Annotated in this window: 106 protein-coding genes, 1 tRNA gene, 1 other RNA gene and 2 riboswitches (2 of these 110 only partly in view); of the genes, 54 read left to right on the forward strand and 54 right to left on the reverse strand. The window is 71.8% G+C overall.

Annotation, left to right across the window (positions count from 1 at the left end):
• Positions 1 to 7, reverse strand: partial view of a glutathione S-transferase family protein gene (locus ACT01A_RS06660; protein ID WP_445151458.1) — the 5' end (the start) only. Its footprint begins 731 nt before the window's first position; 7 of the gene's 738 nt are visible here — the first part of the coding sequence; the start codon lies at positions 5 to 7; its stop codon lies off the left edge, out of view.
• A 50-nt stretch (positions 8 to 57) separates the two neighbouring features.
• Between ACT01A_RS06660 and ACT01A_RS06665 the strand changes: the two genes are divergently transcribed.
• Entirely contained in the window at positions 58 to 840 is a 783-nt protein-coding gene (locus ACT01A_RS06665; RefSeq protein WP_445151459.1) for an Fpg/Nei family DNA glycosylase, read from the forward strand.
• On the opposite strand, the gene ACT01A_RS06670 is transcribed toward ACT01A_RS06665, so the two are convergent.
• The 6 genes from ACT01A_RS06670 to ACT01A_RS06695 form a co-directional block, all read right to left on the reverse strand.
• Complete coding sequence (locus tag ACT01A_RS06670) at positions 837 to 1,640, reverse strand: SDR family NAD(P)-dependent oxidoreductase (protein WP_445151460.1); 804 nt, start codon at positions 1,638 to 1,640, stop codon at positions 837 to 839. The two genes, ACT01A_RS06665 and ACT01A_RS06670, sit on opposite strands and share 4 nt — an antisense overlap.
• 21 nt (positions 1,641 to 1,661) lie before the next feature.
• Positions 1,662 to 2,234 (reverse strand): N-acetylmuramoyl-L-alanine amidase, encoded by a 573-nt coding sequence (locus ACT01A_RS06675; RefSeq protein ID WP_445151461.1) that lies wholly within the window; start codon positions 2,232 to 2,234, stop codon positions 1,662 to 1,664.
• A 19-nt stretch (positions 2,235 to 2,253) separates the two neighbouring features.
• The gene (locus tag ACT01A_RS06680; protein WP_445151462.1) at positions 2,254 to 2,736 is read right to left on the reverse strand and encodes a hypothetical protein; all 483 of its coding nucleotides are present in this window, start codon (positions 2,734 to 2,736) and stop codon (positions 2,254 to 2,256) included.
• Positions 2,737 to 2,787: 51 nt separating this feature from the next.
• Positions 2,788 to 4,446 (reverse strand): urease subunit alpha, encoded by a 1,659-nt coding sequence (locus ACT01A_RS06685; RefSeq protein WP_445151463.1) that lies wholly within the window; start codon positions 4,444 to 4,446, stop codon positions 2,788 to 2,790.
• Complete coding sequence (gene ureA, locus ACT01A_RS06690) at positions 4,439 to 5,107, reverse strand: urease subunit gamma (RefSeq protein ID WP_445151464.1); 669 nt, start codon at positions 5,105 to 5,107, stop codon at positions 4,439 to 4,441. The genes ACT01A_RS06685 and ureA overlap by 8 nt, the downstream gene beginning before the upstream one ends.
• 76 nt (positions 5,108 to 5,183) lie before the next feature.
• Positions 5,184 to 5,993, reverse strand: a complete 810-nt coding sequence (locus ACT01A_RS06695) for a cobalamin B12-binding domain-containing protein (RefSeq protein ID WP_445151465.1) — start codon at positions 5,991 to 5,993, stop codon at positions 5,184 to 5,186.
• 46 nt (positions 5,994 to 6,039) lie between these two features.
• Here ACT01A_RS06695 and ACT01A_RS06700 point away from each other — a divergent pair, with 46 nt between their 5' ends.
• Entirely contained in the window at positions 6,040 to 7,065 is a 1,026-nt protein-coding gene (locus ACT01A_RS06700) for an agmatine deiminase family protein (RefSeq protein WP_445151466.1), read from the forward strand.
• Between the two features lie 9 nt (positions 7,066 to 7,074).
• On the opposite strand, the gene ACT01A_RS06705 is transcribed toward ACT01A_RS06700, so the two are convergent.
• Positions 7,075 to 7,446 (reverse strand): hypothetical protein, encoded by a 372-nt coding sequence (locus ACT01A_RS06705; protein ID WP_445151467.1) that lies wholly within the window; start codon positions 7,444 to 7,446, stop codon positions 7,075 to 7,077.
• Positions 7,447 to 7,543: 97 nt separating this feature from the next.
• On the opposite strand from ACT01A_RS06705, the gene ACT01A_RS06710 reads away from it, so the two are divergent.
• A complete protein-coding gene (locus ACT01A_RS06710; protein ID WP_445151468.1) occupies positions 7,544 to 10,936 on the forward strand; it encodes a hypothetical protein in 3,393 nt (1,130 codons plus the stop codon).
• 85 nt (positions 10,937 to 11,021) lie between these two features.
• Positions 11,022 to 14,606, forward strand: coding sequence for a hypothetical protein (locus ACT01A_RS06715; RefSeq protein ID WP_445151469.1), 3,585 nt, complete (start codon positions 11,022 to 11,024; stop codon positions 14,604 to 14,606).
• On the opposite strand, the gene ACT01A_RS06720 is transcribed toward ACT01A_RS06715, so the two are convergent.
• Entirely contained in the window at positions 14,573 to 15,202 is a 630-nt protein-coding gene (locus ACT01A_RS06720; RefSeq protein ID WP_445151470.1) for a dihydrofolate reductase family protein, read from the reverse strand. The two genes, ACT01A_RS06715 and ACT01A_RS06720, sit on opposite strands and share 34 nt — an antisense overlap.
• 577 nt (positions 15,203 to 15,779) lie before the next feature.
• Complete coding sequence (locus ACT01A_RS06725; RefSeq protein WP_445151471.1) at positions 15,780 to 16,997, reverse strand: acyl-CoA dehydrogenase family protein; 1,218 nt, start codon at positions 16,995 to 16,997, stop codon at positions 15,780 to 15,782.
• Positions 16,998 to 17,112: 115 nt separating this feature from the next.
• Between ACT01A_RS06725 and ACT01A_RS06730 the strand changes: the two genes are divergently transcribed.
• The 3 genes from ACT01A_RS06730 (at position 17,113) to ACT01A_RS06740 (ending at position 23,273) form a co-directional block, all read left to right on the forward strand.
• Entirely contained in the window at positions 17,113 to 21,009 is a 3,897-nt protein-coding gene (locus ACT01A_RS06730) for a PAS domain-containing protein (protein ID WP_445151472.1), read from the forward strand.
• A gap of 65 nt (positions 21,010 to 21,074) precedes the next feature.
• Entirely contained in the window at positions 21,075 to 22,529 is a 1,455-nt protein-coding gene (locus tag ACT01A_RS06735) for an acyl-CoA synthetase (RefSeq protein WP_445151473.1), read from the forward strand.
• Between the two features lie 96 nt (positions 22,530 to 22,625).
• Entirely contained in the window at positions 22,626 to 23,273 is a 648-nt protein-coding gene (locus ACT01A_RS06740) for a hypothetical protein (protein ID WP_445151474.1), read from the forward strand.
• Here the strand turns inward: ACT01A_RS06740 and ACT01A_RS06745 are convergent.
• Positions 23,270 to 24,238 (reverse strand): helix-turn-helix transcriptional regulator, encoded by a 969-nt coding sequence (locus ACT01A_RS06745; protein WP_445151475.1) that lies wholly within the window; start codon positions 24,236 to 24,238, stop codon positions 23,270 to 23,272. The two genes, ACT01A_RS06740 and ACT01A_RS06745, sit on opposite strands and share 4 nt — an antisense overlap.
• Before the next feature lie 58 nt (positions 24,239 to 24,296).
• Here ACT01A_RS06745 and ACT01A_RS06750 point away from each other — a divergent pair, with 58 nt between their 5' ends.
• Complete coding sequence (locus tag ACT01A_RS06750; protein ID WP_445151476.1) at positions 24,297 to 24,800, forward strand: DUF1579 domain-containing protein; 504 nt, start codon at positions 24,297 to 24,299, stop codon at positions 24,798 to 24,800.
• Here the strand turns inward: ACT01A_RS06750 and ACT01A_RS06755 are convergent.
• The 4 genes from ACT01A_RS06755 to ACT01A_RS06770 form a co-directional block, all read right to left on the reverse strand.
• Positions 24,797 to 26,578: a glycoside hydrolase family 2 protein gene (locus ACT01A_RS06755; protein ID WP_445151477.1), complete on the reverse strand. Its 1,782-nt coding sequence runs from the start codon at positions 26,576 to 26,578 to the stop codon at positions 24,797 to 24,799. The genes ACT01A_RS06750 and ACT01A_RS06755 overlap by 4 nt on opposite strands.
• 114 nt (positions 26,579 to 26,692) lie before the next feature.
• Positions 26,693 to 28,081, reverse strand: a complete 1,389-nt coding sequence (locus ACT01A_RS06760; protein WP_445151478.1) for an aspartate aminotransferase family protein — start codon at positions 28,079 to 28,081, stop codon at positions 26,693 to 26,695.
• Between the two features lie 3 nt (positions 28,082 to 28,084).
• The gene (locus tag ACT01A_RS06765; RefSeq protein WP_445151479.1) at positions 28,085 to 30,562 is read right to left on the reverse strand and encodes a GcvT family protein; all 2,478 of its coding nucleotides are present in this window, start codon (positions 30,560 to 30,562) and stop codon (positions 28,085 to 28,087) included.
• Positions 30,546 to 31,460: a phosphotransferase gene (locus ACT01A_RS06770; protein WP_445151480.1), complete on the reverse strand. Its 915-nt coding sequence runs from the start codon at positions 31,458 to 31,460 to the stop codon at positions 30,546 to 30,548. Before ACT01A_RS06770 ends, ACT01A_RS06765 begins: the two co-directional genes overlap by 17 nt.
• Before the next feature lie 77 nt (positions 31,461 to 31,537).
• On the opposite strand from ACT01A_RS06770, the gene ACT01A_RS06775 reads away from it, so the two are divergent.
• The 3 genes from ACT01A_RS06775 (at position 31,538) to ACT01A_RS06785 (ending at position 34,613) form a co-directional block, all read left to right on the forward strand.
• Positions 31,538 to 32,869: a glutamine synthetase family protein gene (locus ACT01A_RS06775; protein WP_445151481.1), complete on the forward strand. Its 1,332-nt coding sequence runs from the start codon at positions 31,538 to 31,540 to the stop codon at positions 32,867 to 32,869.
• Between the two features lies 1 nt (position 32,870).
• Positions 32,871 to 33,608, forward strand: a complete 738-nt coding sequence (locus ACT01A_RS06780; protein ID WP_445151482.1) for a FadR/GntR family transcriptional regulator — start codon at positions 32,871 to 32,873, stop codon at positions 33,606 to 33,608.
• A gap of 231 nt (positions 33,609 to 33,839) precedes the next feature.
• Positions 33,840 to 34,613: a class I SAM-dependent methyltransferase gene (locus ACT01A_RS06785; protein WP_445151483.1), complete on the forward strand. Its 774-nt coding sequence runs from the start codon at positions 33,840 to 33,842 to the stop codon at positions 34,611 to 34,613.
• 4 nt (positions 34,614 to 34,617) lie between these two features.
• Here ACT01A_RS06785 and ACT01A_RS06790 read toward each other — a convergent pair whose 3' ends face one another.
• Positions 34,618 to 35,085 carry a nuclear transport factor 2 family protein gene (locus ACT01A_RS06790; protein WP_445151484.1) on the reverse strand — a complete coding sequence of 156 codons (468 nt, stop codon included), beginning with the start codon at positions 35,083 to 35,085 and terminating at the stop codon, positions 34,618 to 34,620.
• A gap of 1 nt (position 35,086) precedes the next feature.
• Entirely contained in the window at positions 35,087 to 35,488 is a 402-nt protein-coding gene (locus tag ACT01A_RS06795; RefSeq protein WP_445151485.1) for a DUF2237 family protein, read from the reverse strand.
• A 58-nt stretch (positions 35,489 to 35,546) separates the two neighbouring features.
• On the opposite strand from ACT01A_RS06795, the gene ACT01A_RS06800 reads away from it, so the two are divergent.
• Positions 35,547 to 36,482, forward strand: coding sequence for a zinc-binding dehydrogenase (locus ACT01A_RS06800; protein ID WP_445151486.1), 936 nt, complete (start codon positions 35,547 to 35,549; stop codon positions 36,480 to 36,482).
• Here ACT01A_RS06800 and ACT01A_RS06805 read toward each other — a convergent pair.
• Together ACT01A_RS06805 and ACT01A_RS06810 are read right to left on the reverse strand one after the other, a co-directional pair.
• Entirely contained in the window at positions 36,479 to 37,228 is a 750-nt protein-coding gene (locus ACT01A_RS06805; RefSeq protein ID WP_445151487.1) for a class I SAM-dependent methyltransferase, read from the reverse strand. The genes ACT01A_RS06800 and ACT01A_RS06805 overlap by 4 nt on opposite strands.
• An 18-nt stretch (positions 37,229 to 37,246) precedes the next feature.
• On the reverse strand, positions 37,247 to 39,049 hold the full coding sequence (locus ACT01A_RS06810) for a potassium/proton antiporter (RefSeq protein WP_445151488.1): 1,803 nt from the start codon (positions 39,047 to 39,049) through the stop codon (positions 37,247 to 37,249).
• Positions 39,050 to 39,238: 189 nt separating this feature from the next.
• Between ACT01A_RS06810 and ACT01A_RS06815 the strand changes: the two genes are divergently transcribed.
• The 5 genes from ACT01A_RS06815 to ACT01A_RS06835 are packed head-to-tail and all read left to right on the forward strand — an operon-like array spanning position 39,239 to position 45,512.
• Complete coding sequence (locus tag ACT01A_RS06815) at positions 39,239 to 40,867, forward strand: amino acid permease (protein ID WP_445151489.1); 1,629 nt, start codon at positions 39,239 to 39,241, stop codon at positions 40,865 to 40,867.
• Positions 40,868 to 40,870: 3 nt separating this feature from the next.
• On the forward strand, positions 40,871 to 42,244 hold the full coding sequence (locus ACT01A_RS06820; RefSeq protein ID WP_445151490.1) for an aldehyde dehydrogenase family protein: 1,374 nt from the start codon (positions 40,871 to 40,873) through the stop codon (positions 42,242 to 42,244).
• Positions 42,245 to 43,000 carry an SDR family oxidoreductase gene (locus tag ACT01A_RS06825; RefSeq protein ID WP_445151491.1) on the forward strand — a complete coding sequence of 252 codons (756 nt, stop codon included), beginning with the start codon at positions 42,245 to 42,247 and terminating at the stop codon, positions 42,998 to 43,000.
• A 53-nt stretch (positions 43,001 to 43,053) separates the two neighbouring features.
• Positions 43,054 to 44,955: a patatin-like phospholipase family protein gene (locus ACT01A_RS06830; protein ID WP_445151492.1), complete on the forward strand. Its 1,902-nt coding sequence runs from the start codon at positions 43,054 to 43,056 to the stop codon at positions 44,953 to 44,955.
• A complete protein-coding gene (locus ACT01A_RS06835; RefSeq protein WP_445151493.1) occupies positions 44,952 to 45,512 on the forward strand; it encodes a hypothetical protein in 561 nt (186 codons plus the stop codon). The genes ACT01A_RS06830 and ACT01A_RS06835 overlap by 4 nt, the downstream gene beginning before the upstream one ends.
• A 3-nt stretch (positions 45,513 to 45,515) precedes the next feature.
• Here the strand turns inward: ACT01A_RS06835 and ACT01A_RS06840 are convergent, their stop codons facing one another.
• The 3 genes from ACT01A_RS06840 to ACT01A_RS06850 all read right to left on the reverse strand — a co-directional run bounded on the left by ACT01A_RS06840 (position 45,516) and on the right by ACT01A_RS06850 (position 48,476).
• Positions 45,516 to 46,766: a ParB/RepB/Spo0J family partition protein gene (locus ACT01A_RS06840; protein WP_445151494.1), complete on the reverse strand. Its 1,251-nt coding sequence runs from the start codon at positions 46,764 to 46,766 to the stop codon at positions 45,516 to 45,518.
• A gap of 86 nt (positions 46,767 to 46,852) precedes the next feature.
• Entirely contained in the window at positions 46,853 to 48,070 is a 1,218-nt protein-coding gene (gene ilvA / locus ACT01A_RS06845; RefSeq protein WP_445151495.1) for a threonine ammonia-lyase, read from the reverse strand.
• A 16-nt stretch (positions 48,071 to 48,086) separates the two neighbouring features.
• A complete protein-coding gene (locus ACT01A_RS06850; protein WP_445151496.1) occupies positions 48,087 to 48,476 on the reverse strand; it encodes a RidA family protein in 390 nt (129 codons plus the stop codon).
• Between the two features lie 54 nt (positions 48,477 to 48,530).
• On the opposite strand from ACT01A_RS06850, the gene ACT01A_RS06855 reads away from it, so the two are divergent.
• The 5 genes from ACT01A_RS06855 to ACT01A_RS06875 are packed head-to-tail and all read left to right on the forward strand — an operon-like array spanning position 48,531 to position 55,287.
• Positions 48,531 to 50,477 carry an alpha/beta fold hydrolase gene (locus ACT01A_RS06855; RefSeq protein WP_445151497.1) on the forward strand — a complete coding sequence of 649 codons (1,947 nt, stop codon included), beginning with the start codon at positions 48,531 to 48,533 and terminating at the stop codon, positions 50,475 to 50,477.
• 15 nt (positions 50,478 to 50,492) lie between these two features.
• Positions 50,493 to 52,532 (forward strand): thioredoxin domain-containing protein, encoded by a 2,040-nt coding sequence (locus ACT01A_RS06860; protein WP_445151498.1) that lies wholly within the window; start codon positions 50,493 to 50,495, stop codon positions 52,530 to 52,532.
• Positions 52,529 to 54,589 carry an MMPL family transporter gene (locus ACT01A_RS06865; RefSeq protein ID WP_445151499.1) on the forward strand — a complete coding sequence of 687 codons (2,061 nt, stop codon included), beginning with the start codon at positions 52,529 to 52,531 and terminating at the stop codon, positions 54,587 to 54,589. Before ACT01A_RS06860 ends, ACT01A_RS06865 begins: the two co-directional genes overlap by 4 nt.
• 51 nt (positions 54,590 to 54,640) lie before the next feature.
• The gene (locus tag ACT01A_RS06870) at positions 54,641 to 54,874 is read left to right on the forward strand and encodes a FitA-like ribbon-helix-helix domain-containing protein (protein WP_445151500.1); all 234 of its coding nucleotides are present in this window, start codon (positions 54,641 to 54,643) and stop codon (positions 54,872 to 54,874) included.
• On the forward strand, positions 54,871 to 55,287 hold the full coding sequence (locus tag ACT01A_RS06875) for a type II toxin-antitoxin system VapC family toxin (RefSeq protein ID WP_445151501.1): 417 nt from the start codon (positions 54,871 to 54,873) through the stop codon (positions 55,285 to 55,287). The genes ACT01A_RS06870 and ACT01A_RS06875 overlap by 4 nt, the downstream gene beginning before the upstream one ends.
• On the opposite strand, the gene ACT01A_RS06880 is transcribed toward ACT01A_RS06875, so the two are convergent.
• From ACT01A_RS06880 to rnpB, 9 genes are all read right to left on the reverse strand, one after another.
• Complete coding sequence (locus ACT01A_RS06880) at positions 55,284 to 56,621, reverse strand: glutamine synthetase family protein (RefSeq protein ID WP_445151502.1); 1,338 nt, start codon at positions 56,619 to 56,621, stop codon at positions 55,284 to 55,286. The genes ACT01A_RS06875 and ACT01A_RS06880 overlap by 4 nt on opposite strands.
• Positions 56,622 to 56,739: 118 nt before the next feature.
• Positions 56,740 to 57,618 (reverse strand): hypothetical protein, encoded by an 879-nt coding sequence (locus ACT01A_RS06885; RefSeq protein WP_445151503.1) that lies wholly within the window; start codon positions 57,616 to 57,618, stop codon positions 56,740 to 56,742.
• Positions 57,619 to 57,629: 11 nt separating this feature from the next.
• Positions 57,630 to 57,772, reverse strand: a riboswitch (cyclic di-AMP (ydaO/yuaA leader).
• A gap of 338 nt (positions 57,773 to 58,110) precedes the next feature.
• A complete protein-coding gene (locus tag ACT01A_RS06890; protein WP_445151504.1) occupies positions 58,111 to 58,608 on the reverse strand; it encodes a c-type cytochrome in 498 nt (165 codons plus the stop codon).
• 200 nt (positions 58,609 to 58,808) lie between these two features.
• The gene (locus ACT01A_RS06895) at positions 58,809 to 62,456 is read right to left on the reverse strand and encodes a DNA polymerase III subunit alpha (RefSeq protein ID WP_445151505.1); all 3,648 of its coding nucleotides are present in this window, start codon (positions 62,454 to 62,456) and stop codon (positions 58,809 to 58,811) included.
• Positions 62,453 to 63,670, reverse strand: a complete 1,218-nt coding sequence (locus ACT01A_RS06900; protein WP_445151506.1) for a hypothetical protein — start codon at positions 63,668 to 63,670, stop codon at positions 62,453 to 62,455. The genes ACT01A_RS06895 and ACT01A_RS06900 overlap by 4 nt, the downstream gene beginning before the upstream one ends.
• A gap of 54 nt (positions 63,671 to 63,724) precedes the next feature.
• Positions 63,725 to 63,970 (reverse strand): hypothetical protein, encoded by a 246-nt coding sequence (locus tag ACT01A_RS06905; RefSeq protein WP_445151507.1) that lies wholly within the window; start codon positions 63,968 to 63,970, stop codon positions 63,725 to 63,727.
• Between the two features lie 37 nt (positions 63,971 to 64,007).
• Entirely contained in the window at positions 64,008 to 65,252 is a 1,245-nt protein-coding gene (locus ACT01A_RS06910; protein WP_445151508.1) for a Y-family DNA polymerase, read from the reverse strand.
• Between the two features lie 48 nt (positions 65,253 to 65,300).
• Positions 65,301 to 67,025: an LLM class flavin-dependent oxidoreductase gene (locus ACT01A_RS06915; protein WP_445151509.1), complete on the reverse strand. Its 1,725-nt coding sequence runs from the start codon at positions 67,023 to 67,025 to the stop codon at positions 65,301 to 65,303.
• A 33-nt stretch (positions 67,026 to 67,058) separates the two neighbouring features.
• An RNA gene (gene rnpB, locus ACT01A_RS06920) (RNase P RNA component class A) lies at positions 67,059 to 67,395 on the reverse strand.
• A 147-nt stretch (positions 67,396 to 67,542) separates the two neighbouring features.
• Between rnpB and ACT01A_RS06925 the strand changes: the two genes are divergently transcribed.
• Together ACT01A_RS06925 and ACT01A_RS06930 are read left to right on the forward strand one after the other, a co-directional pair.
• On the forward strand, positions 67,543 to 67,983 hold the full coding sequence (locus tag ACT01A_RS06925) for a DUF5666 domain-containing protein (RefSeq protein WP_445151510.1): 441 nt from the start codon (positions 67,543 to 67,545) through the stop codon (positions 67,981 to 67,983).
• 43 nt (positions 67,984 to 68,026) lie between these two features.
• Positions 68,027 to 68,617 carry a class I SAM-dependent methyltransferase gene (locus ACT01A_RS06930; protein ID WP_445151511.1) on the forward strand — a complete coding sequence of 197 codons (591 nt, stop codon included), beginning with the start codon at positions 68,027 to 68,029 and terminating at the stop codon, positions 68,615 to 68,617.
• A gap of 112 nt (positions 68,618 to 68,729) precedes the next feature.
• On the opposite strand, the gene ACT01A_RS06935 is transcribed toward ACT01A_RS06930, so the two are convergent.
• Together ACT01A_RS06935 and lexA are read right to left on the reverse strand one after the other, a co-directional pair.
• Positions 68,730 to 68,954, reverse strand: a complete 225-nt coding sequence (locus ACT01A_RS06935; RefSeq protein ID WP_445151512.1) for a hypothetical protein — start codon at positions 68,952 to 68,954, stop codon at positions 68,730 to 68,732.
• Between the two features lie 172 nt (positions 68,955 to 69,126).
• A complete protein-coding gene (lexA, locus tag ACT01A_RS06940; protein ID WP_445151513.1) occupies positions 69,127 to 69,771 on the reverse strand; it encodes a transcriptional repressor LexA in 645 nt (214 codons plus the stop codon).
• A gap of 129 nt (positions 69,772 to 69,900) precedes the next feature.
• Here lexA and ACT01A_RS06945 point away from each other — a divergent pair.
• From ACT01A_RS06945 to ACT01A_RS06960, 4 genes are all read left to right on the forward strand, one after another.
• Positions 69,901 to 69,986 (forward strand) — tRNA-Leu (locus ACT01A_RS06945).
• A gap of 54 nt (positions 69,987 to 70,040) precedes the next feature.
• Positions 70,041 to 70,154, forward strand: a riboswitch (cobalamin riboswitch).
• Positions 70,155 to 70,190: 36 nt separating this feature from the next.
• Positions 70,191 to 70,415, forward strand: coding sequence for a CbtB domain-containing protein (locus ACT01A_RS06950; RefSeq protein WP_445151514.1), 225 nt, complete (start codon positions 70,191 to 70,193; stop codon positions 70,413 to 70,415).
• Between the two features lie 17 nt (positions 70,416 to 70,432).
• On the forward strand, positions 70,433 to 71,188 hold the full coding sequence (locus ACT01A_RS06955) for a CbtA family protein (protein ID WP_445151515.1): 756 nt from the start codon (positions 70,433 to 70,435) through the stop codon (positions 71,186 to 71,188).
• 97 nt (positions 71,189 to 71,285) lie between these two features.
• On the forward strand, positions 71,286 to 71,612 hold the full coding sequence (locus ACT01A_RS06960; protein ID WP_445151516.1) for a hypothetical protein: 327 nt from the start codon (positions 71,286 to 71,288) through the stop codon (positions 71,610 to 71,612).
• A 6-nt stretch (positions 71,613 to 71,618) separates the two neighbouring features.
• On the opposite strand, the gene ACT01A_RS06965 is transcribed toward ACT01A_RS06960, so the two are convergent.
• Together ACT01A_RS06965 and ACT01A_RS06970 are read right to left on the reverse strand one after the other, a co-directional pair.
• The gene (locus tag ACT01A_RS06965; protein WP_445151517.1) at positions 71,619 to 72,284 is read right to left on the reverse strand and encodes a cation transporter; all 666 of its coding nucleotides are present in this window, start codon (positions 72,282 to 72,284) and stop codon (positions 71,619 to 71,621) included.
• On the reverse strand, positions 72,281 to 72,637 hold the full coding sequence (locus ACT01A_RS06970; protein WP_445151518.1) for an ArsR/SmtB family transcription factor: 357 nt from the start codon (positions 72,635 to 72,637) through the stop codon (positions 72,281 to 72,283). Before ACT01A_RS06970 ends, ACT01A_RS06965 begins: the two co-directional genes overlap by 4 nt.
• 102 nt (positions 72,638 to 72,739) lie before the next feature.
• Here ACT01A_RS06970 and ACT01A_RS06975 point away from each other — a divergent pair, with 102 nt between their 5' ends.
• Positions 72,740 to 73,423: a GAP family protein gene (locus ACT01A_RS06975; protein WP_445151519.1), complete on the forward strand. Its 684-nt coding sequence runs from the start codon at positions 72,740 to 72,742 to the stop codon at positions 73,421 to 73,423.
• A 7-nt stretch (positions 73,424 to 73,430) separates the two neighbouring features.
• Here the strand turns inward: ACT01A_RS06975 and ACT01A_RS06980 are convergent, their stop codons facing one another.
• Positions 73,431 to 73,781: a hypothetical protein gene (locus ACT01A_RS06980; RefSeq protein ID WP_445151520.1), complete on the reverse strand. Its 351-nt coding sequence runs from the start codon at positions 73,779 to 73,781 to the stop codon at positions 73,431 to 73,433.
• 114 nt (positions 73,782 to 73,895) lie between these two features.
• Between ACT01A_RS06980 and ACT01A_RS06985 the strand changes: the two genes are divergently transcribed.
• Together ACT01A_RS06985 and ACT01A_RS06990 are read left to right on the forward strand one after the other, a co-directional pair.
• Positions 73,896 to 75,368, forward strand: coding sequence for an MFS transporter (locus ACT01A_RS06985; protein ID WP_445151521.1), 1,473 nt, complete (start codon positions 73,896 to 73,898; stop codon positions 75,366 to 75,368).
• A 131-nt stretch (positions 75,369 to 75,499) separates the two neighbouring features.
• Positions 75,500 to 76,276: a class I SAM-dependent DNA methyltransferase gene (locus tag ACT01A_RS06990; RefSeq protein WP_445151522.1), complete on the forward strand. Its 777-nt coding sequence runs from the start codon at positions 75,500 to 75,502 to the stop codon at positions 76,274 to 76,276.
• Here ACT01A_RS06990 and ACT01A_RS06995 read toward each other — a convergent pair.
• Positions 76,271 to 77,917 (reverse strand): SulP family inorganic anion transporter, encoded by a 1,647-nt coding sequence (locus ACT01A_RS06995; RefSeq protein WP_445151523.1) that lies wholly within the window; start codon positions 77,915 to 77,917, stop codon positions 76,271 to 76,273. The genes ACT01A_RS06990 and ACT01A_RS06995 overlap by 6 nt on opposite strands.
• Positions 77,914 to 78,792, reverse strand: coding sequence for a formylglycine-generating enzyme family protein (locus ACT01A_RS07000; RefSeq protein ID WP_445151524.1), 879 nt, complete (start codon positions 78,790 to 78,792; stop codon positions 77,914 to 77,916). The genes ACT01A_RS06995 and ACT01A_RS07000 overlap by 4 nt, the downstream gene beginning before the upstream one ends.
• Positions 78,793 to 78,883: 91 nt before the next feature.
• Here ACT01A_RS07000 and ACT01A_RS07005 point away from each other — a divergent pair, with 91 nt between their 5' ends.
• From ACT01A_RS07005 to ACT01A_RS07020, 4 genes are read left to right on the forward strand one after another with little or no spacing between them, the layout of a single operon-like run.
• On the forward strand, positions 78,884 to 80,545 hold the full coding sequence (locus ACT01A_RS07005) for a SulP family inorganic anion transporter (protein ID WP_445151525.1): 1,662 nt from the start codon (positions 78,884 to 78,886) through the stop codon (positions 80,543 to 80,545).
• On the forward strand, positions 80,542 to 81,600 hold the full coding sequence (locus tag ACT01A_RS07010) for an AI-2E family transporter (protein ID WP_445151526.1): 1,059 nt from the start codon (positions 80,542 to 80,544) through the stop codon (positions 81,598 to 81,600). The genes ACT01A_RS07005 and ACT01A_RS07010 overlap by 4 nt, the downstream gene beginning before the upstream one ends.
• A 36-nt stretch (positions 81,601 to 81,636) precedes the next feature.
• Positions 81,637 to 82,059 (forward strand): DUF6325 family protein, encoded by a 423-nt coding sequence (locus ACT01A_RS07015; protein WP_445151527.1) that lies wholly within the window; start codon positions 81,637 to 81,639, stop codon positions 82,057 to 82,059.
• Complete coding sequence (locus ACT01A_RS07020; RefSeq protein WP_445151528.1) at positions 82,059 to 82,385, forward strand: SHOCT domain-containing protein; 327 nt, start codon at positions 82,059 to 82,061, stop codon at positions 82,383 to 82,385. Before ACT01A_RS07015 ends, ACT01A_RS07020 begins: the two co-directional genes overlap by 1 nt.
• Here ACT01A_RS07020 and ACT01A_RS07025 read toward each other — a convergent pair.
• From ACT01A_RS07025 to ACT01A_RS07040, 4 genes are all read right to left on the reverse strand, one after another.
• Positions 82,333 to 83,946, reverse strand: coding sequence for a SulP family inorganic anion transporter (locus tag ACT01A_RS07025; protein WP_445151529.1), 1,614 nt, complete (start codon positions 83,944 to 83,946; stop codon positions 82,333 to 82,335). The genes ACT01A_RS07020 and ACT01A_RS07025 overlap by 53 nt on opposite strands.
• Positions 83,947 to 84,076: 130 nt before the next feature.
• Positions 84,077 to 84,520, reverse strand: a complete 444-nt coding sequence (locus ACT01A_RS07030) for a hypothetical protein (protein ID WP_445151530.1) — start codon at positions 84,518 to 84,520, stop codon at positions 84,077 to 84,079.
• The gene (locus ACT01A_RS07035) at positions 84,517 to 85,077 is read right to left on the reverse strand and encodes an HdeD family acid-resistance protein (protein ID WP_445151531.1); all 561 of its coding nucleotides are present in this window, start codon (positions 85,075 to 85,077) and stop codon (positions 84,517 to 84,519) included. The genes ACT01A_RS07030 and ACT01A_RS07035 overlap by 4 nt, the downstream gene beginning before the upstream one ends.
• Positions 85,074 to 85,487 (reverse strand): DUF7144 family membrane protein, encoded by a 414-nt coding sequence (locus ACT01A_RS07040; RefSeq protein ID WP_445151532.1) that lies wholly within the window; start codon positions 85,485 to 85,487, stop codon positions 85,074 to 85,076. Before ACT01A_RS07040 ends, ACT01A_RS07035 begins: the two co-directional genes overlap by 4 nt.
• Before the next feature lie 89 nt (positions 85,488 to 85,576).
• Here ACT01A_RS07040 and ACT01A_RS07045 point away from each other — a divergent pair, with 89 nt between their 5' ends.
• The 3 genes from ACT01A_RS07045 (at position 85,577) to ACT01A_RS07055 (ending at position 89,530) form a co-directional block, all read left to right on the forward strand.
• Entirely contained in the window at positions 85,577 to 86,638 is a 1,062-nt protein-coding gene (locus ACT01A_RS07045; protein ID WP_445151533.1) for a hypothetical protein, read from the forward strand.
• An 85-nt stretch (positions 86,639 to 86,723) separates the two neighbouring features.
• Positions 86,724 to 88,751, forward strand: a complete 2,028-nt coding sequence (locus ACT01A_RS07050; protein ID WP_445151534.1) for a phage holin family protein — start codon at positions 86,724 to 86,726, stop codon at positions 88,749 to 88,751.
• Positions 88,748 to 89,530 (forward strand): MBL fold metallo-hydrolase, encoded by a 783-nt coding sequence (locus ACT01A_RS07055; protein WP_445151535.1) that lies wholly within the window; start codon positions 88,748 to 88,750, stop codon positions 89,528 to 89,530. Before ACT01A_RS07050 ends, ACT01A_RS07055 begins: the two co-directional genes overlap by 4 nt.
• Here ACT01A_RS07055 and ACT01A_RS07060 read toward each other — a convergent pair.
• A complete protein-coding gene (locus ACT01A_RS07060) occupies positions 89,475 to 90,044 on the reverse strand; it encodes an HdeD family acid-resistance protein (protein WP_445151536.1) in 570 nt (189 codons plus the stop codon). The genes ACT01A_RS07055 and ACT01A_RS07060 overlap by 56 nt on opposite strands.
• 72 nt (positions 90,045 to 90,116) lie before the next feature.
• Here ACT01A_RS07060 and ACT01A_RS07065 point away from each other — a divergent pair, with 72 nt between their 5' ends.
• A complete protein-coding gene (locus ACT01A_RS07065) occupies positions 90,117 to 91,238 on the forward strand; it encodes an NAD(P)/FAD-dependent oxidoreductase (protein ID WP_445151537.1) in 1,122 nt (373 codons plus the stop codon).
• Here the strand turns inward: ACT01A_RS07065 and ACT01A_RS07070 are convergent, their stop codons facing one another.
• The gene (locus ACT01A_RS07070; RefSeq protein WP_445151538.1) at positions 91,239 to 91,592 is read right to left on the reverse strand and encodes an STAS domain-containing protein; all 354 of its coding nucleotides are present in this window, start codon (positions 91,590 to 91,592) and stop codon (positions 91,239 to 91,241) included.
• 115 nt (positions 91,593 to 91,707) lie between these two features.
• On the opposite strand from ACT01A_RS07070, the gene ACT01A_RS07075 reads away from it, so the two are divergent.
• Together ACT01A_RS07075 and mreC are read left to right on the forward strand one after the other, a co-directional pair.
• Positions 91,708 to 92,397, forward strand: coding sequence for a fumarylacetoacetate hydrolase family protein (locus ACT01A_RS07075; RefSeq protein WP_445151539.1), 690 nt, complete (start codon positions 91,708 to 91,710; stop codon positions 92,395 to 92,397).
• A 41-nt stretch (positions 92,398 to 92,438) separates the two neighbouring features.
• The gene (gene mreC / locus ACT01A_RS07080; RefSeq protein ID WP_445151540.1) at positions 92,439 to 93,338 is read left to right on the forward strand and encodes a rod shape-determining protein MreC; all 900 of its coding nucleotides are present in this window, start codon (positions 92,439 to 92,441) and stop codon (positions 93,336 to 93,338) included.
• A gap of 2 nt (positions 93,339 to 93,340) precedes the next feature.
• Here mreC and ACT01A_RS07085 read toward each other — a convergent pair whose 3' ends face one another.
• Complete coding sequence (locus tag ACT01A_RS07085; protein WP_445151541.1) at positions 93,341 to 93,763, reverse strand: nuclear transport factor 2 family protein; 423 nt, start codon at positions 93,761 to 93,763, stop codon at positions 93,341 to 93,343.
• Positions 93,764 to 93,830: 67 nt separating this feature from the next.
• On the opposite strand from ACT01A_RS07085, the gene ACT01A_RS07090 reads away from it, so the two are divergent.
• On the forward strand, positions 93,831 to 94,664 hold the full coding sequence (locus tag ACT01A_RS07090; protein ID WP_445151542.1) for a fumarylacetoacetate hydrolase family protein: 834 nt from the start codon (positions 93,831 to 93,833) through the stop codon (positions 94,662 to 94,664).
• Between the two features lie 7 nt (positions 94,665 to 94,671).
• Here ACT01A_RS07090 and ACT01A_RS07095 read toward each other — a convergent pair whose 3' ends face one another.
• Together ACT01A_RS07095 and ACT01A_RS07100 are read right to left on the reverse strand one after the other, a co-directional pair.
• Positions 94,672 to 95,217, reverse strand: coding sequence for a DUF488 domain-containing protein (locus ACT01A_RS07095; RefSeq protein WP_445151543.1), 546 nt, complete (start codon positions 95,215 to 95,217; stop codon positions 94,672 to 94,674).
• Complete coding sequence (locus ACT01A_RS07100) at positions 95,217 to 96,164, reverse strand: LysR substrate-binding domain-containing protein (protein ID WP_445151544.1); 948 nt, start codon at positions 96,162 to 96,164, stop codon at positions 95,217 to 95,219. Before ACT01A_RS07100 ends, ACT01A_RS07095 begins: the two co-directional genes overlap by 1 nt.
• A gap of 71 nt (positions 96,165 to 96,235) precedes the next feature.
• Between ACT01A_RS07100 and ACT01A_RS07105 the strand changes: the two genes are divergently transcribed.
• Genes ACT01A_RS07105 through ACT01A_RS07120 form a run of 4 tightly spaced genes read left to right on the forward strand, consistent with a single transcriptional unit; the run spans position 96,236 to position 99,589 of the window.
• On the forward strand, positions 96,236 to 96,589 hold the full coding sequence (locus tag ACT01A_RS07105) for a hypothetical protein (RefSeq protein WP_445151545.1): 354 nt from the start codon (positions 96,236 to 96,238) through the stop codon (positions 96,587 to 96,589).
• Between the two features lie 12 nt (positions 96,590 to 96,601).
• Entirely contained in the window at positions 96,602 to 97,597 is a 996-nt protein-coding gene (locus ACT01A_RS07110; RefSeq protein WP_445151546.1) for an EamA family transporter, read from the forward strand.
• Positions 97,598 to 97,634: 37 nt separating this feature from the next.
• Positions 97,635 to 99,062: an MFS transporter gene (locus tag ACT01A_RS07115; protein WP_445151547.1), complete on the forward strand. Its 1,428-nt coding sequence runs from the start codon at positions 97,635 to 97,637 to the stop codon at positions 99,060 to 99,062.
• Positions 99,059 to 99,589 carry a PaaI family thioesterase gene (locus ACT01A_RS07120; RefSeq protein WP_445151548.1) on the forward strand — a complete coding sequence of 177 codons (531 nt, stop codon included), beginning with the start codon at positions 99,059 to 99,061 and terminating at the stop codon, positions 99,587 to 99,589. The genes ACT01A_RS07115 and ACT01A_RS07120 overlap by 4 nt, the downstream gene beginning before the upstream one ends.
• Here ACT01A_RS07120 and ACT01A_RS07125 read toward each other — a convergent pair.
• The 5 genes from ACT01A_RS07125 to ACT01A_RS07145 all read right to left on the reverse strand — a co-directional run bounded on the left by ACT01A_RS07125 (position 99,586) and on the right by ACT01A_RS07145 (position 102,534).
• Positions 99,586 to 100,311 (reverse strand): hypothetical protein, encoded by a 726-nt coding sequence (locus ACT01A_RS07125; RefSeq protein WP_445151549.1) that lies wholly within the window; start codon positions 100,309 to 100,311, stop codon positions 99,586 to 99,588. The two genes, ACT01A_RS07120 and ACT01A_RS07125, sit on opposite strands and share 4 nt — an antisense overlap.
• 141 nt (positions 100,312 to 100,452) lie before the next feature.
• Positions 100,453 to 100,896 (reverse strand): hypothetical protein, encoded by a 444-nt coding sequence (locus ACT01A_RS07130; RefSeq protein ID WP_445151550.1) that lies wholly within the window; start codon positions 100,894 to 100,896, stop codon positions 100,453 to 100,455.
• Between the two features lie 76 nt (positions 100,897 to 100,972).
• Entirely contained in the window at positions 100,973 to 101,719 is a 747-nt protein-coding gene (locus ACT01A_RS07135; protein ID WP_445151551.1) for a hypothetical protein, read from the reverse strand.
• A gap of 7 nt (positions 101,720 to 101,726) precedes the next feature.
• Positions 101,727 to 102,047: a hypothetical protein gene (locus ACT01A_RS07140; protein WP_445151552.1), complete on the reverse strand. Its 321-nt coding sequence runs from the start codon at positions 102,045 to 102,047 to the stop codon at positions 101,727 to 101,729.
• Positions 102,048 to 102,096: 49 nt separating this feature from the next.
• Positions 102,097 to 102,534 (reverse strand): Lrp/AsnC family transcriptional regulator, encoded by a 438-nt coding sequence (locus tag ACT01A_RS07145; protein WP_445151553.1) that lies wholly within the window; start codon positions 102,532 to 102,534, stop codon positions 102,097 to 102,099.
• A gap of 75 nt (positions 102,535 to 102,609) precedes the next feature.
• On the opposite strand from ACT01A_RS07145, the gene hppD reads away from it, so the two are divergent.
• Genes hppD through ACT01A_RS07170 form a run of 5 tightly spaced genes read left to right on the forward strand, consistent with a single transcriptional unit; the run spans position 102,610 to position 106,784 of the window.
• Positions 102,610 to 103,728 (forward strand): 4-hydroxyphenylpyruvate dioxygenase, encoded by a 1,119-nt coding sequence (hppD, locus tag ACT01A_RS07150; RefSeq protein WP_445151554.1) that lies wholly within the window; start codon positions 102,610 to 102,612, stop codon positions 103,726 to 103,728.
• A 3-nt stretch (positions 103,729 to 103,731) separates the two neighbouring features.
• Positions 103,732 to 104,934 carry a homogentisate 1,2-dioxygenase gene (locus tag ACT01A_RS07155; protein ID WP_445151555.1) on the forward strand — a complete coding sequence of 401 codons (1,203 nt, stop codon included), beginning with the start codon at positions 103,732 to 103,734 and terminating at the stop codon, positions 104,932 to 104,934.
• Positions 104,935 to 104,956: 22 nt separating this feature from the next.
• Positions 104,957 to 105,283, forward strand: a complete 327-nt coding sequence (locus ACT01A_RS07160; protein WP_445151556.1) for a cupredoxin domain-containing protein — start codon at positions 104,957 to 104,959, stop codon at positions 105,281 to 105,283.
• Between the two features lie 24 nt (positions 105,284 to 105,307).
• Positions 105,308 to 105,943 carry an ABC transporter ATP-binding protein gene (locus ACT01A_RS07165; protein WP_445151557.1) on the forward strand — a complete coding sequence of 212 codons (636 nt, stop codon included), beginning with the start codon at positions 105,308 to 105,310 and terminating at the stop codon, positions 105,941 to 105,943.
• Positions 105,944 to 105,995: 52 nt separating this feature from the next.
• A complete protein-coding gene (locus ACT01A_RS07170; protein WP_445151558.1) occupies positions 105,996 to 106,784 on the forward strand; it encodes an ABC transporter permease in 789 nt (262 codons plus the stop codon).
• 41 nt (positions 106,785 to 106,825) lie between these two features.
• On the opposite strand, the gene ACT01A_RS07175 is transcribed toward ACT01A_RS07170, so the two are convergent.
• A complete protein-coding gene (locus tag ACT01A_RS07175; protein ID WP_445151559.1) occupies positions 106,826 to 107,122 on the reverse strand; it encodes a glutathione S-transferase N-terminal domain-containing protein in 297 nt (98 codons plus the stop codon).
• Positions 107,123 to 107,162: 40 nt separating this feature from the next.
• Here ACT01A_RS07175 and ACT01A_RS07180 point away from each other — a divergent pair, with 40 nt between their 5' ends.
• From ACT01A_RS07180 to ACT01A_RS07190, 3 genes are read left to right on the forward strand one after another with little or no spacing between them, the layout of a single operon-like run.
• Complete coding sequence (locus ACT01A_RS07180) at positions 107,163 to 108,143, forward strand: hypothetical protein (protein ID WP_445151560.1); 981 nt, start codon at positions 107,163 to 107,165, stop codon at positions 108,141 to 108,143.
• A 54-nt stretch (positions 108,144 to 108,197) separates the two neighbouring features.
• Positions 108,198 to 109,643 carry a TldD/PmbA family protein gene (locus ACT01A_RS07185; RefSeq protein ID WP_445151561.1) on the forward strand — a complete coding sequence of 482 codons (1,446 nt, stop codon included), beginning with the start codon at positions 108,198 to 108,200 and terminating at the stop codon, positions 109,641 to 109,643.
• On the forward strand, positions 109,640 to 111,016 hold the full coding sequence (locus tag ACT01A_RS07190; protein WP_445151562.1) for a TldD/PmbA family protein: 1,377 nt from the start codon (positions 109,640 to 109,642) through the stop codon (positions 111,014 to 111,016). Before ACT01A_RS07185 ends, ACT01A_RS07190 begins: the two co-directional genes overlap by 4 nt.
• Before the next feature lie 16 nt (positions 111,017 to 111,032).
• Here ACT01A_RS07190 and ACT01A_RS07195 read toward each other — a convergent pair whose 3' ends face one another.
• Positions 111,033 to 111,800, reverse strand: partial view of a glucodextranase DOMON-like domain-containing protein gene (locus ACT01A_RS07195; RefSeq protein ID WP_445151563.1) — the 3' end only. It continues 2,517 nt past the right edge of the window; only the last 768 of its 3,285 coding nucleotides appear in the window; its start codon lies off the right edge, out of view — the gene reads right to left on this strand; the stop codon is at positions 111,033 to 111,035.

Raw genomic sequence — 111,800 nt, forward strand, 5'->3', positions numbered from 1 at the left:
CGCTCATGCACGCGATCATCTCCGATCCGCGAGCGCCTGGCCATTACGCTGTATGTAATGCCGGAGCTTCCCGAAGTCGAGTTCGCTCGCGCCCTGATCGCCGAGCACGGACTCGGGCGGGAGATCGTCGCGGTCGACGACTCCGACACGTACGTCTGCCGCCCGCACGCGCCGGGCGAGATCGGCGAGGCGCTTGTCGGCCACCGTCTCACCGAGGCCCACCGGCGGGGCAAGTCGATGTGGATCGAGACTGACGGCGGCCCGGTGCTGGGCCTGCACCTCGGGATGGCCGGACGGATCGTGATCGACGACGAGGCCGCGGGCGACTACTGGTCCGACGGCGGTCGCAAGCACCTGCCCGTATGGGATCGCTTCACGCTGCGCTTCGCCGACGGCGGCTGGCTCGCGCTGCGCGACAAGCGCCGGCTCGGCCGCGCGATCCTCGATCCCCGGATCGACCGCCTCGGGCCCGACGCCGCCGACGTCTCCCGCGACGCGTTCCGCGAGCGCGTCGGCCGCGGCGAGCTGCCGCTGAAGGCGCGCATCATGGACCAGACGGTGATCGCGGGCGTCGGCAACCTGCTCGCCGACGAGGCGCTGTGGCGCGCGAAGCTCGACCCGCGCCGCCCGGCCGGCCGGCTGGACGACGACGAGCTGGATCGCCTGCGCCGCGAGATCCGCGCCACGACCCGCCGGGCGCTAGAGCGCGGCGGCGTCCACACCGGCGACGTCATCCCCCACCGTCGCCGCGACGGCGTCTGCCCGCGCTGCGGCGCCGACATGGCGCGCGCGACGGTCGGCGGGCGCACGACGTACTGGTGCACCGCCGAGCAGCGCTAGACCGGGTAGAAGCGCTTCATCAACGGCAGCAGGATCGACCGCGGCGTCAGGCGGCCGCTCATCGTCACGCCCTTGATGGCCAGACCAGGGACGATCACGCGCTTGTTCTTGGCCAACCCGTCGATGGCGATCCGCGCGCAGTCCTCGCTCGACACGCGCGCGAAGTCCGGGACGCCGTCGAAGGCCTCGGTCATCCCCGCGCGAGCGGCGAACTCCGTCTCGACCGGCCCCGGGCAGAGCGCGCTGACCGCGACGCCCAAGTGCGACACCTCGGTGTGCAGCCCCTCGGCGAAGCTCAAGGCGAAGGCCTTGCTCGCCGCGTAGGTCGCCTGGCCAGGGATCGGCTGCATTGCCGCGCTCGACGCGACGATGAGGATCGCGCCACCGCCGTCGCGGGCGATCAGCTTGGGGACGTAGGCCCCGCTGAGCCGGACGACCGCCTCGCAGTTCAACCGCACCATCTCGGCCTCCGAGGTGGTGTCCAACTCCGAGAACTGCCCCGCCGACCCGTAGCCCGCGTTGTTGATGAGGATGCTCACCTCGAGGCCCAGCGCCTCGACGCGACCCGGCAGCGCGTCGGTCGCCGCCGGGTCGATCAGGTCGCACGCCAGCGCCTCGGCGCGAATCCCATGTGCGTCGGCCAACTCCTTGGCCAGCGCCTCCAGGCGGTCCGCCCGCCGCGCCACCAGGACGACGTTGTGCCCGCGCTGGGCGAGCTGCCGAGCGAGGTCGACGCCGATCCCCGACGAGGCGCCGGTGACCAGCGCGGCCGTGGTGGACGACGGTTCGGGGAGAGCCATGTGAGCGATCCTAACCGGCTTCTACTTCAGGCGCGCGCGGTACTTCACCATGAACTTGCGCGGCCAGTCCTGATGGGTCTGGCGCTTCAGCCGCGCGACGCGCTCCTCGTGGTACGGGCTGCTGAGCGACTCGTTGTGGCCGATCACGTTCTTGTCGCTGATCCCGTACTTGGCCTGCAACCACTCGGTCAGGCGCAGCGACGCGCGGATCATCCGCGTGTTGTCGAGCACGCCCGCCTCGCTGAAGCCGACGTGCTCGATCCCGATCGCGGTGTAGTTGAGCCCCACCGTGTGGCGGCAGATCCACTTCAGCGACACCAGCTGATGGATCTTGCCGGCCGTGTCGATGATGAAGTGCGAGCAGATGCCGGGCAGCTCGTGCAGCTCGACGTCGGGCGCGTCGGCGGCGAACGTGTTGAAGGCCGACGCGTAGGTTGGGCCGGCGGTCATGTGCTCCACGATGACCTTCGGCGCGATCAGCCGCGCCCGGTTCAGGCCGTAGTGCCGGACGGCGTAGGCGCGGGTCTCGGCAACCCGCTTGTCGCCGAACGGGATCGGGTCGTGGACGATCGGCGGCATCGCGGCGAGGGGCATCGCCGCGAGTCTAGGTCGGCTAGGTCGCGTCCCGCCGCAGGGAGAACGCCACAGGTCCGGACCGACACAGGACCTGGGTCTCGCCGCGGACCCACGTCAGGCGGACCGACGCGGTGCCGTGCGGGCGATCCCCGACCACCATCTGCAGCTCGCCCTCGAAGCTCCGGCGCCATCCGTCCGTAGCCTCGAGCTGCTGCGGCGCCTCGTCCGCGGTGACCTCGTCGCCGTTCTGCGCGTACAGGTCCGGCGACGGCGACCACACGAACGTCTCGGGCTTGGCGCCGCCGTCGCAGCGCAGGCGCACCTCGACGCTGACGCCGTCCAGCCAGCGGCCGTTGATCGTCGCCGTGGCGGCCAGCCCTTGGGCCGTCCGGCCACGCCAGTCGGCGGGGTCGGCGCCTGAAGGCATCGGCGACTTCTGCGGGTGGAGCGCGGCGAAGACGACCAGCCCGATCGCGAGCGGGACGATCACCAGCCATGCGCCCAGCTTCGGGGTCGCCATCACCCGGTGATCGACCGCTGGGCGCCGAAGCCGCAACCTGGTGGACGAATCTCAGCCCAGCAGGTGCCTCCAGGACAGCGCGACGTCCTCGACGGGCTCGATGCCGACCCGCTCGCCGTCGGCGCTGACCCACGATCCGTCGGGCGCGACGTCGACCTCGGCGCGCGTGTCGTTGCGCACCATGTCGGCTGCGGTGACGTCGCGGCAGCCGCGGACGGTCGACCGCACGCGCTCGGTCGGCAGCTCCGTGTCGGCGGCCGCGGCGCTCGTGAAGGCCAAGGACAACCGAGCTGCCGCCCGACCGCGCCCGCCGACCTGCGGGCGCACGACGACCGGCTCGCAGAGCATGGTGGTGGCGTTGGGGTCGCCGGACGCACCCCACGCGGCGACGCCCATCTTCACCACCAGCTCGGGCCGGATCCCGAAGTTCTGCGGCAGCCAGAAGACGCAGTCGGCGACGCGCCCGGGCGTCAAGGCGCCCACGTCGTGCGAGAGCCCGTGGACGATCGCCGGGTTGATGGTGACCTTGGCCAGGTGGCGCAGCACGCGCTCGTTGTCGGCGCGGCCGGGGTGGGCGGGCCCGTATCCCGCAGAGCCCCGCGCCCGCTTCATCACGTCCGCGTTCTGAAACGCCCGCCGCACGACCTCGCCCGCGCGCCCCATCCCCTGCGAGTCGCTGCTCAGCATGTGCACGATCCCCATGTCATGGAGAACGCCCTCGGCCGCCATCGTCGCCGGGCGCACCCGCGCCTGCGCCGCCTGCCGATCGCCCGCGACGATCCCCGGCTGCAGCACGTGGACCGCCGCGACCATCGCCTCGTGCTCGGCCGCGGTGTCGACGCCGAACGGCACGGTCGGCGAGGTCGACGACGTGAGGATCCGCTCGCGCCCGGCCAGCTTCAGCAGGTCCGGCGCATGGCCGCCGCCCGCGCCTTCGATGTGGAACGCATGCACGGTCCGGCCGCCGAACGCCGCCAGCGTGCCGTCGACCGAAAGCACCTCGTTCAGCCCGTCGGTGTGGATCGCGAGCTGGACGTCGTGCGCGTCGCAGACATCGAGCGCCGTGCGGATCTGGATCGGCCCGGCGCTGACGTCCTCGTGGATCTTCAGCGCGGCGCCGCCGGCGCGCAGGCCGTCCTCGACGCGCTCGCGGCGCGACGACGAGCCACGTACGAACAGCGCCGCGTTGATCGGCCAGTCCTCCAGCGCGGCCCAGGTGGCGCTCAGGCCGAACTCCGGGTTGGTGCCCAGGTTCCAGACCGGGCCGTAGTCCTGGGAGACCATCGTCGTCACGCCGCCGGCCAGCAGCGCGTCGATGACCTGCGGCGACAGCCAGTGCACGTGCGTGTCGATCCCGCCGGGCGTGACGATCATCCCGGTCGCGTCGAGGACCGCGGTGCCGACGTCCAGCACGACGTCGATGCCGTCCATCGTGTCCGGGTTGCCCGCGCGGCCGACGCTCACGACGCGCCCGTCCCTGACGCCGATCGACGCATAGCGGACGCCGAGGATCGGATCCAGGACCAGGCCGCCGGTGATCGCGACGTCCACCCCGCCCCGCTCGGCGCGCACGCCGAGCCCGTCGCGCATCGTGTTGCCGAAGCCCGGGACGAGCTGGTCGGGGCCGTGGACGTCGTCGCGCTCGGCGATGACCTCGAGCGACGTGTCGCCGAGACGGACGGGCTCTGTGTTGGCGTGCGGCTCAGGCACCGCGATACCCCTTCTGCTTCGCCGCCGCCAGCGCGGCCTCGCGGACCGCGGGATCGTCGAGCGCTCCGTCGACCAGGTCGCCGTGCCCGCGGACGATCCGCGCGCCGCCGATCCGTGCCAGCGCGACCTCGCGCTCCTCGCCCGGTGCGAAGAAGACCTTCGTCCGCGCCGGGATCGCCAGTCGCATCCCCCACGCCGCCGCGCGGTCAAAACGCAGCGCCGGGTTGGTCTCGAAGAAGTGGATGTGGCTGGTCACGCCGACCGGGACCGCGCCCTCGTTGACCACACGCACGCGCCCGACCGTGAGCGCGTCGTCCCACGGCACCTCCGGCTCGCCTTCCGGCGCCGCGGACGGCGGCGGTCCGAGCGGATCCTCGACGACGACCAGGTGCCGTCCGTCGCGGAACACCGCCTCGACCTCGATCCGCGGCACCAGCGCGCGCACGCCGCCGAGCACGTCCTCCTCCCCCAGAATGTCATAGGCCTTGCCTACGACCTCCGCGTAGCGCAGGCCATCTCGCGCCAGCTCGCAGATCCCGTCGGCAACGATCGCGGTGGCCTCCGCCTGGTTGAGCTGCAGGCCGCGCGCCCGCCGCGCACGAGCCAGCTCCGCGGCCAGGAAGAGCAGCAGGCGGTCCTGCTCCTGGGGCAACAACCTCATGTCGTGCAGCGTATTGCCGTCGCGCTCGCCGCGACAGCACACCCGCCGCGTCGGCAGCTCATCGCGAGCGCCTTGTTCACCCCGTCGGCGGAAACCGCCGGCCCAGCTCCTCCAGCAAGGCGTCGAGGTCGGACGTGACGACGTCGGCGCCCCACGCGTGCGCCAGCTCGACGACCGGCCCGCGGTAGAGCGCGCCGCCGAGCGCGATCAGCGGCCGCGGGCGGACGCGGTGCAGCAGGCCGACGGCCTCCTCGGCGCCGGGCAGGCGGCCGACCGTCGCGGTCGAGAGCGCGACCACGTCCGGGCACTCGTCGGCGACGAGCTGGGCGAGCGCGTCGGCGGGCGCGGCCGCGCCCAACGCGATGACCTCCCAACCGGCGCGCTCCAGCAGGTCAGAGAGCATCCGGGGCCCGAGGGCGTGCAGCTCGTCGGGCGTCGCGGCGACGACCGCCAGGCGTCCGCGCGTGGGTGCGCGGCGGCGGTCGGGCGCCAGGACGCCCATCAGCTGTGCGGTCGTCTCGCTCGCGTAGTGCTCGTCGGCGACCGTCACCTTCTCCAGCGACCACAGGTCGCCGATCTCCTGCAGCGCGGGCGCCAAGACTACGGTGTAGATGTCGACGATCCGGGCGCCGCGGCCCGCGAGGTCCTCGACGATCTCGCGCGCACGGCGCTCGTCGCGGGCCAGGAGCGCGGTGCGGTAGTCGTCTGACGCGGCGCGCAGCTCGTCGGACCCGGTCGGCTCGGGCACCGCCCGCAGCGTGCGGGCCAGGTCGCCGTGCAGCGCGCGGTCGATCGCGACGTTGACGAAGTGCGACAGGTCGCCGTCGGTGCCGATGCGGGCCTCGACCTCGTCCAGCAGGACGTCCTGGAACCTGATCGGGCGCACTTTCGTCCCCATAGGAGCAATCTTAGGTGGCATCCTCCAGGCCCGAATGAGCACCCCCCACACGCCCGCCGCCGAAGGTCTGTCGATGCCGCCCGAGTGGACGGCGCACGAGCGCACGCTGATGGCGTGGCCGTGCCGTCGCAAGCTGTGGGGCGGCCAGCTCGAGGCCGCGAAGGCCGAGAGCGCGGGCGTCGCCAACGCGATCGCCGCGTTCGAGCCGGTGACGATGGTCGCCCGCGACGCTGATGACGCGGCCGAGGCGCGCGCGGCGCTGGACGGCAACGTCGAGATCCTCATCAAGCCGGTCGACGACTCGTGGCTGCGCGACAGCGGCCCGATCTTCGTGGTCGACCACCACGACGAGCCCTCGCGCCGCGTCGGCGTGCACTTCGGCTTCAACGCCTGGGGCTCGAAGTTCTCCGGCTTCGAGAACGACGCCGCGGTCGGCCGCTTGCTCGTCGAACACGTGGATTCGGAAGTCGTACGCGCTCCACTCATCCTGGAAGGCGGGTCGATCGGCGTCGACGGCACCGGCACGCTGATCACCACCGAGCAGTGCCTGCTGCACCCCAACCGCAACCCGGACCTCTCGCGCGAGGAGATCGAGGGTCACCTGAAGGACTACCTCGGCGTGACGCGCGTGGTCTGGCTCGAGAAGGGGTTGTTGGAGGACAAGGACACCGACGGCCACGTCGACCTCATCGCCGCGTTCCTGGCTCCGGGACGCATGCTGCTCCAGCGCTGCGCGCCCGACAACCCCAACCACGACAACATGGCCCGCAACCGCGAGATCGCGGTCGCTGCGGGGATCGAGGTGGTGGACTTCGACCCGTTGGCCTACGCGTCGGTCGAGGGCGAGGAGATCGTCGCGTCCTACATGAACTTCTACGTCGGCGAGAAGTTCGTCGTCGTGCCGATCGCGGGCCAGGCGGAGCTCGACGCTGAGGCACTGGCCGCCATCGACGCCGCGTACGGCGGCGCCAAGGAGGTCGTCGGCGTCCCGGGCGTCGTGCACGCCTTCGGCGGCGGCGGGCCCCACTGCATCACGCAGCAGGTCCCGGCGCTGGGCTAGACGGCGGCGCTACTTGTGGGCGCGCCGCAGGCGGGCGCGCTCCTGGTGCTTCTCGACCACGCGACCGATCAGCTGCAGGTACTGCTGGACGCCGGTCGCCTTGAGGCGACCCTCGTGGTAGGCCTGGGTCCAGTCGTCGACCTTCGCGCCGTGCTCGACCATCAGGTTGAAGAAGTCACGGCGCAGCTCGATCCGCACCCGCGCGTCGGCCGCGATGTCCTTGGTCACGGTCAGGTCGGGCAGCTCCAGCCGGAACTGCTGGACGTCGCCGCGCCCGTGCAGGTCGACGCCGACCACGAGCTTCATCGGCTTCAGCGCCGGGACCTCTTCCAGGACCCCGCGGACGGCGGCTTGGATCAACATCGGTGCGTCGCTGCTCACGGGACGGACGTTATCGCGTACGGCGGGTACGCAACTCTGCGTATGAGGGGAAAACGCCACCCGCCACAGCGCCGCTCGGTGAGTAAGTTCGCGCGCCATGTTGCGCCGCGCCCCGGTCCTGGCCCTGTTCGTCGTGCTCGCCCTCAGCGCGGCACCCGCCGCGGACGCCGAGACGCACGTCTTCTCGATCGCCGGCTCGCCGACGACGCACATCGCCTCCACGCGCGAGCCAGACGGCGTGACGACGTCGCTGCGCGACGTCAACGCCAGGGCCGTCGCCACGGACGGCCGCTACCTCTTCTGGAGCGAGCAGCGCATCGACGGCGGCGCGATCGGCCGCATGGACCTCGACGGCGCCAACGCGGATCCGAACTGGCTCACCGGCCTCAACCACGGCGTGGGCTCCGGCCTGGCGACGGGCGGCGCCCACGTGTGCTGGAACACGACCTACGGGCCGCAGGTCGAGATCGGGTGCGTGCCGCTCGCCGCCGACGGCTCCCACGGCACCCCGACGCAGGGCGTCGTCAGCGACCAGGCCATGAACGGCCTCGCGGTCGACGGCACCGGGCACCTCTACTGGGGACGCGCGATCTCGATCGACCTCCCGGGCTCGATCGCCCGCGCCAACGCCGACGGCAGCGACGTCCGGCTCGACTTCATCCCCTACGTCATCTACCCGCGCGGGGTCGCGGTCAACGGCGACCACCTCTTCTACACCGAGTCGCACCCGCAGAGCCTCGCCCCGCCGCCCGCGACCATCAAGACGGCCCTGCTGCCGAGCGGTGCTCCGCTGGCGATCGTCTCGCTGCCGGCCAGCACCAACATCGGCCCGCTGGCCGCCAACGGCGACCACGTCTACTGGACCGAGAACAGCGGCCAGCCGAAGCTCGGGCGCGCCACGCTGACCGGCAGCGACCAGAACCGGGCGTGGGCGGCGCCGGGCGGTCCGCTGTCGAGCGTCGCGACCGAGCCGGGCGGCAGCGACACGCTCGACGTCGACCTGTCGGCGACCGCCGCCGACGGCCGGCCGCTGGACAGCGGCGGCCTGACCGAGCAGGAGAGCTTCGACGTCCACGTGACGCTGCGCAACACCAGCCCGACGCAGACGATCAACGACCTCAACTACGCGGGTGGTGCGCCGCTGACGATCGACGGGCGCTCGATCGCCAGGATCGGCGTCCTGGCCGCGCCGGCCGGCGCGCCGCCGACCACGCTCGGACCGGGCGAGAGCAAGACCTTTGACTACCGCTTGACGGCGGCCACCGATGGCGTCGCGGCGGCGATCGTCAAGATCACCGGCCGCGCCGGGGACGGCACCGCGCAGGAGGCCACGGGCTCGCTGAAGCTGACGGTGACCCAAGCGGGGCGGCTGAACGCGGCGCTGGCGCAGTGGGCGCGCGTGCAGGGCCTGGACACGCTGATGCTCGGGATGGCGCGCAAGCTCTACAAGGGCTGGGACAAGCGAGGTTTGGCGATGCAAGCCCAGCTGCGCAAGGTGCTCAGCCCGGCCGAGCGCAAGCGCTGGTTCGGGACCGCCAAGCAGGCCCTCTCCGACAACGTCGCCGTGGCTCGTGCGCTGCTGATGGGCCGAGCGCCAAGCGCGACCGCCGCGCAGTTCCCGCGCCAGGCGATCGCCGGCATCAGCGCCGATGAGCTCTACGCCGAGTACAACAACGCGTTCAAGACCGAGGTCGGCAAGGGCGCGGCCAAGTACGTGGAGAAGTGGAAGGACCTCGGCGCGGGCGCCAAGAAGCAGGTCGGCCTCGCCTACGCCGAGAGCGGGCTGGCGGTCAACTACATCATGAACACGGCGTCGCAGGACCAGCGCGAGGAGGCCGAGGCGATGGTGCTGGCCTTCTCCGACGGCGTGATCAAGGACACCACGTCCTACGCGAACTGGACGCTGAACGAGGCCACCAACCTGCTCAACGACGGCCAGGCGGCCTTCTACGCGGTGGCGAACATGGACCAGGGCGCCAAGGACGCGGTCGACGCGATGTCGGTGCCCTTCGACCAGGACGCCGCGGCGCGCGCCCGGATCGCCAAGTACGCCGACGACCAGCCGATCAAGTACCAGCGCGAGATGGCCAAGCTCGACGCCAAGATCTTCAACGCGGGCATGGAGGTCGTCGCCGACACGGTCGCCGGCGGCGCCGCGACCAAGCTCGTCACGTCCACCGGCAAGGTCGTCCAGCTCGGCAAGAAGGGCGCCGCGCTGCTGAACATGGCCAAGGCGACCGAGGTCGTCGACGAGTCCGGCAAGCTCGCCAAGGGCGTCGAGGCCGTCAAGGACACCAAGAACGCGTTGGGCGTCGGGCTGAGCGGCGAGGAGGCCGCCGCGATGCTGTCCGACAGCGAGAAGTCGCTGCGCAACGTCGAGGGCGCAACGGTCGTGCAGTCCAGCGACTACGGCAACGTGTACAAGCTGCCCAACGTCGGCGGCGTGCCCGAGGTCACCCTGGACGCCAAGGCAGCAATCCTGGAGGGCGTCGAGGACGACTTCGCCAAGACCTTCGGCAAGCCGATCGAGCTGGCCGAGGTGTTGAAGCCCTCGACCGAGCTGCGCAAGCCCGGCGCGGTCGCCAAGCTGGAGCTGACCGGGCAGAAGACCGGCAAGGCGGCGATGGTCGACGCGGGCATGCCGCCCGACGCGCTCGGCGAGGCGGTGCTTTGGAAGCCGAAGGTCCCGCCGCAGAAGATCCCGGGCTTCAGCAAGCTGTCGGAGTCGCGCCAGGCCGCGGCGATCAAGGAGTACGAGAACGCGCTGAAGGCCAACAAGGAGTGGGCCCGCCCGGCGTCGGGCTCCAAGACCTCCAAGCTGAAGTCGGTGCTCGGCAAGGAGGGCACGGTCCCGCTGGACGACAAGCCGTGGCCCGGCGGCCTGCAGCGCTTCGTCGACGCGGAGTTCGAGCTCGTGAAGGTCGAGGGCAAGTACGCCGACGCTTACCTCATCCGCGTCAAGAAGTACGAGTTGGTCGTCAAGGACATGGCCCGCGGCGGCAAGGTCGTCAACACCAAGACGGTGGTCAAGTCGACCAAGGCGCTCGCGCAGGGCGTCGACGCCGACGCGGTCGCCGTCATGAAGGTCGTCGGCCGCGACAAGGCCGGCAAGCCGATCCTCGCGTCGCTGGACGCCAGCGAGCGCTCCTTCGCGATGAGCCGCTACATCGACCGCAACATCAAGGCCCGCGCCGCCGGCCTGGTCACCGACCTGGCCGAGCACGGCGCCACCCTGGTCATGGACGACGCCGACGCCCTCCACGCCGGGTTCCTGGCGCCCAAGTTCGGCGTCCCGTTCATGCCGGAGGACGTCGGGATCCCGTTCCTGCAGCGGATCGCGAAGTTCGTCGCGCCCAAGGGCGTGACGCCCGACCAGATGTTGCAGAACATGCTCCAGGCGGTGCGCAGCGAGGGTGGCTTCGGCCAGCACGCGGTGATCCTCACCAAGGACACGCGCTATCTCGGCGAGGTCCCGGTGGCGTCCTGGTGAGGACGCGACTGCGGTACGCGTTCTTGCGTACGAGGGGAGAAATTCCCCCGCCAGGGGCGCGCCGGCCCGGGTAACTTCGCGCGCCATGCTGCGCCGCGTTCTCGCCCTGGCCCTGCTCGCCTCCGCGCTCGCCGCGGCCGCGTCCGCCGTCCCGGCCTCGGCCGACTACGTCGAGTTCCAGAAGCCGTACGGCTACGTCGAGCCGCGAGCCGTCAACCGGGACGGCATCGTGATGGTGGAGGCGTCCTACGACCTCGCCGATCCCAACGAGACGCACGTGGCGTTCACCTGGAACGGCTCCTACACGAGGCTGCCGGCCTCGCCGGCGGAGTCCGTGAGGGTCACCGGGATCGACATCAACGACCAGGGCCGGGTTCTCGGGACCAGCTCCTACTACAACCCGGCGTCGAACTGCACGTACTGGCAGCACCTGGTCTCGCGCGGGATCGTCTGGGCCGGCGCGGGCGTCCTCACCGAGCTCGGCGGCCTGCCGCACGAGGCCGACACCTCCCCCTGTGTCTGGACGCCTGTGACGCAGCCGGTCGCCATCAACAACGCCGGCGTCGTGCTCGGCTTCTCGGAGGGCAAGACCGTCACGGCCGCGGCCGGGTCGTCCGTCGTCACCCCGGTCCCTGCCGCCTGCACCCCGAACGGGATCGTCCAGCCGCCGGTGGCCATCAACGACGCGGGCACGGTCCTGCTCTCGTGCAGCGGCGGCGCGCGGCTGGTGTCCTCGGTCGGCGCGATCACCGACCTGCCCGGCTTCAGCCCCTCGCCCCGCGGGCTCACGCCGTCCGGCGTCGTCCTGGGCCGGAAGGCCGGCAGCAGCCTGCCCGCCAAGGCGATCGGCTCCACGATCGTCGAGCTTCAACCGCTGCCGGGCGACACCAACGCCTGGGCCGAGGCGATCGCCGACGACGGCACGGTCGTGGGCCACTCCTACGACGAGAAGGGCTCGCACGCGACGCTGTGGCGGCCTGACGGAACGCCGGTCGACCTCAACACGATGGCGCCGGGCGCGACGGGCACGCTGGTCACCGCCACCGACATCTCCTCCGACGGCGCCTACATCATCGGCCGCGTCACGGAAGGGGGCGGGCAGAGCGACGCCCCGTCCTACCGCATCGGCACCGGCCAGGACACGCTCGACGTCGAGCTGTCGGCCACCGCGCTGGACGGCCGCGTGCTCGGCGAGGGCGGCCTGACCGAGTCGGAGGCCTTCGACGTCCACGTGACGCTGAAGAACACGAGCACGACGCAGACGATCAAGGACATCGAGTACGCGGGCGGCGCGCCGCTGACGCTCGACGGCCGCTCGATCGCGCACGTCGGCGTGATGTCGCGGCCCGCGGGCGCGCTGCCGTCGACGCTCGGCCCGGGCGAGAGCAAGACCTTCGACTACCGGCTCAGCGCGTTGACCGACGGTGTCGCGGCGGCGATCTCCAAGATCACCGGCAAGGCCGTGGACGGCACCGCGCAGGAGGCCAAGGGCTCGCTGAAGCTGACGGTCACACAGGCCGCGCGGCTGAACGCCTCGCTGGCGCAGTGGGCGCGCGTGCAGGGCATGGACCAGCTGATGCTGTCGCTGGCGCGCAAGTTCTACAAGGGCTGGGACAAGCGCGGCGAGGCGATGCAGAAGGAGCTGCGCAAGGTGATGAGCCCGGCCACGCGCAAGCGCTGGTTCGGCACCGCCAAGAAGAACGTCATCGGCCAGATCGACGTCGCTCGCGCGCTGCTGATGGGCCGCGCCCCGAGCGCGACCGCAGCGCAGTTCCCGAAGGGGTCGATCAAGGACGTCAGCGCCGACCAGATGTACGACGCCTACAACAAGGCGTTCATGGAGGAGGTCGGCAAGGGCGTCTCCAAGTACGTCAAGAAGTGGGGCGACCTCGGCGAGGGCGCCAAGGAGCAGGTCAAGCTCGCCTGGGGCGAGAGCGCGCTCGGGCTCAGCTACATCATCAACAGCGCGTCGAAGGACCAGCGCGAGGAGGCCGAGGCGATGGTGTTGGCCTTCTCCGACGGCGTGGTCAAGGACACCACGTCCTACGCCAACTGGACGAAGAACGAGGCCAGCAACCTCCTCAACGACGGCCAGGCGGTCATCTACACGCTGGCGAACATGGACCAGGGCGCCAAGGACTTCGCCGACATGGTCTCGGCGCCGTTTGAGCGCGACGCGGCAGCGCGAGCGCGGATCGCCAAGTACGCCGACACCCAGCCGCTGCTCTGGGAGCGCGAGTCGGCCGAGCTCGACGCCAAGATCTTCAACGGCGGCATGGAGGTCGTTGCCGACACGGTCGTCGGCGGCGCGGCCACCAAGCTCGTGACCTCGGGCGGCAAGGTCGTCGAGCTCACCAAGAAGGGCGCGGCGCTGCTCAACCTGGCCAAGGCGACCGAGGTGGTGGACGAGACCGGCAAGCTCGCCAAGGGCGTGAGGGCGGTCAAGGACACCAAGAAGGCGCTCGACGTCGGGCTCAGCGGCGAGGAGGCCGCGGCGTTGTTGGAGGAGAACGCGCTGAAGAACACCGAGGGCGCGACGCTCGTGCAGTCCTCCGACTACGGCAACGTGTACAAGCTGCCCAACGTCGGCGGTGTGCCCGAGGTGACGCTCGACGCCAAGGCGGCGATCTTGGAGGGCATCGAGGGCGACTTCGCCAACACCTTCGGCCGCGAGATCGAGCTGGCCGAGGTGCTGAAGCCGTCCACCGAGCTGCGCAAGCCCGGGGCGGTCGCCAAGCTGGAGATGACCGGCCAGAAGACCGGCAAGCCCGCGATGATCGACGCCGGCATGCCCGCCGACGCGCTCGGTGAGGCCGTGCTCTGGAAGCCGAAGGTCTCGCCGGACAAGATCCCGGGCTTCAAGAACCTCAGCAAGACGCGCCAGGCGGCGGCGCTCCAGGAGTACGAGAACGCGCTGAAGGCCAACGCGGAGTGGAAGAACCCGGCGGCCAACTCCAAGACCTCCAAGTTGAAGAAGCTGATCGGCAAGGAGGGCGAGGTCCCGCTCGACGACAAGCCGTGGCCCGGCGGCACCAACATCGCGGGCGAGCCCGCGCCCGGCCTACAGCGCTTCGTCAAGGCGGAGTTCGAGCTGGTCAAGGTCGAGGGCAAGTACGCCGACGCCTACCTGATCCGCGTCAAGAAGTACCAGATCGTCGTCAAGGACATGGGCCGCGGCGGCAAGGTCGTCAACACCAAGACGGTGGTCAACTCGAGCAAGGCATTGGCCCAGGGCGTGGACGCCGACGCGGTCGGAGTGTCGAAGGTCTTGGGCCGCGACGCGGCGGGCAAGCCGATCCTCGGACCGTTGGACGCCGCCGAGCGCGACTTCGTGATGAAGCGCTACATCGACCGCAACATCAAGGCCCGCGCCGCTGGCGTGACCACCGACCTCGCCGAGCACGGCGCCACGCTGGTCATGGACGACGCCGACGCCGCCCACGCCGGCTTCCTGCAATCGAAGTTCGGCCTGCCGTTCCTGCCCGAGGACGTCGGCATCCCGTTCCTGCAGCGCATCGCCAAGTTCGTCGCGCCCAAGGGCGTCTCGACCGAGCAGATGATCAAGGACATGCTCGCGACCGTGAAGAAGGAGGGCGGCTTTGGCCAGCACGCGGTCGTGCTGACCAAGGACACGCGCTACCTCGGCGAGGTCCCGATCGCCCTCTGGTAGCGGACGTGGGTGGCGTACGGCGAGGAGATCGACTCCACGACCTCCAGCCGCGCGTCGCCCAACGCGCCGGGCGCGAACAACAGCTCTCCCCCACCGAGCGTGATCGGGGCGTAGTGCACGTAGAGCTCGTCGAGCACGTCGGCCTGGAGGGCCTGGTTGACGATCGATGCGCCGCCGGCGATGCAGACGTTCTTCGTCGGCCCGGCCGCCTCGCGCGCGCTGGCCAGCGCCGCGTCGAAGCCTTCGGTGACGAAGTGAAAGACGGTGCCGCCCTCCATCTCCACCGACTCCCGCGCGTGATGCGTCAGGACGTAGACAGGCACGTGGTACGGCGGCTCCTCACCCCACCACCCGCGCCAATCGCCACTCCACTCTCCGCGGATCGGCCCGAACATGTTCCGGCCCATGACGTAGGCGCCGTTGCCATCAAGCAGCGTCCTCGCGACCTTCTCGTCCACGGGATGCCGCTCCCGCTGTCCCATGAACCACTCGTGCAGACGCTCCCCGCCGATCCCGAGCGGGTTCTCCTCGCTCTGCTCCGGGCCCGCCATGAACCCGTCGAGCGACACCGTGATTTGGCTCGTGACCTTGGTCATGCCGTCAAGACTCGCACCTGGCGCCGAACTCATCGTCCGCGGCGCCCAGCTCGCGGCGCTGGGGGTGGTGCGGCGCGCTGGAGAGGGCGGCGAGGGAGTGAAGCCGGGTTGGCGTGGCGACCGCCATCGGTCGTCCTCGGGCGTGGTGTAGGGCGCGGAGAGGGCGGTTCGGGGCCGAAGTGTCAACCGATCGCATCTAACCCGCGTATATGGCGGGTTAGATGCGAACCGTCGACCGAATGGCACTCAACCCGCGATATACACGGGTCAAGTGCCGCTCATCGGTGAGCGACTGCCCGAAAGGCGCGTTGACCGGGAATATCCCGGTCAACGTACCCATGACTGCGACGACGAGCCCTCATTCGGGCCCGAACCCTCCCCGAGCCGACACGACGCCCGCGGACGACACCCGGCGGTCGCCACGCCGACCGGCTTCACTCCCTCGCCGCCCTCTCCAACGCCCCGCACCACCACCCACGCCCCGAACTGAGCGCCACCGACGCCCAACGCCCCACAACGACAACGGGGCGCGGCCAACCGGCCGCGCCCCGAGGCACCGCAAGCGCTACGAAGGCGCCTAGATCTTGTGCCGCTGCAACAGCTTCTTGCCGATCACCATGCGCTGGATCTCCGACGTCCCCTCGCCGATCAGCAGCAGCGGCGCGTCGCGGTAAATCCGCTCGATCTCGTACTCCTTCGAGTACCCGTAGCCGCCGTGGATGCGCAGGCACTCCTCGGCGCAGAACCGCGCGGCCTCGGAAGCGAAGAGCTTGGCCATGCCGGCCTCCATGTCGGAGCGGATGCCCGCGTCCTTCATCATCGCCGCGCGCCGCGTCAACAGGCGCGCCGCGTCGAGCTGCGTGGCCATGTCGGCGAGCTTGAACTGGATCGCCTGGTGCTGGGCGATCGGCTTGCCGAACGTCTTGCGCTCCTGGGAGTACTTCAGCGCCAGCTCCAGCGCGCGCTGCGCCAACCCCACACCACGCGCGGCGACGTTGGCGCGACCGACCTCGAGCGCGTCCATCATCTGCGCGAAGCCGGAGTTCAGGCCTGCGTCCTCGCCGCCGAGGATCTGCTCGCCGCCGCACTTGTAGCCGTCGTAGACCAACTCGGTGGACTCGACGCCCTTGTACCCCATCTTCTTGATCTTCGGGGGCACCGTCAGGCCGGCGTAGGCGCCCGTGTTCTCGGACACGCCCGCCTCCTTCTCCGTGATGAAACACGTGAAGCCCTTGTGGCGCGGCTCCGCATCAGGGTCGGTCTTGACCAGCAGGAAGACCAAGGACGACATCAAGCCGTTCGTGACCCACATCTTCTGGCCGTTGATCTCGTAGTTGCCGTCGTCGATCTTCTTGGCGGTCGTCTTGATCGCCTGGACGTCGGAGCCCAGCTCGGGCTCGCTCAACGAGAACGCGGCGCGGATCTCGCCCGTCGCCATGCGCGGCAGGTACTTCTGCTTCTGCTCGTCGTTGCCGTACTTCAACAACAGGTACGAGCCGATGAAGTGCGTGTTGATCACGCCGGAGATCGAGATCCAGCCGCGCGACAGCTCCTCAACGACCATCACGTAGGTCGTGAGGTCGAGGCCGAGGCCGCCGAACTCCTCCGGGATCGTGATGCCGAAGAGGCCGAGCTCCTTCAGCTGCTCGACGATCTCGGCCGGGTATTCGTCAGCGCCGTCGTAGTGCTCGGCGTTCGGGATGATCTGCTCGTCGACGAACTGTCGGACCATCTCGATGATGGCCTTCTGCTCGTCGGTCGTGTCGTTGTAGACGCTCGTGGTCTCAACAGCCATGTCCGTGCTCCAAGGGATCCGTCTGGTCAGGTCGGGCGGGGAAGGTTACCGGCGGACACCCGAACGTTCGTCCGCGGTAGGCGCCAACAATCCGACGCACCGGGTTCTGGGGTCGATGAGGGGCCCAGACGTGACCGAGCCGAACCCCAACGGCGGCGCCGCCCAGCGCCTCGGAGCCCTTGCCGACGCCCTTCTCGACGCGACCCTTCCGGCCTGCGTGCGCGACGCCGGTGGCCGCTACGTGGCGGTCAACCCGGCGTTCGCCGACCTCGTCGGCCTGGAGGCCTCGCGCCTGGTCGGCAAGACCGACAACGCCCTACAGCCGGCCGACGTCGCCCACCGCGTCGCCGAGCTGGACGCGCTCGTCCTGGAGGCCCACGGCCACCTCGACGCCCGCGAGACCGTGCTGGCCCGCGACGGTCGCCGCGCGATGCGCGCCTGCCGCTTCCCGGTCTACGACAACGGCGAGCCGTGGGCGATCTGCGTGGTCATGGCGCCCGGCGACGAGCGCGAGGTGGGCCGCGAGCAGCGCGAGAAGCTACAGGCGTCCGTCGGCCAGGTCGCGACCGCCGGCCTCACCGCGCCGTCTGAAGACCTCATCGCCGAGCGCACCGCGCGCGAGGCCGCCGACGCCGAGGCGTTCGCCGCTCGCGAGGCGCTGGCCGTCGAGCGCGAGGCGCGCCTCGAGGCCGAGATCGCCCAGCGCACCGCCAACGAGCAGCTCGAGCGCGCCGCCGAGGAGCTCGAGCGCCTCCGCGCCGAGGCCGCCCGCGCCGAGGCCGAGCGCGAGGAAGCCGCCGCGCGCGTCGAGGATCTCGGCGCCCAGCTCTCCTCCGTCCGCGACCACACGTCGTCGCTCGATGCCGAGCTGGAGGCCGCGCGCGCCCGTGCCGCCGAGGCCGAGGCGCGCGTCGCCGACGCGACCGCCCGCTTCGAGGAGGTCGCCCGCGAGCTGACCGACGCGCAGGACCGCGCCGGGCTGCTGTCCGGCGAGCTGGAGGCCGCACGCTCCGGCGACGCCGACCTGCAACGCCAGGTCGCCGACCTCGGCGGCCGCTGCGAGGTCCTGCAGTCCGAGCTGGCCGCCGCCGCGCAGCGCCGCGACGAGCTCGACGCCGAGCTGGCCGGGATCCGCGACGGCCGGGGCAGCGTTGAGGCTCAACTGAGCGAAGCCGCGGCCCACGCCGAGGCGCTAGCCGCCGAGCTGGAGGACGTCCGCGCCTCCCGCAAGGAGCTGAAGGCGCGGGCCAAGGAGGCCGAGGCCGAGGTCGAGCGACTTCGGTCCGGCGCCGCCGCCGCGTCGCCCGAAGAGCTGGCCGAGGCGATCGCCGCGCGCGAGGGCTTCGCCACCGAGCTGGCGTCGCTGCACCACGAGCACGACGACCTCAAGCGCCTGCTCGACGAGACGATCGCCTCGCGCGCCGAGCTGGATGCCGAGGTCGCGGCGATGCGCGACCGCTTCGACGTCGCCTCCAAGGAGCTCGAGCAGGAGCGCGGCCGCGCCGAGTGGCTCGGCGGCGAACTTGGCGCGGCGCAGGACGCGGCACGGACGGCTGCCGATGCCGCGGCGGCCGCCGATGCCCGCCGCGAAGACCTGGAGCGCGCGCTGCACGGCGCGCACGAGCGCACCGAGCAGCTGCTGCGCGAGCTGGAGGAGGCGCGTTCGGGCGCCGGTGACTCCGAGCGCCTGGCATCGGCGTTGGAGGCCGAGCGCGAGTCCCGCGCCGCCGCCGAGGCCGCCGTCGCCGACGCGCGCGAGCGGGCCGAGTCGTTGTCGCGCGAGCTGACCGCCGCGCAGGAGGCGCTCGCCGCCGCGGACGCCCGTCTCGCCGCCGAGCACGAGCGGGTGGCGCAGCTCGCCGAGGAGGCCGACCGCCGCGTCGCCGCCGAGCGCGAGCGCGCCGCTGCGCTAGAGGAGGAGGCGCTGGGCGCCGCCGCCGGTGGCGAGGCCGCGGTCGCCGAGTTGGCCGCCGAGCGCGAGGCGCGCCGCACCGCCGAGCTGGAGCGCGACCGCGTCCGCGACGCCCACGCCCGCACCCGCGAGGCGCTTGACCATCACCGCTCCGTCGCCGAGGAGGCCGCGGGGCGGCTCGCCGAGCTCGAGGCCGCGCGCGCCGAGGCCGACACGCGCCTGGCCGCCGCCGAGACCGCCCGCGAGGAGCTCCTGGCCCGCGCGCACGCCGCCGAGGCCGATCGCGGTGACGCCGGCGAGGCCCTGCGCAGCGCCGAGGCCGAACGCGACGAGGCGCTCGCGCAGGTCGAGACGCTGCGCGCGGACGTCGACGCGGCGGCACACGCGCTGGCGCAAGCCGAGCAGCGCCGCGAAGCCGCCGAGAACACGCGCACGCAGGCGATCGAGGCGCTCGCCGCGGCGGAGTCGCAGCGCGACGCGGCGCTCGCCGCCGCACCAGAGGAGCGCGACGCGCTGGTCGCCGAACGCGACGACCTCGCCGCCCGCCTCGCCACCGCCGAGGAGCACGCCGCGCAGGCCGCCGAGCTGCGCGACCAGACGGCCGCGTCCGACGCCGCCCGCGAGCAGGCCGAGGCCGCGCTCTGGCAGGCGCACGCCGACCGCGACGCGCTCGCCGACCGGCTGTCCGCCGCCGAAACCCAGGTCGCCCGCCTGGAGGCGCTTGAGTCCGCCGTCGAGGAGGCCGAGGCGCGCGTCATTGCCGCCGAGGGCCACGCCCGCGAGGCCGAGGCCGCCCGTGCCGCCGCCGCGGATGCGCTGGGCTCGTCCGACGCCCAGGTCGCTCATGCACTCGCCCAGGCGCAGTCCGCCGAGCACGCGCGGGTCCAGGCCGCCGAGGACCTCGGCGCCGCGCAGGCCGTCGCCGCCCAGGCGCAGGCCGCGGCCGACGAGGCGCTGCTGCGTGCCGCCAACGCCGAACGCGAGCGCGACGAGGCGCTGGAGCGTCTGGCCGCCGCGGAGTCCGCGCGCGACGACGCGCTGGCTGACGCCGACGCCGTCCGGATCGAGCGCGACAACGCGCTGGTCAACGCGGTGCAGGAGGCGACCGCGGGCGCGGGCGAGCGGCTGGACGAGGTCGCGGCGCGCGCCGACGCGGCCGAGGCCGTCGCCGCCGAGGCCCACCGCCGCGCCGAAGTCGCCGAGCTGCGCGCCGACGACGCCGAGCGCCGCCACGACGAGGCCGCCATGGCCCGCGACGAGGCGCGCGCCGCGCTGGTCCGCGCCGAAGCTCAAGTTGATGATGAAGTGGCGACGCTGCGCCACGACCTCGATCTGGCGCTCGCCGCCCGTGATGAGTTGCAGGCGCTGTTGGACGCCGAGCGCGAGGCCCGCGAGCTGGCCGAGCGCCGCCTCGCGGACGTGCCGCCGGCGCCGGTGATCGCGCAGGTCCCGGCGATCATGACCTCGCCGTACTCCAACGGCCGCCCGGCACTACCGCCGCTCGCGGTCGCCGCGGCCCAGGCCAAGGCGTTCGCCTTCGCAGCACCCGACGAGCCCGACGGCCCGCCGCCCGGCTTCACCCCCGACGCGCTCGACGACCTCGACCGCGCGCTGGCCAAGGCGTCCTCCCCCCGCGCCGCCGGCCGCGCCGCGCTACAGGCGTTGGCGACCGCCACCGGCTGGAAGGGCGGCGCGCTCTGGCAGGACGCCAACGGCGCCGGCACGTTCTCCTGCTCGGAGACGTGGAGCGCCTACATGGCGGGCCTGGACGCCTGGGAGACCATGGCCTGGCGCGCGCACCTCGAGGACGGCCTCGTCCCCGCCGCCGCCGGCTCCGGCGAGGCGCACTGGGCCGACACCGAGGAGATGCTCGCCTGCCCGCGCTCCCGCTCCGCCGCCTGGGCCGAGCTGGGCACCCTCGCCACCGTCCCCGTCGCCCACCCCGACGGCCGCGTCCTCGCCGTCTTGGAGCTCGTCCGCGAGACCCGCGACCCCGCCGACCCCGAGCTCCTCGCCACCCTCTCCGCCGTCGCCGTCCGCCTCGCCGAGCGCCTGGGCTCGATCGAGGTCGAGCTGGCCTCGACGGCCGGCCGCTTCTAGAGCGCCCGGCGGGCGTGCGAGCACGGCCGCGGGAATTTCGCAGCAGCATTTAGGGTTCTCAGGCGATGAACTTCGCCGTGGAGGTCGTTGAAGGTGCGGATCCGGACGCGCTGGCGCTGGTCGAGCTGGCGCGGGATGGCGCGCGGCGGGAGCACCGGTTCGGGGCGGTCGCGGGTGCGGTCCGGACGATGGCGGCGCATCTGCATCAACAAGGGGTGCGGCGCGGCGACGTCGTGCTGACGCTGGTCGGCAACCAGCCGGACTGGGTCGTCGCGATGGTCGCGTGCTTCCGCCAGGGCTACGTCGTCCTGCCGTGCACGGAGCAGCTGCGACCCAAGGACCTTGCCTTGCGCCTGGAAGTCACGCGGCCGCGTGCGGTCGTCGCCGACGGGCGCAACGAGGCGGTGTTGCGCGAGGCCGGTTGGGATGGGCCGACGATCTGGGCGCCGGGCGTCATGGACTGGCCGGCGCCCGAGGCGCGGGCGGTACCAGCCCCCGCGGCGCTCGACCCACTGGACCCGTGCCTAATCACGTTCACGAGCGGCACCGCCGGCGAGCCAAAGGCCGTCCTGCACGGCCAGAAGTACCTCGACGGGCAACGCCTACAAGCTGAGCACTGGCTCAGCGCCCGCCCCGGTGACCTCGTCTGGTGCACCGCGGCGTCCGGCTGGTCCAAGAGCGCGCGCAACGTGTTCATCGCGCCGTGGCTGCGCGGCGCGGCGGCGCTCCTGCACGACGCGCGCTTCGACCCCGCCGAGCGCCTGGAGATCCTCGAGCGCGAGCGCGTCAACGTGCTGTGCATGGCGCCGACCGAGTACCGCGTGATCGCCAAGCGGGTCGAGTTGAAGGCCTTCCTCGACCTGCGCGGCCTCGTCGCCGCGGGCGAGGCGCTCAACCCCGAAGTCCTCCAACTCTGGCACGCCGCCACCGGCCTGGAGATCCGCGACGGCTACGGCCAGACCGAGACCGGCCAGATGACCGGCAACCTCGACGGTGAACCCGCCCGTCCCGGCTCGATGGGCCGCCCGCTGCCGGGCGTCAAGCTCTGGATCGAGGACGGCGAGCTGGTCGCCGACCCCGCCACCGTTCCGACGTTCTTCCTCAACTACATCGGCAACGAGCCGCCCACCGGCATCTGGCGCACCGGCGACCGAGTCCTACAGGACGACGACGGCTACCTCTTCTTCGAGGGCCGCACCGACGACGTCATCATCTCCGCCGGCTACCGCATCGGCCCCTTCGAGGTCGAGTCCGCGCTCGTCGCCCACCCCGCCGTCGCTGAAGCCGCCGTCGTCGCCGCACCCGACGACGAGCGCGGCTCGGTCGTCCGCGCGATCGTCGTCCTGCGCGAGGGCCACTCCTCCTCCGACGAGCTCGCGCGCGAGCTGCAGGACCACGTCAAGGAGTCGACCGCGCCCTACAAGTACCCGCGCATCGTCGAGTTCGCCGACGACCTGCCCAAGACGACCTCCGGCAAGATCCGCCGCGCGCTGCTGCGCGAAGACGCTCCGGGAAGCTGAGCGTTCTTGTGCAGACGGCGGCTCGGCACGTCGTCCCCGCCCGCCCCGTTCGACCGATGAACGACCCCACTCCCAACCCCCCGGAGGTTCATCATCATGTCGATTACTCGCACCATCGCGGCCGCCGCCGCGATTGCGTCCTCGCTCGCTGTCGCCGCACCCGTAACCTCGGCCTCGGCCCACGGCGGCAGCTCCAGCGTCCTGGAGTACAACAAGGTCACGACGATCTCCGGCTCGGCCGGCAACGACGGAACGACGTCGATGACCGGCTTCGTCGGCGCGCACGGCAGCCGTTACGTCTACGCCGACGAGGCGACGGGCGCGGTCAAGACCGAGAACGCGGTCTCGCCCCGGATCTGGAAGGCCTTCGACGCGTCGACCAACACCATCACGCTGCGCGACGGCTTCGACGAGCCGCTCGACCCGACGCCCGCCCAGGAGGCCAAGTACTTCCAGGACGGCGTCGCGAAGGGCTGCTACGTCAAGGTCGGCAGCGCCGACGGTATCGACCGCTACAAGATGGTCGACCAGCCGCAGCTGCCGTGCTCTGACGACCCGGCCACGCAGGAGACCGACCTGGTCGACCAGCGCACCGGCTACCTCGTCCAGCGCGTCACGACCAACGGCACGTTCAAGCAGGACACGCGCCTGACCTACACCCGCACCCACCACGGGCGCGGCGCGGCGAAGCTGCTGAAGCTCGCGCCGCACCCGGGCGCGAAGGTCATCGACGAGCGCTCCTAGCGCGCCGGAGCGTCGCCCGGCGCGGCGGCGGCCGACTCGGTCAGCCGCCGCGCCACGGCGCGCACCTCGTCGCGCAGCGCCTCCGGCGTGTGGACGACGAACGCGCAGCCGAGCCCGGCCAGCACCTCGGCGACCCAGCTCAGCGAATCGGCGCGCATGCGCAGCAGCGTGCCGCCGCCCTCGTCCTCGCTGAGCTCCGCGAGCCCCGCGGGCAGGCGCTCCGCGATCGCCTCCGCCGACGCGTCCAGCCAGACCTCCACCGCGTGCGCCCACGGCACGCGGGCCAGCGAGCGCGTCACCGCCGCTACCGCGTCGAAGCCCGCCGGTGGCGGCGCGGCCGGCGCGCTGAGGACGGCGTCGCTCAGCCGGTCGACCCGGAACGTCCGCGCCTCCCCGCTCTCGGCCGCCCGCGCGCTGACGTACCAGCGCCCGAAGTGCACGACGACGCCGAACGGATCCAGCTCGCGGCGCCGCGCTCCGCCGTTGGGCGGCGTGTAGGTCGCCGCGACGCGCCGGTGACGCAGCGCGCCGTCAGCGAGCACGAGCAGCGTCGCGCCGACCGGCGGGATCGTGGACGCGTCCACGTCGGTGAAGGCCACGACGCTCTCCAGCGCCTCGACCTGCCGCCGCAGCGTCGCCGGCAGCACCCGCCGGACCTTTGCCAGCCCTGGCTCTGCACCCGCCAACCCGAGCCGCCGGACCGCGAGCAGGCCGGCGACGACCGCGACCGCCTCGTCGTCGCCGAGCATCAGCGGCGGCAGCCGGTATCCAGGCGCGAGCCGGTAGCCGCCGCCGGCACCGCGCTGGCCCTCGACCGGGATGCCGAGCTCCTGCAACGCCTCGACATAGCGGCGCACCGTGCGGCCATCGACGCCCAGGCGCGCCGCGACATCGGCGCCGCCGACCGCCGGCGCGCTCTGCAGCAGCTCCAGGAACGCCAGCAGCCGTGTGGCGGGACGCGACATCGCACCGCAACCTTATAGGGCCGAAATGGACCTAAATCCGATCTAGCCTCCGCCACCCATGAGCCGCCTGAGCCCGATCATCACCGCCCGCCCCGCCGCCACCAACAACTTCGCCTTCCTCGCCGGCGGCGTCTGGGACGTCGCTAACCGCCGCCGCGACCCCGACGGCGTCTGGCAGGAGTTCGCCGCCACCTGCACGGTCTCGATGGCCGTCGACGACCTCGTCCAGATCGACCACTACGACGCCCCGGACTTCCCTGGCCGCGGCCACGTCAAGGCCGTCACCGTCCGGGCCTACGACGCCACGACCGAGCAGTGGTCGATCGTCTGGCTCTCCAACTACGCCGATCCCGACTGGCGCCCGATGGTCGGCGCCTGGGACGGCGACAAGGGCGACTTCCGCGCGACGATCGCCGACGCCGACGGCGCGGCGCTGGACGTGCGCTTCCGCTGGACCCGAGACGGCGACGACCTCGCCCGTTGGGAGCAGGCGTTCTCATCTGACGGCGGCGCGACCTGGGACTGGAACTGGACGATGGACCTGACGCGGCGGCCTGCCTAGCGCGACAACGCGCGCACGACCTCGGCGGCCGGCTTCGCCCGCCCGTAGTAGGTGAACAACCCCTTGGCGTTGATCCCCGGCACGAGCCGTAGCGACGGCATGGCGCGCCCGGCCGAGCCGCCGCCGAACGTGGGCGTCAGCGCGAAGTCCTGCAGCGCCCAGACCAACCACCCTGACAACCGCCGGTCGGCGCGCAGGGCGCGGAGCTGGTCGGCGATCAAGCGCGCCTGGTAGGTCTCGGAGCCGGGCGAGCCGGGCGCGTTCAAGGTGTTGGCCTCGGCCCCGAACTCGGTGAGCACGAGGACGCGGTCGCGGAAGATCGCGTGGGCGACGGCGAGGCGGCGGCTGAGGTTTGCGACGACCGCGCCGCGCGGCTCGCCGGGACGTTCGTACCAGCCCTCGTACATCGTGACGCCGAAGACGTCGATGTCGCGATAGAGCGGGCCGTCGTCGTCAGCGGGCAGCCCGCGGCCCCAGACGTCGAGCGCGACCGGACGGCCGGGATCGAGTGCATGAACAAGCCGCGCGGCCCGCTGGATGTAGGCCGCCTGCCCGCCGGCCGCGCCCTGGTGCGATGCCTCGTTGGCGAGGTTCCAGGCGAGTATCGACGGGTGCGTGCGGGTCTGCTCGACGCTGATGATGTCGCGGCGCAGAGCGACACGGCGGAGCGCCGGCGTCGTCGACGCCCACTTCCCCGGGCCCTCCATCGGGCCGATCTCCTGCCAGACGAGGACGCCGGCCGCGTCCAACCGCTCCAACAACGCCGGCGACAGCGGATGCTGCGCGCGCGTCGCGTTGGCACCGATCGCCCGCAGCCGCGCGACCAGGTTGTCCATGTCGCTCGGGCGCAACGCGGTGCCGCGCCCCGCCGCGTCCTCCTGGATCGACGCGCCGTGCAGCGTCACAACGCGCCCGTTGATCCTCAACTTCCCGCCGTCCCAGCGCAGCTCGCGCAGCCCGACGCGCTCGGTCCACCCCGCGCCGCCAGCGCGGAGGTGGAGCGTGTGAAGCGCGGGATGCGACGGCGACCACAGGTCTGGCCGCTCCACGCGGAGGCGTGCCCGTGCCACCCGGTCGGCGCCGACCGGGTCGAACGCGAGCGGCTCGCCGCCGAGCGTCCCTTCGACCCGCCCGCGGAGGCGTCCGCGCACGCGCACCGAGACGTCCACGAGCGCCGCGCCGCCACCGCGCGCCAGCCGCGTCACGATCGCGGGCGCCTCCAGCTCGACCTCGCCGACCGGCCGGATCGTCACCTCGCGCACGATCCCGCCGTAGTTGAACCACGCGCGATGCCAACCGGTCGCTTTCATCGCATCCGGGTCGCGCCAGTCGGCGCGCACGGTCAGCCGGTGCCGCCCTCGCGCCAGCGTCACCCGTGCCTCGAACGGCAGCGAGTCGCCCACATGTCGCGCCACCACGCGCCCGTCGACCCACACCGTCGCCCGGTGGTTGACCGCCTCGAACCGCAGCGCGTACCGCCCGCCGCGCACCGCGAACGTCGTCCGGTACGTCGCCACGCCGCCCGCGTAGGACGCCGCGGTCAAGGACCCCGCGTTGGGCGAGTACGGCACGTGCACGCGCCGCCGTCCGTCCACGGTCCAGACACCATCCAGCGCGCGCCGCCCGTCCGGCCCGCCCCACGTCATCGGAGGATGCTCCGGATCCACGCGTGCTGCGACGACCGCGGGCGCGTCCGGGCGTGCCTTCGCGCCCGCCACCAGTCCGGCGACGAGCGCGAACAGCGCGAGGGCAACCGTGCCCGCCTTCCACAGGCTCATCCACCCCGGAACGAGACGAGGACCGCCATGGTGGCGGTCCTCGTACGGACGATCCTCCGATCGCCCGCGGGAAAGGCCCTCTGGGCCGTTCCCGCAAGCCGACTTGGCCGCCCTCTAGGCGGTCAAGTCGGCCGCCATCTCGTCGAAGACCGCGATGTAGGCGTCGACGGACTCGTCGGTGTGGGTCACCGAGAGCGTCCACTCCTCCTCGCGGCCCGGCGTCATGAAGATGCCGCGGTTCATGTTGTACAACCAGGCCAGCTCGGCGATGGCGGCGTCCTGCTGGGCCTTGAAGGTCTCGTAGTCAATGACCTTGCTCGTCGCGAAGGTGACGCAGCCCTTGGAGCCGATGCCGACGCCGTAACCGGGCAGGTTGTACTTCTCGATGACGCCCTCGCAGCCGGCGAGGATGCGCTCGTTCAAAGCGTCGAGGTGCTCGTAGGCCTCCGGCGTCAACACCTCCAACAAGTTCGCGCGCGTCGCGGCCATGCCGAGCGGGTTCCCGTTGTAGGTGCCGACCTGGTAGACGGTGCCGTCCTCGACGACCTTCGCGAGCTCCTCGCTCATGCCGATCGCGCCCGACGGCAGGCCGCCGCCCAGCGCCTTGGCCAAGGTCACCATGTCGGGCAGGACGCCGTACTTCTCGGTCGCGCCACCGGGCGCCACGGTCAGGCCGGTCTTGACCTCGTCGAAGATCAGGACGATGCCGTGCTTCTTGGTGATCTCGCGAACGGCCTCGAGGTAGCCGTCCTCCGGGAGGACGACGCCGAGGTTCATCATCGCCGCCTCCATGATCACGCAGGCGGGCAGGCGGCCGTCGGCCTTGAGCTCCTCGATGCGGCGGTCCATCGAGTCCGCGTCGTTGAAGTGCACGGCGAAGACGTGGTCGACCGTCGACTGCGGGATGCCGCCGCCGTAGGCCAGCGAGACCGGGTGGTCGTGGTCGCCGATCTTGTCGTACTCGACGCCGATGGACACCATGACGGTGTCGTGGTGGCCGTGGTAGCTGCCGAAGATCTTCAGGACGTCGTCGCGGCCGGTCGCGGCGCGCGCGATCCGGATCGCGTCCATCGTCGACTCCGAGCCGGAGTTCGTGTAGCGCCACTTCGGCAGACCCCAGCGCTTGGCGAGCTCGTTGCCGACGACGATCGCGTCCTCGGTCGGCGCGGCGAAGTGCGTGCCGAGCTCGTAGCGCTCCTTGATCGCGGCGCCGATCGCCGGATGCGCGTGGCCCTGGACCATCGAGCCGAAGCCGTTGTGGAAGTCCCACATCTCGTTGCCGTCGACGTCCCAGACCTTCGGGCCCGCGCCGCGCTCGAGGTAGATCGGCCAGGGCTCACGGACCTGGTAGGAGGACGCAACACCCGAGGCGAGGTGCTCGTTGGCGCGCTTGAAGGTGTCGCCGCTGCCCTTGGTCGCCTCGTTGAGGCGCTGGGTCTCGCGCTCCGTCAGCTCGGCGATCCGGGTGCGGTCGATCGTGATGGGGTCAGCGTTTGCAGCCATGGTTCACCTGATGGTAGGGGTGGTCGGCACTCCTGTCTGGAGCCCCTTCACGCGTGCGGACTCCGGGTCGTACAACGGCTCCCGTGCGATTCGCGCGCCGACCCACGTTCCGAACACGTCGACGTCCACGCGGGTGTCCGGGGTGGAGTGGGCCGCCGGCACATAGGCGTACGCGATCGAGGCGTTCAGCGTGTACCCGTAGCCCCCGCTGGTCACGCGGCCGATGACCGCGCCGTCCAGCGCGACGGGCTCGTTGCCCAGGCAGACCGAGCGCGGGTCGTCGAGGACGAGGCAGACGAGCTTGCGCTCCGACTCAGCATCGAGCGCGTCCTGGCCGAGGAACGCGACATCCTCCGCGCCGCGCCGAACGCAGAACCCGAGGCCGGCCTCGTAGGGCGTCTGATCGGGCGTGATGTCCGCGCCCCAGACGCGATAACCCTTCTCCAAGCGCAGCGAGTCGATCGCGCGATAGCCGCCGGCGACCAGGCCATGCGGCTCGCCCGACTCCCACAGCGCGCGCCACAGCGCGGCGCCGTACTCGGTCGGCGCGTAGAGCTCCCAGCCGTACTCGCCGACGAACGTGACGCGCAGCGCGCGCACCGGGACGTCGCCGACGACGATCTCGCGCGTCGACATGTAGGGGAAGTCGAGCGGGTCGGGCGTGAGCGGCGCGAGGACGTCGTGCGCGCGCGGCCCCCAGAGCGCGAAGCACGCCCAGCGGCTCGTGGTGTCGGTGATCGTCACGGAGCCGTCGCGCGGCGCGTGCTTGGCGATCCAGGCGCGGTCGTGCTGGCCGAACGCGGTGCCGGTGACGATCTGGAAGACGTCCTGCGCCACGCGCGTGACCGTGAAGTCGCACTCGATCCCGCCGCGCGCGTTGAGCATCTGGGTGTAGGTGATGCGACCGACCTCGCGTGCGACGTGGTTGTCGCACAAGGACTCCAAGAACAGCGCGGCGCCCGGACCCGACACCTCCATCTTGCTGAACGAGGACTCGTCGAACAGCGCGGCGCGCTCGCGGCAGGCGCGGTGCTCGGCGCCGATCGCGGGCGACCAGTGGTGGCCGGCCCAGCCGCGGGGCCGCAGGTCGGGATCGGCGCCCTCGCCTGCCGCGTTGGACTCATACCAGTTGACCCGCTCCCACCCCGACTTCTCCCCGAACGCCGCGCCGTGCTCCTGGTGCCATGCGTAGTTCGACGACACCTTGAGCGGCCGCCCCGCCTGGCGCTCCTCGTTGGGGTAGTGGATGTCGTAGTAGGTCTCGTAGACCTCCTTGGTGCGCTTCAAGGTGTAGGACGGCGACCGGTACTGCGGGCCGAAGCGCCGGATGTCCATGCGCCAGAGGTCCATCTGCGGCTCGCCGGCGACGATCCACTCGGCCATCACCTTGCCGATCCCGCCTGCGCCCGCCAGGCCGTGCGCGCAGAACCCGGCGGCGACGAAGAGCCCGCCGACCGCGGTCTCCCCCAGGCAGAACTCGTTGTCGGGGGTGAACGCCTCTGGGCCGTTGATCAACTTGGTGACCTTGACGTCCTCCATCGCGGGCACGCGCGCCTTCGACGCCACCGCGATCTCCTCGAAGCGCGGCCAGTCCTCTTCGAGCAGGCGCCCGTTGAAGTCGGGCGGAATCGCGTCGACCAAGTTGTCGTCCAGCGCCCACGGCGCGCAGGCGCGCTCGTAGCCGCCCATGACCAGGCCGGCACCCTCCTCGCGGAAGTAGATGAGGTTGTCGGGATCGCGCAGCGTCGGGAGGTGCCAGGCGCCGTCCGTACGGTCCCGGAACGGCTGCGTGACGAGGTACTCGTGCGCCATCGGGACGATCGGGATCCGCACGCCCGCCAGGCGCCCCAGCTCCGCGGCGTACATGCCGCCGGCGATCACGACGCGCTCGCACTCGACGTCGCCCCACTGCGTGCGCACGCAGCACACGCGACCGTCCGGGCCCACGTCGATCCCGGTCACCCGCGTGTGGGTGAAGATCTGCACGCCGCCCTCGCGCGCGCCCTCCGCCAAGGCGTACGTGAGCTGCGACGGGTCCAGGTACCCGTCGGTCGGCAGATAGGACGCCACCCGCACGTCGTCCTCGACCATCAAGGGGAACTTCTCGCGCGCCTCGCCCGCGGAGATCGTCTCCAGCGGCAGCCCGAACGTCCGCGCCCACGCGACCTGCCGGTGGACCTCCTGCTCGCGCTCCGGCGTGCACGCCAGCCGGATCCCGCCGCACTCCACCCACCCGCAGTCGAGCGACCGGTACAACTCGACCGAGTACATCATCATGGTCGTCAGCGAGACCGACGACCGCAGCTGGCCGACCAGCCCGGCGGAGTGAAACGTCGAGCCCGACGTCAGCTCGTCGCGGTCGACGACGATGACGTCGCGTTCGCCCAACTGGGCCAGGTGGTAGGCGATCGACGCCCCGCCCACCCCGCCGCCGATGACGACGACGCGGGCGCGGTCGGGGAGCTCACGAGGTCGCGGCATCGCGCAGCCAGCCTTCGAATCGGGGATCGGCGGTGGTCGCCGCCAGGCGTCCGAGGTGCTTCTCGGAGTAGGCGGCGAAGTCGAAGTCCAGCTCGGAGATCGCCTGCTGGACCGTGCCCCAGAGCGCCTCGCGCACGTCGGACATCGCGCGCATCAGGCGCAGCGCGGCGAAGCGGCGGTCGGTCGCGGGCTCGTCCCAGTAGGCGGACAACAACGCGCGGTCGTCGGCCTCGGTGAAGCCGTTGTTGATGGACAGGTTGCCGAGGTCGAAGTAGCGGTCGCCCATCCCGGCGTACTCCCAGTCGACCAGCCAGACGCGCGTGCCGTCGCCCAAGATGTTGGCGTTGAGCAGGTCGTCGTGGCACGGGACGACCGCGTGCTCGGGATGGCCACGCACCGCGGTGGCGATCGTCTCGGCCAGGCGGGCGGCGTCCCATGCGGCCGGCATCGGCGTGACGCCGCGCTCGCGGGCCAGCGCCAGGTAGTCGCGGGCGATCTGCGGGACGTCGAAGCTGGTCGGCAGCGCGGGCGCGTGCTCGTGGAAGGCCCGCAGCGCCTTCGCCACCGCGGGCAGCACCGGCGGGTCGCGCAGCTGCGCGTCCGGGACCGGCGTGCCGGCGACGAACTGCGTCACCAGGCACGTGTGCTGGGGCAGGAACGCCAGAACGGCGGGCGCGACGTCGAGCTTGGCGGCCGCCTCGGTCGCGACGTGCTCGGCGGCGCGATCGATCCCGAGCAGCTCGGTCTCGGCGCCGGCGACGCGGATGACGACGTCGTGGTCGCCGAACGTGGCGCGGAAGTTGTGGTTGGTGATGCCGCCGCCCAGCGCGACCGGCGGCGCCGCGAGCGGGCCGAGGCGGTCCTGGACTGCGTCGATGACGGCGCGCGGCGGGGCCATACGTGGGGTGCCGCCCGCGACCCTAGAGCGGCCGAGGGTTTGCGGTCAATGGTGCGCTGCATATACCTTCGCGACATATGACGCTTGACGAGCTGCGCGCCGAGGTGGAAGCCGGACGAGTCGACACGGTGCTCCTGTGCCTGACCGACATGCAAGGCCGCCTCCAGGGAAAGCGGATGCACGCGAGGTTCTTCGTAGACGAGGTGGTCGAGCACGGCGCCGAGGCCTGCAACTACCTGCTCGCCGTCGACGTGGAGATGAACACGGTCGACGGCTATGCCATGTCCTCGTGGACGAAGGGGTATGGCGACTTCGTGATGGCGCCGGATCTCGACACGCTGGCGCTGGTCCCGTGGCTGGAGGGGACGGCGCTCTGCCTCGTCGACCTGCAGTGGCAGGACGGCTCCGACGTGGTCGCCTCCCCGCGCCAGGTCCTGCGCGCGCAGCTGGCGCGGCTGGCCGAGAAGGGCTGGACCGCCAACGCGGGCTCCGAGTTGGAGTTCATCTTGTTCGAGAACTCCTACGAGGACGCGTGGGACCGCGGCTACGTCGGGCTGACGCCGGCCAACCGCTACAACGTGGACTACTCGATCCTCGGCACGACGCGGGTCGAGCCGCTGCTGCGGTCGATCCGCAACGCGATGGCCGGCGCGGGGATGCGCGTGGAGGACTCCAAGGGCGAGTGCAACTTCGGCCAGCACGAGATCAACTTCCACTACAGCGACGCGCTGACGACGTGCGACCGGCACGTGGTGTTCAAGAACGGGGCCAAGGAGATCGCGGCCCAGCACGGGTCGTCGATCACGTTCATGGCGAAGTGGGACGAGCGCGAGGGCAACTCGTGCCACCTGCACCTGTCGCTGGCTGATGAGGACGGGAAGAACGTCTTCGCCGAGGATGACGCGTTGTTCTCGTCCTTCCTGGCGGGCGCGATCGCGGGGCTGAAGGAGCTGACGCTGCTGCTGGCGCCGAACATCAACTCCTACAAGCGCTTTGCGGCCGGGTCCTTCGCGCCGACCGCGGTGGCGTGGGGCAACGACAACCGGACGTGCGCCTTTCGCGTCGTGGGCCACGGGCCGGGCAAGCGCTTCGAGTGCCGTCTGCCGGGCGGCGACGTCAACCCGTACCTGGCGCTCGCCGGGCTGATCGCCGCGGGGCTGCACGGCGTGGAGCAGGGCCTGTCGCTCCCGCCCGCGTGCGAGGGCAACGCCTACACCGCCGAGGACGTCGACCACGTGCCGACGAACCTGCGCGAGGCGCGCGAGCTGTTCGCCGGATCCGAGATCGCGCGTACCGCTTTGGGCGAGGAGGTCGTCGCCCACTACCTCAACATGGCCGACGTCGAGCTGGCCGCATACGATGCGGCCGTCACCGATTGGGAACGAGTGCGCGGTTTCGAGCGCTTGTGAGATGAGCCTTTCCACGTCCAGCGACCTACCAACGTTCGAGACCGTCTTCGCGCCGGTGCGCTCCCAGACGGCCTTCGAGGAGACGCTGGAGCGCCTCGGGACCGCGATCAAGCTGGGGCTGCTGGCCCCGGGCGCGCGGCTGCCGGCCGAGCGCGAGCTGTGCACGCGGCTGGAGATCTCGCGCTCCACGCTGCGTCAAGCGTTGACGGCGCTGGCGCAGTCCGGCCATCTGCACGCGGTCCGCGGACGCGGCGGCGGGACGTTCGTCGCCGAGCGCCCACCGCCCGCGGATCCTCCGTCGCGGGGCGTGCTCGAGTCCTGGCAGGGCGCCTGCGACGTCCGGCTGGGCGTCGAGCTCGGCATCGCGGCGCTGGCCGCCGTGCGCGCGACCGAGGACGAGCTGGCGCCGCTGGACGAGCTCGTGACCGCGATGGACGACATGGCCGTCGACTTCCCCGGCTACCGCCAAGCCGACGTCCGCTTCCACATCGCGCTCGCCGAGTCGACCCGTTCTCCGCGGCTGGTCGCGCTGGCCACCGAAGCCCAGGGCCAGATGACCGACCTCATCTCCTACATCCCACACCCGCCGGAGATCCTGGAGCACGCCAACGCACAGCACGCGCAGCTGCTGACGCGAATCCGGGCGCGGGATGCGGACGGCGCGGTGCGGATCATGGCCGAGCATTTGCGCGGCACGGAGCTGGTGTTGGCGGGGCTCTTGCCGGGCGCTTCGGACTGAGCTGGCACGGGGTCGCTGAGAGCTGCACAAACGAGCTTTGAGCGACCCGCATCCCTCAAATCGGGATCCGGGTCGCGTTAGCCGGAATAGTTACGGATAACTCGACCCGGATCATCGCTTCGGCCCCGAACCCCGCCCCGAGGCGACGACGGATGACCACACCACAGCGGCTTCACACCCTCGAGGAGCGAAGAACCACCAACGCTAGGCGTCCTAGACTCAGCCGACCACATGGCCGAACGTCGCTCACCGAGCACGCAAGAGACCTGGGACGCGTTCTTCAGCGAGTTCTACCTGCACGTCCACGCAGCCGAGTCGCGGCGGGAGGCGGAGGCCGCGCGCGAGCAGGCACGGGCCGCCGCGGAGCTGGCCAGGACGCCTGAGGGCGGAAGCCTGCTCGACGTCCCATGCGGCTTCGGGCGCCACGCGATCCCCCTCGCCGAAGACGGGTTCGACGTCACCGGCGTCGACCGTGCGGCAGCGTTGCTGACCGAAGCCAAACGGCGCAGCGAGGCGCCGACGTGGGTCCTCGGCGACTACCGCGAGCTGCCGTTCGCCGACGGGACCTTCGACACCGCCATCAACCTGTACACCTCGCTCGGCTACCTCGGCGACGAGGGGGACACCGCCGTACTCGCCGAGATCGCGCGGGTGCTGAAGCCCGGCGGCCGGCTCGTCATCGAGACGATGCACCGCGACCTGCTCGTCCGGACCTTCGACGAGTCCGGCTGGCAGCTGCTTGGCGAGGGCCGCCTCCTGCTGGAGCAGCGCGCCTTCGACCCGATCGGCGGCATCGCCCAGGACACGCAGACGCTGATCGGCTCCGACGGCCGCCGCGAGTCCCAGACCTTCGCCACCCGCGTCTACTCGGCGACCGAGTTGGTGGCCATGGTCCGCGCGGCCGGCTTCGAGAAGGCCACCGCCTACGGCGACCTCGCCGGCGGACCGTTCGACACCAACACGCGCCTCGTGTTGGTCGCGCGGACGCCTCAGGACGCGGAGTAGGCGCTCAGGCCGCCATCGCCGCGTCGAGGCCGGCGCGCGCCTGCCCGCGGATCTTCGCCTGTAGCGGCGGCGCCCACCCGAGCAGCAGGCCGACCGGCCCGAGCGCCTGCTTGGCCCAACCGTGGAAGGAGAACTCGTCGCGGTGGTCGGCGATCAGCCCATCGCGGAACGCGAACGTCGCGCGCACGTCGTTGTGAACGCGACGTCCGGTCGTCGCGAACGTGTAGTCGGCCAGCCAGCGCGCGGTGCCGCGCTCGTCGTCGGCCTCGTGCTCGACCAGCTGGATCTCGAGGTCCTGGGCGCGACCGGTGAGCATCACCCACATGGCGCCCGGCTCGGCCCCGTGCAGGTCCTGGAAGACCGGGTCGTGGAAGTGCGCGTCGGGCGTGTAGGCGGCGGCCATCGCCGCGCCGTCGCGCTGCGCGAACGCGCCGTAGAAGCGCTGGATCAACTCGTCGTTGGGATGGCTCATCTCAGTCTGCTCCTAGTCCCGTGGGGTCGGCCGGTACGTCGACGCCGTGCTCGCGCAGCGCCTCCAGCGGCACGAGCTCCAGCGCGCGCTCGTGCGTCGAAGCCAGGACGACGTAGGCCGCCGCCCCGTCCTCGTAGGCGCGCAGCCAGTTGACCGCGGTCACGCACCAGCGGTCGCCCGGGATCAGCCCGGGGAACCGGTACTGCGGCATCGGCGTCACGAGGTCGTTGCCGATCGAGCGCTGGTGCTCGAGGAACTCGGCGGTGACGACCGCGCAGATCGTGTGCGAGCCGAGATCTTCGGAGCCGGTGTTGCAGCACCCGTCGCGGTAGAAGCCGGTCAGCGGATCGGTCCCGCAGGGCTCCAATGGCCCGCCCAGGACGTTGCGCTCCTCGGAGGTCACGGCGCGGAGTATGCCGGCGCTTGACTTCAACCGCAGTTGAACCCCCACGATGCGACGGGTGCACGCCATCCGCCTTCACGCGTTCGGCCCGGCCGAGAACCTCCGCTACGAGGAGGTCCCCGACCTCGTGCCCGGTCCCGGCGAGGTCCGGATCGCGGTCGAGGCCGCGGGCGTGCACCTGATCGACACCATGATCCGCCGTGGTGTCGCGATGGGCCCCATCCCCCTCCCCAGCCTGCCCGCAATCCCCGGCCGAGAGGTCGCGGGCAGGGTCGACGCGGTGGGCGACGGCGTGGAGGCGACCTGGGTCGGTCGCCGCGCCGTCGCCCACTTCGGGCCGCACGGCAGCGGCGGCTACGCCGAGCAGGCGACCGTCGCCGCCACGCGGCTGCACGCGCTCGAGGAGGACGGCCTCAGCGCCGAGGACGCGGTGACCGCGATCGGCACCGGCCGGACCGCGCAGCTGATCCTGGACGCGGCGGCGATCGGACCGGACGACGTCGTCCTGATCCCCTCCGCCGCGGGCGGTCTGGGCCCGCTGCTCGTGCAGGCCGCGCGCGCGGCGGGCGCGGAGGTCGTCGCCGTGGCGGGCGGCCCGGAGAAGGTCGTGCTGGCGCAGTCGTTCGGGCCGTCGGTGGCGCTCGACCACCGCGACCCGGAGTGGCCCGCGCGCGTGCCGGAGGGGCTCACCGTCGTGCTCGACTCCGTCGGCGGCGACTTCGGCGCGCTCGCCCTCGAACGCGTCGTGCCCGGGGGCCGCGCGGTCGTCATCGGCGGGCCAGCGGGCCCAGGGTCGGCCCGCGACGACATCAAGCTCGTCCCGCTCGCGCCGCCCAGCAACATCCGCCCCCTCGAACAGCGCGCCCTCGCCGCCTTCGCCACCGGCGCGCTGCGCCCGAACCTCCACCCCGCCTTCCCGCTCGCGAACGCCGCCGCGGCCCATGCCGCGCTGGAGTCCCGCGCGACCGCGGGCAAGGTGGTGTTGAAGCCCTAAGCGGGCAGCGCGAGGACGGCGAAGTGCATCGTGATGAGCCGCTCGCCGACCGGCGGCACCGCCGCCGCGCCCGCGCGCAGCGCCCACTTCACGTCGCCCTTGAGCCGCGCCTGCGCGGTCTGGGCCCCGAAGCGGTGCACCTCGCGCGGCAGCGGGTCCAGCACCTCGGCCGCCACCCGCCCGCCGCAGTCGCGCACGAGTGAGCGAATCGCCCTCCGCGAGAAGCTGTGCAGATGGCCGACACCTTCGCTGGCCGCCCGCGCCGCCGGCCGCCGCGCGCTGAGGTTCGCCTCCAGCGGGACCTCGATCACGACCGCACGGCCCACGCGCAGCATCTCGCGCGTCAGCGGCGCCGGGTCCGGCACGTGCTCGAGCACGTGCGTGGCGATCACCAAGTCATAGGCATCGTCAACGTCCGGCAGCGTCGCGCCGTCGAAGACCCGCGCCTCGTCGACCTCCGCTCGCTCAGCGGTCAGTCGAACGCCGGTCGAGGAGATCTCGTAGCCGACCCGCCGTGCGCCGAAGCCGCGCCGCCCCAGCACGCCGAGCACCGCGCCGTCACCGCAACCGACCTCGCAGACCGTCTCCGGCGCGGCCAGCCCCGCGCGCGCCACGAGCGCCGCGACGTGATCGGCCTTGCCCTCCGCGCCCAGTTCCCGCCAGCGGCGGTACTTCTCGCCGTCAGCGCCGGGCGAGTAGCAGTCCTCGTAGAAGTCCTGGATGTCGTCGTCGGCGAGGCGGGCCATAGGGCGCCTCTGATGCTGTCAGGTTCCCGGCTGCGCCGGCTGGTCGGTCGCCACCGCGCCCAGCGCCGTCCGCAGCCAGGCGCGCTCGGACTCGTCCGCCACGCGCATCCGCCGCTCGATCCACTCCGTCACCTGCCGGCGCGCGCCGACCACCAGCACCGACCCGCACAGCGCGTAGCGCCCGTCGCCGAGCACCACGAGCGAGCCGGGCGCGTCACGGCGCAGGCGCAGCAGGTCGATGACCTCCTGGCCGGAGATCGCGGTCGGCCGCGTCGCGTCGCCGTCGCCCTCGGTCCACGGCCGCGCCGTGAAGATCGACGACGCGCTGCGCACCGTGCGCGCCGGGCGCGCCCGCGGCCCGATCGGCCCGGTCCGCCACGATGACGTCAAGGACACCAACTGCCGCGACGTCTCCTCGCGGTAGAGCACGTGGAGCCGGTCGCCGGCCTGCACGCGCGTCGAGCCGCGCGGCGGGATCGCCTGCCCCTCACGCACGATCACGTTGATGACCGCCTCGCGCGGCAGGCCCAGGTCGCGGACCGCCAGCCCCACGATCGCGTCGTCGGGCGCGACCGGGAACTCCAGCACCTCCGCGCCCAGCCGCCGGATCGTCCCCGACTCCGCCAGCGGCCGCGGCAGCGCCGGGTCGTCGGTCGTCACGCCGAGGCGCTTGGCCAGCGGCTCGAACGTCGTGCCCTGCAGGATCGTGGACAGCAAGACCACGAAGAACACGATGTTGAAGAACTCGTGCGAGCGCGGGATGCCGTCGATGACCGGGAACGTCGCCAGCACGACCGGCACCGCGCCCTTCAGACCCGCCCAGCCGAGCACGGTCTGCTCGCGCCAGTTGAACCCGAACGGCGCCGTGCACAAGACGGTCGCGATCGGGCGCGCGAGGAACACGAGCACGAGCGCCAGCACCGTGCCCTCGAACGCCACCCCGCCGAGGTCGGATGGGAAGATCAGCAGCCCGAGCACCAGGAACATGGACAGCTGAGCGACCCACGCCATGCCCTCGTGGAACGTCGCGATCGTCTGCTTGGCCGGGATCGTCGCCGTGCCGAGGCTCAGCCCCACCAGGTAGACCGCCAGGAACCCAGAGCCGTGCGCGACGTCGGCGATGCCGAACGCGAGCGCGACCGAGGCGAGCGTCGCGACCGGGTAGAGCCCAGCGGTCGTCAACCGCGCCTCGCGCAGCGCGAACGAGAACACGTAGCCGACCGCAACGCCGACCACCGCGCCGATCGCCAACTGCTGGGCGAACAACCCGATGAAGTCGAGCAGGCCGTAGTCGGGGTTCTGCAGGTGGTGGATGAACCCGAGCACCAGCAGGACCGCGACCGGGTCGTTGAGCCCCGACTCGCCCTCCAACGTTCGCGCCAAGCGCCGGCGCAGCGTCGACCCGCGCAGCAGCGCGAAGATCGCCGCGCCGTCGGTGCCGGCGACGATCGCGCCGACCAGCAGGCCCTCGGTGGTCGAGAAGTCGAACAGCCACGCCGCGACCAGGCCGGTGACGACCGCCGTCACGACCGTCCCGACGATCGCCAGCGCCAGCGCCGGCGCAAGGACCGGGCGGATCTCCGGCAGGCCCGCGGCAAGACCACCCTCGAAGAGGATCAACGTCAGCGCGACGATGCCGACGGTGCGCGCGACCTCATAGTCGTTGAAGTCGATCCAGCCGGTGCCATCGCTGCCGACGAGCATGCCGACGCCGAGGAACAGGACCAGTCCGGGGACGCGGACGCGGCTGGCGACGAGCGACGCCAACAGGCCCGCGGACAGCAGCGCGCCCACGATGAGGATGCGCTCGCCGTCGTGCACCTCGACACCCTTTCACACGGCCCTCTGGGTCCAACACCCATTTGATCGCCGTTCGACAACCGGGCAGGTCGATTTTGGACGCCTTCGTGGCGATCGGCACTTGACTTCCGTCCGCGAGCGGGCGTAGATTCGCGCCCGCCGCCCAGAAGGACGGCCCACCACACCTTTCGGAGAGGGACTGCACGCGCAATGGCCAACCTGGACGCCGCGGCGATCGCATCTAGCGACGAGCAGCGGCTTGCGGAGCTGGGGTACAAGCAGGAACTGGATCGGAGCTGGAGCGGCTTCCAGAACTTCGCGATCTCGTTCACGATCATCTCGATCCTGGCCGGGTGCTTCACCACCTACGGCCAGGCCTGGAACAACGGCGGCCCCGTCGCGATCTCGTGGGGCTGGCCGCTGATCTCGATCCCGATCCTGATCATCGGCTTCTGCATGTCGGAACTGGTGTCGGCCTACCCGACGGCCGGCGGCATCTACTGGTGGGCCGCCAAGCTCGGCGGCGCCGGCTGGGGCTGGTTCACGGGCTGGTTCAACCTCATCGGGTTGATCGCCGTGTGCGCGTCGGTGGACTTCGGCGCGGCCACGTTCATGAACACCGTGTTCGGGTTGTATGACTTCAACCTGTTCAACGGAGCCTCGTCGGACGCGGCCGCCTTCCAGCACGGGACGTTCTTCCTGTTCTTGGTGATCATCGCCTTCCACGCGGCGGTCAACATCCTGGGCAGTCACCTCGTGGCGACGTTCAACTCGATCTCGGTCTGGTGGCACGTCGCGGGCGTCGCGATCATCATCGCGGTGCTGATCATCGTCCCGGACCACCACGCGTCCGCCGACTTCGTCTTCACCGAGCGCTTCAACAACTCGGGCTTCGGCGGCGGGATGTACTGGTTCTACGTGCTGCCGCTCGGCTTCCTGCTGACGCAGTACACGATCACCGGCTTCGACTCCTGCGCGCACATCTCCGAGGAGACCCACGGCGCGGCCGACGCGGCCGCCAAGGGCGTGTGGCGGTCGATCTTCTACAGCGCGGTGATCGGCTGGTTCCTGCTGTTGGCCTTCACGTTCGCGGCGTCGGACGCCAAGGGCATCACGGAGGCGGGCGGCAGCTCGATTGCGGTCTTCGAGTCCGCGATGGGCTCGGGCGGTTGGACGAAGGTCATCCTGATCATCTCGACGGTCGGCCAGGTCTTCTGCGGCGCGGCCTGCCTCACCAGCGCCTCGCGCATGTGCTACGCCTTCTCGCGTGACGGCGCGATCCCGGGCTGGCGGATCTGGAGCAAGGTCAACGACCGCAAGATGCCAGTCAACGCCGTGCTCTTCATGGTCGGCTGCGCGATCCTCCTGACGATCCCGGCGTACTTCCCGAACGAGGCCGGCATCCCGGTCGCGTTCTACGCCATCGTGTCGGTCGCGGTCATCGGGCTGTACATCGCCTACGTGATCCCGATCTACCTGCGCTGGCGCATGGGCGACGAGTTCCAGACCGGCCCGTGGAACCTCGGTAGCAAGTACAAGTGGATGAACCCGTTCGCGGTGGTGTGGGTCGCGATCATCACCATCATCTTCATCCTGCCGACGACGCCCGCGGGCGTGCCGTGGCGCGACGAGTTCGACTGGAGCGCGGTCAACTACGCGCCGCTGGTCACCGGCGGCATCATCCTCGCGGTCGGCCTGTGGTGGGTGCTCGGGGCTAAGAACACGTTCACCGGCCCGCGGATCACGGTTGCCGAGCTGGACGCGGAGCTGGGTGAGGAGCACAAGCCCGGCGACCTGGGCGGCCCGGGCGGGCCGACCTCGGCCCCCGCCGGAGTCTGACGGGTGCCGGAAGAGACCCTCGAGGTCCTGGAGCCCGCCACCGAGCAGATCCTGGACACGATCCCCCGCGGCGGCGTCGACGAGGTCGACGCCGCCGTGGCGTCGGCCAAGGCGGCGTTCCCGGCGTGGCGCGCGGTCGCTCCGAGCGACCGCGCGCGGCTGTTGCGCCGGGTGGTGTCGGTCATGGAGTCGGCTCACGAGGAGCTGGCCGTGCTGGAGGCCCGCAACGCGGGCAAGCCGATCGGGTCGGCGCGCGGCGAGATCGGGATGGCGATCGAGACGTTCCGCTACTTCAGCGGGGCGCCGGAGCGGCCTATCGGCGAGACGATCCCGGTGGCGGGCGGGTTGGTCTTCACCGTCCGGGAGCCCGTCGGCGTCGTGGGGCTGATCACGCCGTGGAACTTCCCGCTGGCGATCGCGTCGTGGAAGATGGCGCCGGCGCTGGCGGCGGGCAACACGGTGGTGTTGAAGCCGGCGGAGCTGACGCCGCTCACCGCGCTGCGGTTCGCGGAGCTGGCGCTGGAGGCGGGGCTCCCGGAGGGCGTGGTCAACGTCGTCGCGGGGCCGGGGCGCTCGTGTGGCTCGCGTTTGGTGGAGCACCCGGACGTCGCCAAGATCGCGTTCACGGGCTCAACCGAGGTGGGTCGCTCGATCGCGGCGGGCGCGTCGGAGACGATCAAGCGCGTCACGCTGGAGCTGGGCGGCAAGTCGGCGAACGTGGTGTTCGCGGATGCCGATGTGGCCGCCGCCGCGGCGGCGGCGCCGTGGGCCGTCTTCGACAACGCGGGCCAGGACTGCTGCGCACGGTCGCGGATCTTGGTGGAGCGCTCGGCCGTGGACGACTTCCTGTCGGAGCTGAAGGGCGCGGTCGAGGCGATCCGCGTCGGCGATCCTCTGGATCCCGCGACCGAGATGGGGCCCTTGATCAGCGCGGGGCAGCGCTCTTCGGTCGCCGCGTTCGTGGACGGCGGCGCCGAGGTCGCGATCCAGGGCAGCGTCCCGGACGGCCCCGGCTACTGGTTCCCGCCCACGGTCCTGTGGCCGGTCGCCGAGGACCACCCCGCCGCCGTGGACGAGATCTTCGGCCCGGTCGCCGTCGTCATCCCTTTCGACTCTGAAGATGATGCGATCGCCAAGGCCAACGACACCATCTACGGGTTGAGCGGCTCGGTGTGGACCCGCGACGGCGCCAAGGCGCTGCGCGTCGCCCGGGCGCTCGAATCCGGCAACCTGTCCATCAACTCCAACAGCTCGGTGCGGGTGACGACGCCGTTCGGCGGGTTCAAGCAGTCGGGGTACGGGCGCGAGCTCGGGCCGCATGCAACCGACGCCTACACCGAAGTGAAGACCATTTACATGAACACGGAAGGGAAGTAAGTGCCGGGTCGTCTCGAAGGCAAGGTCGCGGTCGTCACCGGAGCGTCGGGAGGCATCGGCGCTGCCACGGTGGAGGCCTTCCAGCGCGAAGGCGCGAAGGTCGTCGGCATCGATCTGTTGGAGGGCGCGCCCGGCGACCTCGCGCTGGCGGTCGACGTGACCGAGGAGTTCGCCGTTCAGCAGATGTACCAGCAGGTCGCCGAGCAGTTCGGCCGCATCGACATCCTGTTCAACAACGCCGGCATCTCGCCCGACGACGACACCTCCGTGTTGGACACCACCTACGAGGCCTACCAGCGCGTCCAGGACGTCAACCTCAAGTCGGTGTTCTTCTGCTGCAAGCACGGCATCCCGCACCTGCTGAAGAACGACCCGCCCGCCCGCGGCTCCGTGATCAACACCGCCTCGTTCGTCGCGATCATGGGCGCCGCCACCTCGCAGATCTCCTACACCGCCTCCAAGGGCGGTGTGCTGGCGCTGTCCCGCGAGCTCGGCGTCGAGTTCGCCCGCCGCGGCGTCCGCGTCAACGCGTTGTGCCCCGGTCCCGTCGACACGCCGCTCCTCCAGGAGCTCTTCGCCAAGGACCCCGCCCGCGCCGCGCGTCGCCTCATCCACGTCCCCATGGGCCGCTTCGGCAAAGCCTCCGAGATCGCCAGCGGCGTCGTCTTCCTGGCGAGCGACGAGTCGTCGTTCATGACCGCGTCGACGTTCCTGATCGACGGCGGCATCTCGGGCGCGTACGTGACGCCCGAGTAGGGGCATCGACTTCCCCCACGCGGCGATGAGCGGCCCAGTTAGGGTCGCCCATCATGGCCGCGTCCAAACCGCCGCCCGCCCACCCCGACCCGCCGCTGTCGTGCGACATCGTCATGAAGGGCGGGATCACCAGCGGCGTGGTCTACCCGGGCGCCGCCGTCGAGCTGGCCGCGCGCTACCGCTTCCGTGCGATCGGCGGGACGTCGGCGGGCGCGATCGCGGCGGCGATCGTGGCCGCGGCCGAGCACCGGCGCCAGCACGATTCGACCTCCGGGTTCCAGGCTCTCGGCGAGCTCGCCGACGAGCTGGCGGGCCCGGACGGCGGGCAGCCGCTGCTCTTGAAGCTCTTCCAACCGGATCCCGCGACGAAGCCGCTGTTCGACGTGATGATGGCCTTCATGAAGCACAAGCGGACCGCTGCGTTCCGCATGCTCGGGATCTTCCCGCGGTTCCCGGCGCTCGGCGCGCTGATCGCGGTGGCGTGCGGCGCGCTGCTGGCCTTCGCGGGGCTCTCGCCGTGGGTGGGCCTGCCCGCGATCGGCGCGGCGCTCGTCCTGCTGGCGGTCGGGCTCGCGACCGACGTCCTCCGAGCCGTGCTGGCGCTGCCCGCCAACGGCTTCGGGGTGTGCACGCTCGGGCCAGGCGGTACGGGGCCCGGCCCGGCGCTGACCGCCTGGCTGCACGAGAAGATCCAAGAGATCGCAGGCTGCACGGACGAGGACGCGCCGCTCACCTTCGCCGACCTCTGGGGCGTGGACGAGACCGACGACCTCGCGCTCCGCCACCAGCTGCTGCTCGCTCGCAGCTGGGATCCCGGGCTGCGCGACGTCGACCTGCAGATGATGACCACGGACCTCACGCACGGACGGCCGTGGCGTCTCCCGGCGCCGTTCCAGCGTCATGAGGACCGGCTGGAGTTCGGCGGCGAGCTGCTGTTCAAGCCGGCCGAGCTGCGGCGGTTCTTCCCGCGGGAGGTCGTCGACTACATGGAGAACTGCGGGAGGCCGATCAGCGAGGACCGTGCCCGGCACCTGCCCGATCACGGGCGTGACTTCCGGCGGTTCCCGATCGGGCCTGACCTGCCGGTGCTGGTCGCGACGCGGATGAGCCTCAGCTTCCCGGGGCTGATCTGCGCGATCCCATTGTGGAACCTGGACTACGCGGCCGACGGCCGTCATCCGCGGCTGGAGCGCGTGCTGTTCTCCGATGGCGGGATCACCTCGAACTTCCCGGTCCACTTCTTCGACGCGCCGCTGCCGCGCCGCCCCACCTTCGGGTTGCACCTCACCACGTTCCCCGAGGGTGAACAGCCCCCGGACGGGGTTGAGAACCAGGGGACGGCGATCGTCCCGCCCGTGCCGCCCGCGCGACCCGCACCCGAAGAGCCGCGGACGATCGAGTCGCTCGGCCAGTTCCTCGTCGCGATCAAGGACGCCATGCAGAACTGGCGCGACAACACCCAGGCGCGTCAGCCCGGGTTCCGCGACCGCATGGTCCACATCCGCCTCGGCGCCGGCGAGGGCGGCATGACGTTGACCATGAACCGCAAGAAGGTCCTCGAGCTGAGCGCGCGTGGCGGTGAGGCGGCGAAGGTGCTCGCCGACCTCTTCGCGGTTCCGAGCGCCGCCGCCGACACGCGCTGGAACCAGCACCGTCTCGTCCGCTTCCGGATCGCTGCCGCCGCGACCGAGCAGACATTGGCGTCCTTCTCCGGCGCCTACGAGGATCCCGCCCCTGGGGACGGCATCTCGATGCCCTACCTCGAACGCGTCGATCTGGCCCGCCCCGGCGTCACCGGCATCGGCCCGTACTGCTTCAAGAGCAAGGCGCAGCTGCGCCGCGCGCAGAACGAGGCCCATGCCTACCGCCGCCAGCCACCGGAGCTCTACAGCCAATCCCTGGACAACGGCGCGCCCCGGCCGCCCTCGGTCCTGCGGATCGTGCCGCCGACATGAGCCTCGGCGATCCACTCGCTTTCGCCTCCTGCGCCGAACTGGGCGCGGTGCTCGCAGTCTCCACGGGCTGGGCGGCGTACGTCTGGCGGTTGTTCCCGAACCTGAGCACGCCCGATGTCGCCCCAGCAGGGATCTTCAGCCTGCAGTTCGCGCTGACGCGCGGGCGGGCGTCAGCGATCGTCGGTCGGTGGAAGCAGGAGCGCCGGATCGGCGCAGCGTGCCGCTCGCTGTGGCTCGACCTGGCGTTCATCGCGCTCTACGCCGCCGCTTGCGCGTGCGCGGTGGTGCTGACCGGCCGCGCGACCGGCGCGAGCGGGCTGATCCCGGTGACCCACGGCGAGACGGTCTCGGCGGTGGGTGCCGCGCTGGTGGCGGTCGCCGCGACGTGCGACCTCCTCGAGAACGTGGGGTTGGCGCTGACGCTGCGGGGACAAGGCGGACGCGTGGCTGCGCCGATCACCGCGGTGGCAGCCGGAATCAAGTGCTTCATCTTGGCCTGCTTGGCGATCGGGGTGCTGGACCTGCTGATCGCCAGCGCGGCCAGCACGCCGCGCTGAGGCCTAGACCGCCAGCAGCGCGCGCAGCGGCTTCGGCGGCAGCGGGTCCGCCGCGAGGATCTCGGCAGACAGCGCGCGCAGGACCGCGAGGCGGCGGTCGGGATGGAGTGAGAAGGCGTACTCCTGGGTGGACTCGTGGCCGCCTTCGACGCCGAGGTGCTCGCGGTGGGCGGCGGTGGCGACGCGGGAGAGGACGAGGCCGAGGATGTAGGCGTCGAGGTCTTCGACGGCGACCTCGATGGGGCCGTCGCCTTCGCCGCCGTTCTCCGAGCCGGGGCCGTAGGAGGCGACGATGCGGGGCTCGTTCGACAGCAGCTCGGCGGCGTCGCGGATCGGGCCGCCTTGGGAGCCGTTGGAACCGCCGCCGTTGCCGGACGACGAATCCCAGTCGCGCTGGTCGGCGTCCTGGTCCTTGGCGATGCCCTTCTCGCGGTTGGCCGCCCAGCGGGCCTCGTCGAGCTTCCTCGACTCCTCCTCGTAATTCTTCGGCTTGGGCGGCACGTAACCGACGCCGAGCTTCAGCGCGCCACCGGAGATCTCGCCGGCCGCGTGCTGCTCGACCAACTCGGAAGCCTCCTCAGCGGAGACGTCGCCGCGCGCGATCCCGCGGCGGACGATGTCGGCGACCGTGAACGACAAGTCGCCCTGCTGGACGCGCTCGACCACGTTCTCCGGCAGGTCCAACAGCTTCAGCGACTTGCGCGTCCAGGTCAGCGGCGCGCCGACCATCCGCGAGACCTCGGCCGCCGTCAGCGACGGGTCCTCGGCCATGATCGCCCGCGCGGCGCGCGCGAACTGCACCGGCTCCGGCTTGGCCTGATGGAAGTTCTCGGCGAACTGCATCGTCAGGGCCTCGCGCTTGGAGATCCCCTCGATCAGCGTGAAGCGCCACTCGCGCGGCTCCTCGGCCTCGTCCAGCAGCGTCATCGCCCCGAAGCGCCGGCGCCCCGCCAGCAGCTCGTAGGGCACGTCGTCCTCGCCCGTGGCGCGCACCAGCGGCGGGTGCAGCAGCCCGGTCTCCTTGATCGACACCGCCAGGTCATGCAGGTCCGGGAGCTGCCCGACGCGCATGTTGACCATCGTGCGCACCTGCGACAGCGGCACCTCGACCGTCGAGTGCGCCTTGGCCGCGGTGTCGCTCAGCGGCGCCCTCTGGAGATCCGCGGTGGCCTCTTCCCGCGCGCTGCGGGCGGCCTCCTCGCGCATCTGCGCGACATCTTCTTCAGCGTCTTGGAGCTTGTCGACCTGGGACATGAGCTGCCGGATGCAAGCACACCCTCCGGCCGTCTCGCAGGACTCGTCCCGCAACGAGCGGGAATCTCCGCCGGCTAGACGCCGGGCTAGATCTCGTCCGTGTGCCGCGTCACGCCGTAGCCCGCCTCGCGGACCGCCGACACGACCCCGTCCGCGTGCTCGCGCGAGCGCGTCTCGATCGTCAGCTGGACGCCCGTCTCGCGCACGTGCAGGTCGATCCCCTCGCGCAGATGCGAGACCTCCACGAGGTTCGCGCCCTGCGCCGCGACGCAGTCCAGCAGCGTCGCCAGCGCGCCCGGGCGGTCCGGCACGCGTGTCAGCAGGACCATCCGGCGGCCCATCTCGGTCTCGTGGCGCCGCGCCACGGTGGCCAGCAGCCCGGCGTCGACGTTCCCGCCGCTCAGGATCACGCAGGTGGTCCCGTGGGAGGCGGCTTTCACCTCACCGCCCAGCAGCGCCGCGACGCCCACCGCGCCCGCGCCTTCGACGACCAGCTTCGCCTTCTCCATCAACATCACCATCGCTTCGGCGACCTCGTCCTCGGGCACCGTCACGACGTCGTCCAGCCACTCCCGGATCAACGCCAAGGTCAAGTCCCCCGGGCGCTTGACCGCGATCCCGTCGGCGATCGTCAACGCGCCGCCGACCGCCACCGGCGCGCCCGCCGCCAAGGACCCCGGGAACGCCGCGACCGTCTCGACCTGCACGCCGACGACCCGCACTTCCGGCCGCACGCTCTTGACCGCGATCGCGACACCAGAAGCCAACCCGCCGCCTCCGACCGGGACCACGACCGTCGACAGCGCCGGCAGATCGGCCAGCAGCTCCAACCCCAGCGTCCCCTGCCCCGCGACCACGTCCGGATCGTCGAACGGATGCACGAAGGCCATCCCGGACTCCTCGGCGCGCGCCTTCGCCGACACCAGGCAGTCGTCAACCGACGCGCCGCCCAGCACCACACGCGCACCCAACTCGGCCGCCGCCTCCAGCTTGGCGATCGGCGCGCCCTCCGGCATGAAGACCTCGCACGGCACGCCCCGGGCGCGCGCCGCGAACGCCAGCGCTTGGGCGTGGTTGCCCGCGCTCCCGCACACCACGCCGCGCGAGCACACGTCACCCAACGCGTGCAGCTTGTTCAGCGCGCCGCGGATCTTGAACGCGCCGGTGCGTTGCAGCGACTCGGCCTTCAGGACGACGTCGCCGCCGCAGCGCTCGCTCAGCGTCGCCGACGGCAGCACCGGCGTGTGCCGCGCCACATCAGCGACGGCCGCCTGTGCGCGGGCGATGTCGTCGGCGGTGACCACGCGAGCGGTCGCCGGCCTAGGCCAGCGCCACGATCGCGTCGATCTCGACCTGCGCACCGACCGGCAGCGACGCCACCCCCACCGTCGACCGCGCCGGCGGGTTCTCGGTGAAGAACTCCGAGTAGGCCGCGTTGACCTCGCCGAACGTCCCGATGTCGGTGACGTAGATCCCGCAGCGCACCGCATCGCCCAGCGACGCGCCCGCGGCCTCGCACACCGCCTGCAGGTTGCGCAGGCACTGGCGCGTGTGCTCGCCGATGTCCCCCTCGACCAGCTTCCCCGTCGCCGGATCCAGCGGCGTCTGCCCCGACAGGAACAGGAATCCGCCGGAGCGCACCGCGTGGCTGTAGGGACCAACTGCGGCGGGCGCGTTCTCGGCGTTGATCGGCTGGCGTTCGACAGACATCGTGACGGCTCTCCTTCGACGTGGGACGCCCCCGGACGCTACCGTCCGCGCCTCATGCTCGCCCGTCGCCCCCTCCGCTCCGCGTTGCTGACCGGCGCGGTCGCCACCCTCGTGTGCGCGATCGCCCCCGCCATCGCCTCAGCCGACCTCCCCTGGGCCGCTTGCCCGACCGCCGGCTTCGAGTGCTCGTCGCTCGCCGTGCCGCTCGACCGCGCGAACCCCGCCGGCGAGCAGGTCACGCTGTCGGTCTCGCGCGTGAAGGCAGCGTCCAACCCCTCCAACGTCGCGGTCGTCCCGCTGGCGGGCGGCCCTGGCCAGGCGGCGCTGCCGCTCAAGCAGACGTTCGCGTCGGTCATGCAGCCCGCGATCGCCAACCGCGACCTGCTCGTCTTCGACCAGCGCGGCACCGGCGCCTCCGGCGCGCTGTCCTGCAAGGCCCTTAGCCAGCGCGGGTCGATCGTCAAGCTCTCGGAGAGCTGCGCCAACGAGATCGGCCCCAGGCGCGGGTTCTTCCGCACGGCCGACAGCGTCCAGGACATCGAGGCCTTGCGCGTCGCCGGCGGCTACGCCAAGTTGGTGCTGTTCGGCGTCTCCTACGGCACGAAGGTCGCCGAGGACTACGCGGCGGCCTACCCGCAGAACGTCGAGGCGCTCGTGCTCGACTCGGTCGTGCTCCCGGAGGGCCCGGATCCGTTCCAGCGCTCGACGCTCGTCGGCGCCCCGCGCGTCCTGCAGGACCTCTGCGCGGGCACCGCGTGCAAGGGCGCGACCGACAACGTCACGCGCGACCTCTCCTCGATCGCCTCCAAGCTGCGCAAGAAGGCGCTGCGCGGCAAGGTCGTCCTCTCGTCCGGCAAGCGCGAGACGCTGGCGATGGGCCAGAACGACCTCGTGGCGATCCTCCTGGCGGGCGACCTGAACCCGACGCTGCGCGCCGAGCTCCCGGGCTCGATGCGTGCCGCGCTGCGCGGTGACGCGGCGCCGCTGCTGCGCCTCGCCGTCCGCTCGGAGGGCCTGACGACGGGCCTGAGCGACCTGACCGGCCACGCGGTCGACGAGGGCGGCGACTCCGACGCGCTCTTCCTGGCGACGACCTGCGAGGAGGCGCCGTTCCAGTGGACGCGCGCGGCCGGCGTCGACCAGCGCTACGACGAGGTCACCGCGGCCGCCCAGGCGATCCCGAAGGCCCAGCTCGGGCCGTTCTCGCCGGCCGCCGCCGTCCAGGGCGGGCCGATCCCGTACTGCATCGGCTGGCCGGACGCCTCCCCCGCGCCGGCCCCCTCCGCGCCGCTTCCGGCGGTCCGGACGCTCGTGCTCGACGGCCAGATGGACCTTCGCACGCCCTACGAGGACGCCGCGCAGATCGCGCAGCGGATCCCGGGCGCCGCGGTCGTCCAGGTGCCGTACACGGGACACTCGACGGTCTCCGCGGACCTGACCGAGGACAGCGCCTGCACCAAGACCGCGCTGGCCACGTTCTTCGCCGGCCAGACGCCGGGCCCGTGCGCCGCGTCGAGCAACCCGTATGCGCCGACGCGCCGGCCGCCGACGACCTTCGGGACCGTCAACGCCAAGGGCAAGCGCAACAAGACGATCCTCTCCGCGGCCTCCACGATCACCGACGCCGCGCGCCAGATGATCGGCGACGCGCTCGCGCTCGGCGCCCTGCCGCGGCACGTCGCGGGCCTGCGCGGCGGCAACGCGACGATCCACGAGGACGGGTCGTTCCGGCTCAACTCCTACCAGTACGTCAAGGGCGTGGTGGTCAGCGGGTCGGTCGACGCCAACCGCAACGCGAAGGTGACGATCCACGGCGGCGGCGCCCTGAGGGGCTCGCTGCGGCTCAGCGCGTCGGGCAAGATCACCGGGACGCTGGGCGGCAAGAAGGTCTCGATCAGCGCGTCGGCCTCGGCGGCTTCGGCGGCCGTCCGCTCGTCCGCGGACTCGCTGCCGTCGGTGAAGGACGTGTTGAAGACGCCGTCGCTGCTGGCGACGCGCTAGGTAGGCTCGGGCGCCATGGCCAATGCCTTGGCGTCCGAGACCTCGCCCTACCTGAGACAGCACGCAGAGAACCCGGTCGACTGGCGGCCGTGGGGACCGGAGGCGCTGGCGCGCGCGGTCGAGTTGGATCGCCCGTTGTTGGTGTCGATCGGGTACTCCGCGTGCCACTGGTGCCACGTGATGGAGCGTGAGTCGTTCGAGGATCCCGCGATCGCGGCGGTCATGAACGACAACTTCGTCTGCGTGAAGGTCGACCGCGAGGAGCGACCGGACGTCGACGCGCTCTGCATGGAGGCCGTGCAGCTGATGACCGGTGGCGGCGGGTGGCCGCTGAACGTGTTCCTGACGCCGGATCAGGTGCCGTTCTACGGCGGCACGTACTACCCGCCGACCGCCCGGCCCGGGATGGCGGCGTGGCCGGCCGTGCTGGAAGCCGTCGCGGAGGCGTGGGGGACGCAGCGCGAGGAGATCGTCGCGCAGGGCGAGAAGATGGCTGCAGCGCTGGGCCGGAGCGCGGCGATGGAGCCTGCCGCGTCGCTCGCTCCCGAGGCGCTCGACGCCGCGTTGCGGGCGCTGCGCGGGTCGTTCGACGCCGTGCATGGCGGCTTCGGCGGCGCGCCGAAGTTCCCGCCGTCGGCGGCGCTGCTCTTCCTCTGGACGAGCGCGGCGCGCGGCGAGAGCGGCTCGCTGGCGACCAAGGCGGGTGACATGGCCGGCGCGACGCTGCGCGCTATGGCCCGCGGCGGGCTGTGGGACCAGGTCGGCGGCGGCTTCGCGCGCTACGCGGTCGACGCGGACTGGACGGTCCCGCACTTCGAGAAGATGTTGTACGACAACGCGCTGCTGGCGCGAGCGTACCTGCACGGCTGGCTGATGACCGGCGAGCCGCTGTTCCGACGCGTGTGCGAGGAGACGCTGGAGTTCGTGGCGCGAGAGCTGCGCGGCGACGAGGGCGGCTTCTTGTCCGCCTTGGACGCGGACTCCGAGGGCGTCGAAGGCAAGTACTACGTGTGGACGGTGGACGAGGTCCGCGCGGCGGTCGGCGACGAGGACTTCGAGGCGGCGGTCGCGTGGCTGGGCGTGAGCGAGGCGGGGAACTTCGAGGACCCGCACCACCCCGTGCTCGGCCGCAACGTGCTGACGGCGCGCGGGCCCGAGCCGCCGGTCGATGTCCGCGACCGCATCCGCGCGGCGCTGTTCGCCGCGCGCGCCTCTCGGGTCCGGCCGGGGTTGGACGACAAGCGGCTGGCCGCCTGGAACGGCCTGGCGATCCACGCCTTCGCCGAGGCGGGCGCGGTGCTGGGGCGCCCGGACTTCGTCGAGTGCGCGGTCGTCGCCGCGGACTTCGTCTTCGACGCAATGCGCGACGGTGACGGCCGCCTCCTGCGCACCTGGAAGGACGGGCAAGGCAAGTTGAACGCCTACCTCGAGGACCACGCGTTCTTGTTGGAGGCGTCGCTCGCGCTCTACGAGGCGACGTTCGAGCCGCGCTGGTTCGCGCAGGCCCGCGGGCTGGCCGACGCGATCCTGGATCGCTTCGCCGCGGCCCCGGACGACGGCGGCGGGTTCTTCTCCACCTCCAGCGACCACGAGACGCTCGTCGCCCGTCGCCGCGAGATCGAGGACGCGCCGATCCCGTCTGGCGCCTCGTCGGCCGCGGTCGGGTTGCTGCGCCTCTCCGCGCTGACCGGCGAGGCGCGCTATGAGGAGGCCGCGGCCTCGCACCTGCGGCTCGTCGCGCCGTACCTCGATCGCCACCCGCAGGCGTTCGCCTATGCGTTGCTCGCGCTCGACTGGGTGCAGCGGCCGACGCGTGAGGTCGCCTTGGCGGGCGACGACGCCGGCGTCGCCGCGCTGGCCGCGGTTGTGCGCGAGGCGCTGCGCCCGGGCGTGGTCGTCGCGGGACCGCCCGGCGACGACATCCCCCTGATGGAGGGTCGATCGGCCGTGGATGGCCGCGCGGCGGCCTATGTGTGCGAGCGTTTCGCCTGCCAGTTGCCGGTTACCGATCCGGTTGGCCTCCGAGACCTCCTCCACCCGTATCCCGAGACATGAGCCGAATCCTGACCCTCCCCGCCGGGCGCCGCGCCAAGTGGGTGTTCTTCGCCATCTGGATCGTCGCCTTCTTCGGCATCAGCGCCGGCGACCTGTTCACCAAGTTCTCCGACGCCGAGAAGAACGAGTCGACGTCGTTCCTGCCGGGCGACGCCGAGTCGACCAAGGCCTTGGACGTCACCAAGCGGTTGCAGGGCGGCGAGCAGGCGGCGACGGTGATCGTCTACCGGCGCGAGGGTGGGCTCACGGCGACCGACAAGCAGCGGATCGCCTCCGACACGACCAAGTTGAATGGGTTGACCTTCGCGGGCACGTCGAAGTTCGGCGAGCCGGTGGTGTCGAAGGACGGCACGACGGCGCTGATCACCAACCAGATCGAAGCTGACGGCGACGGCTCGCGAATCCAGGATCCGGTCGAGAAGTACCGCAAGCTGGTCAGTGACCCCGGCGGCGGGCTGGAGGTGAAGGTCACCGGCCCGGCGGGGTTCAGCGCGGACGCGATCAAGGTCTTCGAGGGGATCAACGGGACGCTGCTGGCCGCCGCGGGCGCGCTCGTGTTGGTGTTGCTGATCGGGATCTACCGGTCGCCGTTCTTCTGGTTCTTCCCGCTGCTGGCGGTGATCATGGGCGAGGCGGCGTCGCGCGGCTTCGGGTACGCGCTGACCGAGGCGGGCGTGACCGTCAACGGGCAGTCGTCGTCGATCTTGTCCGTGTTGGTGCTCGGCGCGGGGACCGACTACGCCTTGTTGTTGGTGGCCCGATATCGCGAGGAGCTGCGCCAGACCGAGGATCGTCACGAGGCGATGGCGCGAGCGCTGGCGACCGCGGGACCGGCGATCGTGGCGAGCGCGCTGACGGTGTCGATCGCGTTGTTGGCGTTGTCGCTGGCCAAGGTCAACGGCACGGCCGGCCTGGGACCGATCGGCGCGATGGGCATCCTGGTGGCCTTGCTGTCGCAGATGACGTTCCTGCCGGCGCTGCTGGTGATCGTCGGGCGCAAGCCGTTCTGGCCCTACGTTCCGCACGTGGGCGACAGCGGCACCGACGCCACGCACGGCGCGTGGCGTCGGATCGGCGAGCGCGTCGCCGCGCGGCCGGTGCGCGTGCTGGTGATGACCACCGGCTTGTTGGTGGTCATGTGCTTCGGGCTGCTGAACCTGAGCGGCGGGCTGACGCAGTCCAACTCGTTCCGCGACCGCGTCGAGTCGGTGGCGGGCCAGGAGCTGGTGGCCAAGGCGTTCCCGGCGGGCGCGAGCGCGCCGACGGACGTGATCGTCAGCGACCCGTCGCGGGTGGCGGCGGTAACGCGCGCGGTGTCGGGGGTTCCCGGCGTCGCCGCGGTCCGCGCCACCGGCCAGTCAGGACCGGAAGGCACGCTGCTGGCGGCATCGCTGTCGATGGACCCCAACTCGACCGAGGCCTACGACTTGGTGCCGAAGCTGCGCAGCGCGGCGCGCTCCGCGGACCCTGAGGCTTTGATCGGCGGCACGAGCGCGGTCGAGCACGACCTCCGGTCCGCCTCCGCACGCGACACGAAGCTGCTCGTCCCGCTGACGCTCGTGATCGTCTTCATCATCTTGGGTCTGCTGCTCCGCGCGATCGTCGCGCCGGTCGCGCTCATCGCGACGGTCGTGTTGTCGTTCGCGGCCACCCTCGGCTTCTCCGCCGTCATCTTCGACGTGGTCTTTGGCTTCCCGGGCAGCGACCCGACCTTCCCGCTCTTCGCCTTCATCTTCTTGGTGGCCTTGGGCGTCGACTACAACATCTTCCTCATGGCCCGCGTCCGGGAGGAGACGCTGACCCACGGCACCCATGAGGGCATGCTGCGCGGCCTGGCGGTGACCGGCAGCGTGATCACCTCCGCGGGCATCGTCCTGGCGGGCACCTTCAGCGTGCTCGCCGTCCTGCCGCTCGTGTTCCTCACCGAGCTGGGCTTCGCGATCGCCTTCGGGGTGTTGTTGGACACCTTCCTCGTGCGCTCGGTGCTGGTCCCAGCGCTCGTCTTCGTGCTCGGCCCGAAGGTCTGGTGGCCGTCGAAGTTGGACCAGTCCAACTGACGATGCATGCATCTTGCATGCAATACATGCATCGAGCTAGCATTTGACGTCATGGCCACCGTCCAAGTTCGCAATGTGCCGGACGACGTGCTCCGGCGCCTGAAGGTCGAAGCCGCGCAGAACGGGCGGTCGCTGAACGCGTTCATGCTCGAGCGGATGACAGCTTGGGCACAGCGGCCCACCCTGGCGGAGTACGCGGCGCGCGTGCAGCCACGGCCGGCGGGCAGCACACCGACGATGGCGGACATCGTCGCGGAGATCCGCAAGGATCGCGACAGCCATTGAGGGTCGTTGACGCCTCGATCCTCTGCGGGGTCCTGACCCATGAGTCCGTCGCGTTGGACGCGGTCGAGGCGGCAGCCAAGGCCGACCCGAGCGACGACCCCTTCCACTGCCCGACGATCGTCGAGGCGGAGACGTTGAGCGCGCTGCGCGGCATGGAGCGTGGCGGGCTGCTCACGCGGGCCGCAGCGAACCACGCCGCGGCCGCACTTGATGAGGTCCGCATGATCCTCTATGCCTTCGGCGCCTACCGTGAGCGCGCCTGGGCGCTGCGCCACAACCTGTCGATCTATGACGCGTCGTATGTCGCGCTGGCCGAGATGTTGGAGGAGAGCGTCCTGCTCACCGCCGACGCCGGCCTGGCGAAGGTCGCGAGCGACGCCGTGGGCGCCGCTCGCGTGCAGCTCGTCGCCTAGAGCACCGGCAGGTAGCGGTCGAGCTCCCACTGCGTGACCTGCACGCGGTAGTCCTCCCACTCCTGCCGCTTGATCTCGATGAAGCGGTTGAACATGTGCTCGCCGAGGGTGCGCAGGACGAGCTCGGACTCGGCGGTCAGCTCGACGGCCTCGCCGAGGGTCTCGGGGAGCTGCTCGATGCCGAGGCGCTTTCGCTCGTCGGGCGAGAGGTGGTAGAGGTTCTTCTCCATCGGCTCGGGCAGCTCGTAGCCCTTCTCGATGCCCTCCAGACCAGCCTGTAGGAGGGCGGCGAAGGTCAGGTAGGGGTTGCAGGCGGGGTCCGGGCAGCGCAGCTCCATGCGCGTGCCGTTCTCCTTGCCGGGGTGGTAGAGCGGCACCCGGACGAGCGCGGAGCGGTTGCGTCGGCTCCAGGCGACGTAGACCGGCGCCTCGTAGCCGGGGACGAGCCGCTTGTAGGAGTTGACCCACTGGGCGAAGATGGAGGACAACTCGCGGGCGTGCTTGAGCTGGCCGGCGATGAAGGCCTTGCCGATGTCGCTCAGGAAGTACGGGTCGTCGGCGTCGAACATCGCGTTCTTGCCGTCCTTGAAGAGCGACAGGTGCGTATGCATGCCCGACCCGTTCTCGCCGAAGAGCGGCTTGGGCATGAACGTGGCATGCCAGCCGTACTTCATGGCGTACTCCTTGACCGTGATCTTGTGGGTCATGCAGTCGTCGGCCATCTTGAGGGCGGGCGCGTAGCGCATGTCGACCTCGTGCTGCGAGGGGCCGACCTCGTGGTGGGAGTACTCGACGTGGATGCCGAGCTGCTCCAGCGCGATGACGGTCTCGCGGCGCACGTCGGAGCCGGCGTCCAGGGTGGTGAGGTCGAAGTAGCCGCCCTCGTCCAGGACCTCGGTCCCGTTCTTGTCCTTGAAGAGGAAGTACTCCAGCTCGGGACCGACGTTGAAGGTGTCGAAGCCCATCGTGTGCATGCGATCCAGGGCGCGGCGCAGCACGTGCCGCGGGTCGCCCTCGTAGGGCGTGCGCTCCGGCGTGAGGACGTCGCAGAAGACGCGGCCGACGCCCTGCTCCTCCGGCCGCCAGGGCAGGATCGCGAAGGTGCTGGGGTCCGGCATGGCGATCATGTCGGACTCCTCGATCGCGTTGAACCCCGTGATGGAGGAGCCGTCGAAGCCCATGCCGTTCTCGAAGGCGTCGTCCAACTCGGCGGAGTTGATGCTGAACGACTTCAGCTGGCCGAGGATGTCCGTGAACCAGAAGCGGATGAACCGCAGCTGGTGCTCGTCCACGAGGGCCTTGACATCCTCCACCGTGCGGGGTGCTTCGCTCATTGCCGGGACCCTAGAGGATCCGTGGTGTGACGCTGGTCGGAAGCTGAACGCCGTTGTGTCGAGGGAGACGGCGGTGGAGCGCTACGCGCGGGTGGCGCGGCGCGGCGGCGCAGCGCGGTTAGCGCTGGTGCAGGGCGAGCGTCGCGGCGCGGGGCGCGTAGACGGTCGTGTGGGAGGCCTTGGCCGCGGCGGGCTTGGCGCCGGCGTGGCGCACGGCGGCCTGCGAGGAGGACGTCATCGCCGCGAGGAGGATCAGGATCGCGCCGAGGGCGACGGCCCAGAGCGCGATGCGGTCGGGGCGGTGGCCGACGCGGTCGGAGGTCGTCCGGCCGCGATGGCGCTGGGCCATCGAACGCTCGGCGGCGTTCGCGAGACGACCGGCTTCGGTCGGACGGCCCTTGATCTGGATGGTGCGGCGCACGCCGGCGGGCGGCGGCGGGCTCGCAAAGGGGTCGTCGGCCGCGCTGAGGTGGGCGAGCTCGTGGGCGACGGCAGCGGCCGGGGTGTCGACGGCGGCGGTGGCGACGTCAGCCTCGGTGAGAAGCTCGATCGTGCGGCCGCGAGCGTCGTCGCTGGCGTGCAGCTCGATCGTGCGCGAGCGCGAGCGGGCGCCGCTGCGGGCGTCGTCCTGCTCGATCGCGCGGGCGACGGCGCGTGCGCGGCGAGCGTTGGCGTCGTCGTCCTCGGAGACGAGCTCGAGGGTGCGAGAGGTGCCGTGGGACAGGGCAGCAGCGTCAGCGGGGACGAACACGCCGTGGAGCGGGTGGGCGGCGCCGTCTGCGCCGGGGACGGCGGTGGCCGTGGCCGGAGCGGCGGTCAGGCGCTCATCGAGGGGCGCAGCGCCGGCGGCGTCACGCCCGCGCGTCATGCGACGGCGCGGGACGAAGTCGATGTCCTCACCGAGCCAGTCATCGGCCGGACGACGGCCGGGGGCCGCGAGATCCTCGCGCTCCTGCTGCACATCGGCCCACCAGTTGGGCGCGTCCGTCGATGGCATGACGTGTTCTCGGTTCCTCTTCCTTGGGCTTACGGGGTTAGCTGACGGGCTCGCGCCGAAGAGCGGCGCTACGCGAATGCGATTCGCCCCAAACCAACATGGGTCCCCCGCTCCACGACAGGTTGCCCTGGCGAGGATTCAGCGGTTGTGAACGGCGGCATCGTAGCAACGTCGAAATTCCCTGCTAGTTCGCAGAGTTATGGCAAGCGCGAACTGACGGCATAGTCAGGCATGCGTCGGACGGAATGAGCCCGCACCTAGCGGGAAACCGCCGCTTGACATCCGCGAAGCGGCCCGGTGACGAGTTGCTGAGCTCGTGCGAATCCGCTCTTGACAAGGTCGCGCGGCGGACACACGGACGTTTCGTCCCCTGGCGGGACCGTGTCGCGCCGGGCACGGCCGCGCTGCTTGCAACGCCACACACGATCCCGGCCAGCGACCCAGGCCGCTGGCCTGGCCCGGATCGTCAGGCGCGGCGAGGCGGCGGCGGGATCAGCGGCCCGAGACGGTGGCTACGTAGTCGGCGACGTCCTTGGCGTCGTCGCCGTACAAAAGCCCCGAGGGCATCTGGCCGTTGCCGGAGGCGCGGCCGTTCTTGATGGCATCGAGCACGAACGCGGGCTTGAGGTTGCCGCCGTTGAGCGTGTCGAGGTTCGGACCAACCCGGCCGACGGCGTGAGAGCCGGCGAGCGTGTGGCAGGTCGAGCACTTCTCAGCGAAGAGCGCGCGGCCGTTGGTCTGGGCGCCGGTGAGCTGAACGCCGCCAGCGCCGTGGCTGGCGTGATCCTCGCCGTTGTTGACGAGGATGACGGCCGGCAGCGTGACGCCAAGCGCGACGATCACGACCGCGATGCCGACGCTCCACACGCGGCGCTGGGCACGCGTCTCCTTCTTGGAGCCCGCGGGGGGCCGGCCACTGCGCATCGCAGCCAGCACGACCGACAGGCCGATTGCCAGGAACGCGAGGACGAACACGAGGGTCCCGATCACGAGCGTGACCCTATCCGCAGACCCGGGTGCCAAATCAAGTCCGGACCGTCGCGCCGGACTGACGAAGCGGCGGGAAGACGACGCGGAGGACAGCGCGAAGTGGTGCCCCGGGCAGCGAAGGACGGCGCGATGCTGACTCCAACACGGAGGAGGACGGTGCGAAACGGAGGGCCCAGCGCGGTGGAAAGAGAGGGCATGGCTCAGCGGCGGCGGCCGGCGGCGAAGCTCTGGACGGGTGGTGCGATGGCGCGAAAGTCGTCGGTGCCGGTGGCGGCGAGGTCGTCATCGTCGGCGGTGGCGGCGGGTGTGACGGGCCGGAGCGGTGTGGGCGCGATGGCGCCGTCGTCGGTGGCGTCGGTGGTGGCGGCCGCGGGTTCGCCCTCGGCGGCAGCGGCGTGGCGGGCCTCCTGACGGGCGAGCTCGAGGGCGTCGAGCATGGAGACGACGATGTCGGCGGAGATGGTCTCGGAGGAGCCGCCGGTGACCGAGGTGAGGTGCGGCGTCGAGACATCGGCGGCTGGACGCGCGCGGAGGGCGCCGGTGGCGTCGAGGCGGGCGAGGCGGCGGATGACGACGTTGATCGCACCGCCTGCGGAGGCATGACGCTCAAGAACGCCTTCGGCGACGACGAGCGGCTCGGCCCGGACGATCGTGCGGTCACGCTCGTAGACGTTGGGCGGCACGACGAGGTTGACCGTCCCCATCTCGTCCTCCAGCAGCAGGAAGCAGACGCCCTTCGCGGTGCCCGGGCGCTGGCGCGCGACGACCAGGCCGCCGATGCGGACGGCCGTGCCGTGGCGCAGGCGACGCAGATCGCCGCTGGTGACCATGTCCTTCGCCTTCAGCTCGTCGCGCAGCAGCCCAAGCGGGTGCGTGGCGGTTGTCAGGCCGGTCGTCGTGTAGTCGGCGATCATCGCCTCCCAGCCGGTGAGCGCAGCCAGGTCCGGCGTCTGGCCGACGCCGAGCGGCAGCGAGAGCTGGGTCCCGGAGTCGATGCGGGTACGGCGGCCGGACACGCCGACCACCGACGTCAGCAGGCGCTTGCCGGGCGCGGCGACCCCCAGATCCCACAGGGCCCGGCGCCGCGAGCCGTCCGTGAGCGCATCGCAAGCGCCCGACCACGCGAGCTGCTCCAGCGCCGCACGACCGGCTCCAGCGCGCGATGCAAGGTCCTCGATCGTGCGGAACGGCCCTGCCGCCTCGCGCGCGGCGACCAGCGCCTCCACGTCGTCCTGACGCACGCCCAGCACATAGCCCAGGCCGATCCGCACGCCGGGCGTGCCGTCCGCGGCCACGTCGACGACCGTGCACCCCACCCCGCTCGCGTTGACGTCCGGCGGCAGCACCTCGATCCCACGCCGCTGCGCCTCGTGCACGAGCGCGTCCGGCGGGTAGAAGCCCATTGGCTGCTCGTCCAACAGCGACGCCAGGAACTCGGTGGCGTAGTGCACCCGCAGGTAGGTCGACTGATAGGCCAGCAGCCCGAAGGCCGCGCCGTGCGCCTTAGGGAACCCGAAGCCCGAGAAGCCCTTCACCTGGTCCCAGACGCGCTCGCCGAGGGTCTCGTCGACGTCTTCCCAGCGCGCCATCGCCCGCCGCACGAAGCGCCCGTGGTAAGCCTCGATCGCCGCCGTAGAGCGCTTGCGCGACATCGCCCGCCGCAGGCCCTCCGCCTCGCCCGGCGAGAATCCCGCGAACGCCATCGCGACCTCAATGACCTGGTCCTGGAAGATGATCGTCCCGAGCGTGTCTCCGAGGACCTCCTTAAGCGACGGGTGCTCGTAGGGGATCTCGTAGGACGGGTCGGCCCGCAGGCGCTGCAGGCGCTCGATGTAGGGGTTGACCGCGCCGCCGACGATCGGGCCTGGCCGCACGATCGCGACCTGGATCGTGAGGTCGTGCAGCGTCTCCGGGCGCGTGCGCCGCAACGACCCCATCTGCGCGCGGGACTCGATCTGGAAGACGCCGGTCGTCTCCGCGTTTTGGATGCACTCGAACGTCGGCTTGTCGTCCATGGGGATCCGCGACAGGTCGATCCGCTCCCCGCGACGCGCGTGGATCATCTCCACGCACCGCTCGACGGCCGACAGCATCCCGAGTCCGAGCAGGTCGATCTTCAGGAAGCCCGCGTCCGAGCAGGAGTCCTTGTCCCACATGACCATCTGCCGGCCCTCCATCGCGGCGGGCACGACCGGGCAGCAGTCGATCAGCGGGCGCGTCGCGACGACCATCCCGCCCGAGTGCTGGCTGAGGTGACGCGGTAGGCCATGGGCCTCGCCGGCCAGCTCGTGCAGCCAGCGCCAGCGTCCTTGGTGCTCCCGGCCTTCTCCCAGCGCCACCGCGATGTCCTGGTCGACCGCCTGCGCCGAGTACGCCTCCGAGGACCGCGCGACGCGCTCGATCTCCCCGGGGGGCAACCCCAATGCCTTGCCCAGCTCGCGGATGGCGCCGCGCGCGCGATAGGTCGGGAACGCCGCGACCAGCGCCGAGTTCTCCGCCCCGAAGCGCTCGACCACCCGCGGTATCAGCACCGCACGCACGTCGCGCGGGAAGTCGAGGTCGATATCGGGCAGCGCGGTGATCTCCTCGTTGAGGAAGCGCCCGAGGAAGAGGTCGTTGGCGATCGGGTCGACGTGCGAGAGGCCGGTGAGGTAGCAGACGATCGAGGAGACCGAGGACCCGCGCCCGCGTCCCGGCGGCAGCAGCCCGCGCGCGGCCGCGCCGCCACGGACCTCGGCGGCGACCTCTCGCGCCAGCTCCAGCATCTCGTGGTGCAGGAGGAAGAACCCGGACAGGTCGAGGCCGCGAATCAGCGTGAGCTCCTCCTCCAGCCGCGCGGTCGCCGCCGCACGCAGCGCCGAACCGCGCGGGTAGCGACCGTCGAACAGCGAGGAGCAGACCTCTGCGAGCTTGTGATCCGCAGCGTCGTCCTCTGCGCCGGGGTAGCGGTAGCCGAGGTCGGAGCAGAGGTCGAACGTCAACTCGGAGGCCAGCCGCGCGGACTCGGCGACCGCGTCCGGATGGTCCTCGAAGCGCACCGCCATCGCTCCCGGGGAGGTCAGCACGTGGGTGTGGTTGCCGCGCCGCAGTGGCTCGGAGGCGTCGAGCGTCGTGTGCGCGCGGATCGCCACGAGCGCGTCCTGCAGGCGCGCCCGTACGGGTGCGTGCGCGTGGACGTTGCCGGTCGCCACGCACGGGACGCCCAGCCGCGCGGCGAGATCGGCCAGCTCGCGATTGCGGGCACGATCGTCGCGGTGGAAAGGGCGTTGCAGCTCGATCCGGAACGCGTCGCGCCCAAAGGTGGCCAGCAGCGCGCGGGCGGTGGGCTCGTCGTGCACGCCGTGGGTCGCGCAGCCCGAGAGGCAGACCAGGCCGTCGGAGTGCTCGGCGAGATCGTCGATCGTCAGGAACGGCCCGAGCACGCGTCGGCGCCCGGGCGTGTCGCGTGTGTGCGCATGAGCGCGGGTGAGCAGGCGGCAGAGGTTGCGCCAGCCGGTGGCGTCGCGGACCAGCAGCGTCACGTGGCGCGACCAGCGCGGATGGTCCTCGTCGTGGAAGACCGCGCCATCGCGCTGCTCACGCGCGGTGCGTTCGTCGACGAGGTCGACCTCCGCCCCATGGATCGCCCGGAGCCCCAGCGACGACGCGGCTTGCGCGAACTCCATCGACCCTGAGACGCTGTTGTGGTCGGTCAGCGCAAGCGCCTCGTGGCCACGGTCGAGCGCCGCGGCGACCAGCTCCTCCGGCAGTGAGGCGCCGTCCAGGAACGAGAAGGCCGAATGGCAGTGGAGCTCGACGTACGGCACGAACACATGTTCGCATGAATGGTGGATGGAGTCGAGCCTCATCGGATGCAGTCCTCCCGCGAGATCCACTTGCCGTCGAGGCCGCGCGAGGCAGCCGCGAGGAGGACCTCGTCGTGGCGTTGCTCGAGGTGATCGAGCCCCAACGAGGCCGGCCCGACCGTCGCGTTGCCGGCGAAGGAGCTCTCGTCCTCGTCGGTGGCCGAGAAGATCCGCGCCTCGATCGTCCCGCTCGTCTCGATCAGGCGTCGCAACGCCGCTGACGGCCGTGCGCGAGCGTGTTTGTGGGCAATCGCGTCAAGCAGCTCCGAGGCGGCGACGAGCGCAGCGGGCTCGGTGAGGTCAAGCGCAGCGGTGACCTCATAGCGGTCGGCGCCCGTGCTCGCGAGGCGGCCGACGACCGGTTGCACGACTGCGGGCAGGTCACGCGAAGCGCTGAACGCGCCGATCGACGTGATCGTGAGCGCGAGCGGGCGACCGGTCGGTGACGTCTCCACGGCGTAGACCTCGCTCGCCTCACGGGTCTCGGTCGATCCGAGCACGAGCGCCTTCGCACCCTGGGTGTCATCGGCCGTGACGTAGATCCTGTGCCGGCCGGTGCGGTGGTCGGTGACCGTGCCCACTCGCGTGTCGAAGCTCAGCTCAACCGAACCGGCCTCCAGGTGCCGGAGAGCATCGGCACCCACGGAGGCGCCGATCTGCGCCAGGGAGTCGAAGCCATCGGACGTGCGGTCGGGCGGGCGCCATGCGCCGCCGGTCTCGATGACCGCGCGAGCCTCGTCTTCGGAGCGGACGAACCACGTGCGGGCGTGGGGCAGCCGCGCGAGGTACGAGGCGGCGATCTCGCCACCTGCGGAGACGTCGACGCCAAGGGCGCGCACGCCGGCTTCGAGACCGATCTGCGCGGTGAGCCCGAGCGCGTTCCCATCGTCGATGGTGACCGCGTACGTGCCGTCGGAGCGATGCTCGATCAAGGAGTAGTGGTTGTTCTTGAGGCGCACGAAGAAGACGCCGACCTCTGTATGCCTGCTGAGCTCGTCTGAATCGAGAAGGCACGGCTCCTGGTCGCGGCGGCAGTCGCCGTCGCGCACGAGGCACAGCGCCCGCGCCATCTGGCGGGTGACGCGGCGGCCGACGGCGTCGGCCTGCGCGAGGCCGGCGCCGAGCGCGAGCAGGCCGCAGACGAGCGTGACGACAGCGAGCCACTCGAGCGAAGCCTGGCCGTGGTCGGATGACAGCTGTCGAAAACGCGAGGGCACCAGGCGCCAGCGTGGCGGCGCAGGTGTGACGGAACAGCACGTGTTCGTGACGATTCAGCGCTGTCGGTACCAGCCGCCGGCCTGGTCGAGCTCGCGGAAGAGGACGACGAGGTCGCCGCGGGTCGTGACGACCTCCCAGTAGCGGCGGCGCAGCGGCGCATCGGTCCACCAGCGATCTTCGACCAGCCAGGACTCGCGGACCGCCTCGACCGCGCGGCCATCGATCGCGAGCGGGCGACCGCGCGCGTCGGCGCGCACGGTCGCGGGCAGCGGGACGTTGATGCGGCGCGGGCCGGTCACGGCCGCGGCGGCGGCGCGGCTGCCGTGCCAGAGGGCCTCACAGCTCGTACGGCGCCAGCACTGCCTGACGCTCGGGGACGCGGGAGTCCGGGTCGACCGTGAGGACGCGGAGGGCGGCCTCAGGGCCAGCGACCGCGCGAGCCTGGCGGATTGCCTCACGCATGCGCCCGGTGCGGACGGCGGAGCCGTCGTCGAAGAGGGCGTGGGCGCCAGCAGCGGAAGGACCGAAGCGCTCGACGGCTAGGCGCAAGGCCTCAGCCGGCGCGGGCATGAGGATCAGCTTCTGGCCGAGCGCGAGGCGCATGCGGGTCGCGTCAGACAAGGGCTCGCGGAAGACGACGCGCTCGCGCCAGGTGCCGCCCTCGACCAGGCGCGCACCCAGGACGACCGCGCGCAGCGTCCGGCCGCGGCGCTCACGACGGGCCAGCAGCTGGTCCACCAACAACACGAGCGCCCGCTCGAGCTGCACGCCCGACGCCGACTCCGGCAGCTCCAGCATCTCCTCCAGCACCTCTCCGGGCACGCGCGGGCGCAGCTCGGTGTCACGCCCACGAGCGAGGTCGTGCGCCAGCTCCCCCACGCGACCGAAGCGGTCGGCGATCGACGCGCGGCTCATCGTGGCGAGCTGGCCCAGCGTCGTCACCCCGAGGCGGATCAGCGGCTCCACGACCTGCGCGGCTTCCGGCCTTCGCCGCAGCAGCGCGACCGGCTCGGACGCCAGACCGCGGGCGCCATCGACGACCTCCGCCCGTCGCGACCGCGCCTTCACCGCGCCGGCCAGCGCGCAGAACCGCGACGGCCCCGCGCCGATGCGCGCGGGCAGCCGGAGCGCCGCCCGCACCGCGCTCACCACCCCGGCCAGCCACGGCGGCGCACCTCCAGCGCGCCCCGGAAACGGCACGACGTTGCCGTCCGCCTGCGCAGGCGGCAGCGTGCCCCCGTGCAATCGCGCCAGCGATGCCGCGTCGAAGAAGGCCAGCCCCGGCGCGTCGCTCTCGACCGCCGCCCCGACCGACTCGAGCCGCGCAATGACCTTCTCCCAGGCGTCGGCAACGCCTACGGGGTCCGGCGGGATCAGCGCCAGCGACGGGCAGCGTGCGAGCGCCTCGCCGAGCCGCATCCCCTTGTGGACGCCGAAAGCCTCCGCCGAGGACGACACCTCCCCCACGCATTGCTCGCGCCCCGGCTCCGGTGCCAGGGCGGCGGGCCCCTGCGCGAGCGCCGCGCGCCCACCGGCGGCGATGACGAGTTCAAAACGGGAAAGGAGGACGGCAACGACCATAGGTTGAATCGAACACATGTTCGCATGAGCCGCGGTCGGTCGTCAACATCAAAAAGGTCCTGGCTGCCCGAACATCTCGCCGAGCTTCATCGCCACCGTGAAGTCCCCGGCCAGTTCCAGGCGACCGGTCAGAACCGCCTTGACCGGATCGAGATCGCGCCCCGCGATGCGGATGAAGTCGGCGGTCGACAGCGTGATCGCCAGGCGCGGATCGTCCGACGCACCCGGGCGCGCAGACGCCCGATCATCCGCGATCGTCACCGTCCACGATCGGATCTCGCCGTCCTCGCCGCGCAGGTTGTACTGGATGTCGCCGGTGAACCCGTTGGCCTTCGACGGAGCGAACTGACGCTCCATCGCGCCGAAGATTACGCGCAGGCCGGCCGACGAGCCCGCGGTTCGTGCCAGGCGCCCGTCGCCGGAGCGCGAGACGAAGGACTGAAAGGCGCGCTCGCCGCGGGACTCGAGCGCGCGCATGAGCCCGGCGGCGCGTGACTCGGAGGACCCGGACCCGGACGCGGCGACGGGAGGTGCCACCGGCAGCGGCGCCGCCGGCGCGCTCGACCCTCCCGAGGCACCCTCGTCTGCCCTGAACGCGTAGCCCCGCGGCGCCGCTCGGCGCGCCTCACGCCGCTCCAGCGCGCGCCGCGCGGCGTCGTCGGACAGCCGCGAGGCAGCATCGTCGTCGCGTGAGGCGAACGTCGGCATCACCTCCTCCGCGAACAGCTCGAGCGAGGCAATGACATGTTCATGCTCGATCTTGCCCATCTGAACCATGAACACCAACTCGTCCACGCCCGCCGCCGCGTAGCGCTCGACGAGCTCACGGACCTGGTCCGGTGTCCCGATCGCTCCACGCTGCGACGCAAGCCCCCCGCCCATCAGCTTGACCTTCAGCGGCGCCCCGTCGGCGACGATCGGGCGCCGCGCCAACCCCACGTCGTCGCGGCGTGCCTGGAAGTCCTCCCACACCGACGTCTTCCCCGGCCGGTGCTCGCCGAACGTCGTGTAGTGCCCGCGCGCGTAGGCCGCAAAGTGCGCGCCGTCGATCGCGCGTGCGATCGCCTCCTCCTCATCATGATGGACATGCATCGGCACGGCGGCGGCGAGCCGCGCGTTGACGGCAAAACCAACAGGAACCGCCGAGGAACCACTCAGTGCCGCGTCGTATTCCGACGCCCAGCCGGGCAAGTCCTCCGGGTCGACGGAGGACACCACCAACGCCCCCACCCCGCGCTCCCCCGCGGCACGTGCGTCGGACCGCCGCGCCACCACCGCCCACAGCGGCGGATGGGGCTTCTGGAGCGGCTTGGGGACGACATCGCGCGGCGGAAGGCCATCGCCTTCACCCGCGAACGGCGACTCCACCATCATGCGGATCGCGGTCAGCAGCGCCGTGTCCGCGCCGTCGCCGAACACGCCGCGCTCCGCGCCCGACGCCACCGCGGCGGCCCCCAGCTCGACGCGGCCGCCCGAGACCAGGTCCAGGGTGGCGACCGTTGCCGCCAGGTGCGCCGAATGATGCACCGCAGGGCGCGCGGCCAGGCCCAGGCGCAGGTCGGTCGTCCGCTGTGAGGCGGCGCTCAGCAGGACGCCTGGCGCGCTCGCGTGGGACTGCTCTTCGGCGAAGTGGTGCTCCACCACCCAGGCGGTGTGGAAGCCGAGGCGGTCGGCGGCGGCGAGCTGGTCGAGTGCCTCGGCGATCAGGCGCCGTTCGGCGTCGGCGTCCCACGGTCGCGGCAGTTGAAGCTCGTACAGCAGGGAGAAGCGCACCCGCGAAACGTAGCGAGGGCCCCGAAGGGCCCTCGCCGTAGCACGCCTGTAAGCCGGATCTTGTCGTGAACGACCATCCATCTGAGCGGCCGACCTGGACCTTGGCGGGCAGCCTGCGAACGGTCCTGCTTGGCCTTGCACCTGGTGGGGTTTGCCTGGCCGCCATGTCGCCATGACGCCGGTGCGCTCTTACCGCACCTTTTCACCCTTGCCTGTGCCGGACGCACGTGCAGCCCGGCCATCGGCGGTATGTCTCTGTGGCACTGTCCCGCGGCTTTCACCGGGTCGACTTGCGCCGACCACCATGCCCTGTGGTGTCCGGACTTTCCTCGACGGGATTTCTCCCCGCCGCGGCCGTCCAGCGTGCAGGAGTCAGGGTAGCGCTGTGGGAGCGTGACCGGGAAGGGCTGCAACTGTGTGATCGCGGCCCGGGACTTAAGTCCCAGTGCGCTCGGGACCGCTGAGCGGGGAGCCTGTCGTCAACCCCGATGAAGAGGAGTTGATGCAAGTGCTTCGCATGAGAACCTTGGTGGCGCCGGCCGCGGCCGCGGCCGGTTTGGCAGTAGCGGTGGCGGGCTTGCCGGTGGCCGGCGCGGGCGCCGCGGCCGTCCCGGTGAAGTCCTCGTCGTCGCTGACGAGCTACCACGGCACGGTGACGTCGGTCTCGACCGCGAACCGGACGTTCCGCCTGCGGTCGTCGAGCGGCACGACGCGGACCTTCCGCGTGACGAGCGCGACGGTCTACGAGCGGTTGAGCGGGCTGTCGTCGCTGCGCAACAAGGCCGTTGAGGTCAAGGGCAAGCGCGTCGACGGGCGCTGGGTCGCGCGCAAGATCGAGCCGGACGACGACAGCTCGGGCGATGACAACGGCGGCAGCGGCCGAGGCGGTTCCGATGACGGCGCCAACCACGACGCCGGCGACGACCACGGCAGCGGCGGGCACGGCAGCGACGACTGAGCCCTGCGCGGCACCGCGCCGCGCGAGGTAGCGTCCGGGTCACATGGGCCAGTTCCATTTCGACCCGGACGACTACGACCGGCTAATGGCCGAGGACGTCCCGGCGTACGGGGCGTTGCAGGCCGCGGTGGCGGAAGCCGCGGCCTCCGCCCCGCGTCCGGCGGCGCGTGTTCTGGAGCTCGGCACCGGGACCGGCGAGACCGCCCTGCGTGTGCTCGCCGAGCACCCGGGCGCCGCGCTGGTCGGCATTGACGCCAGCGAGCCGATGCTCACCCGCGCGCGTCCGAGGTTGCCCGACGCGGACCTGCGCGTCGCGCGCCTGCAGGACCCGCTGCCGGACGGCCCGTTTGACGTGGTCTTCTCCGCCCTGGCGGTCCACCACCTGGACGCGGCCGAGAAGGCATCGCTGTTCGCGCGCGTCCACGCCGTGCTCGCGCCGGGCGGGCGTTTCGTGCTCGGTGACCTGATCGTTCCCGAGGACGACGCCGAGGTCGTCACCCCGATCGACGGCGTCTTCGACACGCCCAGCTCGGTCAACGAGCAGTTGGGGTGGTTGGAGGAGGCGGGCCTGAGCGCCGAGCTGGCCTGGCGCGACCGCGACCTCGCGGTGCTGGTCGGAACACGTGCGGCGTGAACGACAATTCAAAGCCCCAACAACCACGAACGCCCGCGGGGAGCGCGGGCGCCGGAGGGGAATGAGGGGTTGAAGGCGCCCGCGGCGTTCCGCGGGCGGGGGAAGCGACGCGTTAGGCGATGGTCGTCCGACAGGACGAGCAGCGGCCACCGACCGGCGCGGGCCCGGCGCTGTAGCGGGGCGTCATCGCCTCGCCGCAGGCCGGGCACGCAACGGTGCGGTGTGCGGCGAGGCCCTCCCAGACCCCGACGAGCACGTCGTCAAGGGTCGGCCCACCGCCCTGCTGAACCATCACCTGGTCGGCGTCGCGTGCGGGCGCCGCAACCGGCGCTCGCATCTCGACGCCGGATCGCGCAGAGCCGGGCTCGTGCCGCTGAGGCTGCTCCCCGTCACTGGGAGCCGACCGCGGACGGTCGGGCACGAAGCCCGGCTCGCGCAGTTGGGTACGGCCGCCATCCTCGACAGGGTCGAGAATCGACGGACGGAAGAGGGTCAAGGTCGCCGACATGTCACACGCTCCGGAAGAGTCCGACGACGCGCCCCATGATCCTTACGTCCTTCGAGCGGATCGGCTCCATCGTCGTGTTCTCGGGCTGAAGGCGAATGTGGTCCTGCTCGCGGAAGAACCGCTTGACCGTCGCCTCCTCCCCCACCAGCGCCACGACGATGTCACCGTCGACGGCGCTCTCCTGCTTGCGAACGACCACGTAGTCGCCCTCGAGGATGCCCGCGTCCTTCATGGACTCGCCGCGGATTCGCAGGACGTACTCGCCCTGCTCCCCACCCGCGACGGGCGGGACCTCCACGTACTCCTCGATGTTCTCCTCGGCGAGGATCGGCTGACCGGCGGCAACCGCGCCGACCACCGGCAAACCCGCCGGTCGCACGATCGACCGCACGTTGTCCACCGCCTCCTCGACCGCGGAACCTACGGCCGACGACGCCTTGTCGAGCAGCTCCAGAGCCCGCGGCTTCGACGGATCCCGTCGCAGCAAACCGAGCTTCTCCAGGTTGGCCAGGTGCGCGTGAACGGTCGACGACGACGCAAGACCAACGGCCTTGCCGATGTCGCGCACCGTCGGCGGATACCCGTGCTTGGCGGAATACCGCTTGATGAAGTCGAAGATCTCCTGCTGGCGCTTGGTTAGATCCACCGGGGTCACCTCTCGCGGTCCGTGTTCTCTCGGTCGAACATGTGTTCGTGAAGGTAGCGGGGTCTTCAGACGGAATCAAGCCGACTGCCCGCAACCGACCCCGCTCGGTATGCTGATTCCGCCTGTCACGCGGATGTGGCGGAATTGGTAGACGCGCAAGGTTGAGGGCCTTGTGGGGCAATTGCCCCGTGGAGGTTCGAGTCCTCTCATCCGCATTTCGAAAGCCCTGCTCACGCGGGGCTTTCGTCGCTCTAGGCGCGCCACGCGTATGATCCGCGGCGCGTGGAGTCCGAGGAAGCCGGTTGAAGTCCGGCGCGGTCGCGCCACTGTGACCGGGGCATAAGCCCCGGGAGCCAGACACTCGACTCCGCGACATCTTCTGTCGTCACGGGACGCACGATCCCGAGAAGGAGCTCTACATGTCTGACGTCGCTCTCGAGCGTCACGCCGGTGCGGATGTCGCGCCGGCCCCCATCGCCTCCGCGCAGGACCTGTTGCCGTTCGTCCTGTTCGGCGGGCTGCTCCTGATGATCCTCATCTACTTCGTGGGCGCCGAGGAAGGCGCGACGTCGGTGATCGCCGGCATGGACGTCCACGAGTGGGTCCACGACGCCCGGCACCTGCTGGGCTTCCCCTGCCACTAGGGACCAAGGACACCATCATGGTTCGTTCCCTGCTCATCCGCGGGATGCTGGTCGGCGTCGCCGCCGGCGTCCTGGCGTTCTGCTTCGCCTTGATCTTCGGCGAGCCGCAGGTCGATCACGCGATCGCCTTCGAGGACCACCTCGCCCAGCTCGCTCACGAGCCCGACGAGGCCCCGCTGGTCAGCCGCGACCTCCAGAGCACCTGGGGCCTGCTGACCGGCACGCTGGTCATGGGCGTCGCGCTCGGCGGCCTGTTCTCATTGGCCTACGCCTGGGCGTACGGGCGCATCGGCAACGGCAAGCTGTCGGCGCGGGCGACCGCCGGGCTGCTGGCGCTGGCCGCCTACCTGACGATCGTGATCGTCCCGTTCACCAAGTACCCCGCCAACCCGCCGGCCGTCAGCAACGACGACACGATCGGGCGCCGGACGCTGTTGTACATCGTGATGGTGATCATCTCGGTCGTCGCGGCGATCGCCGCCGGGCGCATCCGCCGCTCGCTGTTGCCGTCGCTCGGCGTATGGAACGCCGCGATCGCGGCGTTCGTCGCCTTCGTGGCGATGATCATCGTCGCGCAGCTGATCCTGCCGGCGGTCAACGAGATGCCGGCGGGCTTCCCGGCCGACGTGCTCTACAAGTTCCGTCTGGCGTCGCTGGGCACCAACGCCGTGCTGTGGCTGGTCATCGGCCTCGGCTTCGGCGCCGCGGCCGAGCGCCTGCTGGCCCCGGCGGCCCGCCGCACCGCGGCGCCCGCCGCGACGCCGGCGGCCTGACCCGCACCCGTCAGCGACGAGCCGGACCGCGTCGCGGTCCGGCTCGTCCTGCGCGCAGACGCCCTGAGCGCCTCGCGCTCTGACATCGTCGCGGGCGATGCTCTCTCACCGACTCCTGAAGACCACGCTCTCCGCGGCTCCCGTGCTGGCGATCGCCGTCGCGCTCCCCGCACCTGCGGGCGCCGCCGCCCGAGTGGTGTCCTGCTCAACCTACTCCGACTACCCCAACGTGCGGATCTCCTCGGCACGCGGCCTCAGCTGCGCGACCGCGCGCGACATCATGAAGGCCTACCGCGGCGAGATCTCCAAGACCTTCACCGCACCGCGCGGCTTCACCTGCCGGCAGGTCAGCGGCGTGCCCGAGGGCGGCCAGTGGCGCTGCACCCGTCGCTCCCAGGCCTTCCGGTTCGAGTTCAAGGACTAGCCCCGCTCAGCAGCACGCGCAGGACTCGCCGCGCCACGCCTCGCGGCCTTCCTTGACCGCAACGAAGGCGATGAACAACCCGATCAGCGGGTCCAGCCACCAGGCACCGACGGCGGCGTTGGCGGCCAGGCCGAGGAGCACCGCCGCGGCCTGGATGCCGCAGAGGATGTTCTGGGTGCCCTCGCCGGCGGTCGCGCCCGAGCCGAGCCGCTGCGCGAGGTTGTGCTTGGCCTTGCCCAGCAGCGGCATCAGGACGACGCTCGTCGCGGTCAGCGCCATGCCGATCGCGGTGACGTCGGCGTGCCCGCCTTCGATCAGCGTGCGGATGCTCTCGACGGTCACGTACGGCGCCAAGATGAAGAACTGCAGCGCGACGAGCCGCTGCGCGCGGTGCTCGGCGGTGTCCGACAGCCGCCGGGCGCCGGTGAAGCGCCAGACGACGACCACCGAGGCCAGGCCCTCGACGAACGACGCCAGGCCCCAGCCGGCCAGCGCGATCGAGCCTGCGGCCAGGCCCTGCCAGAGCCCGACCCCGCCCTCGACGCCCATGTACACCAAGCTGATCCACGACAGCCGAACCGCCCACCGCGCGGCGCGCTCCCAGGCGGCGTCGCGTGCGGGCGCGGCGGGCGCAACAGGCGCGGCCGGGATCACCGGCAGCTCGAAGCTCACGACGTGACCACCGCCTCCGGGAGCACCGCGCTCAACAGCGCCGCGCCGAGCTCCGTCAGCTCGTACATCACCATCTTGCCGTCGCGCCGCGACCGCACCAGCCCGGCCGTCCGCAGTTGGCGTACATGATGAGAGACGAGCTTGTCGGACCGCTCGGTCACCCACGCCAGGTCGCAGACGCACAGCTCGCCGCCGGCCCGCAGCGCCGCGGCGATCGACAGCCGTGTCGGATCCCCCAGCGCCTTGGCGGCGCCCGCGCCCGCGGCCAGCTCCGCCGCGTCCGGGCGCGCGTGCCGCAGCGCCTCGGCTTTCGGCAGGTCCAGGCACAGCAGATCGCAGCAACCGTCGCTCATCCAAACATCCTAACGGACATGCGGATGACGGCGACACACGAGCAACACCTCACCCCCGCCGGACGACCACGGCTCACCCCAACAGCCCCGAGCATCCGCGTCGTGCTCCCCCAGATCGTCGCCGCCGCGGTCGTCGGCGCACTGTCCCCCGTCGCGGCGCTAACGACGATCATGCTGCTCGGCTCACGCCGGCCGGTCGCCAACACGGTCGCGTGCCTGGTCGGCTGGACGCTCGTGCTCGTCCTGATCGCGTCCGGGCTGCTGGCGCTGCTGTCCGGGCACGAGGGCGCGTCGGGAAAGTCGGCGAAGGCGTCGGTCGAGTTGGTGGTGGGGTTGATGCTGCTCTGCGTCGCCCTGCGCAACCTGATCGGCGCGCACCACCCCCTGGTCGATCCGAACACCGGCCGGCCGCTGCGCGTGAGCCAGGCGCCGGCGTGGATGCGGCGCGTCGAGGAGATGCGCCCGATCCAAGCGCTCGTGCTCGGAATGCTGCTGATCGCGATCAGCCCGGCCGACATCGCCGTCTACTTCAGCGCCGTGCAGGCGCTGATCGGCTCCGACGCCGACGCGGCGACCACGGCCATCGTGACGGTCGTGCTCGTGCTGTCCATCGACCTCTGCATCCTGATCCCGCTCGGCGTCTACCTCGCCCTCCCCCACCGCGCCGACGCGCTGCTGAGCACCGGCAAGGAGTGGCTGATCTCCCACCAGCGCGCGGTCGCCGGCGGCTCGGCGGGGATCTTCGGCCTGGTGCTGCTCGGCCAGGGCATCGCCGCGCTGGCCTAGAGCGGATCTACGGCGCGGGCTCGTCGTCGGTCTCGGCCGGCACCGTCACGGTGACCGGATCGGCGGTGACCGTCCGCTCGACCGTGCGCTCCGGCTGCGTGATCGTGACCCCGACGCTCGTCTTGGCGGGCGCTGTGGTCTTCACGACCGTCTGCGTCGCGCCCCGCACCGTCCGGGTCTGCTCGTCGCCGTCGTTGATCACGAGCCCCGCGACGACGCCGACGGCCAGTGCCGCCAGCGCCACGAAGGCCAGCATCCAGCCTCGACCACCGCTGCTGCCTGCGCTGCCGCCACCATCACCGGGCGGTGGCGGAGGCTCGCTCTCGTAGCGGCTGTAGCGCGTGGTCTCGTCGCTCATTGGCCAGACGATCGCCGCCGCGGGAGCGATCGGACCTCATCCCGCGGGGGTGAGATCAGACGTCCGAGCCAACGTGGCATTCGGAGGCTTCCTCCGCTTTGTACCCTCCGATGAATGCCTGCCGCCGGATCCCATACCGCCGAGCCCAACCGCTGGGCGGTCCTCGCCCTGCTCGGGGTCGCCCAGCTGATGGTCGTGCTCGACTCGACGATCGTCAACATCGCGCTGCCCTCGGCGCAGGAGGACCTCGGGTTCTCGACCGAGAACCGCCAGTGGGTCGTGACCGCGTACGCGCTGGCGTTCGGCAGCCTGCTGCTCGTCGGCGGCAAGCTCGGCGACCTCTTCGGCCGCAAGTGGACGTTCGTCGGCGGCTTGATCGGGTTCTCGGCCGCGTCGGTCCTCGGCGGCCTGGCGCCGAACTTCGAGGTGCTCGTGATCGCCCGCGCGCTGCAGGGCGTGTTCGGCGCGCTGCTCGCCCCGTCGGCGCTGTCGCTGCTGACCGTCACGTTCGCGGACTCGCCCGACCGCGCCAAGGCGTTCGGCGTCTTCGCGGCCGTCGCGACCGCCGGCGCGTCGGTCGGCCTGCTGCTCGGTGGCCTGCTCACCGACATCCTGTCGTGGCGCTGGTGCCTGTACGTCAACCTGCTGATCGCGATCCCCGCGGCGTTCTTCGCGCTGCGCCTGATCTCCAACGAGGCCCACCCGCAGCGCCCGCGGATCGACTGGCTCGGCGTCGTGCTGGCGTGCGTGGGCCTGTTCGCGATCGTCTTCGGGTTCTCGAAGGCCGAGACCGACTCGTGGGAGTCGGCGGTGACGATCGGCTCGCTCGCGGCCGGCGTCGTGCTGCTCGTCGCGTTCGTGCTCTCCCAGCGACGCTCCGCCAACCCGCTGCTGCCGCTGCACATCGTCTGGGACCGCGCCCGCGGTGGCGCGTACGCCTCGATCGCGATCGCCGGCTCGAGCGTCTTCGCCGTCTTCCTGTTCCTCACGTTCTTCATGCAGCGCGACCTCGGCTACTCGCCGCTGAAGACCGGCGTCGCGTTCCTGCCGATGACGGCGCTGATCTTCATCATGGCTCCGACGCTTCAGACCAAGGTGCTGCCTCGCACCGGCGCGCGCGTGCTGATCATCACCGGCATGACGCTGGGCGCGATCTCGATGCTGGCGTTCTTCGCGCAGCTCTCGCCGTCGTCGACCTACGCCGCCAACGTGCTCCCCGGCCTGCTCATCCTCGGCATCGGGATGCCGTGCATCTTCGCGCCGTCGTTTGCGACCGCGACGCTCGGCGTCGACCGCTACGAGGCCGGCGTCGCATCCGCGATGGTCAACACCTGCCAGCAGGTCGGCGGCGCGGTCGGCACCGCGGTGCTGTCGACGATCTTTGCGAGCTCCGCGTCGAACTACCTGACCGACCACGCGGGCGCCCCCGGCCTCGCCTCGGCGGCCGAGATCCACGGCTACACGACCGCGTTCTACGTCGCGACCGTCATGTTCGGGGTCGGGCTCATCGTCGCCATCGTCGTCCTCCCTCGCCGCCTGCGGCCCCAGCAGCAGCCGGCCGGCGAGCCCGCCGCCGAGCTGGCGTAGCGCCAAGCGCCACTCGTCACCGTGCCAGTCGGCAGTGTCCGTCCTCGACGGCGCTGTCGATCGGCCATTGACCCGCTCCCGTCGGCGGCCCTACCGTGACGCGAAAAGCGAAAGCGAAAGGAGGTCCTGTGGTGAGCGTGTCTCCCTCGACCGCGGCCTACGACGCGTTCGCGCCGTTCTACGACATCCTGGCCCGCGATCAGGACTATGACTGGTGGTGGTCGGAGATGCTCGCGCTGGCTACGGGCGCTGGGCTACCCGACAACGGCGTCCGCGCGCTCGACGTCGCCTGCGGAACCGGCAAGAGCACCGCGCCGCTCGTCGCGCGCGGCTGGGAGGTCGTCGGCGTCGACATCTCCGCCGGCATGCTCGCGCAGGCGCGCCGGACTCTCGGCCCTGACGTGCCGCTGATCCGGCACGACATGCGGGAGCTGTCCGTGCTCGGGACGTTTGATCTCGTCTCCGCGCTAAGCGACGCCGTCAACCACCTGCTCGACACCCAGCAGCTGTCTGACGCCTTCTCCAGCTTCCATCGCAACCTCGCGCCGGGCGGCGTCTTGGTGTTCGACGTCGTCACGCTCGGCGGGCTCCGGACTCTAGACACCCTCGTCCAGCAGGAGCCTGGGCGGATCGTGATGCTCAACAGCGGCGCCAGCCCGGACTTCGCGCCCGGCACGACGATGCGCGGGGAGTTCGTCGTGTTGGAGCAACGCACCGGCTTTCGCTGGGAGTCCCGTCGCGTCCCCCACCTGCAGCGCCACTTCACCGACGCCGAGATCCGCGATGGGCTGGCCGCCGCCGACCTGGAGCTCCATGGCGTCTACGGGTTGAGCGACAGGACGATCGCGAGGCCGGTCGACGAGCTCAACGACGAGCGGGCGATCTACATCGTGCGCCGGCCGTCATGAGGAGACGGGGCGAGCGGTGCTCGGACGCGTGGCCTCGAGATCCGCGACGAACGCCACGCGTTCCGAGGCGCCCGTGCGGTCGAGCGTCACTCGTGCATCGGCGCGCACGGAGGCGAGGGTGAATGTGGTGCCGTGGGCGGCGAGGGCGTCGGCCAGCTCGCCGAGCGCGTCAGCAGCCTGGACGTCGAGGCGCGAGCTGGGCGAGAGGTCGAGGACGACGTGGGCGACCGGCGTTCCGAGGCGCAAGATGGTGTCCTTGACGCCCTCGACGTTGGCATAGAACAACGGGCCGTCGGCGCGCAGCACCACCGTGTCGTCCGGGATCCACCCCGTGCCGTCGGTGGCCGCGTTGCGGGTCCAACTACCCGTCGCGTCGTCGCGCGCGAGCGGGGACACCGAGACCCCGGCCAGGAGCCGGATCACGTAGATCAACGTCAGCCCGGCGGTCACCACCAGGCCTTGCAACACGCCGAGCGCCAGCACGCCGGTCAGCGCCAGGCCCGCGAAGACCGCCGCGCTGCGGCGCACGTGCGCGATCCGCCGCAGCTCGCGCACGTCCCAGAACCCGGCGACCGCAACGATTACCACCGCGGCGAGCGTCGCCTGCGGCAGGTCGGTGAAGACACCACCGAGGAAGGCGCCGGTCAACAACACCAACACGGCGCAGACGACCGCGGTCAGCGGCGTGCGGCCGCCCGCGCCTTCGGCCGCCGCGGTCTGGCTGGCGCCACCGGACTGCACGAAGCCCGACGACAACCCGGCCAGCAGGTTGGACGCACCCAAGGCCATCAGGTCGCGGGCCGGCTCGATGCGCTCATCGTGCCGCGCGGCCAGCGCGCGCGAGACCCCGACCGCCTCGGCGCTCATGATCAGCACGCCCAACGCGGGCGCGAACAGGTTCACCAGGTCGCTCACCGAGACGTCCGGGACCGCGACGTCGGGCAGCGCGCGCGGGATGCGCCCGACGGTGTCGACGCCGTGGCCGTGGAGGTCGAGCAGCGCGGACAGGACGATCGCGCCGCCCAGGACGATGAGCGGCGCGGGCAGGCGCGGGGCGATGCGACGCAGGCCCAGCAGCGCGGCGACGCTCGCCGCGGCGACCACGGCGGTCTCCGCGTGCACGTCGTCGACGTGTCGCCACAGCGCGCCGAGCCGGTCGAAGAACGTCCCCTCCGCCCCCGGCAGGCCCAGCGCCGCCGGCACCTGCGCGATCGCCACGGTCAACCCCACGCCGAACAGGAACCCGACCATCACCGGCTTGCTGACCAGGTCGGCGATCGCGCCCAGCCCGAGCCGGCCCGCTACCACCAGCACCACCGCGCAGACCAGCGCCAGCGCCGCCGACAACGCCGCGAAGCGCGCCACGTCGCCCCCGGCCAGCGGTCCCACCGCGGCGGCCGAGACCGCCGACGTCGCGGTCGTCGCGCTCACGATCAAAAAGCGCGACGTCCCCAGCCACGCGTAGGCCAGCAGCGCGCCCGGCGCCGCCATCAGCCCCGCCGCCGGTGGCAGCCCGGCGATCTGCGCGTAGGCCACCGCCTGCGGCGCGACGACCGACCAGACGACGATGCCCGCGATCAGATCGGCGCGCAGCCACGCGCGGTCGTACTCGCGCAACCACGCGGGCGCGAGCGCGGTCACGGCCGCACGAGGCAGCGGAACCCCAGGTGCGACGTCGACGTGTCGACCGTCTCGCTCTGCCGCGCCGCCGGCCGATAGCGCAGGCAGTACGACGGCGCGCAGAGGTGCGAGCCGCCCTTGATCACGCGCCGCTCGAAGTGCTCGCCCGGCATCCGCTCCGGCGCGCAGCACGGGTGCGTCCCGCCCGTCGCCCAGCGGTCGGCCGTCCACTCCCACACGTTGCCGCAGACGTCGTACAACCCATAGGCATTGGGTGGAAACGCGCTCACCGGCGACGTCCCCTCGAACCCGTCGCGCAGCGTGTTCTCATACGGGAACCGCCCCTGCCACGTGTTGGCCATCATCTTGTCGCCCGGCGCGAACTCGTCGCCCCAGGCGTACACCTTGCCTTCCAGGCCGCCGCGCGCCGCACGCTCCCACTCGGCCTCGGACGGCAGCGCCTTGCCCGCCCACGCCGCGTAGGCCTCGGCGTCCTCGCAGGCCACGTGGGTCACCGGATGGCGGTGGCGCCCGCGCGTCGCCGACCGCCACGACACGCCCGGCACGTAGGCCCACCACGCGCCCGGCCGCCGCAGGTCGACCGGCCCGTCGGTGCGGTGGAAGACCAGCGACCCGGGCACCAGCGCGGCCGGGTCGGCGTCCGGGTAGTCCGCGGCGTCCAACGGCCGCTCGGCCACCGTCACGTACCCGGTCGCGTCCACGAAGCGCCGGAACTCGGCAACGGTCACCGGGTGCTTGTCCATGAAGAACCCGTGCTCGATCGTCACCGCCCGCACCGGCGTCTCCTCCTCGTAGAACCGGTCTGAGCCCATGATGAACGTCCCGGGCGGGATCCAGGCCATCCCGGGCGGCGCGGCGATCGTGGTCGTCGGCATGCCGCGAACGCTGGCGCCGAGAAGCGTGAGCGGGGATCACCCGCGCGGGGTGAACCGTGGTCACCCCGGCGGCGCGCACCATCGAGCGCACATGGGCACGAAGCTCTTCGCCTCGCTGCACGGATACCGGCGCACGTGGCTGAGCGGTGACCTGCTCGCAGGCCTGACCGTCTGGGCCGTGCTCGTCCCGGAGGCGCTGGCCTACGCCTCGATCGCCGGCGTCTCGCCGGTCGTCGGTCTCTACGCCGCGCCCGGCGCGCTGTTGCTCTACGCGGCGCTGGGCAGCTCGCGCCAGCTCGTGACCGGCCCGATGTCGGCGACCGCCGCGCTCAGCGCCGCCACGGTCGCGGCGCTCGTCACCACAGGAGCTGGCGCTGACCGCTTCGCGGCCATGACCGCTGCGCTGGCGATCGCCACCGGCCTCTGCGCGCTGCTGGCCGGCCTGTTGCGCCTCGGCTTCCTGGCCAGCTTCATCTCCGAGCCGGTCATCAAGGGATTCATCATCGGCTTGGCGCTGACGATCATCATCGGCCAGGTTCCCAAGCTGCTCGGCGTCGGCAAGGACGACGGCGACTTCTTCGAGAAGCTGGTCGGCCTCCTCGGGCGTCTCGGCGACATCGACGGGCTGACGGCACTCATAGGCATTGCCTCGCTCGCCGTCGTCATGGGGCTGCGGAGGGCCGCGCCGCACGTTCCCGGCTCGCTGGTCGCCGTCGCGCTCGGCGTCGCCGTCGTCGACCTCTTCAACCTCGATGGCCACGGCGTGGAGATCGTCGGCCCGATCGCCGGTGGCCTCCCGTCGCTCGGCGCACCCGACGTCAGCGCCCACGACCTCGGCACGCTGGTCCCCGGCGCGATCGGCCTGATGCTCGTCGGCTTCGCCGAGGGCCTCGGTGCGGCCAAGACCTACGCGGCGCGCGAGCACCAGGAGATCGACACCAACCGCGAGCTGTTGGGCCTCGGCGGCGCCAACCTCGCGGCGGGGCTGTCAAGCGGCATGGTGGTCAACGGCAGCCTGAGCAAGACCGCGGTCAACGGCGCCGCGGGCGCGCGCACGCAGGTCTCCGGTCTGGTCGTCGCGGTGCTCACCGTCATCACCCTGCTGCTCCTGACCGGCCTCTTCGAGCACCTTCCCGAGGCGACGCTGGCCGCCGTCGTGATCGCCGCCGTGATCGAGTTGGTGGACATCGAAGCACTGCGCCGCCTCCAGCGCCTGCGCGTCGCGCCGGACTTCATCGCCGCGCTCGCCGCGCTCTTCGGCGTGTTGGTCTTCGACACGCTCCCCGGCCTGTTCATCGGCATCGGCGTCTCGCTCGTGCTGCTGCTCTACCGCGCCAGCCGGCCGCACGTCGCGCGCCTGGGCCGCCGCAACGGCCAGTGGGTCGACACCGCGCGTGATCCAGACGCCGAGCCACCCACCGACGTCGCCGTCCTGCGCGTCGAGGGTCCGCTGTTCTTCGCCAACGCCGACGCCGTGCACCGCGCGCTGCTCGCGGCCGCCGCCGAGCCCGGCATCACCGCCGTCGTCCTGGACGCCGAGACGAGCCCGTCGATCGACGCGACCGCCGCGACGATGCTCGAGCAGGTCGCCGAGGACCTGGCCGCGCGCGGCGCCCGCCTGATCGTCGCCCGCGACGTCGGCGTCGTGCGCGACCTGCTGCGCCGCGCCGGGGCCGACCGCGACCTCTCCGCACTGCACCGCTCGGTCGACGAGGCGGTCGGCGCCGCCCGCGACGAGCGCGCCCGATCGTGAGCGATCGCGGCGTCTCCCCCGGCCTGGCGTCCGCCGCCGCGTGGAGCTGGCGCGCCCTGGTCGTCGCGGGCGCCGCCGCGCTCGGCATCTTCCTGTTCTGGACCCTGCGCGCGTTCGCGATCCCGCTGTTCGTCGCGGTCCTGCTCAGCACCCAGATGCTCCCGGCCACGCGCTGGCTGGCCACGCGCGGGATCCCGCGCCCCGCGGCGATGGTCCTCGTGATGCTCGCGCTGATCGCCGGGCTGGCGCTGCTGACCGTGGTGATCATCGGGTCGTTCGTCAGCCAGCTGGACGAGATCGGCGCGTTCGTCTCCCAAGCCAGTGACGAGATCGCCGACTGGGCCAAGCACAACGACGGGCCGCTGGACCTCGGCGCGTCCCCGGTCGGAGACGCCGCCGGCCAGGTCGGCCCCGCGCTGGCCAGCGCGGGCAAGGCGCTGTTCGGCGGCGTGCTGGGCGGCGCCTCGCTGCTGGTCGAGCTGGTCAGCGGCACGGTCCTCGCGGTCGCGTTCCTGATCTACCTGCTGACCGACGGCGAGAAGGTCGGTGCCTGGCTGATCCGGCGCTTCCGACCCGACCGGCGCCCGGCCGTCGAGCGGATGGCGCTGCGCGGCTGGGCGGCGCTGGGCGGCTACTGCCGCGGCGTCACGCTCGTCGCGGCGTTCGACGCGCTGCTGATCGGCCTCGGCCTGGTCATCCTCGGCGTGCCGATCGCCGGGTCGCTGGCCGCGCTGGTGTTCATGGCGGCGTTCGTGCCGGTCGCCGGCGCGTGGGTCTCGGGCGCGGTCTGCGTCGCGGTGGCGCTGGCGGCTAACGGCGTCGGAACCGCCGCCGTGGTCGCGGTGATCGTGCTCGCGGTGCAGGAGGTCGAGAGCCTCGTGCTCGACCCCATCGTCTACCGCCGCAGCGTGAACCTGCACCCGCTGGCGACGCTCGCCGCGGTGACGGCCGGCGGCATCCTCGCCGGGATCATCGGCGCGTTGATCGCCGTGCCGGTCGTGGCGTTCCTATGGGCCTTGCTCGACGAGCACGACCGGATCGCCCAGGAGGGATGAGGCGGCCTCACCCCCGGCCCGCGGACGATCCGGCCCATGAGCGTGATCGGACCCGTAGAGATCTTGGCGATCGAAGTCGAAGAGCCGGACGTCATCGCACCGGCGATCGCCGCGGCGGTCGACGCCGGGCTGATCCGGATCATCGACATGCTGCTCGTGCGGCGCGAGGCAGACGGCACCGTGACGAGCACCGAGGTGTCCCAGGCCGACGGCGACGCGGCGTCGGCCTGGGCAGACCTGGAGGGCGAGGTCCACGGCCTGGTCAACGACGACGACCTCGCCGCGATCGGCGCGGCGCTGAACCCCGGCGCGGCCGCCGCGCTGGTCGTCTACGAGCACGTCTGGGCGCGGCCGCTGGCCGATGCGCTGCAGGAGGCCGGCGGCCGGATCGCGCTGCGCCACCACATCCCCGCCGCCGACGCGCAGGTCGCGCTGGCCGCCCTGGAAGGAGCAAGCTGATGCCCTTGATCATGCGTCCCGGCCTGGGCGGCGCGCGCTTCGGGCGCCCCGGGCTGCTCGGGCTCGCCGCGCGGACCGCGGTCGTCGCGGGGACCGCCGGAGCGGTGCAGGGCCACATGGCGCACCGCCGGGAGGAGCAGGCGGAGGCCGACGCCTATGAGCAGGCCGCTGCCGCGCCGCCGCCCGCCGCCGCCCCGGCACCGACCGCGGCCTCCACCGACACGACGATCCAGCAGCTCCAGCAGCTCGCCGAGCTCCGCGCCCAGGGCATCCTCACGGATGCGGAGTTGGCGCAGGAGAAGGCGAAGATCCTCGGCTCGCGCTGACCGCGGCGCGGACCGTCGCAAAGCGGCGGTCCGCGGTGATCGGCGTCACGTCCAGCCTCGCGCTCAGCGGCGCCTTCGCGCGCGCCACGCAGACCTCGACCCCCTCCTCCTCCAGCTCGGCGATCAGCCCGCTGAGCGCGTCCAGCCCCGCGGCGTCGACGTGCGACATCCCCTCGGCGTCGAGCACCAGCCGGCGCGGCGGCGTCGGCGCGCCCCGCAGCGCCTCGCGCACGCGGCCCTTGACGTAGCCCGCGTTGGCAAAGAACAAGCGGTCGTCGAGGCGGTAGACGACGACCCCGTCGGTGACCTCCGCGCTGCGGTGCAGCGCGACGTCGGCGTAGCGCCCCAGCCGCGGGACCCAGCCGAGCACCGCGTCGTGCGGGCGCGCGCTGCGGCGCACGACGTCGAGGATCGACAACCCGACCGCCAGCGCGATCGCCTGCAGCACGCCCGCGCCGATCACGCCGCCGGCGGTGAACGCGGCGATCGCCAGCTCGGCGCGGTCGGTCGTCCACAGCGCGCGCCAGGTGCGCGGCTCGATCAGCCCGGCCGCGGCGACGACGATTGCCGCACCTAGCAGCGCCTTGGGCAGGTCGGCGATCGGCCCGGTCAGGAACAGCAGCACGAGCAGGACCGCGCCGGCGGCGACGAGGCTCGACACCTGCGTGCGCGCGCCCATCGCGTCGTTGACCGCGGTGCGCGAGCCGCTGCCGCCGACCGGCATCCCGCGCGTGATCCCCGCCGCCGCGCTGGCGGCGCCCATCGCCAGCAGCTCGCGGTTGGCGTCGACGTGCTGGGCGTGGCGCCCGGCGTAGGCGCGCGCGGTCAGGACCTCGTCGGCGAAGCACAACAGGAACAGGCCGAGCGCCGACGGGATCAAGGCGATGGTGTCGCTCGCGCCCGGCGTCGGCAGCGTCGGCGACGGCAGCCCGGACGGCACGTGGCCGACCAGCGCGACGCCGTGCGCGGCGAGATCCGCCGCGTCGGCCAGCACGATCCCGACCACGACGACGACCAACGCCATCGGCACCTTCGGCACCCAGATCCGTCCGGCGGCCAGCACCACGATCCCGCCGACAGCCACCGCGACGGTCGTCGCATCGGCCCCGTCCGCCTCGCGCACAACCTCCGCCAGCTGGGGCAGCGGGTCGATCGCCGCGATGTCCAACCCCATCAGCTTGCCCAGCTGGCCGATCACCAAGACGACCGCGACGCCGTGGATATAGCCGACCAGCACCGGCCGTGAGAGGTAGTCGGCGATCCACCCCAGCCGCAGCAGCCACGCCGCGACGAAGCACGCCCCGACCAAGAGCGACAACATCGCCGCCAGCTCCGCGGCATCCGCGCTGCCGGGCGCGGCGAGCGGCAGGACCGAGGCTGCCACCAGCGCCGCCAGCGATCCCTCAGGCCCGACGATCAGCGGCCGTGAGGAACCCAGCAACGCGTAGGCCACCGACGGCAGCAGCAAGGCGTACAACCCGATGACCGCGGGCAGCCCGGCGAGCTGCGCGTAGGCCATCCCGGACGGTAGCGCGAGCGCCGCGACGGTCAGACCCGCCACCACGTCGCGCCGCGCCCGCGGCGGCCCGTAGGACGGCAGGTCGCGCGTCAGCGGGACCGCGCGGTGCAGCAGCGGCTCGGCCTCGGCACCACGAAACGGCGAGCGGCCGCCGTAGGCCTCTCCGGCCCGCTCAGCCGTCGTAGCCGTCCTTCACGCCGTCCCAGAACGAGTTGGTCACCGAGTCGTTGGAGTCGCTGAACGACGACGCCCGCGAGCGCAGGTCCTGGACGCTGTCCTGGAGCTTGGTCCGTGCTTGGTCGCGCGCCTCCGCGTCGTCGGAGGTGATCGCGGTGCGCAGGTCTCCGACGACGGAGTTCAGCGAGTCGCGCTGCGCGTCGACCTGCTTGCGCACGCGGCTGCCGACGTCGTCGCTGACGTCGGAGACCGCTTGGCGGACGGCGACCGTCGCGTCCGTCAGCTGCTGGACGTCCTGCGCGTCGCCGAGCTGCGCCAGCGCCTCGCCGACTGCCTTGCCGTTGTCGTGCGCGGTGTCCTCGGGCGAGTCGCCACAGCCCGCGACGGCCAGCGCGACGACCGCGAACGCCGTGGCGAGCGACCGTGCACGGCCGCTCATCGGTTGCCCCCGAAGGCCACCAACAGCTCCAAGGCACCTTGCAGGATCAGCGAGATCCCGACGATCAGCACCAGCGTGCCCAGCGCGATCTGCGGCGAGGCCAGGATGATGATCCCGGCGATCGCGCCGATGATCCCCCAGACGATGTTCCAGACGCGGCCGACCGGGTCGATGACGCCGTGAACGAGCTGCATCACCCCGAGCACGAGCCACCAGAAGCCGAGGATCAGCGCCGCGGTCGCCACCGACGCGCCCGGCCGCACGACGAGCCCCAGCCCGACGAACAGCGCGATCACGCCGACCACGACGTCCAGGACGCGCAGGCCGACCGGCACGTCGCTGGCGCCGATCGCGCGCACGAGGATCCCGATCGCCCAGATCACGAAGTAGATGCCGAACAGCAGGCCGATCGCCAGCAGCGTCGGGCCCGGCCAGACCAGCGCCGCGATCCCGACGAGGATCGACAGCACGCCCGCCACGGCGGCCAGCCAGCGCGGCGGCCCCTGCACTGCGACGTCAGCCCCGAACGGCTCGGCGCCCGGGTAGACCGCGCTCATCGCGCGTAGCCCGTGCGCCCGCCGTGGACGGCGAGCCCGTAGATGATCAGGACGTCGACGCCGAACACGGCCAACGACCACAGCGGCTGGCCCGACACCGACATCAGCGCGCCGATCCCGTTGAGGAACGCCGCGAAGATCCCGAACCAGCGGCCGTAGACGCCGCGTTGGCTGATCGACCACGCGGCGATCAGCTCGAGCACGCCGAGGAAGAGGACGATCCAGCCCCACGTCTTCAGGTTGCTGAACACGAACTCCTGACCACCGGCGAAGAACTTGGAGTTCCCGATGGCCGCGATTCCCCAGACGACGTTCAGCACACCGCTGAGGAGGAAGAGGCACGACGCGAAGACCAGCCAGCCGTCGCCGGGCTGATCGTCGGCGGCGGGAAGTGACGTATGCACGCTCATGCCGGGCACCGTCGCAACGGGCGGGGTGACGAGCCATCACACCGCCGGGGTGAGGCGCGCTCACCCAACGCCGCCCCAGGCTGCGTCGCATGCGCCGCGTGCTCCCGGTCCTTGCCACGTTGCTGTGCGTGGTCGCCGCCCTCGGGGCGTGGGCCGACCGCCAGCTGCTCGACACCGACGAGTTCACGTCGGCGTCTGTCCAACTGCTGCAAGAGCCGGCGGTCCAGGCGACCACCGCCGCCTACCTCGCCGACCAGCTGATCGACGGCCCGCAGGTCGCCGACCGCCTACGCGAGGCGCTGCCGCCGAAGCTGGCGCCGGTGGCCGGGCCGCTGGCCGCGGGCGCCGGCGAGCTGGCCGAGCGGACCGTCCTGCGGATCATGCGCTCGGGCGCGTTCCAGACGCTGTGGGAGGAGAGCACCCGGCGACTGCACCAGCAGCTGACCGCGGTGATCGAGGGCGATGACACGCTGCTGGCGCGCAACGGGATCGTCCTCGACCTGCGACCGCAGCTCGGCGTGCTCGCGCAGCGGCTCGGCGTGACCAACGCGGCGACCGGCGACAAGGCGCGCGTGCGGATCCTGCGTGGTGACAAGCTCGACACCGCGCGCAAGGCGGTCGACGCGCTGCACGCCATGCGCTGGATCAGCGCGGCGTTGGCCATCATCCTGCTCGTCGCGACGGTCGCGGTGTGGCCGACGGTCGCGCGTGGGCTGGTCGTCGCCGGGCTCGTGCTGGTCGTCGGCGCGCTGATCATCCTCGTCGTACGACGGGTCGCCGGCCGCGAGGTCGTCGACGCGCTCGCCAACGGCGGTGCCGCGGCCGACTCGGCGCGCGCGACCTGGTCGGTGCTGACCGGGCTGCTCGCCCAGATCGCCGGGACCGGCATCGTGCTCGGCGCGCTGTGCGTGCTGGGCGGCTGGCTGGCCGGTGCCGGATCGTGGGCGGCGCGCGCCCGCGAGAAGCTGTCGCCCGGCGTCGTCGGCCATCCCGAGATCGCCTACGTCGTCGTCGTGATCGCGATCGTCGCGCTGCTGGCCGCCGGGCTGCTGCCGGCCGCTTCGCGCCCGCTGGCGATCGTGTTGTACTTGGCCTTGGCGGGCGCGGGCGTGTGGGCGCTGCACCGCCAGATGGCGCAGGAGGCGGCGTGACGATGGCCGGCGCCACGGCGCGCGCGAGCACCGAGGGCGCGCTCGGGTCCTACCCGTACGTGGTGAGAGACCGATGATCTGGCGCGTGGTTTCGACCGTCGTGATCGGCGCGGCCGCGCTGCTGGTGGCGAGCGCGATCCTGCCGGGCTTCACGGTCGACGGCGCGGGCGCGGCGATCGCGGCGGTGCTCGTCTCCGGTGCCATCAACGCGCTGCTGTGGCCGCTGTTGATCCGGATCGCGCTGCCGCTGACGGTCGCGACGATCGGGCTGGGTGCGCTGGTTCTCAATGCCCTTGTCCTGCTCGGCACGGCGGCGATCGTCCCCGGCGTCGACCTGGCCGGCGTGTTTGACGGTGTCCTGGCGGTCGTGCTGGTCACCGCGATCACGTCGCTGGGGACCGGGCTGGTGTCGATCAACGACGAGGCGCGCTTCCGCGGCCACCTCGCGCGGCGGCCGAAGCCGAAGAACCCGATCACCACCGACATCCCTGGCCTGCTGATGCTGGAGATCGACGGGCTGGCGCACGAGGTGCTCCAGCGCGCGCTGCGCGACGGGAACGTCCCGGCGCTGGCCGCGTGGATCCACGACGGCAGCCACCAGCTCGTGCGCTGGGAGACCGACTGGTCGTCGCAGACCGGCGCCTGCCAGGCCGGGATCCTGCACGGCAACAACCACGACATGCCCGCGTTTCGCTGGTGGGAGAAGGACACCGGCCGCGCGATCGTCACCAACCACCCGCGCGACGCGGCCGAGATCGAGGCGCGCATCTCGGACGGCAAGGGGCTGCTGCACGACGACGGCGCGTCGCGCGCGAACATCCTCTCCGGCGACGCGCCGCACTCGCTGCTGACCATGTCCACCGTCTTGGACGTGCGGCGTGACCGGCTCGGGCGCGACTACTTCACCTACTTCTCCGATCCCTACAACATGGTCCGCACGCTGTGCCTGGCCGTCGCCGACATGCTCGTCGAGCGGCGCGAGGCGGGCCGGCAGCGGCGCCGCGATGTGCGACCGCGGATCGCGCGCAACTGGTCCTACGCGAGCGTGCGCGCGTTCGCGACCGCGGTCCAGCTCGACCTTCAGGTCGAGACCGTGATCGGCGACCTCGAGGCCGGGCGGCCGACGATCTACACCACCTTCCTGGCCTACGACGAGGTCGCCCACCACTCCGGCCTGGAGCGCCGCGACACGCTGGCGGTGCTGAGCCGCGTCGACCAGCGGATCGCGCGGATCGCCGCCGCGGCCGCCCGTGCGCCGCGTCCCTACGAGGTCGTCGTCCTGAGCGACCACGGCCAGTCTCAAGGCGCGACGTTCCTGCAGCGCCACGGCATGACGCTGGAGGACGTGGTCCGCGAGGCCTGCGGCGCCGACGCGGTGGCCGCGGCGACCGATGCGGAGGACGAGACGCGCGGCCGCCTCGGCGCGGGCCTGGCCGAGGTCGCCGCGAGCGTGGGGCCCGACGGCGCGCGTGGAAAGGCGCTGGCGCGGGCGGAGCGCGCGGTGGTGGCGGAGGATCCGCTCCCGGCCGCGCCGGCGACCGACGCCGACGCCGTCGCCCCTCAGCCGCCGCCCGAGGTCGTCGTGATGGCGTCGGGCAACCTGGGGCTGATCTCGTTCCCACGGCGGCCTGGGCGCGTCACGCGCGAGGCGATCGACGACGCCTACCCGCAACTGCTGGACCGGCTGCGCTCGCATCCCGGGATCGGGTTCGTGCTCGTGCGCGACGAGAGCGGCGAGGACGTCGTGCTCGGCGCCGACGGCGAGCACCGGATCAGCGAAGGTCGCGTGATCGGCGCCGACCCGCTCGCGCCGTTCGGCCCGCGCGCGCCGCTGCACGTCGCGCGCACCGCGCACTTCCCGCACTGCCCGGACCTCGTCGTCAACGGCGCCTACGACCCGCAGCTCGGCGAGGTCGGCGCGTTCGAGGAGCTCGTCGGCTCGCACGGCGGCCTCGGCGGGGCACAGAGCTTCCCGTTCCTCATGGCGCCCGCGTCGCTGCCGCTGCCCGAGGGCGACATCGTCGGCGCCGAGGCCGTCCACCGGCTGCTGCGCTCCTGGCTAGCGCAGCTCGGCCACACGGCGTTCGCCGACACGCCCGCGATCGTGCCGTGAGCGACGGCGACCGCCTGCGCTGGCTGGGCCACGCGACCGTCGAGCTGGTGCTCGGCGACACCGTCCTGTTGACCGACCCGGTCCTGCGCCGGCGCGTCGGCCATCTCCAGCGCGCGACGCCGCCGGTCGCGCCCCCACCGCGCGTCGACGCCGTCCTGCTCTCGCACCTGCACCGCGACCACCTCGACGTCCCGAGCCTGCGTCGACTCGGCGACAACTACACCTTGATCGTCCCGCGCGGCGCGAGACGCTTCCTGCCGGCGGCGTTGCGCGCGCGGGCCACCGAGCTCGCGGTCGGCGACGCCACGCGGGTCGGCTCCGTGGAGATCCGCGCCGTCCCCGCCCGCCACGACGGCCGCCGTCACCCGCTCCAGCCCTCCGCCTCCGCCGCCGACGCGCTCGGGTTCGTGATCGCGGCGCCCGACGATGGCCCGCGCGTCTACTTCGCTGGCGACACCGACCTCTTCGACGGCATGGCGCGGATCGGCGCCGGTGGCCTCGACGTCGCGCTGCTGCCCGTCGCCGGCTGGGGCCCGCGGCTGGGGCCCGGCCACCTCGACCCGCCGCGCGCCGCCCGCGCCGCCGCGCTCCTGAACCCGGTGATCGCGGTGCCGATCCACTGGGCGACGCTCGTTCCCGCCACGCTGCGCCGCGGACGCGCCGCGCTACTGACCGCACCCGGCCCGGCCTTCGCCGCGGCCACGCGCCTCACGGCGCCAGAAGTCAAGGTGATGGTGTTGCCACCTGGAGGGACGTTGCCGCTGGTCCCTTCCGTCTGAGCCCGCGCGCGACCAGCACGCCGCCGTGGATGACGAACGCGATCCCGACGATCGTCGCCAGCGTGCGCAGCGAGATCTCGGGCAGCGCGAGCACGACGATCCCCAGCGCGACGTCGATCACGCCGCCGAAGGCGACCAGCACGCGCCGCTCGGTCCCGCCCAGCAGCGAGCGCACGAGCTCGACGAGCCCCGAGACGATCAGCCACGCGCCGAGCGCGACGACCAGCACGAGCAGCGTCTCCCCCGGCCGCCGCAGCACGACGATCCCGCCGAGCACCGCGAAGATCCCGAGCACCACGCGCAGCGTTTTGCCGTCGGCGTCCTCGTCGCCGAGCGCCTCGCCGACGGCCAGCGCGCCCAAGATCATCAGGTTGATCCCGGAGATCAGCGCGAGCGCCAACAGCGTGATCTTCGGGTAGGCGATCGCCAGCACGCCGGCGATCGCCGAGATTGCGCCGCAGGCGACCACCGCCCAAGCCGGTACGCCGATCGGAGGACGGTCGCCTGCAGCCATGACGACAGGTTGCGCGCGACCGGGGTGATCGGCCCTCACCCGGTTCGGGTGGTCTGAATAGGATCCCCGCCCATGAAGCCGCACGTCGTCATCCTCGGCGCCGGGTTCGCGGGCCTCGAGCTCGCCACCCGCCTCAGCGAGGCCCTTCCGGACGCCGTGCGCGTCACGCTGATCGACCGCAACGACGTGTGGAACTTCGGCTTTGACAAGTTGGAGGTCATGCTCGGCCGCGCGACGGCGGAGTCGGTGCGGCTGCCCTACAGCGCGATCGACAAGCCGGGCGTGGAGTTCCGCCAGGAGACGGTCACGGCGATCGACCCGGCGGCCAAGCGCGTCACGACCGATGCGGGCGAGTACGAGGCCGACTACCTCGTCATCGCGATGGGCGCCGACTACGACTTCGCGGCGACGCCGGGCTTCGCCGAGGGCGGGCACGAGTACTACACCTTGGCCGGCGCCGAGAAGCTGCGCGACGCGCTAGCGACGTTCGAGGGCGGCAAGATCCTGCTGTCGGTCCTCGCCCAGCCGTTCAAGTGCCCGCCCGCGCCGTTCGAGGGCGCCTTCCTGTTCCACGAGCACTTCACCCAGCGAGGGATCCGCGACCAGGTCGACCTGTCGATCGCGTTCCCGATGCAGCGGCCCGTGCCGGTCACCGGCGAGGTCTCGGCGATGTTCCGCGAGGGCCTCGCCGCGCGCGGGATCACCGAGCTGCCCCAGACCAAGGTCGTCTCGATCGACCCGGCCACCAACACCGCGCAGACCGAGTCCGGCGACACGCTGGACTACGACCTCTTCGTCGGCATCCCGGTCCACCGCGCGCCCGCGCCGCTGGGCGGCTGGGTCTCCGTCGACCAGTCCAACCTGCGCACGGAGCACCCCGGCGTCTACGCGGTCGGCGACGTCAGCACCGGCGCGCGCAACGTGCCCAAGGCGGGGATTTTCGCCGAGGCCGCCGCGACCGTCGTCGCGGGCGACATCGTCGCCGAGATCACCGGCGGCGAGGCCCCGGCGCCCTACGAGGGCTGGGGCATTTGCTACGCGGAGTTCGGCGACGGCCTAGTCAGCAAGGTCGAGGTGAACTTCCTGGCCGGCGACGCGCCGCAGGCGCAGCGCAACGACCCTTCGGAGGCGTTCGCCGCCGAGAAGGCGGAGTTCGGGTCCTCGCGCCGCGCGCGCTGGTTCGGGCTGGAGTAGCTACTCGCCGCGCACCGACGCGATGCTGTCGGCCAGCGGCAGCGTCAGGTCAAAGGCGGTGATCCGGAAGATGTCGCGGACCTCTGGGCGCGAGCCGGCGACCACGAACTCGTAGCCCTCCTCGCGCGCACGGCGATGCTCGTGGAGCAGCGTCTTCAGCCCGGTGGAGTCGACGAACGTCAGCTCCGAGAAGTCCAGCGCGACGATGTTCGGCGGCTTGGGCAGGGCGTCGAGGACGGCGGCCAGCTCGTCGCGCGTGTTGAGGTCTAGCTCGCCCGCGACCTTGACGACGTGCAGCGTCTCGTCGCTCTGCACGTCGAGGGTCAGCGTTCCTGCCTGCTCGGGGATGGGCATTCCGTGCACTCCAAAAAGGGGGTTGCGTGGGTGGTGGTTTGGGGACGCCCTTACCCGCCTCGGGCCCAACTCAGCCGCGGATCGCGCAAGCGCCTGGGCATCTAGGGTGCAGCCCATGTCCGACCCGCGCATCGCTGCCGGAATGGCCCGCCAGCTCGCCCGCCGCGACGCCGCCATCGCGGGCGGCGCCAGCCTCCGCGGATGGAAGGTCGCATTCTCGACGCCCGCCGCGCAGCAGGCCGCCGGCGTCAACCAGCCGCTGGTCGGCTGGCTGGCCGACACGTCGGAGCTGCCGTCCGGCGCGACGATCGACGTGGCCGGCTGGACCAAGCCGACCGTGGAGGCCGAGCTGGCGATCCACGTCGGCGCCGACGTCGCGCCCGGCGGGACCCTCCAGGACGCCGCCGCGGCGATCGCGGCCGTGGGCACCGCCATCGAGGTCGTCGACCTCGACCGCCCCACCTCCGAGGTCGAGGACGTCACGGCCGCCGGCCTCTTCCACCGCCATTACGTCCTCGGCACCGCCGACCCCGCACGCGCGGGCGGCGACGCGAGCGGTGTGACGATCAGCGGCGCGCTCGACGGTGAGACCTACAACGCCCAGCCCGACCCGACCGCGATCATCGGCGCCCTGGCGCAGGTCACCCGCTTCGTCGCCGACGAGCTCGGCCGTCACGGCGAGACCCTCCGCGCGGGCGAGGTCATTTTGGCCGGCTCCGCCCTCCCCCTTCAGCCGGTCGCCGCCGGCCAGCGCCTGGACGTCGACGCCGGCCCGCTCGGCACGCTGACGTTGACCTTCGCGTGAAGACGACGCCGGGCGTGACGGGCTAACGTCTGCGGGCCAACTTGCCCGCTTATCGCCCGCATCCCGACGAGACGATCCGCCGCCGGCGCCGCGCTGCGCTCGGCGCCGCGTTCGTCGCCGTGCTCCTGATCCTCGTGCTCTCTGGGATCGGCCCGTTCGCCGACGTCCGACGCGGGATCTCCGCGGTCTCGGGCCCGGTCGGCGACGGCGTCTCCAAGACCGTCAAGCCGTTCGACAACCTGTTCGGCTGGATCGACGACACGATCACCGCCAAGGGCAAGGTCGACGACGTCCGCAAGGAGCGCGACGCCTTCCGCGACCTCGCGATCCGCGGCCAGGCCGCCGCCACGCAGAACCCGCAGCTCGTGGGCCTGGAGACGATGGACCGCCAGCCATCGGACCTGAAGCCCTACGGCCCGGTCACCGCGCGCGTGCTCGTCCGCTACCCGACGGTCTGGTACACGAAGATGACGATCGCCAAGGGCGCGGCGTCGGGCATCAAGGTCGACCAGCCGGTGATCGCCGCCGACGGCTCCGGCCCCGACGACCGCGGGCTGATCGGCAAGATCGAGAGCGTCAAGGAGGACTCGGCGGTCGTGCGGCTGCTGACCAACGCCAGCGTCGCGGTCGGTGCCAAGACCGCCGACGGCGACTCCGCCGGGACGCTCGGCACCGCCGCCGGCAACCCGCGCGACCTCGAGCTCAAGCCGGTCCCGGCCAAGACCGACATCGCCGAGAACACGCTGATCGTCACCGAGGGCACGGTCTCCTCGCGCTCCGACCTACAGTCGATCTACCCGCCTGATCTCCAGATCGGGCGCGTCTCGAAGATCGACGACGAAGGCACCGTCGACCAGGTCCCCCACGTGGAGCTTCTGGTCAACCCGCGCAAGGTCCAGTACGTGCAGGTGCTGACCAAGCGCTACAACGGCAACCGCTAGCGCTATGCCGACGCGTCGGCGCCGGGCACGGTCAGCCCGGCGGCCTCCAACGCGCCGCTCGCCGAGCCGAACGTCCGCCCGTAGACGATCAGCCCGTCCTGGACCCGCCACAGCCATCCGGCGGGCGCGTCGATGACGCGGCCCGCGCCCCAGGCGTAGACGCGGCCGGTGGCGACGACGATCCCGCTGTCCAGCTCGTGGTAGGCGTCGGGGACGGGGCGCAGCTCCTGCCAGATCTGCGCGACGTCCTCCATGTAGCGCCGCAGCCCGGCGTGGCCGCGGTAGGGCTCACCGGCCGCGGCGATCTGCGCGGTCTGGGGCTCGAAGACCATCTCGCGGCTGCAAAGCACGATGAGCCCTTCGACGTCGCGTTGCTCGAACGCGGCCATGAACTGCTGGACGATCTCGACGTTCCGGGACGCCACGGTCGGTGCACTATGGCAAGGGACGCTGCCTCGGTGAACACTGAGCGGTTCCCGGTAGCGTCCGCGCATGCGCCTGGTGACGTTCCGTGATCCCCACAACGCGACGCGTGTCGGTCGTCTGGACGGCGATCGCGTCGTCGAGCTGGCGGCCACGTCGATGCTCGACTGGCTGCGCGGCGACGGGCACGAGCCGACCGGGCGCGACCACGCGCTCGCCGACGTCGCGCTGCTGGCGCCCGTGCCGGTGCCGCCGTCGGTCCGCGACTTCTTCGCCTACGAGGGCCACGTCGCCACCGGCTGGCGGCTGCGCGGCGGCGAGATCCCGGAAGCGTGGTATGCGGCGCCGGTCTTCTACTTCTCCAACCCGGCCTCCATCCAGGGCCCGGGCCAGCCGGTGCGCCGGCCGCAGGACTCCCAGCGTCTGGACTTCGAGCTGGAGATCGCGGCGGTGATCGGCGAGGACGGCGAGATCGCGGGCTACACGCTGTTCAACGACTGGAGCGCGCGGGATCTCCAGCGCACCGAGATGACCGTCGGGTTGGGCCCGGCGAAAGGCAAGGACTTCGCGACGTCGATCGGGCCGTGGCTGGCGACGCCCGACGAGCTGACGATCGAGGACGGGCGGATCCGGCTGGAGGCGAGCGTGTCGGTCAACGGCCAGGAGGTCTCGCGGTCTGACGCGGGCGCGATGCACTGGTCATGGCCGCAGCTCGTCGCGCACGCGGCGCGCGAGACGGTGCTCAGGCCCGGCGACATCCTCGGCTCGGGCACGTTGCACCGCGGCTGCCTGCTGGAGCTCAACGCCGAGCGCGCGCCCGAGGACGTGCGCTGGCTGGAGCCGGGCGACGAGGTGACGATCGCGGCGCCGGGGCTGGGCGCGCTGAGCGCGCCGATCGTCTAGACGGCGCTCAGAAGCCGAAGCCGAGCTGCTGGGCTGGGTAGGTCGGCAGGCCGTCGTCGCCGACCTCGGCAAACGCCGTGACCACGTGGCGCTCCAGCGTCCCGTCCGGCGCGATGTGCTGGATCTCGACGCCCTCGCGCGCGACCAGCACGTCGGCCAGCAGCTGACGGTGGCAGCGCCGCCAGTCGCCCTCCGCGCACATCACGACGCTGACGCGGGCGGCGCGCAGCCCGGCCAGCCGCGTGAGCCCGCGCGCGAACTCGTCTGACGCGAGGTGGTCCGCGTAGCCGTTGAACGCCGGGACGTCCCAGCCATCGTTGACCGAGCCGCTGACCGGATCTCGGTGGCCGCCCAGCTCCGACAGGTGCGCGTAGGCGATCCCGGACGGCGCCAGCTCGACCGCCAGCGCGTCGTCGTCGAAGTGCGGATGGCGACGCGAGCGCGGCCACCGACGCACGTCGGCGACCTGCGTCACGCCGTGGGCGCGCAGCAGCGCGACGAGCGCCTGGAGCGAGTGCGACGAGTGCCCGACGGTGAAGACGGTCGGCGCCACTACGACGCGAGCGCCAGCTCCGTGCGACGCGCGCCGAACGCGCCCGACACCTCGACCAGCACGTCGAGCATCGCCTGCTTGGCCGGCGACCTGTAGGAGTCGCTCAGCGTCACCGCGACGATCCGTCGCACCGGCGCGCGGCCGCTGCCGAACGAGCGGATGACGAGGTCGTCGCGCAGGTTGATCAGCGCGAGGTCCGGGATGAACGAGATGCCCATGCCGGCGGCGACGAAGCCTTGGATCGCGTTGTAGTCGTCGAGGTTGAAGGCCATCCGCGGCTCGAAGCCGGCGGCCTGGCAGGCGCGCAGGAAGATCGAAGTGTCCGGGCACGTCGTCCGCCCGCTGCCGATCATCCACTCCTCGTCGGCCAGGTCGGCGAGCTTCAGGCGGCTGCTGCCAGCCAGCGGGTGGTCGCGCGGCAACATGATGTACATGGGGTCGTCGAGCAGCGTGAGCGCGTCGAGATCGGCGCTGTCGGTGCGCGCGGGCGGGCCGGTCGCCTCGATCGCCAGCGCGACGTCGACGTCTCCGGCGCGCAGCAGCGTGAGGCCCTCCGGCGGCTCGGCCGGGGTAAGCGACAGCTCGACGCCGGGGTGGCGATCGCGGAACGTCGCGATCGCCTGCGGCATCAGCGCCGCGCACGCGCTCGGGAAGGCGGCGATCCGCAAGCGGCCGCCGCGCAGCCCGTTGATCGCCAGCAGCTCCTCCTCGGCATCGGCCAGACGGGCGAGGATCGCGTCGGCGTGGGCGACCAGCGCGCGGCCAGGGTCGGTGAGCTTGATCCCGCGCGCGGAGCGCTCGACGAGCTGGGCCCCAGCTTCGCGCTCCAGCGCGGCGATCTGCTGGGAGACGGCGGACTGCGTGTAGGACAAAGCCTCGGCCGCGGCGCTGAACGAGCCGTGCGAGGCGACCTCCCGAAGCACCCGGAGGCGGCGGACGTCGAGCATAAGCGGAACTTACTCCGTCGGTCACCAAATGTCATTTGAGCTAATCACCCCGGGTCAGCATGATCTTGCCCATGTCCGGCAGCGCCCCCTCTCCCCTCAGCATCGACGCCCTGATGATCCGCCCGGCGTACCCCGACGACCACGCGGCCTTGTCTCGGCTCGCGTCGCTCGACTCGAAGCGTCCGCTCGTCGCGCCGACCCTCGTGGCCGAGCGTGACGGCCGGATCCTCGCGGCGCTCTCCGCAGCCGACGGCCGCGCGATCGCCGACCCCTTCGCCCCGACCGCCGACCTGGTCGCCCTCTTGCGTCTGCACGCCGCCGCGGATCCGTCCGCGGCGACGATCCGCAGCGTCGCGGGCGGCTGGGAACTCCTCCGGCGCGCTGGGGCGACCGCCCGGCGGCGTCCCGCGCTCGCGCGCGGGTAGTACCGCCGGGACATGGCCCAACCGAGCGCCGCTTCCACCCACAACGTCCATCCCCCTCCTCAGGAGATGCGGGTGTGGGCGGCGCTCGGGGCCATCTACCTGATCTGGGGCTCGACCTACCTGGCGATCCGGGTGATGGTCGAGACCGTCCCGCCAGCGCTCGGCGCGGGCGTGCGCTTCGTCCTGGCCGGCTTGTTGATGTTGATCTTCCTGGCCGTGCGGGGCGGCGGCGTGGGCTCGCTGCGCATCCCGGCGCGACAGCTCATGTGGTGCCTGGTTGTGGGCACGCTGCTCGCCGCGGGCGGCAACGGGCTGGTGACGGTCGCCGAGCAGGACGTGCCGTCCGGGCTGGCGGCGCTGCTGATCGCGTCCGAGCCGCTGTGGATCGTGCTGCTGCGATCGACGCGCGGCGATCGCGTCGCGGGCGCGACGTTCGGCGGCGTGGCGCTGGGGTTCGTCGGCGTCGGGGTCCTGCTGCTTCCCGGCGGCCGACCGGAAGACGTGCCGATCGGGATGGCGCTGCTGGTCCTGCTCGCGGCGCTGTCGTGGGCGCTCGGGTCGTTCGTGCAGTCGCGCGTAGACGTGCCTCGCGATCCCCTCACCTCGACCGCCTACTCGCTGTTCTTCGGCGGCTTGGTGCTGACCGTGTGCGGCTTCGGCGCGGGCGAGGCCATCGACTTCGGCGCGTTCAGCTTCAAGTCGGTCGTCGCGTTCTTCTACCTGGTGTTCATCGGGTCGATCGTCGCGTTCACGGCGTACTCGTGGCTGCTGGCGCACGCGCCGATCTCGCGGGTGTCGACCTACGCCTACGTGAACCCGGTGATCGCCGTCCTCCTCGGCGCCGTCTTCCTCTCCGAGGACGTCGCCGTCGCGACCCTCGCCGGCATGACGCTCGTGATCGCCTCGGTGTGGGTGATCGTGCGGCAGGAGACGGTGACGGAGCCCGAACCTCCGCCGCCTCCGGCGGCCGCCCCATCGCGCGAGCACGCCTCCTCGCAACGCAGTTAGTTGCGTCACGCAACTCACTCCGCTAGCCTGCCGCGGCATGAGCCACCGTGCCCGTGTCGCGGCGATCGTCTCCGTCGGGGTCTTCGTCGCCAGCCTCGACCTCTTCATCGTCAACATCGCCTTCCCCGACATCCAGCGGGACTTCGACGGCACGTCGCTGGCGTCGCTGTCCTGGGTGCTCAACGCCTACGCGATCGTCTTCGCCGCGCTGCTCGTGCCCGCCGGGCGCTTGGCCGACCGGACCGGCCGCAAGCGCGCGTTCCTCGGTGGGCTGGCGCTGTTCACGCTGGCCAGCGCAGCGTGCGCGGCGGCGCCCTCGGTCGGCGTGCTGGTCGCGGCGCGGATCGTCCAGGCGGCGGGCGCGGCGATCCTGACGCCCGCGTCGCTCGGCCTGCTGCTGCCGGAGTTCCCGCCGGAGAAGCGCGGGCTGGCGATCGGGCTCTGGGCGGCGGTCGGCGGGACCGCGGCGGCGGCCGGCCCGGTCATCGGCGGCCTGCTGGTGGAGCTGTCGTGGCGCTGGGTCTTCCTCGTCAACGTTCCTGTAGGCATTGGCGCGATCGTCGCGGGGATGCGGGTGCTGCGCGAGGTCCGCGACCCGGATCCGGCGCGGCCGGACCTCGTCGGCGCGGGCGTGCTGACGGCGGCGGTGGCGACGCTGATCGCGGCGATCGTCGAGGGGCCGGACTGGGGCTGGGGCGATGCCCGCGTGGTCGCGTTGTTCGCAGCCGCGGTGGCGCTGTCGGCGATCTTCGCGTGGCGCTCCTCGCACCACCCCGTCCCGGTCGTCGAGCCCGCGCTGCTGCGAGTGCGCGCCTTCGCCTTCTCCCAGGCCGCGGGGCTGTTCTTCTTCATCGGGTTCTCGGCGATGTTGTTGGGGTCGGTGCTGTGGCTGACCGAGGTCTGGGGCGAGAGCGCGATCGGCGCCGGCCTGAAGATCGCGCCCGGCCCGAGCATGGCCGCGTTGTTCGCGGTCGCCGGCGGCGTGCTGAGCGGGCGCGTCGGGCCGCGCTTGGTCGGCACGGTCGGTTCAGTGCTGTTCGGCCTGGGCGGCGTGTGGTGGGCGACGCATCTTGGTGTTGAACAGCACTACGCCACCGACTACCTGCCGGGGATGCTGATCGGCGGCGCCGGGGTCGGGCTCGTCAACCCGTCGCTGGCGGGCGCGGCGACCGCGCAACTCCCGCCCACGCGGCTGGCGACCGGCAGCGCCGTGCTGACGATGTCGCGGCAGATCGGCAGCGCCCTTGGCGTCGCCCTGCTCGTCGCGGTCCTCGGCACGCCGGCGCCGTCCGAGGTCGTCGACACCTTCAAGGACGCCTGGTGGATGATGGCCAGCGCCGCCGCGCTCGCCGCGATCTCCTTCGTCGCGGTCGGCCCGCTGGTAAAGCACGCCGACGAGACCTTCGCCGAGGAGGTCGAGGACGCCCTCGGCTCCCTCGGGACGCCGGAGGTGGTGGTCCGATGACCGCGATCGACCCGCAGGCCGCGGCCGCCGCTGCCGCCGAGCGCACGCGCTCCGTCGAGTGGGACGACCAGGCGCCCACACTGGAGGCCGCCACCAGCCGCACCGGCCTGGAGGTGATGCGCGGCATCGCTTCCGGCGAGTTGCCCGCGCCGCCGGTCGCCCAGCTGCTCGGCTTCGGGATCGACCGCGTCGACGAAGGCAACGTCGTCTTCACGATGCCGCCGATCGAGGCCCATCAGAACCCGCTCGGCACCGTGCACGGCGGGATCATCACCACGTTGTTGGACAGCGCCATGGGCTGCGCCGTCCACACGACGCTGCCCGTCGGGGGCATGTACACCACCTTGGAGCTCAAGGTGAACTTCCTGCGGCCGTCGTTCGCAGGCGGCGAGACGCTCGTCGCCGAGGGCACCGTGCTCAACCGCGGCTCGACCGCGGTGCTCGTGGAAGCGACGATCACCGGCGCCGAGTCCGGCAAGAAGGTCGCCCACGCGACCTCGACGTGCCTGATCCTCGGGCCGCGCTAGAGCCGCTTCAACTCCACGTTGATCGCCCCGTCGACGATGCAGTCGCCGTCCTCGAGCGGGTTGAGCGGGGTGACCTCCGCCTTGCCGTGCGTGATCTGTGCGGCGTCGCAAGGGCCGACGATCCGCAGGCGGCGGATGAGCTTCTTGCCGTGGCCGAGCGTCAGCGCCGAGCGCGTGCGCAGGTCGAGCGGGAGCGTCAACGCCTGGCCGCCCCACTGCAACGCCGACAGGATCGCGTTGGGGTCGGTCGCCTTCATGGTCGGCGTCGCGCAGAGGCCGCCCTGCTCCTGCGGCGTGCCCGGGCCCGCGTTGAGGGCCAGGTAGAGCTTCTTGCTCGCGCCCTTGGTCGTCAGCGCGACGCGAGCACCGGGCACCGTGAAGCCCTGGCACTTCGGCTTGATCTGCTCGACCGGGGCAAACGGCGCGCAGAAGTTCGTCTCCGAGTAGCCCGAGATCTGCTTGGCGTGCTTGGCGCCCTTGATCTGCTTGGGCGAATACGCGCTGACGAACGTCCCCGTGCCTGAGACCTCGACGCGCGCCTTGAGGTTCATGTCGGCGCTGGTGCTCAGGGTCCAGCTCTGGCCGGGCGAGCACTCCAGCAGCTTGTCGTAGGAGAGCTTGGCGGTCAGCCCACCCTGGACGGTGAGCGTTGCCTTATAGGCGTCGGCCGACGCGGGCAACGCGACGGCGAGGAGCAGGACGAGCAGCGGGAGACGGCGCATGACCGCCCATCTCAGCGCGCGCGAGCGCCGCGCGCATCGGCGAGACCACGGGACCGCGCTGCAACCCGACGCGCGCGCGTGTTCGTCCGAGCGCCAGATCGAGCCGGGCGTCCGCGCTCGGCCGCCCCGCCGTTGGTGCCCCTAGCCGCCGTGCGAGATGGTGTGCTTGAGCTTGAGCGTGTCGTTGCCCGTGCAGGCCGCGAAGGCGTTGGACGCCGGCATGTTCCAGGACACCGTCCCGGTCGCCGCCTTGGTCTTCGGCAGCTTCGCCTTGACGGTCAACGTGCCCCCGACGCCGTCGGCCTTCTTGTTGGTGACGTTGACCTTGCCGTTGGCCAGCTTGCCGGTCGCGCTCAGCTCGACCTGCTGCTTCTCGCCTTCGGTCGTCACGCACTTGACGCTGATCTGGATCTGCACGGCCTTCTCGCCGCGCACGTTGTAGATCGTGATGCCGTTGGCCTTCTTATGGGTCTTGCCCGACCAGACGTCGATCGTCGGGGCCTTGGCGGCACCGGCGACCGCGACCGGGACAAGCGCGGTGGTGGCGAGGACGGCGAGAGCAACGGCGCGGCGACGGGCGAGCATGGCGCCGACCCTAGCGCCGTAAGCGGATTGGCCAGGAGGCCGCCAGCCCGCGACATACGCGGTTCTGCGTATGTCGTCAGGCGGCGAAGCGAGCGAACCGCCACGCGGTCGCGTCCTCGTCGACCGCCATGTCCGCGATCCCGCTCTGGACGACGAAGGCGTTGTGGTACTCGGCCGACCAGCGGTACTTCTCCCAGATGCGGTGGTCGCCGCGATGGGCGACGAGGCGGCGGGTGACGGCCTCGCGGTGCTTCTCGATGTCGGCGTCAGGCTGCTCGACCCGGTCGAACAGCCGGTCTAGGTAGTTGACGAACGCCCGTCCGTCACCGTCGCGCATCACCCGCGTCGCACTCCGAGGGAGCGCGAGCTCGGCCTCCTTGCTCAGGACGATCCGCGGGTGGACTGCAACCCGGCATTCCAACTCATAGGCCTCGACAAGTGCTGGGCCGAAGATCAGCCCTTCGCTCATGTGGAAGAGCCCGAGCGAAAGCCCACCACGAACGAAGAAGCCCCGCAGCGTCAGCGCGCGCTGGAGCTCCGCTGCGTCGCGCACCAACACGTCCACCGCCACGGCAGGATCGTCCGCGGGCGCGGCGACCACCAGCGTGTCGGAGAAGAACACGGCCGGGAACTCCGCGAACGGCCCGGCGTATTGGCGAAACGTCTCGGCGAACGCGTCGTCCAGCGCGGCCAGCCGCCGCTCGACGTCCTCGCGCGAGCCCTGGTTCATGGCTTGCACGCCGAGCAGATCCAGGAACAGGACCGCGCAGCGCTTCAGGCGTGGCGCCTCGCGCGCCCCGTGGGTGACGATCTTTTCGGCCACCGTCGCGCTAAGCCGCGTCCCGCGCCGCCGCCCGGGCCTGTGCGCGCCCGATCGGCCCGAGGACCCATGCCGGCGGCCGCACGCCCGGCACGGGTTCGATCAGCCCGCGCCACTCGGCCGAGTCCACCCAGGAGTACAACGCGGCCTGTAGGCGCTGGCTGCCGACCGCGCCGAGCAGGCCGTTGAAGTCGATCGGCCTCCGCTCCCGGACGAACGGGAGGATCTTGTCGTCGTACTGCTCGTACTCGCGCAGGCGATCCGGATATGCGCGGCCGTCCAACGTCCGCGGCGTATCGGTCTCCCACGACTTTGGATCGAGCACGCTCATGTGTTCGACTGTTGCTCAGGTTGGGGCGACCTTCAAAGACATATATGACCTAGGCCACCGGTCGCTCGAAGAGCGCCGAGAGCACGACCTGCGTGTGGGTGCGGCGGACGCCCGGGGTGTCGCGGATGCGCTCCAGCGCCTCCTCGAGATGCTGGGTGTCTTCAGCGCGAACGTGAAGGATCGCGCTCGCCTCGCCCGCGACGGTGTAGGCGGACTCGACCTCGGGGATCGGCTCGATCGCGTCGCGGACCTCCGTGCCGTTCATGCGACCCTCGCAGTAGAGCGCGACGACGGCGTGGGTGTGCCAGCCCATCGCGGCGGGGTCGATGACCGCGGCGTAGGAGCGGATGACGCCGTCGGCCTGGAGCCGGTCGACGCGGCGCTTGACGGCGGGCGCGCTGAGCGAGACGTGCGTTCCGATGTCCTGGAAGGAGCGTCGGGCGTCGGTTCGAAGCAGCGCAACGATCTTGCGGTCAATATCGTCCACAGAAGCACTCTAACGTGCAGGTTTGCAACGAATCGCGGTTGTTCTGTCATATATTCCGGCGGATCATTGTGCGTCATGAGCACCGTCGAGCAGACCACCACGGGCCGCGGCCTCCAGGACTACATGCCGCTCAACGGCGTCGACCACGTGGAGCTCTTCGTGGGCAACGCGAAACAGGCGGCGTACTTCTACTCCCGCGCGTACGGGTTCGAGGTGGTGGCCTACTCGGGGCTGGAAACCGGCGTGCGCGACCGCGCGTCCTACGTCCTGCGACAAGGTCGGATCCGGCTGGTGCTCACCGGCGCGCTGCACTCGGACTCCCCCATCGCCGAGCACCATCGCCAGCATGGCGACGGCGTCAAGGTGATTGCGTTGAGCGTGCCCGACGTCGACCACGCCTACCGCGAGGCGACCACGCGCGGCGCCGAGGGCGTCGCGGAGCCCCACGACGCGACCGACGCCCACGGCACCGTCCGGCTGGCGACGATCAAGACCTACGGCGAGACGCTGCACACGTTCGTGGGCCGGGGCGGCTACCCCGGTCCGTTCCTGCCGGGCTATGAGGCGTGGTCGGATGGCTCTACCGACACCGGCATGCTGCTGGCCATCGACCACATCGTCGGCAACGTCGAGCACATGGACCCGTGGGTGAAGTTCTACGAGGACGTCTTCAACATGAAGGAGATGCTCCACTTCACCGACAACGACATCTCGACCGAGTACTCCGCCTTGATGTCGAAGGTCGTCGCCGACGGCAAGGGCGTCGTCAAGTTCCCCATCAACGAGCCCGCCGAAGGCAAGCGCAAGTCCCAGATCGAGGAGTACCTGGAGTTCTACGAGGGCCCGGGCGCGCAGCACATCGCGGTCGCGACGCGCGACATCGTCGGGACGGTCGCCGAGCTGCGCAAGCGCGGCGTCGAGTTCCTGGACATCCCGGCCGCCTACTACGACGAGGTCCCCCAGCGCGTCCCGGAGGTCGCCCCGCAGCTCGACGACCTGCGCACCCAGGGCATCCTCGTCGACCACGACGACGAGGGCTACCTGCTGCAGATCTTCACCAAGCCGGTCGGCGACCGCCCGACGGTGTTCTTCGAGATCATCGAGCGCCACGGCGCGCGCGGCTTCGGCGACGGCAACTTCAAGGCGCTCTTCGAGGCTCTGGAGCGCGAGCAGGACCGGCGTGGGAACCTCTGAGGCATGCGCTACGTCACGCTCGGAGAGGTCCCCCGCAAGCGTCACGTCCAGGTCCGGCGCAACGGGCCGGCGTCGCCGCTGCTGACCGAGGAGGTCCTCGGCTACGAGGGCTTCAGCGGCAACGAGACGATCCTGTACCACCTGCACTCGCCGTGCCGGCTGGATCGCGTCGGTGGCTTCGTACCGATCCGCCGCGAGGAGTGGGTGCCGGAGGCGCACGTGCACCGGCTGGCGGACGTCAACGCGATGGCGCCGGGCGGCGATCCGGTCGGCGGCCGTGAGCTGTTGATGTTCAACGACGACCTCGAGGTCAGCGTCGTCAAGCCGACCGAGGCCCAAGAGGCGTTTCACCGCAACGGCGAGGGCGACGAGGTCATCTACGTCCACCGTGGCGGCGGCAAGCTGCGGACGGTCTTCGGGCCGGTGGTGTTCACCGAGCGCGACTACGTCGTCATCCCGCGCGGGACGACCTACCGCTTCGAGCCCGACCCGGGCCTGGAGCAGTTCTGGATCTGCTTCCACACGCCGGGCGAGATCGAGACGCCCAACCGCTACCGCAACCGCTACGGCCAGCTCCTGGAGCACGCGCCGTTCTCGCAGCGCGACTTCCACGGGCCGATCGAGGTCGAGACGCACGACGAGGAGGGCGAGTTCGACCTCTACGTGCGCGTGCGCGGCGGCGTGCAGCACTACATGTTGGACCGCCACCCGTTCGACGTCGTCGGCTGGGACGGTTACGTGTTCCCCTACACCTTCAACGCCGACGACTTCGAGCCGCGCGCCGGACGGTTCCACCTGCCACCGCCCGCCCACCAGACGTTCCAGGGCCCCAACTTCGTCATCTGCACCTTCGCCCCGCGGATGCTCGACTGGGACCCCGAGGCCGTGCCGCTGCCCTACCACCACTCGAACATCCAGTCCGAGGAGGTCATGTTCTACGCGGCGGGCGACTACGCCGCGCGCAAGGGCGTCGACGTCGGCTGCCTCACGCTGCATCCGAGCGGCCTCCCCCACGGCCCGCAGCCCGGCACCGTCGAGAAGGCCCTCGGCGCCCGCGAGACGACCGAGCTCGCGATCATGTGGGACACCTTCCGGCCGCTGAAGCTCGCCGCCCTCTGGCGCGACCACGACCGCCCGTCGTACGCGTACTCGTGGAACCCGGAGCGCATGGCGGCCGAGTCGGCAGAGAGGGCGCCGCCCGCGTGATCCGCGGCGCCGCGCGGCGCGCATGACCACCATGCTCTCCATCGGCACCGCCGCCGTCGCCGTCGCCGCTCTAACGGGCTCCGCGTCCGTCGCCGCCGCCTCCGCGCACACGACGATCGTCACGCTGAAGCACATCTCGTTCGTCAAGGAGACCGTGCGGATCCATAAGGGCGACAAGGTCAAGTGGGTGTGGAAGGACCCGACGGTCCCGCACAACGTCACGTTCGCCAAGCGCCACAGCAAGACGCAGCAGACCGGGATCTACACCTTGACCTTCGCGCGGTCCGGGACGTTCACCTACCACTGCACCATCCACCCGGGAATGAACGGCAAGGTCGTCGTTCTCTGACGCACCCGGCATGATGGGCGGTCGGTGGGACCGCTCTTCGCATTGGAGGAGGTGACGGTCGCGGGCGCGGCGCGCCCGCGGCTGGATCGCGTGTCGCTGGCGCTGGGCACGGACGGCGGCGTGACGGTCGTGCAGGGGCCGTCGGGGTCGGGGAAGTCGACGCTGCTGCGGCTGCTCAACCGACTCGTCGCGCCGGACGCCGGGACCGTGCGGTACCGCAGCGAGGACCTGGCGGCGCGCGACGTGCTCGCCCACCGCCGCGAGGTCGGCATGGTCTTCCAGGCGCCGGTGCTCTTCCCGGGCACGGTCGCCGACAACCTCGCGGTCGCCGAGCCCGGCGCGGAGACAGATCCCGCCACGTTGCTGGCTCGCTGCGGCCTCTCGCCCGAGGACTTCCTCTCGCGCGACGCGGCGACGCTCTCCGGCGGCGAGGCCCAACGCGCCTGCCTCGCCCGCGCGCTGGCGACCGATCCGCGCGTCCTGCTGATGGACGAGCCAACCTCCGCCCTGGACCACGACGCCGCCTCCGTCATCGAGACCCTCACCCGCCGCCTGGCCGCCGAAGGCGTCTCGATCATCCTCGTCACCCACGACCGCGACCAGGCCGCCCGCCTCGGCGACCACGTGATCGCACTGCGCGAAGGGCGGCTGGCGGCGTGAGCGGTGATGTTGGCGAGCACAACATCGCCCGGCGCGAGCGGAGGTGCGCGGCGTGAAAGGTGATGTTGGCTGGTGGGGTCTCGCCGCGTCGTTGGTGATGATCGCGGCCGTCGCGATCCTCTCGTTCCGCCAGAAGCTGCGGTTGGAGAAGGACCTCGCGGTCGCGGTCGTGCGGTCGTTGAGCCAGATGCTGTTGGTCGGGCTCGCGCTCGGGCTGATCGTGGATCCGGACACGTGGATCGGGTGGTCGTTCGTGTGGGTCGCGGCGATGGTCGCCTTTGCGTCGTTCACGATCGCGCGGCGGGCGCCGATGCTGCCGGGCGTGCTGCCGGTCGCGGCGATCGCGCTTAGCGCTGGCGCCACCGCGGGGCTCGGCGTGCTGTTCGCGCTACAGATCTTCCCGGTCTCCGGCCGAACGGTCGTGCCGGTCGCGGGCATGGTCATCGGGAACTCGCTGGCCGCCGGCGTGCTGACGGTGCGGCGGCTAGTCGAGGCGATCGGCGAACGCCAGGCTGAGTTGGAGGCGCGGCTCGCGCTCGGGCTGCCCTGGCAGCGCGCGGTCCGGCCGACCGTCCGCCAGGTTCTGCGCACCGGCATCGCACCCGATGTCGAGCGGCTCAAGGCGCTGGGGATCGTCGTCCTGCCCGGCGCGATGACCGGCCTGATCCTCGCGGGCGTCGACCCGCTCGACGCCGTCCGCGTCCAACTCGCGCTGCTCTACGTGATCCTCGGCGCGGTCACCACCACCGCCACCACGATCGCCCTGCTCGGCACCCGGCGGCTCTTCACCGCCGACCACCGCCTCGTGCCGCTGAGCCGCTCGACCGCCGACGAGGACTAGCCGCGGCGCCGCCCGCGCGCCGCGGAACGTCGCCCTCGCGCCTACGCCGCGCCATCTGCCGCCGGGTTCGCTCGCGCCCAGTCGATGATCGCGCGCGTGCCGGTGACGACCGAGTCGTCATCCAGCACCAGCACCGGCACGTCCTCCTGCCCGGTCAGCTCGCGGATCTTGCCGCGTCGGCCTCGGCGCGTGAAGCCGAGCGCCTTGAAGCCGCCGACGACCTCGATGTCGTACTCCCACCCCGCCTCGTCCAGCGCCTTGGCCGCGACGCCGCACGGGTGCTTGATCACCGGCGCCGTCGCGCCGTGCTTCTGAGCCGGGCACGTGTAGAGCTTCACGCCCGGAACCCTGGCGCCCCGGGCGGGTAGGGTCAAGGCCATGGACTTCACGTGGAAGGACGGCGAGCGCACGATCCGGTTCGGCCGCGGGACGGTCGCGGACGCGCCGGAGCTCTTCGGCGACACCTACACCTTGCTGACGACCGAGCGCGCCCAGCAGGCCGCGCCGGACGTCGTGGAGCGGGCGAGTGCCGTCCACCACGTCGAGTCCGGCCTGGTCGACGAGCTCGCCGCCGACCTGCACGACGCCGTCGGCGACGCCAAGCTGATCGTCGCCCTCGGCGGCGGCCGCGTGGTCGACGTCGCCAAGGCGCTGGCCGGCGTCCGCGCCCACGGCACGCGTGCCGCCGCGATCCCGACCACGCTCAGCGCCGCCGAGATGACGCACATCCACCGCACGCCCGCCGGCCACGAGAACGCGCGCAACGTCCGCGCAGCGATCGTCATCAACGACCCGGACCTCAGCGCCTCCCAGCCGACCGCCGAGCTCGCCGCGTCATCGGCCAACGCGCTCGCCCACGCGGTCGAGGCGCCCGTCACGATCTTCACCTCCCCCGTCCCGGCGCTCGCGGCGCGCGAGGCGATCCGCCTGATCGACGTCGCCTGGCTCGTCGAGGGCGAGGACCCGTCCTACCTCGGCCGCGCGCAGCTGGCCCAGGCCGCGTTGCTGTCGGGCTACGCGATCGACGCCACGCGCTACGGCCTCAGCCACGTGCTGTCGCAGACGCTCGTGCGCGTCGGGGGCGCCGGGCACGGCCAGGCCAACGCCGCCGTCCTCCCGGTGGCCATCCAAGCTCTGGAGCGCCGCAACCCCGGCCGCGTCGACCCCGACGGCACGCTCGGCGAGCTCGCCCGCCGCCTCGCCCGCCGCGCCGGCGCCGACGGCATCCGGCGCCTGGGCGTGGACGAAGCCAAGCTCGCGGAGTGCGCCGAGGCGGCCGCCAAGCGCCCCGACCTCGCCTACACCCCGCCCGCCGCGGACGCCGACGAGCTGCTCGCGCTCTACCAGGAGGCCTGGTGACCGCCGAACGCCGGCCCAGGGGCCCGGGTCTGGCGCGCGGCTAGGCTCCGGCGCATGCTCGACCTCCTCCAGGCGACCGTCGACGCCGCCGCCGACCACTGCGACTACGCCGAGGCGCGGCACGTCCACACCGCAGAGGAGCACCTCGCGATCCACGACAACTTGGTCGACGCCGCCGATGCTGCGGAGTCCGAGGGCATCGGCGTCCGGGTCCTGGTCGGTGGCGCGTGGGGCTTCGCGGCGACGCGCGAGGTCAGCGCGCGCGGCGCCCAGGAGGCGCTCAAGCGCGCGCTCGCGGTCGCCGCCGCCCAACCCGCAGCGGCCGCGCGGCCGCTCGCGCCGGTGGCGCCCCAGCAAGGCCATTGGGAAGGGCCGTGCGCGATCGACCCGTTCGCGCTCTCGCTCGAGGAGCGCCTGTCGCACCTGTTCGCCGCCGTCTCCGCGATGCGCGGTGATGCGCGCATCGTCCGCGCCGACGCCTCCGCGGCGATGATGCGCACGACCAAGGCGCTGGTGACCAGCGACGGTACCGCGGTCACGCAGCGGCTCACGGAGTGCGGTGCCGGGATCGCCGCTACCGCAGTCGGCGGCGACGAGCTGCAGATCCGCACCTACCCGTGCTCGCACGGCGGGACCGTCGCGGCGGCCGGATGGGAGCACGTGCTAGGCCTTAACTTGCTCGACCACGCGCCGCGCATCGCCGCCGAGGCCGTCGAGCTGCTCACCGCGCCGCTCGTCCCTGAAGGCCGCAAGACCATCATCTTGCATGCCGAGCAGCTCGCGCTGCAGCTGCACGAGTCGATCGGCCACGCGCTGGAGCTCGACCGCATGCTGCTCGGCGAGGCGTCCTACGCCGGCACGAGCTGGGTCGCGGCGACCGACCTGATGCACGGGCTGACCTACGGGTCCGAGCACCTGAACGTCACCGCCGACGCGACCACCCCCGGCGCGCTCGGCACCTTCGGGTGGGACGACGAGGGCGTCCCGGGCACGCGGACGCCGTTGATCGAGCGCGGACGCCTGGTCGCGACGCTGAGCGACCGCCAGTCTGCGGCCGCGATCGGCCTGGACCGCTCCGGCGGCTGCGCCCGCGCCGAGGGCTTCGCCCGTCAGCCGATCGTGCGGATGACCAACGTCTCGGTCGAGCCGGGCGAGGCGGGCACGTTGGAGGACTTGCTCGCCGACACCGAGGACGGCGCGCTGTACCTGGAGTCCAACCGCTCGTGGTCGATCGATGACCGCCGCTGGCAGTTCCAGTTCGCGACCGAGGTCGCGCGCGAGATCAAGGACGGTGCCTTGGGCAAGCTGTACCGGAACCCGTCCTACGCGGGGATCACGCCGGAGTTCTGGGGGTCCTTGGACGCCGTCTGCGGCCCGAGCGAGTGGGCGCTGTGGGGCCTGACCAACTGCGGCAAGGGCGAGCCGGGGCAAGTGATGCACGTCAGCCACGGCACGGCGCCCGCGCGCTTCCGCGACGTCCAGGTCGGGGTCGCGTCGTGAGCGGCGGCCTCGACCTCGCCGCCCACGCGCTGAGCTTCCTGCGCGGCGCCGACGACGCCCAGGCGACCATCGAGCACGAGCGCTCCCTGCTCCTGCGCTTCGCCCGCTCCGCGCCGACCCAGGCGACCGCGATCGACGACGCGACCGTCCACCTCCTCGCGCTGCGCGACGGCCACGCGGGCGCCGCGACCACCAACCGCACCGACGACGACGCACTGCGCGACGCCGCCCGCCGCGCGATCGCCGCCGCCGAGGCCGCCGCGCGCGCCGCGGGCGGCCCCGGCGACCACCCGGGCTTGCCGGGCCCGGCCGAGGAAGCGACGGCACGCGGCGAATCGGCGGCGGGCGGTCACGCCGATCCTGACGCCTGGGCCGCGCGCGGCGGCGCCGCCCTCCGCGGCGCCTTCGACGTCGCGCGCGACCACGACCTCGAAGCCTTCGGCGCCTGGACCGCCGGCACGGTCGAGACCGCCATCGCCAACGCCCGCGGCACGGCGACCGCCGGCTCCGTCAGCGACGCCTACATGAAGGTCATGCACCGCGACGCCCGCGCACGCACCGGCCGCGTCGCGCAGGCGGCGACCCAACCCAATGACCTCGACCCAGAAGCGATCGCCCGCGCCGCGGCGGCGAAGATCACGCCGCAAGAGCCCGTAACGCTCCCGCCCGGCGAGTACCCCGTCGTCCTCGACCACGACGCGGTCGGAGGCCTCCTCGACATGCTCGCGGGCCTGGCGTTCAACGGGCGCGCACACGTCGAGGGCCGCGGCGCGCTCTCAGATCGGCTCGGCGAGACCGTCGCCGCGCGCGGGGTGACGCTGAGCGACGACCCGCGCCACCCGCGTCAGTGGGCACGCGCGTTCGACCTCGAAGGCCTCGCCAAGCGTCCGATCACGCTCCTCGACGACGGCGTCGCCAAGGCCGTCGTCCACGACACCCGGTCGGCCACGTTCGCCGGCGACGGCGCGCGCTCCACCGGCCACGCGATCGCTCCCGGCGGCGATCCGTACGGCCCGGTCCCGACGAACCTGGTCCTGCACCCAGGCGACGCCGAGAGCCTCGACGCCCTCGTCGCGCCCATCGCGCGCGGCATCTACGTCACGCGGTTCTGGTACCTCAACGTCGTCCACCCGCGCCAGACGCTGATCACCGGCACCACGCGCGACGGCACGTTCCTGATCGAGGACGGCCGGATCACGAAGCCCCTCAAGGACGTGCGGATCACCGACTCGATCCTGGAGCTCCTCGAACGCACAGAGGCGCTCACCGAGCAACTCCAACTCGTCTCCGAGGCCGAGTACTACGGCCGCCGGTTCGCCCTCGGCGCGGTCGTCCCCGCTCTTCGCTGCACATCCTTGCGCATCACCGGCTGAGCAGTCCAGTCCAGGCCTAGCCGCCGATCACCACCGGCGCGATCTCCACAGGGCCGGCGAGCGGATCGAGCTCGTCGGCCTGGTCGACGCCCGCGGGCGTCAGCACGTCCATCGCCTTGGGCACGGTCCCCGGATCCACGGAGCAGAGCGGCGCGCTGCCGCCCGGCGCGCAGACGCCGAACTGGTAGTCCTGCGGCACCGGCTGGAAGCCGCGCGCCTGGTCGGGGGAGAAGCCGTCCTGGCCGTGCAGGACGACGCTGAAGCCCCAGCCCGCCGCCGGCGTCCCGCCCAGCGTGGCCTTGGGGACGCTGAACGTGATGTACCTCGAGATCTCGTTGGCGCTGATCGCCGCCGTCCCGACCGCCGCGCCGCTCGCGTCGCGCAACAGCTGGCCGAAGCCCTGGACCTCGATCAGCCGGCTCCACGCCCCGCTCGGCGCGATCGTGTAGTTGCGCGTCGCGTACGCGGAGCCGGTGGACGTCGAGGCCGCGCCCGGGTCGTGCACGTAGACGTCGAGCAGCTGCGCGCCGAGCGCCGAGCCAAACGTCGGCGTCAGGTCCCGCACGCGCGCTCGGAAGACCACGTCGTCGCCGTCGTCGTAGACCTGGAACTGCTGTAGGTCATAGGCGCCGTCGTGGAAGTCGCCCGCGGTCGGGTAGGCGAACGTCCCCGGCCCGTGGTCGTCGCCGTCGGGATCGTCGAAGGACGCGATCAGCGTGCCCGGCACGAAGTCATAGACGACGGTCCGCAGCTCGCGGCCGGTCGCCCCATCGGGCGCCGTCGC

The organism is Baekduia sp. Peel2402 (assembly GCF_052567285.1).

Excerpts from the sequence above, each read along its gene's own strand:
- ACT01A_RS06960 (WP_445151516.1), top strand. The coding sequence starts at position 71,286 with ATGCTCTCTCACCGACTCCTGAAGACCACGCTCTCCGCGGCTCCCGTG.
- ACT01A_RS06870 (WP_445151500.1), top strand. The coding sequence starts at position 54,641 with ATGGCCACCGTCCAAGTTCGCAATGTGCCGGACGACGTGCTCCGGCGC.
- ACT01A_RS06785 (WP_445151483.1), top strand. The coding sequence starts at position 33,840 with ATGGCCGAACGTCGCTCACCGAGCACGCAAGAGACCTGGGACGCGTTC.
- ACT01A_RS07130 (WP_445151550.1), bottom strand. The coding sequence starts at position 100,896 with ATGCTCGCCCGTCGCCGCGCCGTTGCTCTCGCCGTCCTCGCCACCACC.
- ACT01A_RS06780 (WP_445151482.1), top strand. The coding sequence starts at position 32,871 with ATGAGCCTTTCCACGTCCAGCGACCTACCAACGTTCGAGACCGTCTTC.
- ACT01A_RS06980 (WP_445151520.1), bottom strand. The coding sequence starts at position 73,781 with ATGAGCGACGAGACCACGCGCTACAGCCGCTACGAGAGCGAGCCTCCG.
- ACT01A_RS07060 (WP_445151536.1), bottom strand. The coding sequence starts at position 90,044 with ATGGCTGCAGGCGACCGTCCTCCGATCGGCGTACCGGCTTGGGCGGTG.
- ACT01A_RS07000 (WP_445151524.1), bottom strand. The coding sequence starts at position 78,792 with ATGCCGACGACCACGATCGCCGCGCCGCCCGGGATGGCCTGGATCCCG.
- ACT01A_RS06755 (WP_445151477.1), bottom strand. The coding sequence starts at position 26,578 with ATGAGCCTGTGGAAGGCGGGCACGGTTGCCCTCGCGCTGTTCGCGCTC.
- ACT01A_RS06865 (WP_445151499.1), top strand. The coding sequence starts at position 52,529 with ATGAGCCGAATCCTGACCCTCCCCGCCGGGCGCCGCGCCAAGTGGGTG.
- ACT01A_RS06765 (WP_445151479.1), bottom strand. The coding sequence starts at position 30,562 with ATGCCGCGACCTCGTGAGCTCCCCGACCGCGCCCGCGTCGTCGTCATC.
- ACT01A_RS06745 (WP_445151475.1), bottom strand. The coding sequence starts at position 24,238 with ATGTCGCGTCCCGCCACACGGCTGCTGGCGTTCCTGGAGCTGCTGCAG.
- hppD (WP_445151554.1), top strand. The coding sequence starts at position 102,610 with ATGAGCACCGTCGAGCAGACCACCACGGGCCGCGGCCTCCAGGACTAC.
- ACT01A_RS06830 (WP_445151492.1), top strand. The coding sequence starts at position 43,054 with ATGGCCGCGTCCAAACCGCCGCCCGCCCACCCCGACCCGCCGCTGTCG.
- ACT01A_RS07005 (WP_445151525.1), top strand. The coding sequence starts at position 78,884 with ATGGGCACGAAGCTCTTCGCCTCGCTGCACGGATACCGGCGCACGTGG.
- ACT01A_RS06835 (WP_445151493.1), top strand. The coding sequence starts at position 44,952 with ATGAGCCTCGGCGATCCACTCGCTTTCGCCTCCTGCGCCGAACTGGGC.
- ACT01A_RS06775 (WP_445151481.1), top strand. The coding sequence starts at position 31,538 with ATGACGCTTGACGAGCTGCGCGCCGAGGTGGAAGCCGGACGAGTCGAC.
- ACT01A_RS06930 (WP_445151511.1), top strand. The coding sequence starts at position 68,027 with ATGGGCCAGTTCCATTTCGACCCGGACGACTACGACCGGCTAATGGCC.
- ACT01A_RS06725 (WP_445151471.1), bottom strand. The coding sequence starts at position 16,997 with ATGGCTGTTGAGACCACGAGCGTCTACAACGACACGACCGACGAGCAG.
- ACT01A_RS06710 (WP_445151468.1), top strand. The coding sequence starts at position 7,544 with ATGTTGCGCCGCGCCCCGGTCCTGGCCCTGTTCGTCGTGCTCGCCCTC.
- ACT01A_RS07075 (WP_445151539.1), top strand. The coding sequence starts at position 91,708 with ATGTCCGACCCGCGCATCGCTGCCGGAATGGCCCGCCAGCTCGCCCGC.
- ACT01A_RS07180 (WP_445151560.1), top strand. The coding sequence starts at position 107,163 with ATGGACTTCACGTGGAAGGACGGCGAGCGCACGATCCGGTTCGGCCGC.
- ACT01A_RS06675 (WP_445151461.1), bottom strand. The coding sequence starts at position 2,234 with ATGCCCCTCGCCGCGATGCCGCCGATCGTCCACGACCCGATCCCGTTC.
- ACT01A_RS06700 (WP_445151466.1), top strand. The coding sequence starts at position 6,040 with ATGAGCACCCCCCACACGCCCGCCGCCGAAGGTCTGTCGATGCCGCCC.
- ACT01A_RS07160 (WP_445151556.1), top strand. The coding sequence starts at position 104,957 with ATGACCACCATGCTCTCCATCGGCACCGCCGCCGTCGCCGTCGCCGCT.
- ACT01A_RS06720 (WP_445151470.1), bottom strand. The coding sequence starts at position 15,202 with ATGACCAAGGTCACGAGCCAAATCACGGTGTCGCTCGACGGGTTCATG.
- ACT01A_RS06750 (WP_445151476.1), top strand. The coding sequence starts at position 24,297 with ATGAGCCGCCTGAGCCCGATCATCACCGCCCGCCCCGCCGCCACCAAC.
- ACT01A_RS07035 (WP_445151531.1), bottom strand. The coding sequence starts at position 85,077 with ATGAGCGCGGTCTACCCGGGCGCCGAGCCGTTCGGGGCTGACGTCGCA.
- ACT01A_RS06885 (WP_445151503.1), bottom strand. The coding sequence starts at position 57,618 with ATGCCATCGACGGACGCGCCCAACTGGTGGGCCGATGTGCAGCAGGAG.
- ACT01A_RS06760 (WP_445151478.1), bottom strand. The coding sequence starts at position 28,081 with ATGGCTGCAAACGCTGACCCCATCACGATCGACCGCACCCGGATCGCC.
- ACT01A_RS07040 (WP_445151532.1), bottom strand. The coding sequence starts at position 85,487 with ATGAGCGTGCATACGTCACTTCCCGCCGCCGACGATCAGCCCGGCGAC.
- ACT01A_RS06950 (WP_445151514.1), top strand. The coding sequence starts at position 70,191 with ATGTCTGACGTCGCTCTCGAGCGTCACGCCGGTGCGGATGTCGCGCCG.
- ACT01A_RS06815 (WP_445151489.1), top strand. The coding sequence starts at position 39,239 with ATGGCCAACCTGGACGCCGCGGCGATCGCATCTAGCGACGAGCAGCGG.
- ACT01A_RS06895 (WP_445151505.1), bottom strand. The coding sequence starts at position 62,456 with ATGAGGCTCGACTCCATCCACCATTCATGCGAACATGTGTTCGTGCCG.
- ACT01A_RS07020 (WP_445151528.1), top strand. The coding sequence starts at position 82,059 with ATGCCCTTGATCATGCGTCCCGGCCTGGGCGGCGCGCGCTTCGGGCGC.
- ACT01A_RS06735 (WP_445151473.1), top strand. The coding sequence starts at position 21,075 with ATGAACTTCGCCGTGGAGGTCGTTGAAGGTGCGGATCCGGACGCGCTG.
- ACT01A_RS06805 (WP_445151487.1), bottom strand. The coding sequence starts at position 37,228 with ATGGCCCGCCTCGCCGACGACGACATCCAGGACTTCTACGAGGACTGC.
- ACT01A_RS07185 (WP_445151561.1), top strand. The coding sequence starts at position 108,198 with ATGCTCGACCTCCTCCAGGCGACCGTCGACGCCGCCGCCGACCACTGC.
- ACT01A_RS06935 (WP_445151512.1), bottom strand. The coding sequence starts at position 68,954 with ATGCGAGCGCCGGTTGCGGCGCCCGCACGCGACGCCGACCAGGTGATG.
- ACT01A_RS07070 (WP_445151538.1), bottom strand. The coding sequence starts at position 91,592 with ATGCCCATCCCCGAGCAGGCAGGAACGCTGACCCTCGACGTGCAGAGC.
- ACT01A_RS06665 (WP_445151459.1), top strand. The coding sequence starts at position 58 with ATGCCGGAGCTTCCCGAAGTCGAGTTCGCTCGCGCCCTGATCGCCGAG.
- ACT01A_RS07065 (WP_445151537.1), top strand. The coding sequence starts at position 90,117 with ATGAAGCCGCACGTCGTCATCCTCGGCGCCGGGTTCGCGGGCCTCGAG.
- ACT01A_RS06910 (WP_445151508.1), bottom strand. The coding sequence starts at position 65,252 with ATGGTCGTTGCCGTCCTCCTTTCCCGTTTTGAACTCGTCATCGCCGCC.
- ACT01A_RS07120 (WP_445151548.1), top strand. The coding sequence starts at position 99,059 with ATGACCGCGATCGACCCGCAGGCCGCGGCCGCCGCTGCCGCCGAGCGC.
- ACT01A_RS07030 (WP_445151530.1), bottom strand. The coding sequence starts at position 84,520 with ATGAGCGGCCGTGCACGGTCGCTCGCCACGGCGTTCGCGGTCGTCGCG.
- ACT01A_RS06860 (WP_445151498.1), top strand. The coding sequence starts at position 50,493 with ATGGCCAATGCCTTGGCGTCCGAGACCTCGCCCTACCTGAGACAGCAC.
- ACT01A_RS06715 (WP_445151469.1), top strand. The coding sequence starts at position 11,022 with ATGCTGCGCCGCGTTCTCGCCCTGGCCCTGCTCGCCTCCGCGCTCGCC.
- ACT01A_RS06925 (WP_445151510.1), top strand. The coding sequence starts at position 67,543 with ATGAGAACCTTGGTGGCGCCGGCCGCGGCCGCGGCCGGTTTGGCAGTA.
- ACT01A_RS07115 (WP_445151547.1), top strand. The coding sequence starts at position 97,635 with ATGAGCCACCGTGCCCGTGTCGCGGCGATCGTCTCCGTCGGGGTCTTC.
- ACT01A_RS07105 (WP_445151545.1), top strand. The coding sequence starts at position 96,236 with ATGTCCGGCAGCGCCCCCTCTCCCCTCAGCATCGACGCCCTGATGATC.
- ACT01A_RS07015 (WP_445151527.1), top strand. The coding sequence starts at position 81,637 with ATGAGCGTGATCGGACCCGTAGAGATCTTGGCGATCGAAGTCGAAGAG.
- ACT01A_RS06670 (WP_445151460.1), bottom strand. The coding sequence starts at position 1,640 with ATGGCTCTCCCCGAACCGTCGTCCACCACGGCCGCGCTGGTCACCGGC.
- ACT01A_RS06790 (WP_445151484.1), bottom strand. The coding sequence starts at position 35,085 with ATGAGCCATCCCAACGACGAGTTGATCCAGCGCTTCTACGGCGCGTTC.
- ACT01A_RS07090 (WP_445151542.1), top strand. The coding sequence starts at position 93,831 with ATGCGCCTGGTGACGTTCCGTGATCCCCACAACGCGACGCGTGTCGGT.
- ACT01A_RS06955 (WP_445151515.1), top strand. The coding sequence starts at position 70,433 with ATGGTTCGTTCCCTGCTCATCCGCGGGATGCTGGTCGGCGTCGCCGCC.
- ACT01A_RS06850 (WP_445151496.1), bottom strand. The coding sequence starts at position 48,476 with ATGTCTGTCGAACGCCAGCCGATCAACGCCGAGAACGCGCCCGCCGCA.
- ACT01A_RS06880 (WP_445151502.1), bottom strand. The coding sequence starts at position 56,621 with ATGAGCGAAGCACCCCGCACGGTGGAGGATGTCAAGGCCCTCGTGGAC.
- ureA (WP_445151464.1), bottom strand. The coding sequence starts at position 5,107 with ATGAGGTTGTTGCCCCAGGAGCAGGACCGCCTGCTGCTCTTCCTGGCC.
- ACT01A_RS06680 (WP_445151462.1), bottom strand. The coding sequence starts at position 2,736 with ATGGCGACCCCGAAGCTGGGCGCATGGCTGGTGATCGTCCCGCTCGCG.
- ACT01A_RS06840 (WP_445151494.1), bottom strand. The coding sequence starts at position 46,766 with ATGTCCCAGGTCGACAAGCTCCAAGACGCTGAAGAAGATGTCGCGCAG.
- ACT01A_RS07155 (WP_445151555.1), top strand. The coding sequence starts at position 103,732 with ATGCGCTACGTCACGCTCGGAGAGGTCCCCCGCAAGCGTCACGTCCAG.
- ACT01A_RS06730 (WP_445151472.1), top strand. The coding sequence starts at position 17,113 with ATGAGGGGCCCAGACGTGACCGAGCCGAACCCCAACGGCGGCGCCGCC.
- ACT01A_RS06740 (WP_445151474.1), top strand. The coding sequence starts at position 22,626 with ATGTCGATTACTCGCACCATCGCGGCCGCCGCCGCGATTGCGTCCTCG.
- ACT01A_RS06770 (WP_445151480.1), bottom strand. The coding sequence starts at position 31,460 with ATGGCCCCGCCGCGCGCCGTCATCGACGCAGTCCAGGACCGCCTCGGC.
- ACT01A_RS06855 (WP_445151497.1), top strand. The coding sequence starts at position 48,531 with ATGCTCGCCCGTCGCCCCCTCCGCTCCGCGTTGCTGACCGGCGCGGTC.
- ACT01A_RS07125 (WP_445151549.1), bottom strand. The coding sequence starts at position 100,311 with ATGCGCCGTCTCCCGCTGCTCGTCCTGCTCCTCGCCGTCGCGTTGCCC.
- ACT01A_RS07045 (WP_445151533.1), top strand. The coding sequence starts at position 85,577 with ATGCGCCGCGTGCTCCCGGTCCTTGCCACGTTGCTGTGCGTGGTCGCC.
- ACT01A_RS06985 (WP_445151521.1), top strand. The coding sequence starts at position 73,896 with ATGCCTGCCGCCGGATCCCATACCGCCGAGCCCAACCGCTGGGCGGTC.
- ACT01A_RS06970 (WP_445151518.1), bottom strand. The coding sequence starts at position 72,637 with ATGAGCGACGGTTGCTGCGATCTGCTGTGCCTGGACCTGCCGAAAGCC.
- ACT01A_RS07140 (WP_445151552.1), bottom strand. The coding sequence starts at position 102,047 with ATGAGCGTGCTCGATCCAAAGTCGTGGGAGACCGATACGCCGCGGACG.
- ACT01A_RS07110 (WP_445151546.1), top strand. The coding sequence starts at position 96,602 with ATGGCCCAACCGAGCGCCGCTTCCACCCACAACGTCCATCCCCCTCCT.
- ACT01A_RS07100 (WP_445151544.1), bottom strand. The coding sequence starts at position 96,164 with ATGCTCGACGTCCGCCGCCTCCGGGTGCTTCGGGAGGTCGCCTCGCAC.